This window comes from Neobacillus niacini (assembly GCF_046591715.1).
In the GTDB taxonomy this organism is placed as follows: Bacteria; Bacillota; Bacilli; order Bacillales; family Cytobacillaceae; genus Neobacillus; species Neobacillus niacini_L.
The window spans coordinates 749731-865073 of record NZ_JAWVNQ010000001.1; the positions used below are offsets into that span (position 1 = coordinate 749731).

Sequence of the window (115343 nt, forward strand, 5' to 3'; positions counted from 1 at the left end):
TTCTTCTTGCCTGCTTTAACAGTGGCACATTCTTTGGACTCCTCATGAAGAGGTAATGCTGCTTCAAGTCTTTGTAACACTTCCTCTTCAATCGAGGCAACGATTCCAATTTCACGTTTATTTAAAACTAAGACGAATTCATAACCTGCTGCTGTTTCCCTTTGCACAACAGTGACTTCATCCGTTATATGCGTGATAATATCACCGGATTCATTCGTGAGTAAGTCTTTTGAGATTTCTTTTTTCTTAATGACTCGAAAAAATGCCTTCGCACCAATTTCTTCATCAGAGAAGTCAAATGGTTTAATACTTTGTGTGGTTACAAGGTATAAATTATTAACTTTCTCTTTTGTGTTTAATTGGACACATAAAGCAACATCTTCATTCACCACCCTTCCCTCATTGTTAGAGAGCATAGGGACATTCATTTTCATTCCTGGAAATTGAACGAAGATGTAGCTAAAGTTTTTCTTAGGCTGCACATCCAGAAGTCTCATAAACTCACAACCTTTCCGATTAGTTACAAGATTATTACCTTGTAAATGTATAATTCCACATACTTTCTTTGGTACCTGTTTTTCGATGAACAGTTTTCATCGTCACTTTCTTTTGAAATGTGATGGATCCTCCCTTTAAGTGAGCAATTATGAGCAATTCTATTATCGAAAAACAAAGAATGGTTAGTATTTGTCGTAAATATTCCTTTTAAGTTTAAATAGGATTACCATTTGAAATTAACTGATAGTAAACAATAATTGACTTTCATCAATTTTACAAGATTATTAGTTAAGGTTAGAATGTAATTAATAGTAAGAATTTCAGGGAGTAATAAATATATGTAAATTACATATATTGTTAAAATGTGTTTTGTATATGTAGTTTACATATATGAGTTAAGAAATAATATCGAGAATGGAGGCATTTTTATGAGTGAGCAAGAAGAAATTTTGCTTCATAAGACTTCAAGTATTCTTAGAAAAGATACAAGCATGATGAAGCTAAACGATATCATTGAAGAACTAGTAAATATAATTGAATCAAATTCCGAGGTTGATAAGTCTTAACTTGTATAGGGACGGGGATATATATATTTACTAGGATACAGATAATAATAGAGCGACTCTCATTCGAGAGTCGCTCATTTTATTTAATCTAAACTAAGATAATAGATCGCTGCGCTATTTAACTAGATATTTGATGAGGAGAAGATAAAAGCTTTGCTGATACAAGTCTTTTATAGACTGTAATTCCTATCCATGATGCTAAAAAGGCTTTAATTAAGCCAACGATAATAAATGGTAAAAAACCTGAAGCAACTGCAGCCATCCAAGTCATATCAGCCGCAAATTTTAGCCATAAGGTCCCAATGGATAAGGTAATAAGCATCCCGACTGTATTGGCGATTAAACCTTTTACAACTGTGAAGCTTGTTTTTTCTAAAATATAGCCTGTTAAAAATGCAGCAGGAATGAAACCAATAATATAACCGCCAGTAGGACCAACAATCACCCCGAATCCACCAGACATTCCACTAAAAACAGGAATGCCAATAGCGCCAATCAAGGCATATAAAATAACAGAAAGAGTACCATATCTAGAACCTAAAATTGTTGCTGCCAAACCAACTGCAAGTGTCTGTCCGGTAATTGGAACTAGTGGTAATGGGATTGTTACTTGAGCCAAGATGCCGATAATGGCAGCAAATAAAGCACTTAAAATCCACATTTTTAGTTCATTGCGTGATCGAAGCATCATATTCCTCCAAAAGTTTTTTGTTAACTTAAAATATGTATTGGTTAACAAATTGAGTATAAAATGCTTCGCAAAGCTTTGTCAATCATATTTTTCGATGAAAATCATAGTAATGAGCTATTTGTCATCACCTGATTGTTCCGCAAGTTCCTCCTTCCACTTAATTTCGGGCACAATCATTACCGGATTGTACCCCAAGTTCCTTCTCCCACCTAATTTCGGGCACAATCATTACCGGATTGTACCCCAAGTTCCTTCTCCCACCTAATTTCGGGCACAATCATTACCGGATTGTTCCGCAAGTTCCTCCTCCTACTTAATTTCGGGCACAATCATTACCGGATTGTTCCGCAAGTTCCTCCTCCTACTTAATTTCGGGCACAATCATTACCGGATTGTTCCGCAAGTTCCTCCTCCTACTTAATTTCGGGCACAATCATCACCGGATTGTTCCGCAAGTTCCTCCTCCTACTTAATTTGTCCTCGAGGGAGCAGGATGCTTTCTATAATTAACTAATAGTTAACAATAGTTAATTATTATGTATTTTACATTAATGATAAGACAAATTAAAATAAAGTAAATTGTTACTTTTCTAAATTATTTGAATTTTAAAACTAAATTATGTAGGAAGGTGTATAACCGTGCGTGAAGTAGTTATTGTTGAAGCAGTAAGAACACCGATAGGGAAACATAGAGGATCCTTAAGCTATGTTCATCCACAGGAGTTAGCGGCTCATACATTAAAAGAGCTAATAAAAAAATCAGGGGTTTCTCCAAGTCTTGTTGAAGATGTCATTTTTGGTGTCTGCTCACAGGTTGGAAAACAAGGGTTTGACCTTGCCAGGGTTGCTGCGTTAATTGCAGATTTTCCAATTGAAGTACCTGGAGTTGTGGTGGAAAGACAATGTGGATCAGGACAGCAAGCCATCCATTTTGCCGCCCAGGCCATACTAAGTGGTGATATGGACGTTGTCATTGCAGGTGGAGTTGAAATCATGTCCTATGCAATGCCACTAGCTATTGCAGATCATAGTGAAGAGTATTTTAAAAAATATGAAGTTCTCCACCAAGGAGTTTCGGCAGAACGAGTTTCAGATAAATGGGGTCTTAGCCGAACTCAATTAGATGAATTTTCCTTAGAAAGTCACCGAAGAGCTATTAAAGCACAAAAGGAGGGACGATTTGAGCGAGAAATCACCCCAATCGGAGTAACCCTTCCAGATGGTACAACCACTATTATTTCCGCTGATGAAGGTCCTAGAGAAAACACGAGTATAGAAAAATTAGCGAGTTTAAAACCTGTTTTCCAAGAAGGCGGTAAAATTCATGCGGGAAATTCAAGTCAAATCAGCGATGGTGCAGCAGCAATATTAATCATGTCCCGCGAAAAAGCAGAGGAGCTAGGATTAAAACCAAGAGCTCGTATTATTGCACGGAGTGTTATTGGTTCCGATCCAACATTGATGTTAACAGGTCCTATTGAAGCAACTAGAAAAGCTTTGGATAAATCAGGACTCACAATGGAAGATATGGATCTATATGAAGTGAATGAAGCGTTTGCTCCCGTTCCGCTGGTTTGGGCACAAGAGCTGGGGGCAGATATGAATAAGTTGAATGTTAACGGTGGTGCAATTGCTCTCGGTCATCCAATTGCCTGTACGGGCGTACGTATTATGACGACGTTGCTCCATGAGCTTGAAAGATCAGGTGGCAGATATGGCTTAATGTCAATTTGTGAAGGCCATGGACAAGCGAATGCAACGATAATCGAGAGACTATAATTTTTTCCTTCTATTATATATACATTAAGGAGTGTTGGAAATGGAATTGAAAAATGGTGTAGTAGTGGTTACAGGAGGAGCTTCTGGTCTTGGAGAAGCAACAGTTAGAAATACAGTTACAAACGGTGGTAAGGCTCTTATTATTGACCTAAACGATGATAGAGCGGCCAATTTAGTTGAAGAGCTTGGATCTGAAAACGTGCTATATGTAAAAACAAACGTAGCCGAAGAATCAGAGGTTCAATCGGCTCTAGATCAAGGTGTTGAGAAATTTGGTAAAATCACGGCAGCCATTAATTGTGCTGGTATCGGACTTGGTGAAAAAACATATGGAAAAAACGGTCCTCATTCACTTGAGAAATTCAAAAAAGTTATTAATGTAAACTTAGTGGGTACATTTAATGTCATTCGTTTGGCGGCTGAAAGGATGGCAGAAAACGAACCAAATGAAAGTGGGGAAAGAGGAGTAATTGTCAATACGGCTTCCGTTGCTGCATTTGAAGGACAAATTGGACAAGCAGCCTATAGTGCAACAAAAGGCGGAGTCGTGGGAATGACGTTACCGATTGCCCGCGATCTGGCTAGCTATGGAATCCGGGTCTGTACCATTGCACCGGGAATATTTAAAACTCCTATCTTGGATGGTGCTCCAGAAGAATTATTAAATTCACTTGGTGCGATGGTTCCATTCCCTCAACGTTTAGGCCGTCCAAGTGAATACGCTCACCTTGTCCAAACGATTATTGAAAACCCGATGTTAAACGGAGAGGTCATTCGTATAGACGGTGCAATTCGTATGCAGCCGAAATAATAGAATAAAAGTTTAATTATTTCTGAGGTGAAAAGAGATGGAACTAATAAAAATTGAAATACAAGAGAGAATAGCAATTGTCACTATAGACAACCCGCCAATGAATACCTTAAGTACAGCCGTCATTCAAGAATTAGGTGCAACCTTCTCAAAGTTAAACAGTGATAATGACGTCTTAGCCATACTTATAACCGGTGCTGGAGAAAAAGCATTTATGGCTGGAGGAGATATTAAGGGCTTCCCAGAAAAAATCGGAAATCCGAATTTAATCCCAAGTTTTTTAAAGACACATGAAATCTTTAATAGCATTGATTTCTCTCCAAAACCAACGATTGCCGTAATAAACGGTTATGCCCTTGGAGGAGGATGCGAACTTGCCTTAATCTGTGATATCCGTATTGCAGAAGAGCAGGCATTATTAGGGGTACCTGAATGTACGCTTGGGTTGTTACCTGGCGGAGGTGGTACACAGCGATTGCCACGACTTATTGGTGAGGCGAAAGCAAAAGAGTTAATGTTTACAGGGGAACATATCACCGCGGAAGAAGCTCTACGAATCGGTTTAGTCAATCGAGTAGTACCAAAAGGCGAAGGAATCCATGCTGGTCTTCAATTAGCCAAAAAAATCAGCCAAAACGCACCTACAGCTGTAAGGAATATTAAAAAAGCAGTGGATGAAGGTGTGGAATTGCCATTGAACAAAGCGCTCGAACGGGAGGCGGAATTGTTCCAAGAGCTTTTTCTTACTGAGGATGTAAAAGAGGGCGTACAAGCATTTTTAGAAAAGAGACGTGCGCAGTTTCCAGGTCATTAATATAAGATCCCATCAAAATTTGGAGCCAGATTTAGTAAAGCATCAGATTTTGAACCAAATATACTTTTCATTTATCACCACTCTTTACTTATAAATAAATTTTATCTGTTAGAGTCTCCATTTATAAAGGAGACTCTTTGAACGAATGGAGGTAATATCAAATGAATCATCTATATTTAACACAAGAACATGAGATATTCCGTCAAGGATTTAAAAAGTTCTTAGCAAAAGAAGCACAGCCTTTCATTGAAAAGTGGGAAGAGGAAAAAATGACACCACGTTCTTTTTGGAATAAATTGGGTGAAAACGGTTATTTGTGTCCTCAGCTTGATGAAAAATATGGTGGATTCAATGCAGATTTTGGGTATTCTGTTGTGATAGCGGAAGAATTAACCAAAATGGCAGGAGGTTTTGGGATTAGCTTGCATAGTGACATCGTCATGCCTTATCTAGAATCCTTTGCGAATGAAGAACAAAAACAAAGGTGGTATCCGGGATGTTTAAGTGGTGATCAAATTTTAGCCATTGCCATGACAGAACCTGGTGCTGGATCAGATTTAGCAAACATCCGAACTACAGCTGTTCGAGATGGTGACTATTATATTGTCAATGGAGAAAAAACTTTTATCACAAATGGCTATTCCGCTGATTTAATTATCCTAGCAGTTAAAACCGATCCGAAGGCTACTCCGGCTCATAAAGGGATTAGTTTAATCGTGGTAGAGGCTGATAAGACACCAGGATTTACTCGGGGCAAAAAGCTAAAGAAACTGGGACAACATGTTAATGATACATCAGAACTCATTTTTGCCGATGCTCGTGTTCCGGTAAGTAATTTGCTTGGGGAGGAAGGGAAAGGTTTTTATTATTTGATGCAAAAGCTACAGCAGGAAAGGCTGGTAGTAGCATTAGAGGGCATCGTTACTTGTGAAGTTATGCTTGATTTAACGCTAGAATATGTAAAGCAAAGAAAAGCTTTCGGTAAACCCATTTCGCAATTTCAAAATACCCAATTCAAGATTGCGGATTTGGCAACGGAGATTACGATTGGCAGAACTTTTATTGATACGCTGATTCGTAAACATATGGACCGGGAAAACATCGTGACAGAGGTATCGATGGCCAAAATGTGGTCAACGGAATTAGCGAAAAAAGTAGCGGGGGAATGTATGCAATTACATGGTGGCTACGGATACATGGAAGAATACGAGATTTCTAGAAGGTATCGTGATGTCCCTGTATCGACCATTTACGCAGGAACGAATGAAATCATGAAAACCATTATTGCTAAAAACCTGGAACTTTAAACAGTATAAATCATAATTTAACTTCTAACTAACAGCTCGCCTGAAATTCAAGTGGCGGGCTGTTGCTTTTTTAGTGAACCTAGATAGAGTAACGACTACCCCTTTAATTTTACTTAATATCTATCTTAGTAAGTATTAATATATTCTTAAATTCATTTCTATATTATACTTGTCAGGGGATAACGCGATTATATCCAAATTAGTATTTTAATGGATGAAGATAAAGGGGACGAAGAACTTGAAAGCATGGTTGTTTGAAAACGTTGGAGAAAAAATGAAGCTTGTTGAACTGCCTAATCCTAAAGCCAAATCCGGCTGGGTTGTCATCAATGTAGAAGCTGCAGGTATGTGCCATTCGGATGTTGGAATTGTTGATGGGACAATTACTGCTGCGCTTGACCATAGACCCATAGTCCTTGGTCATGAAGTAGCAGGTACTATTACAGAAATCGGTGAGGGCGTCTCTGGTTTTATGGTCGGTGACCGAGTGGGTGTTTCATTAAGAGAAGGACACGATGAGGATGATGTAGGATTAGGTGCTGGGACTGCAAACGGCCCTCGTGGCGGAAGCGCACCTGGTATTCACGTTAACGGAGGTTATGCAGAGAAAATGTTGGTTCGTGCATCCCGGCTTATTGCGCTGCCAGACAATGTATCATTCGAGATGGGTGCAGTTGCTACCGATGCTATTACTACCGCCTATAGTGCAGTTATGACAGCTGGGGAAGTGAAGGCAGGTAGCGTTGTAGGCATAATAGGTCTTGGTGGTCTGGGGATGAACGGACTGCGTACAGCTTCGTTCGCTGGGGCTAAGGTATATGGAGTAGATATTAATGAAGACCTATTTGAGGATGCCTTCAAAAATGGGGCTGCAGGTTGTTTTAAAGATGTCTCAGAACTAAGCTCTTTGAAACCATCCGTCATTATCGATTTTGCCGGATTCGGCACAACAACAGCCGAGGCAATCAAAGCCGTTGCTAAATACGGTCGCATTGTACAAGTTGGTCTCGGAAAAATTGAATCTACAATCAATACCAATTTACTCGTTACTAAAAAAATTCAATTAGTAGGTTCGTCAGGAGGGACTCAAGAAGATCTTAAAAGAGTTTACGAGTTGATTACCGAAGGAGTCTACAAGCCGGAGCTCACTGAAGTTTCATTTGACAAATTAGACGAAGTATTAGATCAGTTTGCACAAGGAAAAACACGAGGTCGTATATTTACTCGGCCAAATAAATAATCTTACACAACTGCACCCTTTTGGTTTGATAAACTAAACCATGGAGGGTGCATTATTTATTATAGGGTATTCTCTCTTTCAACTAAACGAACTAACCATACCTATATCTTTATATTATAAATTATTCAATATACACCGGATTCCCTACCAAACTTAACTGATAATTAAGGATGCATAACTATTATGTATTTTACTGTACATTTAACAAAAGTTAAAATAAAGAAAATATTATGAATTAATTGAAAAATCTTATTCAATAATATTTTTATAATATTTAAGGGTGTGTCACCAGAAATTAGTGTATAAATCTGCCATGTTGCCCTCCAAGATTTCCTCACCATTTCATCTTAGGTTCATACTTCAATATTTATGCGAAATTTATTCTGGTAATGTAGTAGAATACAATTTTTTAATGGGAGTGTGACTTATGACGTTATTAAAAGGGTTAAAAATTTTGGATTTTTCTACCTTACTTCCTGGTCCCTATGCAACATTGATGTTAGCCGATCTTGGTGCTGATGTTTTACGTGTTGAATCAGCTTCAAGGCCTGATATGCTTAGAGACGGTTATCCTCGTGATGGAAAAGAATCTGTCAATCACGGTTATATCAATCGCTCAAAAAAGTCGATTACCCTAGATTTAAAAAATGCAGAAGCCATTGAAATCGTAAAAAAATTAGTTGCAGAATATGACATCGTATTAGAACAATTTCGTCCAGGTGTCATGGAACGGTTGGGATTAGGGTATGAAGCATTAAAAGAAGTAAACCCCAAATTAATTTACTGCTCGATAACAGGTTTTGGACAAACTGGGCCCTATCGTCACCGCCCAGGACATGATAATAACTATTTGTCTATTGCTGGGGTAGCAAGTTATTCAGGACGTAAAAAAGGAGGACCTGCTCCTTCGGGAATTCAAATCGCGGATGTAGCCGGCGGCTCTTTACATGGAGTTATTGGGATTTTGTCCGCGGTCATCTATCGAAATCGTACAGGTGAAGGACAATGGATTGATATCAGTATGACCGATTGTAGTTTTGCCCTGAACGCAACGGTTGCAGCAGGTTACTTAATGGGAGATATTACACCAGAGCTCGAAGGGACGTTTTTAAATGGCGGGAACTTCTATGACTATTATGAAACAAAGGATGGCCGCTATTTTTCTGTCGGAAGTCTGGAGCCGCAATTCCGTAAACTTTTATGTAAGGGGATAGGACGTGCAGACTTGATTGAACTTAGCTTTAGTGAGAAAGAAGAGGATATACATGCTTTTAAAAATGAAGTAAAGAACGCTTTTCTTTCAAAAACATTTGCACAGTGGCAAAAGGTATTTGCTGAAATTGAAGCTTGCGTAGAACCAGTCCTTACCTTTGCCGAGGCCTGTCTTCACCCGCAAATTGTCAACCGCGGAATGATCGTTAAAGTTCCGAGGACAAATGGGGGCTATCAAAAACAAATCGCTTGCCCTATTAAGACTTCGGTCTTTAAACCTGACTATAAGCACCCCGGTGTGGGACTGGGTGAGCATAACGAAGAAATTGTTTTACCTCTTGAACAACTACTAAAATAATCAATATGTGTAGTATTGAATCGTTTAATCCTACGGGTTCATAACAAAATGGGGGCAAAGTTCATGAAATTCTTAGATGAAGGATTTTCGCTTTCGGGAAAAACGGCGTTAATTACTGGCGGCAGCCGTGGATTAGGAAGAGAAATGGCACTGGCGTTTGCAAAGGCGGGAGCAGACATTGTTGTCGTCAGCAGGAAGCTGGAAGCATGTGAAAAAGTAGCAGCTGAAATTGAAGCACTTGGCAGACGAGCACTGCCAATACCCTGTCATGTCGGGCGTTGGGAGCAAATTGATCATCTTGTTGATGCTGTTTATAAACAATTCGGAAAAATTGATATTTTGGTCAATAATGCCGGTAAATCACCTCTATATGATTCCTTAGTGGATGTTAGTGAGGCCATGTGGGACAGCGTCCTCTCACTAAATTTGAAAGGACCGTTTCGTCTTTCTGCATTAATCGGTAAACGCATGGCTGAAGGTGAAGGCGGTTCCATTATCAACATTAGCAGTATAACCGCAGTTAGTCCGACTGTTGATGAAGTACCATATGCAGCAGCGAAGGCAGGATTGAATTCGCTTACATTAGGCTTAGCCGACACTTATGGTCCAAAAGTACGAGTCAATTGTATCATGCCTGGAGCATTTTTAACTGATATTGCAAAAGCATGGGATATGGAGGCTGTTATGAAAAGATTTGAGAGCCAGACCTCGCTAAGGCGGCCAGGCAGACCGGAAGAAATCATTGGAACTGCTTTATACCTTGCTTCTGACGCGTCAAGCTATACGACTGGTGCTATTATTCCCGTTGATGGTGGTTACCGGAAATAAATCATTTTGATCTATAAATCTAAATTAGAAGGAACTGAGAAAAGTATGTTTGAAAAATCAGAGAAAGCAAAGAGGTTAGAAACTGACCTGATTCAATTTATGGACCAATACATTTATCCAAACGAAGCTTTATACGAGGAACAGTTAAACCAAAACCGGTGGGATGAACCTCCCATTATGAGAGAACTGAAAGAAAAGGCAAAAAAGGCAGGGTTATGGAATTTGTTTTTACCCGAAAGTAAAAATGGTGCAGGTCTTACAAATTTAGAGTACGCCCCGTTATGTGAAATTATGGGCCGGTCAGGAATGGCTCCTGAAGTATTTAACTGTGCGGCACCGGATACAGGGAATATGGAAATCCTAGATCGATTCGGAACAGAGGAACAAAAAGAGAAATGGTTAAAACCTTTATTAGAGGGAGAAATAAAATCTACATTCAGTATGACAGAGCCAGATGTGGCTTCCTCCGATGCCGCCAATATACAAACCAGTATAAAAAGAGAAGGGGACTATTACGTCATAAATGGACGGAAATGGTGGCAATCGGGAATTGAGTCATCCAAATGTAAAATTTTGATTGTCATGGGGAAAACAGATCCAACTGCCCCCACATTTGAGCAGCAATCTATGATTCTAGTACCCAAAGACACTGAAGGTGTTAATATTGTTCGAAAATTAACAGTTTTTGGCTACGATGATGCCCCATATGGTCATTCTGAGGTTATTTTTGATAATGTCCGTATTCCTGCCGCCAATATTTTATGGGGAGAAGGTAAGGGATTTGCCATTGCCCAGGCAAGGTTAGGACCTGGAAGGATTCATCATTGTATGCGATTAATTGGTGCTGCTGAACGGGCATTAGAATTAATGATTAAACGGGCAAAAAACCGGGTGGCTTTTGGTAAACCAATATCTGAACAAGGTGTAATCCGTGACTGGATTGCAGAGTCCCGAATTGATATCAATCAAGCTCGATTATTAACGCTCAATGCGGCCTACATGATGGATACAGTTGGAAATAAAGCAGCACGGGCTGAAATTGCGATGATTAAAGTTGCTGCACCTAAGATGGCCGCTAGAGTCATTGATCGTGCCATTCAAGTACATGGCGCTGGTGGTGTAAGTGATGTGTTCCCATTAGCAAAAATGTACTCACAGGCTAGAATTACGAGAATTGCAGATGGACCTGATGAAGTGCACAAACAAACCGTGGCAAAGTTGGAACTTAGGAAGTATTCTGAATAAATCTTGGGAAAGAAAAAGGACATTATAGGAGATGTTACCATGAGTAATGAGTTAGAGGTCAATACGACTTCAGTTAATGGAATGGACGATTTAACTTGGGAGTCAGTTAGAAACTATTTGCAAAAACATATTGAGGGGATGCCGAATCAGCCTTTAACCATTAATCAGTTTCAAGCAGGGACATCCAATCTCACCTATCACATACAGTGTGGGGATTGGGAGGGTGTTATGCGCCGGCCTCCTTCTGGACCGCTTCCGCCAAAAGCCCATGATATGGGAAGAGAGTCAAAAATAATGTCCCGGCTCTATCCATTTTTTTCGTATGTCCCGGAACCTTATGTATATTGTGAAGATAGTAGTATCATCGGTGTTCCATTTTATGTAATGGAACGAAAAAACGGATTGGTCCTGGACAAGGAATTCCCTGAGGGAGTGACATTTTCGGAGAATGACTGTAGACAGGTGTCCTATTTGGTAGTAGATACATTAGCAGAACTTCACTCGGTAGATGTCAACAAAGCTAGACTGGAGGAGTTTGGTCATCCGCAAGGGTTTTTAAAAAGGCAGGTACATGGCTGGATTAAACGTTACCAGCTTTGCAAAACGGAAGAAATCTCCGTATTTGATGCGCTTTCCAAGTGGCTGGCCGAGAATATTCCATCTTCGAGTGAGGCTGTACTTATTCATAATGACTATAAATTAAACAATATGCTAATTTCATATGACCTTCAAAAAGTAGAGGCAGTGGTGGACTGGGAATTGGCGACAATTGCTGATCCTTTATTTGATTTAGGAACGACTCTTGGGTATTGGAATCAGCATGATGATCCTGAAATAGTCAAGCAGGGGATCCCAAGTATTACTTCTCATTCTAGTTTTATTAGTCGAAGAGAGTTTGTTGAACGCTATGCATCTAAAACAAAACGTGATGTCTCAAACCTTCACTTCTATTTGACCTTTTCATATTTCAGAGCCGCAATAGCACTTCAGCAAATGCATTATCGTTGGAAAATTGGTACTGCTAAGGATGAGAGGTTTGCCACCTTCAATCATTCGGTGAAAGTGTTAATGGAGCATGCACACGAACATTCATTGAACAAAGGTGAATTTAGATTGTAAAACATAGACAAATATTCTTAAAAGGAGGTGTTTTCAGAAAGAAGGTGGTTCGGGGGGAACTAGTGAAATGACTGTGTACGGAAGGTAAAACGCTTACATTTTTTCTATTTTGAAAAGAAAGGTAGATGCAAAATGAATATTGGAAATTTACACGAACGGTTACCAATTTATGCGAAAAACCAACCAAACGAAGTAGCTGTAGTTTTCGGAGAATCAAAAAGGACATATTGGGAATTGTTTGAAAGAGTAAATGCTCTGGCCAATTCACTCATTGAAGCAGGTGTTAAAAAAGGGACACACGTTGTTTTGTACATGAAAAACCGGATTGAAATGCTAGAAGTTTTTTATGCCCTATCTACAGCCGGTGCGGTTGCGGTACCAGTTAATTACATGATTGAAGGGAATGATCTACGCACATTACTGAATAGTTCCGATGCAACTCATGCCTTCGTTGAGGTAGAAAAGCTAGAAGCATTCGAAACGGTCTTAGACGTTCTTCATACAATTAATGCTAATTCGACAATTCTTATCGGTGGAACAGCTTCATCCTCCATTTACCTTGATTATGAGAAACTTATTTCCAATGGATCAACGGAGCCGCCTAACATTGAAGTGACTGGTAAAGACGCTGCAGCCATGATCTACTCATCGGGTACCACTTCATTACCAAAAGGAATTATCTTTACACATGAAACGATGATTTACCGGGCATTTATTGGAGCAACTGAATGGAAATTAAATTTCGGTGATACTGTATTAATATCTGTTCCAATGTATCATAGTGTCGGCCATTTATTTTCATTTTATATAGGTTTGACTGGTACTAAACTTGTCATTTCAAGAGATTTTGATCCAAGAGGTACATTATCACTAATTCAGAATGAAAAGGTAACGTTTGCGTTTTTTGTCCCTACACAATATGTAATGATGTTGCAGGTTCCAGATTTTGATGATTTTGACCTATCGTCTTTAAATATGTTACTTTGTGCTGCAGCACCACTTGCTGAGTCTGTTAAAAAGCGGATATTCGAGAAGTTTAAGACAAATTTATCAGAATTTTTTGGGTGTTCAGAAACTAGTGCGTTTATTATCCTTCGTCCAGAAGATGTCATTCGAAAAACAAGCAGTGTTGGTCAACAGTGTCCTTTTTTTCAAGTTCGGCTTGTGGATGATGAAGGTATAGATGTAGGTGTTGGGGAAGAAGGTGAGTTTGTTGTTCGGGGTGCTGGATTATTTAGTGAGTATTATAAGTTGCCGGAAGAGATGGAAAAATCATTTTTGCCAGGCGGTTGGTTCAAGACTGGGGATATGGGCAAAGTGGACGATGAAGGTTTCTATTACTTACTAGACCGTAAGAAGGATATGATTATAAGCGGTGGAGTGAATATTTATCCGAAGGATATTGAAGAAGTACTTTTTACACATTCTGCTGTTCTTGACGCTGCAGTCATAGGCATTCCTGATGAGAAGTGGGGGGAAGCGGTGAAAGCAGTTGTTGTATTAAAACCCGGGTCACAAATTGAACAACAGCAATTAATCGACTACTGTAATGCAAGGCTGGCAAAATATCAGAATATTAAGGTGCTCAAAGTAGTGCCATCCCTGCCGAGAAACCCTTCTGGAAAAATACTAAAAAGAGAACTGCGATTAAGAGTATAATTCTATAAAAACAAACTATCTTTGAGATCTTTCTTCCTAATAACACTATCTATATCAAGGAGTTGTTGTGGGTGTTCCATTATCTAGACATGGGGAAAGGCGAACCATTGGTGTTGATTCATGGCTTTGGCAGTAAAAAAGAAATGTGGAAAAATCAATTTGAGCTTTCAGAATCATATCGGATCATTATTCCTGACTTATTAGGACATGGGGAATCAAATGAAGTAGAAAATATATCGATACCGAATTTTGCAAAAAATATTATGAGCCTGTTAGATCAATTAGGAATAGAATCAGCACACTTCTGTGGTATTTCATTAGGAGGAATTATAACACAAGAAATTTACCGTTTATTTCCAAAAAGAGTAAAGAGCATGATACTAACTAATACGACTTCATATTTACCGAAAACAGGAGCAAAATGGTTCCTTAAAAAGAAAATTGCCAAATTTATATCGTCACCTAAAGAGGCCATTGTCTTAGCAGCCGCTAAAAATTGTGTGTATGATCAAAAACCAGAAATAATTCAAGAATTAAAAGACGCTTTATTATTAAAGGATGAAACATATATAAAAACTGCACATGAAACATTAGGTGTAAATTATTTATTCATGTTACCGTTTATTAAAGTTCCTACTCTTATTATTGGAGGATTATACGATAGACTTTTACCGGTAATATTAGCTAGACAGACACACCTAATGACCTTAGGTAAAGCAAAATTAGTTATTTTTGATAAATGTGGACATGCACCGGTAATAGAACACAAAAAAAGATATAATGAATTATTGCTTGAATTTCTAAATAATCATAAGCAGATCTCATAATAAAGTAATCTAATGAATAAATGGAAACAATCCTCATTGGTAAAAGTGAGGATTGTTTCCATTTATTCAATTTAGGTGTCGCTGTTTAAAAGGTCTTCTTTCAATCTTGTGAGAAAAAGCTTTGACGATTCGGATATTAATTTATCCTTTGAACACACCCATCCTATATAAAAAGGCTTCCAGCAAGAAACATCGATTTCAATACAAGTAAACTCTTCTTTTAATGGAGATGAATCGTGGGTAAAGGATATATCCATCGCGATAGTAGAGGCAAATTCTTCAGATACTAACTTTAGTATTGTACTCGAGTGGTCCGTATAAAATAAAATATTTAATGGACCATATAGACTGGTAAACAGATCCAAAAATCGTTGTAAAATCTCATTTTTATGGATTACGAGCGGTAGTTTCAATAGCTCTTCAATGGAAATGGATTTATACTGAGCAAGAAAAGACTTTCGACTTACCACTAGCACTAGTTTACTATCCAGCAGATGTCCTGTTAAAAACTGATTGTTTTCTAACAAAAACTCTTCAAATAATATCATTAATCCGATGTCGACTTTTTGTTGGCGGATGTCCTCATTAATTTCTGACATATTTTTCTCTGACCATTTAATTTGGGTCTGAGGGTAGTCTTGCTTTATGCTCTTGATTGTATTCAAAGTCAAAGGCATTAATCCGGGAATGCTGGCAACGCTGATCTCTTTGAGTTGAGATTCTGAAAAATTTAAAGCGTCCATTTTGATTTCCTGGAGGATATTCAAAGCATGGTATGCTTTTTTTAAAATTAACTTTCCTTCTGGTGTTGGCGTTGCTCCTTGATGGCTTCGTTGAAATAAAATGACCCCTAGCTCTGATTCCAAGTTTGAAATTGACTGGCTAACAGCAGATAAAGTGACATTCAAATTGTTTGCTGCTTTGGACAATGATCCTGCCTTGGCAACTTCTACCACATATTCTAATTGTTCTACCTTCATGTATTTATCAGCCTCATACTTTCACTTAATTCTTATTGCAATAAATATACATTACTAATATTTTAACAGATTTACACAATATAAGGGACCTTAATCCTCATTATTGCTACTTGGTAGATTATGAGATTATTTAGACTGCTCTTACATATTTTTCTTTGTAACACCCCTTTAATAATTCTTAATTAATCCTGTACGAAGTTTAAATACCACTTAACACTATTTCTGAATTATAATGTAAACGTAAACAGTTAGATTAATTAAAAAATTTCCAATAGAGAATGGTGGAACATGATGAAAGCTTGGTTATTTGAAAAAATTGGAGAACCTATGAAACTGGTTGATTTACCAAATCCAAAAGCAAAACCAGGTTGGGTCGTTCTTAATGTAGAAGCAGCAGGGATGTGTCATTCCGATATTGCGATGACTGATGGTTCAGGAACTCATTGGTTATCCCAATTGCCAATTGTACTAGGGCATGAAGTTGCTGGGACGATTGTTGAAATTGGTGAAGGCGTTACTGGGTTTAAAGTTGGTGACCGAGTAGGTGTGTCTGGGAGTGCAGAGGGTGATGAAAATGGTGTTAATAACGGGAGCATTCTCGGCGATAGTATTCCAGGAATCCATATAAATGGTGGGTATGCCGAGCAAACAATGGTTCGTGCTTCACGTCTTATCCCAATACCTGATGAAGTTTCCTTTGAACAAGCTGCTGTTGGTACGGATGCCATTACCACTGCTTATCATGCAGTGATGTCGTCCGGTAATGTGAAATCGGGTGATGTTGTAGGAATTATTGGACTTGGCGGATTAGGAATGAATGGCCTTCGTATTGCTGCAGTATCTGGGGCAAATGTTTATGGAATTGATCTTAATGAAGATCTTTTTGAAGAAGCTATGAAAAATGGAGCAAGTGGATGCTTTAAAGATATCAGTGAGTTAAGAGCTGTTAAGCCAAATATCATTATAGATTTTGCTGGAATGGGGACGACAACTTCCGAGGCCGTGAAAGCTGTAAATGTGGATGGCCGTGTTGTAGTAGTAGGGCTAGGAAAGCTTGAAGCGATAATTGATACACAAGTACTGATTAGACGCCGTATTGAATTAAAAGGATCATTGTATGGAACAAATGGGGATTTAAGGCAGGTCTATCAATTACTTGCGAAAGGTCTCATTAGCCCGACACTAACAGAAGTCCCATTTAATGAACTCAACAATGTTTTAGAGCAGTTCCGCGAAGGTAAAACAAGAGGACGTATTTTTACCCGTCCTAATCGTTACTAAACTTAAAAGAAAACGAAGGGAGGTGATTCATGGAGAAAGAGTAAGCGGACTAAGGGGATCTATTATGATAGTAAATTTCATTCTGCATTAATTGTCTCAATAAACTATATTGGGTCATACGCAAAACTCGATTTGTAGAAAAAATATGGTTAATCGGAGGGGTAAGATTAATGTTAGCAACAAAAGGATTAAGTCATGCATCACGTAATTTCCCAGAGAAGACAGCGATTATCGATGGGAATCACCAATTTTCCTATAAAGAATTTGCATCTCGGACAGCAAAAGTAAAACAGTCCTTGATCCAGCTTCAAGTACATAAAGGAGATCGGGTTGCGCAGTTAATGTTAAATGAATTTCGATATTTAGAGGTCACGTATGGTGTCATGGCAGCAGGAGCGATCATCGTTCCGCTGAATACGAGACTTAATCTTTTTGAGATAGTAGACATTTTAAACGATTCGGGAGCAGAAACCCTGTATTTGCATAAGGAATTTTTATCTATTATTCCCGAACTTAAAAATCAAGTCAAAAATTTAAGACATATTATTCTAGCCGAAGATGAGGCTGTTGCAGAAGGATTTGAAGGTATAGAGGGTGTCCACTCCTATGAACGGCTCTTGAGAGAGCAGAAAGAAGAAACTTTTACAGCAGAAGACTTCCATGAAGACGATGTGGCGGGCATTTTTTACACAGGAGGTACTACTGGCCGCTCCAAAGGTGTAATGCTTACGCATAAAAACATTGTAACGAATGCATTTCATTGCGTTATAAATTTGCCATACACCGAAAATGATACCTATCTTCACGCTGCACCAATGTTTCATTTGGCCGAAGCGGGCGGTATGTTTGGTACGACCATGGCAGGTGGAACACATGCCTTTATTCGCTCCTTTACACCTAGAGATGTCCTTGAAACCATAAACAAAATTAAACCAACGTGCATGCTGCTTGTACCGACGATGATAAATATGCTGATTAACTCACCTGATTTTGCACAATATGATGTAAGTGCATTGAAGAAACTTCTTTATGGAGGATCTCCAATGGCACCTGAATTATTAAAAAAATGTGCCGGGTTGATGCCCCATGCTGAGTTTTTCCAAGGATATGGAATGACAGAAGCCGCTCCAATGTTATCACTGCTCAAATCAAAAGATCATGTAGGGAAGCGTTTAGTTTCATGTGGCCAGACAGTTCAAGGAGTGGAGATGAAGGTTGTTGACCCAGAGGGAAGAGAAGTGCCTGTAGGGGAAATTGGAGAGTTTATCGCTAAAGCGCCCAATATTATGAAGGGGTACTGGAATTTACCAGAAGAAACTGCAAAAGCTATTCGGGATGGCTGGTATTATACAGGAGATATGGGTTACAAAGATGAAGACGAATTCTTCTACATTGTGGACCGTGCCAAGGACATGATTATTTCCGGCGGTGAGAATGTATATTCTGCTGAAGTTGAAAGTGTATTGTACAAGCATCCGCAAGTGTTAGAATGCGCGGTAATTGGAGTCCCGGATGCAAAATGGGGAGAAGCGGTAAAAGCAGCGGTAGTACTGAAATCGGAGTGTAGTGTGACCGAGGAAGAACTTATATTATATGTACGCCAACATCTAGCCAACTATAAAGTTCCAAAGTCGGTTGATTTTATGAGTGAGCTGCCAAAAAGCGGTCCGGGAAAAATACTAAAACGTGAAATACGCAAGCAATACTGGAATGGGCAAGCTAGAGTCATAAACTAAAAAGTAATTATCTGAATATTAAAATAAAATATGGGGGTCAAGGAAATGAACGTAAAGCAATTATTTGATTTAACGAATAAAACCGCGATTGTTACTGGAGGAGGAACTGGGATTGGGAAACAAATTGCTTTTGCTTATGCAGAAGCAGGAGCAAATGTAGTTTTATGTTCCCGTAAAGTTGAAGTATGTCAAGAAGTTAGTAATCAGATAAAGGAAATGGGTGTTGACTCACTTGCATTAAAATGCGATGTAACTAATCCAGATGATATCAATTATGTAGTTTCTGAGACATTAAAGAAATTTGGGAAGATTGATATTTTAGTCAATAATGGTGGAACTACTTGGGGAGCACCTGTGTTAGAAATGCCTGCAGACAAATGGGACAAAGTTATGGACGTAAATGCAAAAGGTGTATTCCTCTTCTCACAGGCAGTTGCCAAATCAATGGTCGAGCAGGGATCAGGTAAAATCATAAATATTGCTTCCGTTTGCGGGTTAGGCGGGCAAACACCGGAATTAGGTGATTCTATTGGCTATTCTGCAAGTAAAGGTGCTGTCATCAATTTAACGAAAGATCTTGCTGTCAAGCTTGCACGTAAAAATGTCCATGTAAATTGCATTACACCAGGATTCTTCCATACAAAAATGTCAGACCATATTATTGAACAGGCAAAAAGGTTTACACCTATTGGACGCTCAGGTTCAAATTATGACATGAAGGGAGCAGCCTTATTTTTAGCCTCGAATGCTTCTGATTTTGTAGTTGGTCAAATCCTCGGGGTAGATGGCGGAATACAAGCAGCCATTGTTTATTAATAATCTTTTTATGAAAAATAAAAAGATAAAAAAAGGGTGAAGTCGAATGAATAAAGAGAATAATAGCACCTATGATGGAGAAGTCAAGAGTTTAGATCTTCTATGGAATCATGTATATCAACAACTCGATGTATGGAGCGAACAAGCTGTTCGCAGAGAAGAGATTCTTGTAAGCTCTGTGAAAAATTTAGTTGAGAATGTAAAACGTAATCAACAAAATGCGAAGGAACTTATTCAACAGTTTACAACAGAACAATTAGAATGGGAAAAAAAAGCTCGAAATCAGTTAATTTCATACACAACTGGCCTTTCAATGATATTCCCAAAATTTTCATATGTTGATATTAATCAAAACTTTGAGCAATTCCATAATAAAGTAATGGAGTTTTCAAAGCAGCCTGTTGAAAAGCTTTCAAGACCTGAATATCTTGAAAAATTAGTTCAAACAACAGAGAACTATATTGAATTTAGACGTAAAAGTCGTGAAAAGTTAGTGGAAAGGATAAAAGGGAAAACGATTCTCATTCAGAATAGCCAGGAAAAAGTAATTCAATTACTATCCAATCCTTTTAATAACGTTTTATTTCCTATTAATAAGTTCATTGATCCATTAAGTAAAGTGTCAACTAAAACCGATGAAATTTAGTTCGTTTGTAAACTAGATAGTTGTTTCATTTTTAATAGTAAAGAAAGGCTGGCAAAAAGTATGACAAATAACAGACCGTCCGATCCGTTTGATACATTAACTAAAATTACTGGTCAATTGGAAAAACAGATAAATGATCTTGTATATCAGATTACGGATAATAAGGAAATTGTCCGTCTACTAGGAAGGGGTTCTCTTACACATTCTCTTTTACAGGAGCGTTTTAGTAAGAACCAAGAATTGTTAGCTTCGCAATTAAACATACCAACAAAATCCGACCTGGCAAATGTGGCAAAAATTGCTATTCAAACGGAAGAAAAACTTGATGGTTTAGAAGAACAGCTATGGAAAGTAACCGACTCTATTGATAAAACGAATCAAGAGATTGTGAGTAGTGTAGAAGCATCAAGAGAAGTTCTGAAACTGATAAATCATTTAAAATCTGAATTTTCCAAATTTGAGGAAGAAAAAGCAGAATTAAGCGAATATAAAAAGCAGTATATTGAACTCAAAGAAGAAATGAGTTCGATGAAAGAATTATTGAAGTCTATCATTTCTTCAGAGGTTAACTATTTTCCTGAAATGAAGAAGCAAAAATCCAAACAACTTGAACCAGCTGCAGCTGGTAATAAAAAATAAGCTGAACTGGAGAAATGTATATGGCAATATTAACCCAACTAATTGAAAATATACCATCACTAGATATCACAAAAGAACAGAAACGATTGAATCGATTTGTAAATATACTGAATGATCCGAAACCAAAAGTTAACCATACACCTAGAAATGTAGTTTGGAAGAAAAATAAAGCAACATTATGGCATTATCCTGCTGTAGAAAAAAAACACAAAACACCAATATTTATTGTTTATTCTTTAGTAAATAAGCCATACATCTTTGATCTGGCTCCAGGTATAAGCGCGATTGAACAATTTGTTAATCGTGGCTATGATGTATACCTGCTGGATTGGGGAGTACTGGGATTTGAAGATAAAGGGATAACGCTCGCTGATTATATTGTGGATTATATACAAAAAGGAGTAAAAAGGGCTCTTCGTCATTCCAATGCAGATGAGATTACTATTTGGGGAGCTTGCTTGGGTGGTGTAATGGCTTCCATCTATGCATCCTTTTCAGAGGAACCGATTAAAAATCTAATTCTTTCAACGCCGCCCTTTGACTTTAGAGTCATTACACAAGTTCTACCAGATAAACTGGCTGAAGCTATCCTAAATAATGAAATAGGTGTGGATCGTTTTGTTGATGTAAATGGACTGATTCCGGCAAGGTACATGCACTATCTTGGCCGATTCATTTCAACACCTGTTCACTTTAGTTCATATGCTGTGCTCCTTAATCATTGTCATAACGATAAATTTATGGATAAATGGGCGAGAATGGATATGTGGACGAAGGATCATGTTCCATTGTCAGGCGAAGTTCTCCGGCAAATATGCAATGAGTTGATCATTGAAAATAAGCTTATCAAAGGTGAGTTAATCGTCCGAGGAAAAAGAATTGATCTTAGCAACATTCGAGCCAACTTACTTGTAATGACTGCAGCAAATGACACTGTGGTCCCTGAAGCTGCAAGTCTGCCAATCATGGATTTGGTTTCTAGCAAAGACAAGACCCTTGAAAAGTTTGTAACAGGACATATTGGAATGTTTCTATCAGCCAAATGTCCAGACTATATGGATAAGTGGCTGATCGAGCGCGCTTAAAGTTTCATATCTCATTATAAAGAAAGCCTCTATTTGGGGCTTTCTTTATAAAGTAATTTTCAGATTACTGACTACCTGTAATATATATGTAAAATACATATATAGAAATTTTTATAAGTTTATCTTGAACTCTACATACCACCCTTTCATAGGGAGGATTAAATAGAGAAATTTTTAAAGTAAATGAGGAGGAAAGAATTATGGCCCAAAAGATAACTGATCAAAAAGAAGAAGTAGTAAAAAAGGATGTTAAAAAAGCAGTGGTTCCAAAGGCAGAGACTGCAAAGGTGGAGGTTCCAGAAGTAGAGGAGCAAAATGAATCTAGCTATATGACAGATTCATTTATTGAGACATTCTGGGATCAATTTGAAGGCGCATTATCTCGTACACGAGGACTAAGAGAACGCCGCCAGGAACTTTACCAAAACGCAATAAAAGAAACTACAAAGTTTAATCGAGCTTACCGCAATACTTTAAAGGGTTTTGTACAAGCAACAAATTTAAATGGCGATATTCGTAAAGGGTTATTTCAAAACAACATTATTAAAACAAAAGACGCATCACAAGAAATGGCTGAAACCTTAACAGGTAAGGTAAGTGAGACAGCAAGTAAATTAAAGGAGTTTTATTTATCTCCAATTAACACAGTCTTTGATTTAATGGAAAGAACAGAAAATATCCTTGAACAAAATAGCGAGGCATTCTTAAATTATACAAATGAAGCACGAAATTCTTGGGGAGCTGTCACAGATAATTATATTAAACATGCAAGAAATACCCACCTCAATATTGCTCATCGAGTGGAAGATAGCGTGCGTGTACTAGTTAAAACAGGTAAATAATCTACACATCTTTTGAGACACAAATCTAATCGGGTGAGCTTTTCTATATTATTAATTATTCTTTATGCTTCATTCTTTTTTAAAATGGAGGGATTTGTATGAATAAACAAGAAAAAACTTTACTATACAAAACATCTAGCATTTTAGGAAAAGATACAAGTTTAATGACATTAAACGATATTATAGAAGAACTTGTTCATGTAATAGAATCAAAAACAAAAGAGAACAAATTCCCAGATTAAGAATTGAAACGAAACAGATTCGAATGAAATCCCCATCAATACATATTTGGATGGGGACTTTTGTTTTTGGGTTATGAATTTTTTGATTTATAATGGTGACCGTGAACGAACTTCGCAAAGAATTGGGTGATGATCAATTCTATTCATCGATGAAAGCTGTTAATAATTAACTATTTATTAATCATAGTTAATTATTATGTATTTTACATTAGCGATATAGCAAGCTAAAATATAGTTAATTACTATTATTTTAAATTATTTGAATTTTAATGGTTTTATTTGGATAACCACATGACAAGTGTGCTGATGCTAAAATCATAGTCACCTAGAATATCAATAGGCTTTCGAAGACAACTTAGGACAAACAATTGAATATTTATTGTTGCTTAAATTGTATAGGAGAGGGGAATTGAAATGTGTACAGGTGAAATGATGCTAGGTGGTTTGATTAAAAATTATCTAAATATGTTTAAAATGGTAAAAGTTGATTACCGTGAACTATCTGACGAGGAACAATGGGTATTAATTACAAAGTCTTTCAAGATATGATATAAAGCTTTAATTTAGGATATACATTGAGTACAGAAGTAAATTCAAGAATTATTCGAAGCAAAAGGAAGCCTTAGCCATAAATCCTAAATGGCTAAGGCTATTTCATTTGCTATGTGATCGTATCTAGAAATGCGAATACACGGAGATTTTTTCCCTTATGCTAAGATTGAAGGGATCAAGCCTAAATTTAATCGACAATTAATAATAGGTAACTATAAGTTATTTTCATAATTTATCAGTAAGAGTTATAATGATATGAAAATTATTATATTAAAATAAAATAAGCGTAAAGTGAGGAGAAACCATGTTTGTCGCTGACTTGAAAAAAAGACTTGAACGGAGTAATGGCTTAGAAGCTTCAATGGGATTTGATATCATTCAATTAGATGATGGCGGGATCATTTTGGAACTGCCTGTATCCCCATCACATTTAAACATAAATGGCACGTTACATGGAGGAGTTTACGCCTCACTTCTTGATTGTGTAATAGGTGGGAATATTGGTAAACTAGCTGGTGATCCTTTGGTAACAGTTAATTTAAATATTAGTTATTTCGCAGCAGCGGTCGAAGGAGAAATCATTGTTGCAACTGCAAAAATACTTCATCAAGGATATAAGATTGCTTCGGGTGAAGGGGAAATCAGAAATAGTGAAGGTAAACTATTAGCTAAAGGTAGTGGAACATTTAAAATCTTAAGAAGTAAATGAAGAAGAGTGTACAATATCTGTATGATCACTGCTTTAGAGTCGGTCAAAGCAAGTTCAACTATAATAAAAATATAGAAACGTTTAGGCACTCCAATTTTGGGTGCTTAAACGTTTCTTTTTTCGACTTTATTAATTTTTGTCCTCAAATCATGTTCTAATCTTGTTAGGAAAACTTTTGATGGCTCGGTTAAGTGGTTGTCCCTCAAGCAAACCCAGCCTACATGAAACGACTCCCAGCAAGATACCTCTAAATCAATAAAAGCGAGGTTTGCAATTTGCATAATGAGGCTGTGCCTAAAGGATAAATCCATCGCAATTGTCGAGGCAAAACCTTCAGAAACCAATCTTACAATGGTCTCTGAATGATTCGTCCAAAACAATATATTCAATGAGCCATACGTCCGTTCAAATTCATCAATATACTTTTGTAATATTTCATCCTTATAAAGAACCAGCGGCAACTTGCGAAGTTCTTCTATCGTAATGGATTTTTCCAATGCGTATGTAGAGCGTTTGCTTACAACTAACAACAAATTACCCTCAAGTAAAACTCCCTTTAATAAATTCCGTTTTTGTATCTCTTTGCGTAATATCATGATAGCGACATCGATATGATTACTTTGGAGATCAGCTTCGATTTCCGACATTGATTTCTCAGTGATCAACAACTTGAGTTGAGGGTAGTCCTCTTTAATTTTCACGAGAGTATCTACAACTAAGCTTGTAAGTCCGGGTGAACTGGCTATTCTAAGTTCGCTGGTTTGTGGATTGGTATACTCCAGTGCTGCCTTTTTCAGGAGCTGAATTTGGCTTAATACAGAATTTGCCATTTCAATGATGTCTTGTCCTTCTGCTGTAGGAGATGCGCCCGAATGGCTGCGATGAAACAATTTTATCCCAAGTTCCGCTTCAAGACTGGAAATGGACTGGCTTATTGCAGGTATAGTGACATCTAATTGTTTAGCTGCTTTAGATAATGAGCCTGCTTTAGTAACTTCAACAATATATTGAATTTGATCCAAATTCATCTGATCCACCCTTTAAGTATTACTTAAACCCTTTTAAGTTAATTTAAAATTTACCTAAATCATAAAGCTTATTATAATGAAAAAAGAGTGAACATTCAACATAGTCTGACTGCTAGAGTTATGACATAAAAGGTGCAGCATTATTTTTAGCTTCAAAAGCTTCAGATTATGTCATCGGTCATGTTTTGCCAGTAGATGGCGGAGTCAAAGCAGTAGTTTTATAGAGTTGTAGTTAGTTTAGTTAAATATAAAAAATGAAGGCATGGTGAAGAAAAATGAGTAGAGAGAATAATACTAACAATTTAAGAGAAATAAAGAGTTTAGAAATTCTATGGAATCAATCCATTCAAAAATTGGATGTTTGGAATGACCGAGCTAAATATCAAGAAGAAGTACTTTTAACCTCTGTAGAAAATTTGGTTGAAGCTGTTAAACGCAATCAAGATAATGCGAAGGAACTTATTGAACAGTTTACAAAAGAACAGTTAGAATGTGAAACAAAGGCTCGAAATGAATTATTTTCATATTTTACAAGTCTTTCACAGTTATTCCTAAATCTTTCATATTTCGATATTAATCAAAATTTTGATTATTTTAAAAATAAAGTGTTGGAGTTATCTAAACAGCCAGTTGAAAAGCTTTCAAGACCTGAGTTTCTTGAAAATTTAATTAAATCAACACAGAAATATGTTGAAGTTAGACGTCGCAGTCGTGAAAGGTTAATTGAAAGGCTAAAAGAAAATGCGATGACCATTCACAATAGTCAACAAATATTAATAACTTTACTTTCAATGCCAATAAAAAACGTTTTATTTCCGTTAAGTAAGTATATAGTAAAACCAAGAAATGTAACTAATAAAATTTAATTTTCTTAAGATTTATTTTAATTATTAATTATCTAAAAATACTATAGTACAAGAGTCTCCAGTATAAACAGGAGACTCTTAGATTATGGTTTTTAATATCATTTCTTTACACCCTTTTTTATAAAAATCAAAAAAATTAATCACTTTTATTATTTGTTTGATTGACCTGTTATGACATATATGTGTAAAATACATATATAGTAATTTGTTATCCCTTTCTAATTTACAGTACTCTACATACCTCGTTTCATTAAGAGGATATAATAGAGAAATTTAAAAAAGGAATAGAGGAGGAACGAAGATGGTGCAAAAAGTAATTGATCAAAAAGATGAGGTCCAAAAAAAAGAAAGAAAAAAAGTGGGGGTTTCAAAAGTAGAGAAACCAAAGGTTGAGGAAACAAAGGTTGAAGTCGAGGAAGTAGAGCTAGGAAAAGAAACTAGCTATGTTAGTGATCCAATTATTAATACCGTTTGGGATCAATTTGAAAATGCAGTTTCTCGTACAAGAGAACTTAGAGAACAACGTCAAGAACTTTACTTAAAGGCTATAAAAGAAACAACAAAGTTTAATGGAGTATACCGTAAAACAGTTAAGGGTCTTTTTGAGCAATCTACAAAATTAAGTGGTGGATTGCGTAAAGGTTTATTCCAAAGCAACATTATCAAAACAAATGAATCTGCTAAAGAAGTTGCTGAATCTTATAAAAGTCATGTAAGTGAAGCAGCAAGTAAAGTTGAAGAGCTTTACTTAACTCCCATGTACTCAATCTTTGATTTAATGGAAAGAACGGAGAATGTTATTGATCAAAATAGCCAGTCTTTCTTTGAAAATATTAATGAAGTACGTCATGCTTGGGATGAAGTAACAGACAACTATTTAAAGCAAGTAAGAAAAACACATCAAAAAATTGCTCATCAATTGGAAGATAGCGTACGTGTACTTGTTGTTCCAGGTAAATAGATATTTTGAAAAATAAACAGGGAACTATAATGGCTGATGACATTTTACAACAGAGAATTCCCTCTTCATATTTAATTTGATAGAAGGTATTTGAGTAAAATGGAGTGAGACTAGAATGCATAACCTTAACACTGAGCAATTGCTAGAAGCATTGTATTCATCTATTAAGTTAAATCTATGCCATGAATTCATTCTCTTATTGGTGGATGAGTTATTAACACGAATGATTAATGAAGAATCACCATAAATGATAATAAAAATTTATAAAATTAGTGAATTAAATTTAAATAATCTCGAGGCTATTACCAGATTAGGGTAATAGCCTTTTCTGACCTTCGTCATCATTTCCAATACTCTTGAACATAATTCAAAAATGTTTCTGCAGGTGGTGTAAGTGGTTTGTCATTTGCATGGATATAACATATTGGTTTTATTAAAAGGTCGCTATCTCTCAAAGGAATAATAATAATTTCTCCGTTTAGAACGTCTTCATCATTTTTAAAGATTTCTTCAAAAGCTACCCCGATTCCCATACCTTCAATGATCGCTTTACGAATAATTTCGACATTGTTACTGCTAATGACCACGCGATTTTTGGGAAAATAGGAATTCAGCAAGAACTTCATTAGTTCTCCTTTGTAGGTTGCCAAACATTCATTTTTTAAGTCGTCTGGAGTTACATATTCATTGAAGGCAAATGGAGAATTTTTTCCAACCAAAATGCAGGGACTTCCTATAGCCATTTCTTTATACAACAAGTCAATTTCATCCTTTAATTCTTTTTGATTTGAAGCGATTATACCAATATCACATTTACCAGATTTCACATCTTTTATTATTTTTCGTAAATCATCTTCTTGGATTTCCACAATAATTTCTGGAAAATCGCCTTGAAGTTTTAATAAAGAGTTAAAGGCGGAATAAGTCAATCCAGGCAGACATGAAATTTTTATTTCTGTTTTAGCCAATGCTTCTTGTAATTTCGCCTCTTCCCTTAGCTCATGAATTTTGGATAGGACTTCGTAAGCTTTTTTGATAACGGCTTTTCCTTGTTGTGTCGGAACCATTCCTGTTTTTGAGCGTTTAAATATTTGAATACCGAGTTCTTTTTCTAAGTTTGAGATGGATTTACTGATTGCCGGGGGTGAAACGTGAAGTTTTTCAGCAGCTGTTGTGATAGATCCTTGTTTTCCAATTTCTGCTATGTACTGCAGTTGCTCAAAATGCATAGAATCTCCTCCAAAGTTTAACTGGTATTTAACGATAGGTAACTATCATGTATTTTACACTATTATTGTAAAAAGTTAAAATAGAATAAATATTGAGAATTTTTTAACAATAAAGACATGAATAGGAACGAGCAATGAAAAAGATGAGGTGTGACCAATGGTAAAAATGCTCGAAATAAGAGAAATGGTAAGATTAGTAAATCTATCATCACTTGAAAAACTGGAAGTGAAAAATGGAAATCAAAGAGTTTTGATAGTAAAGGGAGAAAAAGCTCCAGTTCTTCCAGTACAAGAAACTTCTTCTCCAATGGTTCATCAACTAGAAAATCAACGTATTGATCACGTTGAATCAGAAGTATCTCAGAAGACTCATATACTCCAATCAAGGAATGTTGGAACCTTTCAAGCCATGGTAAGGCCAGGTGACAAGGTAGAAACTGGTACTTTACTAGGTTATTGTTCAGTAACAGCACTCAATTTGAAGATGGAAATTACGTCAGACTCAAATGGTATTATTTCGGATGTTCTTGTGAAAGAGGGGCAGCTAATCGATTATGGACAACCGCTCTTTAAAATTACTGTTAGAAAGGAACTTGTAAATGTTTAAAAAGATTCTTATCGCCAATCGGGGAGAAATAGCTGTGCGTGTGATTAGGGCGTGTAAAGAAATGGGGATCACAACCGTTGCTGTTTATTCTGAATCAGATTCTGAAGCACTGCATGTACAAATGGCAGATGAAGCCTATTGTATTGGCCCAACGCAATCTGCGGAAAGTTATTTAAATATGACCAACATCATCAGTATTGCTTTATTAACGAATGTGGATGCCATTCACCCAGGATATGGATTTTTAGCAGAAAACCCTGTTTTTGCTGAAATATGTGGTGATTGTGACATCTCCTTTATTGGTCCTGAACCAGAAGCGATTAGAAAAATGGGAGATAAAGCGGTTGCAAGGGATACCATGAAAAATGTTGGGGTACCGACCGTTCCTGGAACAGATGGTTTAATTACTGACCTTGATGAGGCTGTTACGATCGCTAAGGAAATCGGCTTCCCCGTCATTGTGAAGGCAACAGCCGGCGGTGGTGGAAAGGGGATGAGAGTAGCTGTAGATGAAGAGGATTTACGTAGTGCTATCCTTCAGGCACAGAATGAAGCTGAAAAGGCATTTGGAAATGCTGGTGTTTATCTTGAGAAATATGTTGAGGAACCTCGTCATGTAGAAATCCAAATTATCGGGGATATGCATGGAAACGTAGTGTATTTAGGTGAACGAGACTGTTCCATCCAACGTCGTCATCAAAAACTAGTGGAAGAAGCCCCCTCACCAGCTCTTAACCATGAAATTCGTGAACAGATGGGTTCCGCTGCAATTTCAGCTGCCAAAGCTGTTGATTATCACGGGGCAGGTACGGTTGAGTTTCTTTTAGATAAAAAGGGCCAATTTTATTTTATGGAAATGAATACACGAATTCAGGTAGAACATCCTGTTACTGAAATGATAACGGGTATTGACCTAATCAAGGAACAAATTTCAACAGCAGCCGGTTACCCGCTGTCCTTTAACCAAGATGATATAAAAATTAATGGCTGGGCAATTGAATGTCGTATAAATGCGGAAAACCCTGCAAAAAATTTTATGCCCTCAGCAGGTAAGGTTGATATGTACCTGCCTCCAGGGGGATATGGTGTAAGAGTGGATAGCGCTGTTTATCCTGGTTGTGAGATATCACCTTTTTATGATTCGATGGCAGCAAAAGTAATTGTTTGGGGAAAAGATCGAGACGAGGCCATCGAGCGAATGAAAAGGGCACTTGATGAGTTTATTATTAGTGGAATCAAAACTACCATTCCTTTTCATCAAAAACTACTAGAACATGAGAGTTTTGTGAAAGGAGAGTTTAATACCAAATTTCTTGAAACCAATCCATTGTTGTTAGAAATATAATTCCTGCAGGTAACCATTTAAAGGGGAGAGAGAGAAATGTTTAAAATTCATGAAATTAGAGAAATGATCAAAATAATTGATGAATCAACTGTAGAGTGCTTAGAAATAGAAGATGGGGATTCTAAAATATTTCTTAGAAGGAATCTAATGATAAATCCCGCTGTTATTCAAGAAAATAATACTACTAAGCTTGCAATTTCGCCTGTTTCTGAAACTCCAGCACATGCAGCAGTGATAACCAATAAAGAGATTTCTGAGGCACCTTTGGAAGCTGCTGCAACGAAGGAAGTTATAGATAAGGTACATACTAGATCTGAAAATATAGGAAATGAAAATCTATTAAAAATTGTCTCCCCAATGGTAGGAACTTTTTACAAGGCACCCGCTGCCGATTGTGCCCCATTTGTGAAAGTCGGAGATAAGGTTGAGAAATCAACGGTTGTATGTATCCTTGAGGCCATGAAATTGTTCAACGAAATTGAAGCGGAAATAGATGGAGAAATTGTAGAAGTGTTAGTTGAAAATGGTCAATTGGTTGAATACGGCCAAACACTTTTTTTAGTGAAACAGACTTCTTAATAAAAGGAGATTCTATGGAATACTAAATTTAATTTTTATAAAGAAAGGTAGAAAATCAATGTCTACAGTATATGAGAAGATTCATGATCTATGGGATCGAAAAAGTAAGATTTCGCTTGGCGGTGGTGACGAGCGAATCGATACCCAGCATAATCGCGGAAAACTGACAGCAAGAGAACGAATTGATATATTACTTGACGATGAAACCTTTGTGGAGCTAAATCCATTCATTCAGCACCGTGCTGCCAATTTCGGAATGGATCAAGTAGAGGCACCAGGTGAAGGAGTAGTGACAGGCTACGGGAAAATACATGGCCGGCTTGTCTACGTTTTTGCCCAGGATTTTACTGTTTTTGGCGGTGCATTAGGAGAGATGCATGCCACAAAAATTTGCAAAATTATGGATTTAGCAGCAAAAAATGGGGCACCCATTATTGGATTAAATGATTCTGGCGGTGCCAGGATTCAAGAAGGAGTCGTTTCTTTAGATGGATACGGTCAAATTTTCTATAGAAATGCGATTTATTCAGGGGTAATCCCACAAATATCTGTGATTATGGGTCCATGTGCAGGTGGTGCGGTCTATTCTCCTGCTATCACGGATTTTGTATTTATGGTCGAAAAAACGAGTCAAATGTTTATTACAGGTCCTAAGGTCATAGAAACGGTAACGGGTGAGAAAATATCTGCAGAAAGTTTGGGCGGTGCAAAGGTTCATTCCTCAATTAGTGGATGTGCGCATTTTACGGAAGAGACCGAACCAGAGGTATTAGAGGAGGTAAGAAGGTTAATTTCTTTTCTGCCTCAAAATAATAGGGAAGTACCTCAGCATTTTGAAGTCAGGGAAGACGATGATTGGCGGGAAGAGTTACTTCACCTGGTACCTCAAAATGGAACAAAGGTATACGACATTCGCAAAGTAGTTGAACAAGTATTAGACCAAGGGGATTTCATGGAAGTTCAAAAAAACTATGCGAAAAATATTGTAGTTGGTTTTGGACGCATTGATGGAAATAGTGTAGGAGTCATTGCCAATCAACCTAAAGTTATGGCGGGTGGACTCGATATTAATTCCTCGGATAAGACTTCAAGATTCATTCGATTCTGTGATTCATTTAATATTCCAATTGTCACTTTTGAAGATGTGACAGGTTTTTTTCCTGGTGTGAATCAGGAGCACGGTGGAATCATCCGTCACGGAGCAAAAATTCTCTATGCCTATTCAGAAGCAACAGTGCCAAAAATAACAGTTATCCTAAGAAAAGCATTTGGAGGAGCCTATGTGGCTATGAATTCAAAAGCGATTGGCGCTGACATTGTCTATGCCTGGCCCAACGCTGAAATTGCCGTAATGGGTCCAGAAGGTGCAGCAAATATTATCTTTGCCAAAGAAATTAACCAAAGTAGTAAACCAGAAGCAATTCGTGCTGAAAAAATTGAGGAATATCGAAACATGTTTGCAAATCCATATGTTGCGGCTTCACATGGCATGGTAGATGATGTCATTGATCCCCGAGATACACGAAAAGTCCTGAAACAATCTTTAGAGATGCTTAGGACAAAAAAAGAATCAAGGCCAGAGAAAAAGCATGGGAATATTCCTTTGTAATTTAAAAAATCAATAAAATTATTCCTTATAGGCATTCCTATTCGTTGGGAATGTCTTTAAATTAATAGGTTTGTAAACGCATACAAAAGGGAGCTATTAGGGGGATGAAATCAATATGATGCTAAAAAAAATGGTTGATGAATATGAAGCAATTAAAGGGAAAATGAATGAAGCAAAAAAACAATTTGGCAGTCACCATTACCTCGTAGAAGAATACAGGAATCAATTAAATGATTTATGTAATAGATATTTCGGACCCACTGAAATTGACTGGAGATCAAAAAAAGAAAAAAAGAGTTAGGTGGTGGAAAGATATCTTACTAAGGCATAATAATCCATGAAAAATGGCGGGGAAATCCATTGTGATTGATGGAAGGGTGCGTTATCCTTAGCATATTCCTTTATGAAGGAGGGGTATGGTGAGGAATAAACCAATCTTTAAAGAGCATTTTGCTCTACATAAATGGAGTTATTTGCTGGGCACCATTCTTTTAACAATCTCCCTTGTTCTTCAATTATTTGTTCCTGTTTTATTAAAAAAGTTCACTGATGGGCTTCAAAATAAATCCATTCATACTCCTGATTTATGGGAACTGTCTCTTTGGTTTGTAATGGTCGGACTCGGTGCATTTCTTTTTCGATCAAGCGGACGAATTTATATATTCAAAATGTCAAGAATCCTAGAGCGGGACTTACGAAATTCCTTGTTTTCTCATTGGGAAAGGCTGCAGGCTGAATATTATCAAAATCAACGGATAGGGAATTTGATGGCTCACGCCGTAAACGATGTCAATATCATGAGACAGATTGTTATGCAGGGATATTTTCAGCTGGTCGAAGCAGCTGTTCTTATTTCAATTGCTGTATTCATGATGGCGAGTACCATTCATCTCTATTTAACGTTATTGGTTCTTATACCTTTACCGGGGTTAACGTATCTTGCCTATCGTTTCCGTTCGAAGATTCAAATACACTCCTTAAAAGTACAAGAAGCCATTGGGACCTTGACCAGCACTGTTCAAGAATTTTGTTCGGGTATTGGTGTGATCAAAACCTATAATCAAGAGCAAGAACAAAGGAAGAAATTTAGCAGCGATAACCAGGCAAATGTTGAAGTGAATAAACAGCTAATTGAATCAAATTCACTGTTCACCTCATTAAGTCAAGGAATTGTCGGTTTGAGTTATTTAATCTCCATCGTATTTGGGTCCATTCTTGTGATAAGAAGCTCCATTTCTCTTGGAGATTTTGTTGCTTTTAACACTTACTTATCATTATTAATTGCCCCGATTGAAAATATAGGAAAGGTTATTAATCTTTTGCAGCAGGGGAAAGCCGCAGATAATCGAATCCGTCAAGTTTTAACTACAGAGCCAACGATAAAGGATGAAGAAGGAATTACACCGATAAATTCTATTCAAGGTGATATTATCATCAGAAATTTATCCTTCAAGTACCAGAATAGTAAAGAGAGAGTTTTAAAGAATATTACGATTACGATTCCAAAAGGTACTAGTTTAGCCGTTGTCGGGAAGGTGGGCAGCGGAAAATCAACCCTAGTTAATTTGCTCTTACGTTTATACAATCCTCCCAAAAATTCCATTTATATCGATAAGCACGATATTCGAGATATTCCATTAAAGACACTGCGAGCTTCGGTTTCCTATGTCCCACAAGATAATTTTTTATTTTCTTCCTCAATCAAAGAGAATATTGCCTTTGACCCAAATCCTTATCAAGATAACCAAGTATTTCATGCAGCGAGGCAAGCACATGTCTATGAAGATATAATGGATCTTCCTGAGAAATTTGAGACTGCATTAGGAGAGAAAGGGCTTTCTTTATCAGGTGGACAAAGACAGCGTGTCAGTATCGCCAGAGCATTGATCAAACCTTCACCTATTATCATATTTGATGACAGCCTATCAGCGGTGGATTCTAAAACCGAAACAAATATATTAAGTACTCTGAGAACACAAATGAAAAGTCGAACTTCCATCATTATCAGCCATCGAATTTCTACTATACAAGAAGCAGACCAAATCATTGTATTAGATAAAGGCGAAATTGTTGAAAGGGGAACACATCAATCCCTTCTAAGGCAGAATGGAATCTATAAAAATATGTTTGCACAGCAAAATACAGATGTTACGAGTCCGCCAATTAACGGAAGAAGATTCCTCGTTAAGAAAAGGAGGGGATAATGATTAGAAAGTTAAATAAGGGAAAACAAACCCCGAAAAGTGACCGTCAATTATTAAAGAGTATGCTGATATTTGCAAAGCCTTATCGAAAACTCCTTTTATTTTCGCTTCTTTTGACAGGCTTTATTGTAATCGCCAGTTTAGCTCAGCCATACATCATTAAAGTGGCAATCGACTCTTACATTAAAATGAACGATTATCAAGGAATGTTGTACTTAGGCATCATCTATTTCCTATTAATCATGGTCTCTTCTTTTTGTACTTATTACCAAAATAATGCCCTTCAATTTACAGGACAGTATGTAATATATGATTTCAGGCAAGCCCTATTTAAACACTTTTCCCTCATGCAGATGGATTTCTTTAGGCAAAACCCGATTGGAAGGTTAGTAACGAGGGTTACCCATGATGTTGAATCGCTAAATCAACTCTACTCTCAGGTAATTGTTAACTTAGTAAAAGAAATATTAATTCTTATAGGAATCATATGCTTAATGTTATATATGAGCGTGAAACTTACCATGATTTGTTTTCTAGTCATACCAGTCATTGCAATCGTTACCTTTTATTTTAAAAGGGTATTACGTGAAACACAGAGGAAATTAAGGAGTATTCTTTCTAATCTTCTATCCTATCTAGCTGAAAATCTCTCGGGGATGAGTGTGATACAACTATTTGCCCGGGAGGGAAAACAGCTGGAACTCTTTAATGAATTAAATGAGGAGCATTATAAGGCCGGTATGCGCCAAACAGTAATCAATTCAATTTTTAATCCTTCTATCGGATTTTTTGGCAATGTTTCGCTTGCGCTTTTAGTCTGGTATGGGGGAAGAAGTGTTGTTGATGAAACCGTCACTTTTGGCACCGTGTATGCGTTTACTCATTACGTAAGGCAGTTTTTTGAACCGCTTAGAGGATTAGCAGACCGATTTAATCAAATACAAGCCGCTCTTGCATCAGCCGAACGGATATTTGAAACCTTAGAAACAAAACCAACAATAGTAAGCCCTCTGCACCCTAAGAAACTCCCAGAAAAGGTTAAGGGAGACCTGGAATTTCATCACGTTTGGTTTGCTTACAAAAATGAAGAATGGGTATTAAAGGATATTCATTTTAGGATTAATCAAGGAGAAACAGTAGGTGTTGTCGGTGCGACAGGTGCCGGCAAAAGTTCAATCATTCAACTCATAAACCGTTTTTATGATAACCAAAAGGGGAACATCAGGCTTGATGGGATAGATATTAAAGATGTGCACTTAAACGATCTAAGAAAGCACATTGGAATCATTCAACAAGATGCTTTTGTCTTTTCAGGGACGGTCTATGACAATATTCGCTTAAATCATCACTCTGTAAGTGATGAAGAAATCATAAAAGCTGCAAAGGCTTTAAAGATTGATACATTCTTTAGAATGCTGCCACAAGGATATGACACTTTGCTCGGTGAAGAAGGAACTGTATTATCTGCAGGACAAAAGCAGCTGCTATCCTTTTTAAGAGCTATGATTGCTGACAATGATGTACTCATACTTGATGAGGCGACAGCAAATATCGATACAGAAACAGAACAAGCAGTTCAAACAACCTTAAGAGAAATGTCCAAGGATCGAACAACCATTATCATTGCACACAGGCTGTCCACTATCCAGCATGCAGACAAAATAATCGTCTTAAATAAAGGCAGAATTGTAGAAATGGGCGATCATCATCAGCTGCTGCACAACCAATCATTGTACTATCAATTATGCCATAGTCAGCGTAAAGGGAAGCATGTTAAAGTTAAAGTATAAGGTGGACATGTAAAAGGGATGGTCTCTGAATCAGAACCATCCTTTTCTAGTGGTCTAATAATTTTTGTTCATCAGTGAATTGGGTAGGAGAGACTCCAACAAGCTTTTTGAAAATTCGGCTAAAATAGAGTTCATCCTCATAACCGACATTTTGGCTTACTTCTTTGACCTTTATATCAGAATGTGCAAGAAGCTCCTTTGCCCGGTCAATCCGTAAATGGGTTAAATACTCAATAGGACTGTAGCCGGTATTTTTTTTGAAAAGTCTGGAGTAGTGGCTTTTACTTAAGCCTGCCAGCTTTGCTAAGTCTGTTAAGGTTATATTTTTATGATAGTGATGACCGATATACTCTATCGTTTCCTCAATCACCTGTCTTGTGTCCTTAGAAATCGATTGTGCATGAAAGTCCTGTATTAAGGTTAGTAAGAGTTCTTGAAATAAGAGCTTTTGCCTAATCGCAAAGGTTGAACCTCTGCGTTTAGACAAGGAATGGACTTCATCGAAAATGAGCGCAACTCCAGAGCTATTTTTAATACTATATACTCCACGTAATGGAAAAGATATTTCATGAGGAAGTTTGAAGTACCATTGCTCTTTTTTCTCAAAGGCGCCTGCATGGGTGAACCGTATAAAATAAAACTCTAGAGGATTTGAAGAAGAGCTTTTGTCATATGTCATCCCAGGTGTAAATACGATCAGTTTTCCAGGTGAAAGGTCATATTTTTCCCCATTTATCATTACCTCGCCATTTCCCTTCGTAATAAACCATAGGGAATGATAAAGGGGCTTTTTCCCTTTTTTACTCCAATTAGGAGGAAGAGTCTTGAAACCTGCTAACAGTATTGAAAATGTTAACTCATTTAGTTTAGAAGTTAGACTTCCAAGGTCCATACAGCTTCATCCTTTTCTGATAGTTTGCTAATAGTATTTATACGCAAAAACTATAAGACTAATGATAAACGAACCTGGAAATAATATTATGGAGCCTGATTACTTCTTTCTAGAATCACAAAATAGTAAAGCAGGCTATTTTTATTGCATGTATCATTTTTCAACCAAATGAGCTTTAGAGAGCAGCGGCCTGTTGTTGTTCCAAATCACAGTGACTGGAAGCTCGAAAAATTGGGAGAGACATTCACTTGTAATCAACTCATTTGTGTCACCAGAGGCAAAAACTTGTCCCTCTTTCAGTAGTAATGTTTTATTGAAGACCGGCAGGATTTCTTCCACATGATGGGTGACATAAATCAACGTGGGTGCATTTGGGCTTTTCACAATTTCTTCAATAGAATCTAACAATTTTTCTCGTGCAATAAAATCTAATCCATATGTAGGCTCATCGAGAATTAGTAATGGGGGATCTGTCATTAATGCACGGGCAATCAGCACGCGTTGTTTTTCTCCTTGGGAGAGTGTTTCGTAATTTCTATTAGCATAATCGATGCATCCTAGGTTGTGGAGTAACGTTTTTGCCTTATTTCTTATCTCATCCGTGGGTGTCTCGTAAAGACCTATGGAAGCAAATGCACCGCTTAAAACAACTTCGTATGCACTATCACCCTGGTGGAATTTTTGCTGAAGTGATGAGGAAACAAACCCAATTTGTTTCCGCAGGCGTTCAGCAAGATACGTTTTTCCAAATTCCATACCCAAAACATTCACATTGCCCTTTGTCGGGAAGGTGTATGCATTCAATAAGTTTAAAAGAGAGGTTTTCCCAGCTCCATTCAATCCAAATAATATCCAGTTTTCTCCTTTTTTAATCTTCCAATTCATATCCCGCAAAATCCACTTTTCTCCCCGTCTCAAAAATAGATTTTCTATTTGAAGAACCAATTTTTATTCCCCCTATATTATAATCAGGTTGTGATCATTCCTTATCTTAATGATAACATAATTCACCAATTCGCTTATTAGCTTGACTCTCTGGCATAATAGGGATGGTATATTAAATGCACTTTTAAAATCTTAAGAAAATCTTCATTTTTCTCCTACTTTAAACTTAAGAAATATTGATTATACTAGATTCATTCATAACACATGAACTGTGATATTCGAGAGGAGGGGCAGCTTCTAATGAATCAATATAATGTATTGGTTGTAGATGATGATAAAGAAATCCGTGATGGAATCGAAATCTATTTAAAAAATGAAGGTCTTATCGTATTTAAAGCACAGGATGGCATTGAAGCAATTGAAATTTTAAATGAACAAGATGTGCATTTAATTCTACTGGATATTATGATGCCGCGCATGGATGGAATTTCTGCGACATTTAAAATACGTGAACAAAAGAATATTCCGATCATTATATTAAGTGCAAAAAGTGAAGATACCGATAAGATATTAGGCTTGCAGGTTGGTGCAGATGATTACGTGACAAAACCTTTTAATCCTTTGGAACTTATTGCAAGGGTAAAATCCCAGCTTAGAAGGTACGTGACTTTAGGTCAGTTTGATAAGAAATATAAGAACATTGATTTAAATGGTCTTACGATTGATCAGGAAGCAAAGGAAGTAGCTGTAAATGGAGAGCGGGTGAAATTAACGCCGATTGAATATAAAATTGTAGAATTGCTAATGATCAATGCTGGCCGTGTGTTCTCAATATCCGAAATATACGAAAGGGTATGGAAAGAACCTTGCTACAATGCGGAAAACACAGTTGCAGTGCATATTCGTAAAATTCGGGAAAAGATTGAAATTGACCCGAAAAACCCGAGGTTTTTGAAGGTGGTGTGGGGTATTGGATACAAAATGGAAAAATAGAATGAAAATTATTGGATGGCTTGTATTGTTTGCGTTTGGAGTCAGTGGTGTTATATCCGCATTAATAAATGACAATGACTATTATCAGCGAAGTTACTTTAAAACAACACAATTCCAGTATGAACTAGATCAATTAACTCAATATATCTTTGCATTTGAAATTACCTATCAAACAAAAGAAGATTGGAAAGAGGCTATTACAGTATCAAAGGATGAAATAGAGCATTATAGGGACCAATACGGTAATTTAACTGAACAAATTAGTGACATAGAAATGCAGTATCAACCTAGGATAAATGAAGCAAAAGCAAATAAAAACAATAAGATTGCAGATATCTATATCAAGGAACGCGATCAAAAAATAGAGGAAATCACAAAGAACTTTGAAAGTGATGAAAATGTCAAAAAGAGTATCATAAAAGAAAAAGAAGAAAATATAGATAAGTATTTTAAAGAACTAGAAAGTTATCGGCAGGAATATGAGAATTACCAAGAAGTATTTGTTTATTATTTAAAGAATAAAGAAACAGGTCATATATACACCAATCTAAAAACAGATAATAAAAAATCAGCTGACCTATATATAAATGAAGAAAATACGTATTTTCTTCAGAGTTTTCCTGCCAAAGAAAATGGTTATCTTCTATTTGATGCAGGACCATTATTTATCGGATTTGAGGACTTGACCGATACAGACTCCATCGACTACAACGATCGGTATGAAGGGAAAATAGGAGTTTCCAAAGATGCTCCTGTAACCAACATGATCATGCAGAATTATCATAATTATGATACTCAAAAAATAGTCTATTGGATTTATACAATTGCCGGGGTACTTGCACTAGCAGCAAGTGGAATAATAGGAAGGAGAATATCAGTTCTCCAAAATATTGCACCAAGTAAATGGCAGAGTAAATATAACGCTATTCCTTTTGATGTTGCATTAATTTTACAAGGGATATCTGTCATTGCTTCTGTGGCATTAATAGATAGCACATCTAATATCTACTATAATATTGATGCAGATGATATTATCATTACTCTTGTATTTTTAACGATAATGATTGGAGTAACAATGATCCTAGCCATCTACCTCTATAACAGACTTAAAACGATTCGTGATGACAAGGGAGTTTGGCAAAAGACGATAATCGGGCGTGTGTTAAAAATGACAAGAAATGTCTTCGCGGGCATCGTGAACATATTTCGAAATGCTTTCCTTAATCGAAGAGTGGGAACACAGGTTTTCCTATTATTGACGCTTGTTTTTTCTTTTGGAGTCTTAACTGCACTAATTTTTATGGATGAAGACTTCTTAGCGCTTTTTATTCCCTCAATATTGTTTATAGGGCTGCCGCTTATTATCCTAATTATTAAAAGAACAGGTTACTTCAATCATATCCTTTCGAATGCCTCGGCATTGGCTAGGGGTGAGTTTAAACCTGATCTCAATATCATTGGCAGATCTGTATTTGCCCAGCTTGCTGAAGATATTAATCAAATGAAACATGGTGTGAAAACATCTCAAAATGCTCAAGCGAAAAGCGAAAGGCTAAAAACTGAATTAATTACAAATGTCAGTCATGACCTGCGCACACCTTTAACCTCCATTATTACGTATTCGGACCTCCTAAAAAATCCTGAGTTAACAGAGGAAGAGAGAAATACGTATATTGAAATCATTGATCGCAAGTCTAAGCGGCTAAAGGTGTTAATAGATGATCTTTTTGAAGCCTCCAAGATGGCTAGTGGTGCGGTTGAACTAACGAAAGCCAAAGTGGACATTGTTCAATTATTGCAGCAATCACTAGCTGAGTATAACGAAACAGCGGAGGAATCAAAAATCCAATTTCGGGTGTCAAATCCAGAGCACCCTGTATATGCCTTGGTGGATGGACAAAAGCTTTGGAGGGTTTTTGATAATATCATCGGAAACGTTGTCAAATATTCTTTGGATCACACAAGAGCCTATATTGATATTAAAGAGGAAAATCATCAAGTTAGGATTACTTTTAAGAATATCTCGAAATATGAGTTAAGTGAGAATATTGATGAATTATTTGAGAGGTTCAAACGTGGGGATGAATCACGTCATACCGATGGTTCAGGTTTAGGTCTCGCGATTGCAAAGTCGATTATTGATCTACATGGAGGTACATTAGATATTGATGTGGATGCTGACCTTTTTAAAGTTACAGTGATTCTAGATCTTTTAGATAATTGATACGAAAACACAAAGAGACCTCCCATAGGTCTCTTTTGTTTTTACTTCTTACTTAATTTTATCTCTTTAAGCTTCTGATATTGTTCATCGGGCCACCATGCACCGCAATCATCTGATACAACGCAGGCTGCACATTTCTTTAAGTCATAGACCACCATTCCGGTAATGGGCGGGGAATAAAGATGGAGGGTTACCATATCTGTATTATTTGAGGCTTTCATTTTATGGACAGCCTTTTTTGGTGCATAAAATAATTGACCTTTATGGTGATACTGATAAAACAACTCTTTGGGTAAGCTATTACCTTTCACTTCATAAACAGAATTTAGGGAAGTACCGGTTATCACTTGTATCCAGCCGTGTGAATGGCCATGGTCATGAGGGGCACACTCTAACTGAGACCAATTCATCACAAGCAGCTCGACTTCATCATTTTTATATAGAAGCTTTCGGTTGTAAGGCTTTCCTTCCGTTGGTTCTTGCAATTGTGCAAGATCTTCAAGTTTCATATCAATTTGTAACAAGGCATCCTTCAGGTCGGCTTTAGATGGGCTTATTAATGAATCTAAAACATTCTTAATTTTGGCTGTCAAAGTCATAAAGCGTCTCCTCCTATAGCCGTCATTTCTTTAAGAAGCGTAACAACATAGGTATGAACTGACCATTCACAATAATCACTCCTATAATAATTATGATTCCTCCTATAATACTTATGAATAAAACCTTTTCCTGCAGGAGTAAAACAGCAGCTATTAAAGTTGCAATAGGCTCCAAATATAAAAACATGGAAACTTTTGATGCTTCTAAAACTTCAAGCGCTTTTCCCCAATACCAATAGGCAATTCCTGATACGAAGACACCAAGGAACATTAAATGGGCCCATTCTGAATGGTCCAGTAAGCTAAGGCTCTCCCATCCTCTGTTTCGAATTAGAAATGGGGCAGTTAAAATTAAACCTGTTAAACACATATAAAATGTTACTACGAGTGGAGGATAAGGAATTTTTAGCCTTTTTAAAAGTACAGAATAAACTGCCCAATTTAATGTACTGAGGATCATCAGCAAAAAGCCGATATTCATGGCGATTTGAATGGTTTGTCCACTTCTTGCCGCGGTAATGATAAGAACACCAATTATCGCAAGTACCATCCCAGCAGCCTTTGTAAGGTTCATCCTTTCATGCAAAAATAGTATAGATAGGATGACCGTAAAGACCGGCGAGAAAGAGATCAGCCAACCAGCCGCAGAAGCGTTAATGGTTAACAATGCCGTTGCCTGCAGGACCTGATGAATAAATACCCCTAATATCCCTAATATCATTAAATGGGGAACATATTGAAGAGAGATATGAAGACGTTGACGCTGCAGGATTAAAAGAAACAATAGAAATAAGGACCCAATACCAAAACGGATGACTAGTAACGAAAAGGGATCCAGCTTTCCCAGCACAGCCTTGGTCGATACAAATGAAACTCCCCAAAAACTAATTGACATTAACGCATACAGTGAAGCAGTTACCTTCAGCCTATTAAAAGTCATGTCAGAATAATCCCTTTCGAATAAAAGATAAGATATTTCATTCTATGCTTGTCCTAGGCAAACAATCAAAAACTTCGTATTTAATTTGAATAAAATAATTTTGAGCATATGATATTTTTCTTTTTAAGGGAAAACTATCGGTAAGAGATGTAATAATTTTATCCAAATCAGGAGATTGTATTATACAAAAGTGGAATAATCAGGAGGATAACGTATGAGAAGAATTAATCCTGGCTCCGTCAATTCTTACATAAGATATGGGAATGTTAAAATACCAAAGAGCATACAAAGTGAATGTCCCGAGTGTAGAAGTACTGCTGAGTTTGTCATTAACGCTAACTTTCAAAGCAGTAAGAATGGATTGTTGACGGAGTCTAGTTGTCCTGCATGTAAAAAATCTACCGTTTTTATTATCATGACGAAGGATGGTCACGATGAAGGAGACCACGCAGACACCTATATTTATGATGTCCAAGCATCAAAACATCTCATAAATCATATCGAAAGTCTGCCTAATATACCTAAAGATCTAATCCGGGCTTATCGCTCAGCCATTAATGTCCATCAAACTAGAGAAAATTCAGCTACTGCCGTTATGTCTAAACGTGTCATTGAAAGTATCCTGAAGCACTTTCTTAAAGAAAAAAGTAAGGGCCAGCCTTTATCGCAGCAACTCGAAATCCTCCCTAATCATGTGGACTTAGCGAAACCGATACAATCGCTTAGCCAATTGCTTGCAACAGAGGGGTCCTTAAATAGGATGCTTGAATTAGAAACGGAAATGGATTATGAAACCACCTCATTATTAGTTGATTTACTGGAAAATATAATTGAGTATCTCTTTGTTTTACCAGGTAAAATTGAGGTTACCCATTCTAAAATAGCAAAGAAATTTAATTAATCCAAAACCCCCTGAATGTAGTATTCAAGGGGTTTCCCTAAGACTAAGCTTTTTCTAACTCCGAACGATATTTCCTAAATTCTGCTTGGACCTCGTTAGAAGGGGCTTTGTCAGTTAGACTTATAATAATAATCGCAAGAATACTGAATAAGAACCCAGGTGCTAATTCATAGAGATCGAATAATCCGCCTTTAAGTGATGACCAGACAATTACGGTAACAGCACCGACAACAATCCCGGCAAGTGCGCCATTCCTTGTCATCCGCTTCCAGAAGAGACTTAAAATAATAACAGGTCCAAATGCTGCACCAAATCCAGCCCAGGCATAACTGACAAGTTCCAGGACCTTACTTTCAGGATCGTATCCTAGAAGAATCGCTATAATCGCAATTCCTAGAACAGCAATTCTGCCAACAATCATTTCTTCTTTTTTAGAAGCATTTCTTCTGAAAAGTGATTTGTAAAAATCATTCGCTAATGCACTAGAAGAAACGAGTAATTGTGAGTCCACAGTACTCATGATTGCTGAGAGAATGGCTGCGAGTAAAAATCCAGCTACCCATGGATTAAATAAAACCTGTGAAAACATGATAAAGACTGTTTCAGCGTTTTGAAGTGGTGAATCTATAAAGTAGGCTATACCTGCAAATCCAACAAAAACTGCACCGAATAAGGAAAGAATCATCCAAACCATTCCAATTAAACGGGCTTTTGGAACGTCTTTAGTTGATTTTAATCCCATAAATCGTACAAGTATGTGCGGCTGGCCAAAGTAGCCGAGTCCCCATGCTAATAATGAAATAACACCTATTACAGTTGCACCAGAATATACATCTAGATGTGTTGGATCGATTGCTCCAATTTTTTGAACAGTTTCATTCCAGCCTCCAAGCTCAAATATTGCCACGATAGGTACAATAATTAAAGCTAAAAACATCAAAATACCTTGAATGAAATCTGTCCAGCTTGCTGCTAGGAATCCTCCGAAAAGAGTATAGGAGAGAATAACAGCTGCTCCAACCCACAAGGCCAATTTATAATCCATTCCAAATGAATTCTCTAGTAAAATTGCCCCGCCGACAAGACTAGAAGAAGTATAAAAAGTAAAGAATACGAGAATAACTATGGCAGAAACGACTCGAAGAATTTTAGATTGGTCACGGAAACGATTTTCAAAGAAGTCAGGAACCGTTATTGAATCTCTTGACACCTCTGTGTAAACACGTAATGGTTTCGCGACAAATTGCCAATTGAGATAAGCACCAACTGCTAATCCGATAGGTAACCATATCTCACTCATTCCACCGACATACATGGCTCCAGGGAGTCCGAGCATTAACCAGCCGCTCATATCTGAAGCACCAGCACTTAATGCTGCAACTCCTGCACCCAGCCGCCTGCCGCCAAGTACATAATCATTCAAATCTTTCGTCATTCTTGCTGCAATAATTCCAATAAACAACATACCAACTAAATAAATAATAATGGAAATTAACGTAGGTACGTTAATAGTCATCTAACCCTCTCCTTTTTCAGTAAAATAGGTAACAACGGATAGTACAATTAGTGATAGCATTGGGACCATAAGCCATGCCCAAGTTGCATCTGTAATAGCGTGTTCCATGAAATATCACCACCTTTCAAATTGTCTAGTAAAAAACTATTACTCAATTTTTATCGTATTTGCCCATTTCCACTCATAACATATTTAACGGTTGTTAAAGCTTCTAACCCCATGGGGCCGCGAGCATGCAGTTTTTGTGTAGAGATTCCAATCTCCGCACCAAAACCTAAAGCCCCGCCATCGGTAAATCGAGTGGATGCATTATGGTACAATGCAGCTGCGTCTACACGCTGCATAAAATATTCAGCAGTTTCCTTATTATCCGTGATTATCGCTTCAGAATGCTTTGTTCCGTAACGCTCAATATGATCTATTGCTTCGTTCACATGTTGAACAACCTTCATAGCAAGGTGTAAACTTAAGTATTCACTTACCCAGTCCTCTTCATTTGCAAGTGAAGCATTAGGAATTTCCGAAACAATCTTCTCGTCACCATGCACAATGATGGAATGAGCAGATAATGTATTAATAAGGTCGAATTTATGTTGTTTTAGCCAATCATGATGAACCAGCACTGTTTCAACAGCATTACATACTGCTGGTCGATCCGTTTTTGCATTCACAAGAATACGTAATGCCATTTCAACATCTGCCTCAGAATCAATATAAAGGTGACAATTACCCACTCCAGTCTCAAGTACAGGAACACTTGCATTTGAAACTACTTCATTGATTAAAGAACCGCCGCCTCGGGGAATTAAGACATCGATATGCTCTCTCATAGTAAACAGCTTCTGTGAGACTTCTCGGTTTGTACTATTGATAAATTGAACTGCATCCTTTGGAATTTTTGTATGGATTAGAGCGCGCTGCATGACATCAACAATGGCTTGATTTGAATGAATCGCAGATGAACCGCCTTTCAGAATTATGGCGTTACCAGACTTTAATGCCAGTCCTGTGGCATCAACGGTTACATTTGGTCTGGCTTCATAGATCATTCCAATTACACCTATTGGAACGGAAACCTTTGATACATTTAGCCCATTATCTAGACTTTTATTCAAAAGGATCTTTCCTACAGGATCTTCTAGCGCTGCAACTTGTCGCAAACCATCTGCAAAATCAAAAATTCTTTCTCTCGTTAATGCTAAACGATCCATAAAGGCTTCAGTAAAACCTTTTTTATGTCCTGCCTGTAAGTCCTTTTCGTTAGCCTTTAAGATGAATGCAAATTCCACTTCTAAAGTGTTGGCTAATATAATAAGTGCATTGTTTTTATCTTCTGCTGTTAATAGCCTTAAATGTTTCCCAGCGTTTTTCGCTTGGATGGCCTGTGCTTCTACCGTCATCATTTGTTCATTTAATAAATGCATCAAATCCTCCTCTATAATAATGATTCTTATATCCTAAATTTTTTCCTATGGCACAGAGTTAAAAGCTATCCATCTTTCCTTATGGTTTAAATAGGCTGATGTTTTTTTACTTTTAAAATAAGTACCTTTGGCTTTACCGGCTATGCCATCAATGATTATATTTTTACGGGCAGCATTACCGAGAAAAGTAGATATTCCAGTGGCCATGGCAATCTTTACAGCCTCGATTTTGGATTTCATCCCACCGGTTCCAACCTTCGAACCAGAGCCAACTGCAGCAGCTTCGATTTCAGGTGTAATTTCGGTTACATTTTCTAATAGACTTGCGTTGGTATTTTTTGTAGGATCCTCACTGTATAAACCGTCTATATCGGTTAATATCACTAGCTGATCTGCGTCTATCAAACCAGCCACCTTTGCTGAGAGCGTATCATTGTCGCCAAAGTTTAACCGATCGTTTGTCACGGTGTCGTTCTCGTTCACAATCGGAATCATGCCTCTTTCTAACAAAACGTTTAAGGTATTTCGTACATTTTTATAACGGTCTTCGTCCAAGAAGTCACTTTTAGTGATTAAGATTTGTGCTGCAACATAACCGTGGGATAAAAAAAGCTCTGAGTAGGATTCCATCAATAATCCTTGGCCAATGGAGGCGGCAGCTTGTTTTTCCGGCAGTGTGCTGGGGCGCTCCAGACAGCCAAGCCTTCGGTATCCAGCAGCCACAGCACCTGATGAAACGAGAACCACTTCATGTCCCAAATCCTTCAGATAAACAATTTCATTTGCCAGCTTTTCAATTTTTCTACGGCTAATTTCACCTTGGCGGCTTGTTAAAGAGCTGCTGCCAATTTTAATTACGACCCTTTGTGACTTTTGTGTTAGAATCATCCAATCACTCCCGTACCTAACGCGTTTTTTTCTAGCTGCAGGCTAATTTCCTTTGATCTTTTGGCTGCGTGTTTAATCGCTTCAGTAATTGCTTTACCACCGCCGTTCCCTTTCAATGCCTCTAAGCCTGCAGCTGTTGTTCCGTTTGGAGATGTTACATTCTCTCTTAAGACCTCAGGTGATGTATCTTGTTCTTGGATCATTTTTGCTGCGCCAACAACCGTTTGAGCAATGATTTTCCGAATAATCAGTGAATTCAACCCGCTTTTTTGGGCTTCCTTCTCCATTTGTTCCATTAGATAATAGAAATACGCTGGTCCACTTCCGGCAATCCCTGTAAAGATATCCATTTTTTCTTCAGGAATCTCATAGACTTCGCCAATAGATTGCAAAAGCTCTTGAACGAGTGAAATGTTTTGTACAGAGGTATGGTTCCCAGGTGATATTGCTGTAGCAGATTCCCCAATCATGCTAGAAGTATTTGGCATGACTCGAATGACTTGTTGACCAAATGGTACTTTTTTTTCAATAAATGATGTGGATATCCCAGCTAATACTGACAGAATTAATTGATTTGGTTTTAGAGAATCGGAAAATGATTGTAAAGAGGTTTCTGCATCTTTTGGTTTCATAGCGAGGACGATTATATCAACGTTTATTAAGTCAAGGTTATCTCGTTTTACCCCAGTGATTCCGTATTTCCTCTGCAATTCTTTTAATCGGTGGTTGTTGCTCCGGTTGGTAACGATAATATTTTTTGCTGGCAGTTTCTTAGATTGAACGATACCAGAAATCATAGCCTCTGCCATTGATCCAGCACCTAAAAATGCAATTTTCTTTTTTCCTAACATGCAATCTCTCCCATACGTTCGTATTGTTGTTCTTGTTTTTTTTCAATGACCTTATACTAACATGTGAGAAATCGATTTCAAGGGAAAAAAGGGAAATAATGTGTATATGACCTAATTAGTGAGCATGTGGAAAGCTACAGGATGTTATTTATTCAAAATGAGCTCTCACGGCTGAAAATCGTCTATAAAGGCGAAATTTGAGGTTTTTGTTAACATGATAATCAGGGGTCCAAGGATAAATTTTGTTTGTATCATAACACCCGCCTATTACATAAACTTTCTTAGAGATGTTAGGAAAAAGGAGATGGGTGTATGAATTTTGAAAGGCAAAAAGCATGGGCATTGGCTGAAAATATCAAAGAATTTATAAAATTTATCCAACATCAGAAAAATAAAAATAACTTTCGAATTGATACAGACAAATTATTTCAGGTTAAACTTTGGATTGAAGAGTTTAGGTTCCAAATCTTAGCGGATGAACTGATAAGAATAAATCAATTCGACTGGGATGGTAAGTACACTTCGTATTTAGTTGATCAATTCCAACAAGGAATTACAATTATTGATGAATATGTGAAAAATAACGATCATGAATTGTTTATTTTAAGTGCTAGATTATATACATTAAAAAACTTAAGCACCGCATTCAGTAAAATGGCTTAATTTCTAGTTTAACTCCGCTCAGGTGGCCGGGGTTTTTATTTTTGTAATGAATAGAATATGCTTATGTTTTGATAAAGTTAGAACAATAGGAGAAAATAATATAGTGATAAAATGGTTTCTACCTGATAAGTTATCCATTTAATTCAAAAAAAGGCGGTCCTATTATATGTTTAAAAATTTATTCAAAAGTAAAAAGGTTGAAAGTGATACTGCGATATTGCAGCCATTAGAAGGGGAGATCGTACCTCTTGAGGTTGTTCCAGATCCAGTGTTTTCCCAGAAGATGATTGGCGATGGATTCGCGGTCAAACCAACAAACGGTACGGTTGTTTCTCCTGTTGATGGCGAAGTAATAAGTGTATTTCCGACAAAACATGCAGTAAGTGTCAAGTCTCACGATGGAAGGGAAATTCTAATTCATGTTGGTCTTGAGACAGTTTCACTTAATGGAGAAGGATTTACAGCGTTTGTGAATGACGGACAAAGTGTAAAAAAGGGTCAAAAACTGCTTGAAGCTGACTTTGAATCCATCAAGGACAAAGTACCTTCAATTATCACACCAGTCATCTTTACCAATTTGGGGGAAAATGAAAGAGTCGTAATTGGTGAACAGGGTGTATCAATCCAGAAATAATTAGAAAAGACAAGAGGGAAAGACCAGAGGGACGGTTCTCTTGGGCACAAAAGTGCCAGGGAAACGTCCCTTTGGTCTTTACCTAAAAAAAGAAGACACAATCCAAAAAAATAGCGCTTTCAATCTTTTTTTATTTGACTTAAACTATGGCTAAACTAATGAAGCTGGAGTCCTTGATATGAGCATTCAAAAATTAGAGAATCATGTGATTGTAAGAAATGAGCCATTTATCGAACAAGCTGAAAAACTAAAACCGCGGCTTTACGAATCTATTGTGAAGCCAACTGCTTTTGTTGAAATAAAAATTGACAAAGATGTGATTCATGGCTGGAGGGCAGAGAATACGGCCAAGGCATCCACACTGCCAGAGAATGATTATGGTAAAAAGGATTCATTTATTCTTGATTTTGGCGACCACCAAGTAGGTTATCTCTCTTTAAATATAAGGCCAGTGGGCAGTCCGCCAGATGCACCGCTAAAACTGAAGCTGACATTTGGTGAAATGCCAGTGGAAATGGCAGAACCTTTTGAAAATTACGAGGGCTGGCTCAGCAGCTCTTGGCTTCAAGAAGAAACTATTTTTGTTGATATACTGCCAGCTGTGATTCATTTATCCCGCAGATACAGCTTTAGGTACGTAAAATTTGAGGTAATGGATACATCGCCAAAATATCGTGTTGTCTTTGAGAATATTGAATGTAGAGCAGTGACCTCTGCAAATCCTAAAAATGTGCAGCCGAATTCCCACCAAGATGAACTCCTTCAGAAAATGGACGAGATTAGCATTAAAACACTGGGTGATTGCATGCAGGATGTATTTGAAGACGGGCCGAAACGAGATCGCAGACTCTGGATCGGCGACTTACGTCTGCAAGCATTAGCAAACTATGAAACATTCAAAAATTATGATTTAGTCAAGCGCTGTCTTTACTTATTTGCTGGTGTTCCGGATGCAAAAGGAAGGGTTGCAGCAAATATATTTGTTGCACCAACATTGATTGCAGATGATACCTATCTATTCGATTACTCCCTATTCTTTGTTTCAACATTACATGATTACTATTTTTCAACAAGCGATTTAGAGACTTTAAAGGAGCTATGGCCAACAGCCTATCGCCAAATTGAACTTGGACTTGAACGATTAGATGAGCATCATATTGTAAGAGATTCTGCGGATTGGTGGTCATTTATCGATTGGCAGGAAGGGTTAAACAAACAAACTCCATCACAAGCTGTTTTAATTTATTCTTTGAAACAGGCAATTCGACTTGGAAAAGAATTAAACGCACCTGAGACAGATAGATTGGCAGACTGTTTACCAGAAATAGTTGAGGCCGCAAAAACACATTTATGGGATGATACTTTGCAATTCTTTATAAGCGGCAATGGCCGTCAAGTCTCTTGGGCAAGTCAAATTTGGATGGTACTTGCAGACATCTTGACGAAGGAAGAGAGCCGAAACCTTATAAACCGGCTATTAAAAGAAATGCCTGAGGTTGGAATTGCTACTCCATATATGTACCATCATCTTGTTGAAGCACTTATCGTTGCAGGAGAGAAAGAGCTTGCAATTTCACAAATGAAAAACTACTGGGGTGGGATGATCCAAGATGGAGCGGATACGTTCTGGGAACTATATAATCCACAAAATAAAGACTTCTCTCCTTATGGCAGCCATTTAATTAACAGCTATTGTCATGCGTGGAGTTGCACACCGACTTATCTAATAAGGAAATACAATCTGTAAAAATGTTCAAGCAGTATGCTAATTCTTCAGCCCTTGCTTTTTTGCAGGGGCTGTACTTCTTTTATTTTCATATAGTAATACTTATTAATTCGGTTTATGATAACTATATTAAAAGAATAAGGATGTCGATCATGCGATTAATAATCAGAAGAGTCAGAAATCACCTCCGCGATGACAAAATTAGATATAAGTACTTTTTTATCATGATCTGTCTTTCCATTTTACCACTTTTATTGCTAGGCTTTATTTCTTTTAATATAGCAAAAAATACTCTTGTTCAAAATCAGCTGGAAACGACAGGTAATAACCTTCGGACTTCTAGTGAAGTTACGGATTTATTATTTAGAAATATTATTAATATGGAGCGTGTCATTTCATGGAGCAATAGCGTTCGTGAAGAATTGGTTGACAGCGCGGCATTTTCAGAAGTAGGGAAAAATGTATTAGACGAGAACACAACGAAACGAATGCAGGATTTGATATCCAGCTATTTTATTGATACTCAGGACATCGATTCGGTTTGTTTATTTGACGTTTATTTTCGCCCTGTGTGCTACGGGAATGATAAGAGTATCGGCAAGTACCATACTAGCAAAATATACAGTGATATTTCTAAAACTGAATGGTATAGGAGTAGTGTTAGTACTCAAGGAAGGCCCATTTTCTTGAGTTATAATGTCCTCGCCAATGATGAGGATGATACGACGTTTTCTTCTGTTAAATTATTGCGCGATCCGCATAATATTTTTGATACGAAGCAAATTGGTTTACTTGTGGTTAATATCAAAAAGTCGATGTTTTCAAGAGTGCTAAAAGATGATAGTGATAGTGTAATAGCTGTAATTGATACGTCCAGAGAGGGAGGGAATACAGTATTTAGTAATCCCTCTGTCTTAAATGAAGAGATAAGTGAAGGAAAACATACCTTATCCAGTTTTGAAGCATTAAAAAATAAAGGGTATCTAGTCAGCAGCTACACCAATCAAACAACCAACTGGACGCTAGCCTATATTACAAAAGAGAAGGATCTTTTAAAACAGTCAAATAAAATTGGAATCATAACTGCCAGTATAGCTGCTATGATTGCGATAATCGCTTTATTTATATCTTACATTCTTTCTGGAAAAGTTGCCCGGCCGTGGGTGCAATTAAAGAAGATGACGATTGACTGGGCTAAGGGACTTTGGGGATCTGGAGGAAATAACGAAAGTGATACAATTGGAGCCATCGGCGAAACCTTCCAAAGGATTACGGTTGAGAATATGGAGTTAAATGAAAGGCTGATTCATTCACAGTTAAAAGAGCGAGAAGCGGAACTTCGGGCACTGCAGGCCCAAATAAAACCGCACTTTTTATACAATACCCTGGATTCCATTTATTGGATGGCAATCCTGCAGAAGAACCAGGATATTGCAGAGATTGCAGTCGCTTTATCGGAAACCTTTAAATTGAGTTTAAATAAAGGTGAAGATTTGATCCCAATCTCCAAAGAATTGGAGCATATTCATCACTACTTGACCATTCAAAATTTTCGATATCAAAACCGTTTTCAGTATATCGAGGATGTTGATCCATTATTACTGGACAAACCAATCCTTAAATTGCTGCTGCAGCCGTTTGTGGAAAATGCTATTTATCATGGATTAGAGCCAAAGTGCGGTACAGGCACCATAGAGCTGAAAGGGAAAATTGAAGGAGAATGGATTATTTTCACCATATGTGATGATGGAGTTGGAATTGAGGATCTCAATGCTACAGAGAGCGGTTATGGACTTAAAAATGTTCGAGAAAGACTTAAGTTATTATATGGACAGGATAGTACGCTTTCCTTAACAAGTAAGGTGAACGAAGGAACTTGTATTGAGATCAGATTTCGGGAAGCTAGGGGGGAAAAGCAGTGTTAAAGGCAGTTATTTTTGATGATGAATACATTGTCCTTCAAGGCTTACAAATGATGATTGATTGGTCTAAATACGGGATTGAATTGGTTGGCACTGCCACAAACGGGTATGATGCCATCGATTTAGTTGAAACCCATTCACCTGATATTGTTTTTACCGATATTCGAATGCCTGGAATGGACGGTCTGCAGGTGGTTGAGAAAATTCTAGGTGCCACACCAGAAATTATTTGTATCGTATTTAGCGGATTTAATGAATTCCAATATGTAAAAAAAGCTCTAAAGCTTGGAGTATCAGACTATCTAGAAAAGCCAATCACGATTCCAATGATGGAGGACACTTTAAAGAGAACACTTGAAAAAATAACAGAGCAAAAGAAAGTTATTACTCTAAAGGAAACATTGGAGGATAGTCGGAATGTTCTCCTTGAAAAAGCTGCAATGGACTTGCTTTTTCAAGGTGAAGAGGCATTACCCAGATGGCGGAGTAGTTATGGAGACAGACTAGAGGATATTGTCGGTGTTACGGTTCTGGCCCTATCTGAAAAAATCCCAGATATTATAAGTCAAACTTCATCCTGCTTTTCTTTATATCTTCGAAATGGGGATGAACATCTACTTGTTATTTTTCATTTTCAGGAAGACCACTCAGAGCTTTTAAAGGAATTATTATATTGGCCATGTGAACATGGAATCACGGTTGGGTCTGGACGTACCTATCCCAATCTTACAGATGCAGCCAAAAGTTATAAAGAAGCACAGCAGGCATTACGGTATGGACAGTTTATGGACCAGGGAGAATGGACAAGATTTGAGGGAATTGGCGAAAATCCCAATATACCTGGTGATTTGTCGGAACAAGAAGAGGCGATTATTTTCTATTTGCGGACAGGAGATAAATCAGGGCTATTCCGGCAGCTTAATGAATTTATTAACAAAGTCCAGTCCCAAAGGTTAAATCCCGATGTAATAGAACGAGAAATTCTAAAGCTGATCTATCTAGGAATGGAAGTAGCGAAGGAAACTGGGGAAGATGTATCAACCATGAACCAAGGAAATTTCCTGCCTCATATAGAAATTAGGGTGCTAAATACAAAAGAGAAAATGTTCAGCTGGCTTAAGGATCAAATGGAAATGATTATAGACTGGTTCCTTCAGATTCGACATGATAAAAAGCATGAAGCGGTCGAGAAAGCTGCTAAATATATAGAAAAGAATCTCTCAAATGATTTGACACTTCAGGAAGTTGCAGAGTATGTTGGAATGAATCCTACTTATTTTAGTCTTCTTTTTAAGGAAGAAATGAAACTTTCCTATATTAAATATTTAACCAAGCTTCGAATGGAGCGGGCTAAAATACTTTTACGTGAAGGATATAAAGTTGCAGATGTAAGTGAAAAGGTAGGGTATCATACCTATCGTCATTTTTCGGAATTATTTAAGAAACAGGTTGGAGTAAACCCGGGTCAATATCGAGATTCTTTTTAATACTCATTACTTATTACACATGAAGAAATTGATAGAAAGAAGCGGGAATCGGTATGTTGAAGAAAAGAAAAATACTAGCAGGGTTCATTCAAATTGGACTATTTATAAGTATCATGACAGGCTGCAGCAGTAATGCTGGAAGAATTATTAATCATACAGACACTAAAGAGGTTACCGTAACTATACTATTTGATAGTCAAATTGAACAGGACGGAATTAGAGCTGTTGCCGCAAATATTGAAAAAAAGTATCATATTAAAACCGAAATTGAAACACGTCCCACTGGTGTTGAAGGGCATCAGATGATAAAAACGCGATTGGCAACTGGAGATATGACTGATTTAGTTTTTTACAATTCAGGGTCCTTATTGCAAGCCTTAAACCCAGAGGAGTACTTTGTTGATTTGAAAAATGAACCATTTATGATGGATGTCCTAGAACCCTTTAAGAAGTCGGTTACGGTTAATGATAAGGTATTTGGGGTCCCAGGAGGCAATGCCTTAGCTGGGGGATGGCTGTATAATAAAAAGGTATACAAAGAGTTAGGCTTATCCATACCTAAAACATGGAAAGAATTGATGGACAATAGTGAGAAGATAAAGGCTGCAGGTAAAACAGCCGTCATTGGTACCTATAAAGAGAACTGGACATCACAACTTATTGTTCTAGCTGATAATCACAATGTCATGGCTGAAACTCCAACTTTTGCAGAAGATCTTACAGTTCATAAAGTTAATATCGCCACGACTCCGGCTGCATTAAGGAGCTATGAAAAATTATCCGAAGTTTTTCAAAAGGGTTATTTAAACAGCGACTTTCAATCTACAAGCACAAATGATGGACTAAAAATGTTAGCAGAGGGTTCGGGTGTTCAGTATCCTAGTATGTCAATAGGACTGATTGCTATAGCTAAACAATATCCTGATCAAGTAGATGATATTGGATTTTTCCCCCAGCCTGGGGATAACCCCGATAGTAATGGATTGACGGTCTTTATGCCAGCTGCCATTTATATAAATAAGAATACTCAAAATTTAGATGCCGCAAAAAAATGGTTAGAATATTTTATCTCACCTGAGGGGGTAAAAACATATCAAGCGAGCAAATCCCCAATAGGTCCTTTTGCAATAAAAGGATTAAAGGTTCCCAATCAAGTTATGCCAGCAGTAGAGGATATTTTAACTTATTTTGAATCCGGAAAAATCACACCTGCACTAGAATACCTTAGTCCCTTAAAAGGACCTAATTTACCACAAATCACTGCAAAAGTGGGCAGTGGAACCATCTCAGCAAAACAAGGTGCACAATTATATGATCAAGACCTTGAAAAACAAGCAAAACAACTTGGCCTTAAAGGTTGGTAGTAAGATAAACGTTTTTTAAAGAGATAGTCTTCTTTCATTAAATCATGAAAGAGGACTATTTTTTTTGAAATAATACTCAAAATCTTTAATATCCAAAAAAACCGGACGTATTCCAAAAAAAGCATCACTTAAAAATTAATGTGAAAGCGCTTAAAATTAAATTAATCACCAAGAGGAACACAATGTTTTGGAGCAGACATTTAAGAGGGGGAAAAAACATGGCCAAAAGAAAAAAGATTGTATCATTGCTGCTTAGCAGTGCATTAATGGCAGGTGTATTAGCAGGTTGTACAAGCAAAGAAGAAACTGGTACAGGCGGCAGCAAAAGTGGAGAAACAGAAACAATTACATTTTTAATTGACAACCAAACACAATTAGATGGGATCGAAGCCATTATTGATGAATTTGAAAAGAAGAATAATATTAAAGTAGAAATTGAGACTCGTCCAGGCGGTGCGGAAGGCGATAATATCATTAAAACGCGGCTTGCAACTGGGGATATGACAGATTTAGTCTGGAATAACTCAGGATCACAATTACAGGCACTTAATCCCGAACAAAACTTTGTAGATCTTAGTAAAGAACCTTTCATGGAAAACATCATGGAGGACTACAAGGATGCCGTTTCTGCCAATGGAAAAGTATTTGGTATTCCAGGAACTCCAACGAATGCTGGAGGCTGGTTATATAACAAAAAGGTATATGAAGAACTTGGACTTACTGTTCCAAAAACATGGGACGAGTTAATGGCAAATAATGAAAAAATTAAACAAGCTGGTAAAACAGCTGTTATTGGAACGTTTAAAGATACTTGGACATCACAAGTAATCGTACTAGCAGATAACTACAATGTCCTTGAAGAAAATCCGACATTCGCAGAAGATTTTACTGCGAACAAAGCAAAGATCTCTACTACTCCAGCGGCTCTTCGCAGTTTTGAAAAATTAGAGGAAGTATTCAAAAAAGGTTATATGAATAAAGAATTCCTAGCAACTGGATATGATGCAGGTTTGAAAATGTTAGCAGATGGTGAAGGAGCACACTATCCAATGATTACGTTCGCTTTGGCAAATCTTGCAACAACCTTCCCAGACAAAATGCAAGATATCGGAATTTTCGGTCAGCCAAGTGACAGTGCAGAAAACAATGGGCTAACGGTGTGGATGCCAGCAGGAATCTTTATTAACAAGAATAGTGAGCATATTGATGCAGCTAAGAAATTTTTAGAGTTTTATGTTTCTCAAGAGGGTGTGACAATTTATTCATCTAAAATCCCGCCAACTGGTCCATTTGCTATTAAAGGTGTAGAACTTCCTGATGATGTGTACCCAGCAGTTAAGGATATGATTCAGTACTTTGAATCCGGTAATAATGCTCCTGCTCTTGAATTCTTAAGCCCTGTCAAAGGTCCAAGTTTAGAGCAAATTACAACACAGGTCGGAAGCGGCATTAGTTCCGCAAAAGAGGGTGCAGAATTATACGACAAAGATGTTGAAAAACAAGCAAAACAATTAGGTCTTGAAGGCTGGTAGAAAATTTTAATCGTTCAAACATTGGCCCTGACTAGACTCTAGCAGGGCTAATCTTTTACTAACGCTTGTAGGGAGGGAGCAGCAAATGAATAAGTTAGAAAATAAAACGTACACCTATTACTTCTTATTACCAGCAGGAATTGTTTATTTTATCTTTTTCTTGTTGCCAACGATTATGTCCCTGTTTTTCAGTATGACATGGTGGACATTAACAGATTGGAAATTTATTGGTTTTGAAAACTTCGTAACATTCTTAACAGAACCTTCACTAAATATCGGTTTTAAAAACACATTAATTTACGCAGTTGTGACTAGCGGTTTGAAGGTCATTATTGGTCTTCTCCTCGGTGTTTTTCTTAGTTCAAAGCTGAAAACAGTCGGGTTTATTCGTTCAATGGTGTTTTTTCCAACTTTACTTAGTACCATAGCTGTTGGAATTGCATTTACCATGATGATGCATCCTTCACAGGGGATCATTAATATTGTGCTTAGCGGGCTTGGGATTGTTGGTCCAGATTGGTTAGGTGATACCAAGATTGCTCTATTATCCGTCGCCTTAGTGGATGTATGGAAGGGGATCGGGATGGCAACGGTCATTTTCATCGCTGGTATTATGTCGATTCCAGAGGATTATTATGAAGCTCTTATGATAGATGGCGGAAATGCTTGGCATAAATTCAAAAGTATTATTTTACCGCTTAGCCGGCCGGCGATGAACACTGTCATTATTTTATCTTTCATAGGCGGATTACGTTCTTTTGATTTAATTTGGACAATGACAAAAGGCGGTCCAGGTTTTAGTACTGACCTGATTGCATCAATTATATATAAGCAATATCAGGCTGGTTTCTTCGGTCTCTCAACAGCTGGAAACGTAATTTTATTTATACTCGTTTCTGTTTTAGCATTCCCTCTGTATGCGTATCTGAATAAAAAAGAGGTGGATTTGTAATGAGTAAGGCAGTGATAAGCAACCCTAATTCAACCCCTTTAATAAATCCAAAAAGCAGGGTAAAGACAAGTAAAAAGCTATGGAAACTATTTGTTGAAACTTTTTCAGTGTTGGCTACCTTAGGTATCTTTGGAATTCCTTTTTACTTTGTCATAATAAATGCATTTAAGAATACACAGGAATCTTCTTTATTAAATATGAATTGGCCAAGCTCCTTTCATTTTATAGAGAATGTGAAAGAAGTCATCAGTGCGAGAGATGGCATGATTATCACTGCATTTTTTAATAGTGTGATGATAACCGGAATATCAATTGTTTTATTAATCATTCTCGGTGCCGCTGCTGGTTATGTCTTACAACGTAAAGTAACGAAAGCAACTCCCTTCTTTAATTTTCTAATCTTGGCTGGGCTGATTATCCCTCCTGCAGTCGTTCCAACCATTTGGGTTCTGCAGGAAATTGGACTGTTTAAAACAATGCCTGGAATTGTCCTTGTAGAGGTTGCATTGAATTTGCCGTTTACCATTTTATTGTATCGAGGATTTATGGTGACAATCCCTAAGTCACTCGATGAAGCAGCATTAATGGATGGATGTGGAAGATTTAGATTGTTTTTTAACATCATTTTACCGTTGTTAAAACCAGTATCAGCAACTGTAATCGTTCTAACTGCGGTGAGTGTCTATAATGATTTCGTTAATCCACTATACTTCTTCCCAGGTGCTGAAAACGCAACATTACAGTTAACACTCTATAATTTTATGAGCATGTACATTACAAAGTGGAACCTGTTATTTACAAATGTTCTCTTAATCTCAATTCCGCCTCTCATCCTATTTATTATTTTTAATAAGAAGATTGTAGCGGGTATGACAGCTGGGTCGGTAAAGTAGAATATCATTCAAAGTTAGAAAAGAGAAAAGACCCGAAAGTTCCAATTATTCATAAGTTATCGGGTATTTATATGGGAGGAGTTTTATGGAATGGCAGGCAAAGTGGATTTGGGATAAAAGTGGTGAACATCCAAGAAATCAATGGTCCTGTTTTAGAAAAATATTTACCAGTTCATCGGAATATGAGTCTGCAACACTTTCTATTTCGGCAGACACAAAGTATACGGTGTATTTGAACGGTGAACAAATAGGGTCTGGTCCAGTTCGCGGCTGGACAGATGAATGGTATTATGACCAATACGATTTAAACGGGTTAAATAATGGGGAAAATGTGCTCGCAGTATTAGTTAATCATTATGGGATGGGAACCATGCATTATATTGAAGGGCGCGGTGGAGTAATCGCACAAATTGATTTTTATCAAGATGGCCAAGCAGTTGATCAATTACTGACTGATGATTCTTGGAAGACAGCCATTCACAATAGTTTTAAAAAAGAAACTGTAAAAATGTCAAATTGTTTATCATGGTCGGAAATCTTTGATGCTGGACAGTTTTACACTGATTGGAATCAATTAAATTTTGACGATTCAACTTGGGACCATGCCAAGACTATCGGTTTCTATCGGACCAATCCTTGGAAAACTTTAATCCCAAGAGATATACCTCATTTAACCAATGAAGACATTTATCCTAAAAGAGTCTTAAGCTTAAAAGAAGTTAAACCCATTTCCCAACATTATTCAATTGATTTAAAACCAACATTTTTTCCTGGTGAAGCAGATAATAACTCAGGGAAGATTATGCAAGGAATTGTGGTTACTGAAATACAAGCAGAGCAAGAGGTTGAGGGAGTTATGACCCTGACTATTGATGCACATGCAGAAGCAAAATGGGAATTTAAACTGAATGGTGAAACGTATAAAACTCAAAATGGAAAATATGAAAAAGTGAAGCTGAGAGGAGGTTCTAACCTATTACTAATAGATGTTGGAGGATCTTTTCATGAACCGACCATTCATCTGGCATTTCATTTTTCTCAAAAAATCAAATTAAAAGCTCCTTTTTATCAAGATGACTTGAGTTTTTTGGCAATTGGACCATTTTATTCAGAAACCCGGCTGCAAATAGGCAGACCTGCTCAATATCAAGTCCCTGTTCATGAAGAATATATAAAAATGCAGCAAGTGACAACGTTAAAGGAATTAGAAGCATTTGAAAAATGGACTAAAGTAATACCGAACGAGCATGTATTTACAGAAAACGTAAGCCTGCTTTCCATATTTAAAAAAGACATTAAAAGACATGCGCTCGATTTTAGACACCAGAATATGATTTTGCCTAATCACAGTTTTACCTCTGTAGAACCAATGGAGAATGGGGACACAGAATATCTAATCGACTTCGGTAAGGAATACTTAGGAAATGTAGAGTTTGAAATTGAAGCAGCGAAAGGGACGATATTCGACTTCTTTTTCTTTGAAAGTCTCCATCAAGATGGAAGGATTGAGCATACGTTTTCCTTGAACAATTCTTTACGATATGTTGCAACTGACGGACGGCAGGTGTATCGGTCTTTTATTCCTAGAGGGTTCCGCTATTTGTTGTTAACAATTCGAAATCTTAACACACCATGTAAAATCTTTAAGATTAGAGCGGATTTAACTACATTTCCTACCGGAAATGTTGGAGCATTTTACAGTTCTGATTATAAGTTAAATCAAATATGGGAAATCTCTAAGCACACTGTCCGCATGTGTGCCCAGGATACCATCATTGACTGTCCAGCGTATGAACAGGCACTTTGGACGGGTGACTCCTATAATATATCCCTGATGAATTACTACACATTTGGAAACTATGATTTAATTAGGCGCTGTTTAAAGCTAATCTCAAAATCTGTTTACCGTTCTCCTTTACCAGAATCACATGTACCGAGCGGATGGCAGAATGTTTTAACCGCATGGTCTATTCTGTGGATGATGGCATGCCGCGAATATTATCGCTATGCTGGAGACTTAGATTTTATTAAAGAGGTTTACCCGGAACTTAAGCTGACGGTCCAACGTTTTCAGCAATTTATTAATGATGATGGATTAGTAGAAATTGAGGCGTGGAACATGTTAGATTGGGCTCCAATGGATACAAATCATAAAATTGTTACTCACCAAAATGCACTTCTGGTCGAAGCATTACGACAAACTTCCTATTTAGCGTCGATTATTGGTGAACATGAAGATCAAATAAACTTTCTCACTTTAGCAGAAAAATTAAAACAAGCAATCAACACTTACTTATGGGATGAGGAAAATAAAGTTTATGTCGATAGTATTCATGAGGATGGGAATAAGTCCAATATTTACAGCATACAAACGAACCTTATGATCTATTTAACAGATTGCGCTATAGGTCAACGCAGGAATTTGATAGAGGAGTACATAAAAAATCCTCCTGAGAGATTTGTTCAAATTAAAAGTCCATTTGTTCTATTTTTCTATTATCAAGCGTTAATGCAGTTAGGGGAAAATGCTAGGGTGATAGAAAATATTCTTAAGATTTATGGTTTTATGCTGGAGCATGACGCTACAACCTGTTGGGAAGGCTGGGAGTTAATTGAGGGAGACTTCAGCCGTAGTCATTGTCATGCGTGGTCTGCAGCCCCAACCTATGTTTTTGGAATTCTTTATTTAGGGGTAAAGCCGCTAGAACCTGGGTTCAAAAAAGTATCCATATCACCGAATTTAAATGGATTAAAGTGGATAAAAGGCACTGTACCAATTCCTCAAGGCATGATTGATATTTATTGTAAAGACTTAGGAGAATATATCGATTTGCAAATTACCATTCCTGAAGAAATTGAATTCGAAATTACTGCATCAGAAAATACAAAAATTCAAGTGAATGGCAAACCATTTTCTTTCTAGGGCCAATCATTTAGTTAAAACAATAAAATGAAAGGAGTGATTCAATATGAATAAATTATCTGTGTCATCTCTTACTTGTGAATATTTACAAAATCCCCTAGGTATTGACGTTCGTAAGCCGCGGATAAGCTGGCAATTACAATCAGATCGTCGTGGAACAATGCAGCTGGCCTATCAATACCAAGTTTCACTTACTAAGAATCATTTTGATCTGCCGCTTTGGGACACTGGCTATACGAAGTGTGATCAATCGCTGCATATCCCATATGAAGGTCCCGAGCTATCTTCCTGTACAAGATATTATTACCGGGTAAAGGTTTGGGATAATTTTGGCAGGGAGTCAGATTGGAGCAGTGTTTCATGGTGGGAAACAGCATTTTTCGAAGCTAGTGAATGGAAGTCAGGCTGGATAACACCAAATCCCGAGGAGCTTGCCCCGGAATCAGAACCTGCTTTTCTTTTACGTAAGGAATTTAAATTAAAATCCGGAATTCAATCAGCGCGGATATATGCCACAAGTGCTGGGCTTTACGAGCTTTATTTAAATGGGGAACGAGTTGGCGTTGATTTACTTACACCAGGATGGACGAGTTACCATAAAAGATTACAGTATCAGACCTACGATGTGACAGAACAGCTGAATAGCAGTTCTAATGCAATCGGGGTTATGTTAGCCGACGGCTGGTATAAGGGCAACCTTGCATGGGAAGGCAAACGGAATACTTACGGTGATACACGTGGGATATTGCTTCAATTAAATGTTCGTTATCTGGACGGAACAGAAGAGGTCATCGTCACGGATCATTCCTGGAAGGCTTCAACAGGTCCGATATTGTTTTCAGAAATTTATCATGGAGAAACGTATGATGCTCGTCTCGAACAAATAGGCTGGTGCAATTCTGGATTTAATGCAACAAATTGGAAAAGTGTAGTGGTTCTTAATTCTCAGCTAACCAATTTGATTGCACAGGAAAACAATCCTGTCAGAGTTACGGAGACTCTTCAACCTATCACTGCTTTTGTAACACCTAATGGAGATATAGTTATTGATATGGGTCAAAACATGGTAGGCAGGATTCGATTCAAGGTACAGGCACCCTCAGGTACAAATATTGTAATGAAGCATGCTGAGGTACTTGATAAAGAAGGAAATATATACTTTGGCAACCTGCGAAGTGCAAGCCAGACAATTGAATATATTACCAAAGGCGAGGGTGTGGAGGAATATGCACCTGCGTTCACCTTTCAAGGCTTCCGCTATGTAAAGGTCGAAGGCTATCCTCTTCACGACGGGGCACTGCCTGTTGTGAATTTTGTGGGCGAGGTTATTCATAGCGATATGGAACAAACGGGTATTTTTGAAACTTCGAACCCGCAAGTAAATCAGCTTCAACATAATATTGTTTGGGGACAAAGGGGGAATTTTGTCGACGTCCCTACTGATTGCCCGCAGCGTGACGAACGATTAGGCTGGACTGGGGATGCACAGGTATTTATCAGGACTGCATTGTTTAATTATCAAGGAGGACCATTTTTCAAAAAGTGGTTGAGAGATTTAAAGGCTGATCAATTTGAGGATGGCGGTGTTCCATTTGTCATACCGGATGTTCTCCCGGATAGTGAATCCTCATCTACTGCTTGGGGAGATGCGGCAGTCATATGTCCATGGACTGTATATCTTGTTAACGGTGATAAGCACTTGCTGGCTGAACAATATGAAAGTATGAAAAAATGGGTAGAATTTATCCGACAGCAAGGAGAGAACGAATACCTTTGGAATACTGGCTTTCAGCTGGGGGATTGGCTGGGATTAGATGCGAAAGAGAACAGCTATATTGGCGCAACAGCGAGAGACTTGATTGCCACTGCTTTCTATGCGTACTCAGCAAGACTTGTTCGGGATGCTGCAGTAGTTTTGGGGAAAGCAGAGGATGTACGCCATTATAGTGAACTAGTAAGTGGAATTATACGCCATTTTAATCTGGAATTTATAACTTCGAATGGAAGGTTAACCTCTCAAACTCAAACGGCTTATGTATTAGCATTAGTATTCGATTTGGTGGATGGAAAGGTGAGAGAACGAGCTGCATACGAATTAAATGAACAGGTCTTAGAGAATGATTACCACCTTACAACCGGATTTGTTGGAACTCCGTACCTGTGTTTTGCTTTATCTAATAATGGTTACCATGAAACGGCCGTTAAATTATTATTACAAGACACCTATCCTTCCTGGCTGTACTCTATTTCCAAGGGAGCAACCACCATTTGGGAGCACTGGGATAGTATTAAACCGGACGGCAGCTTTTGGAGCGATGACATGAACTCTTTCAATCATTATGCATATGGTGCCATTGGTGATTGGATGTATCGGGTAGTTGCAGGGCTTGATATGGATGAAAGTAGACCTGCCTATAAACGAATTCGTATTCAGCCTAGGCTGGGCGGAGCTGAACTAACGCATGTTAAAGCTGTTTATCATTCTATGTATGGAAAAATAGTTTCAGCATGGACAATCACCGAACATGAAGTGCAAATTGAGGTTGAAATTCCTGTCAATACATCAGCCGAAATTATACTGCCTCATGCAAAGTTAATAGATATACAGGAAGGCGGGGGACCTCTAACGGCTTCAAAGGGTATTCTATCAAAAACTCAGGCTTTAGACGGTGTTCACTTAGAAGCAGGTTCCGGTGTATATCGTTTTAATTATCCTAATGTTAGAGGACTTGGCAGAGTTTATACGGTTGAAACAAGACTGATCGACCTGCTGAATGATGATTGTGCAAAGGAGATATTGGAAAACTATGCACCAGGAATTACAAAGCCAAACCCAACCGCAAATTTAAAAATGAAAACATTAAATGAATTAACTGCTCATAAAAGAGCCAAAATTCCACAAGAAAAACTACTAGATTTAATCAGTGAACTAAATCAGGCTGCCTCAGCTCAATATAGTTTGAGGTAATAGTATAGAAACAACCTCCCATTTTTGTTACTTATAATATTATTCTTCTATATTTATGACAGACCAAGTAGTATGGGGGTGAAATAGATGTTGAAGGCCGTTATTTTTGATGATGAATTTATTGTCATTGAGGGGTTAAAAAGAGTCATTAACTGGTCCGAAAATGGAATTGATTTAGTTGGAACGGCAAATGATGGGATAAGTGGACTATCATTATTCTATTCTATGAAACCAGATATTATTTTTACTGATATTCGCATGCCTGGGATTAATGGGTTGAAACTAATTGAAGAGGTCATGGATACTGCTCCTGATACCATTTGTATAGTTATGAGCGGGCACAGAGAATTTGAATATGTTAAACAGGCATTGAAAATAGGGGTTGCAGATTACCTTGTAAAACCTATTACAGTTCAAATGATCGAGGAAACAATTGAAAAAGTTAAGAAGAAAAGGTTAAAGGAAAAGATACATTCTTCGTTTCTATTAACTCATAAACACGAGGCCGTTGAGAAGGCTTGCAGGTATATTTATGAAAATTATAATAAAGAAATATCGCTCCAAGAAGTCGCAGATTATACAGGATTAAACCCAAATTATTTTAGTATTTTATTTAAAGACCAAATGGGGAAAACCTATATAAAATACTTAACTGAGCTGCGAATGGAAAAAGCTAAGCTCATGCTTCAACAAGGTCAAAAAGTAATGAATGTAAGCGAAAAGGTAGGGTACCATACGTACCGCCATTTTTCAGACATCTTTAAAAAATATGTTGGCGTTTCTCCAGGTCAATATAAAAAAGTAGAAAATGATTAACATGGTATTCCAATTGGAATACCCTCAGGCTGTCGAGAAAATCTCGACAGCCTTTTTAATAACTTTAACATTGGACCACGTATTTCTAATATTATTGTTGTACAATCCTCAAGACCCCGGGTGAAGGACAAATCCTACTGCCAGCGCTTACGATTTGTCCTTAAGACCCCGGATGAAGGACAAATCCTATTGGCAGGACAAACGATTTGTCCTCAAGACCCCGGATGAAGGACAAATCCTACTGCCAGGACAAACGATTTGTCCTCAAGACCCTGGATGAAGGACAAATCCAACTGGACAGACAAACGATTTGTCCTCAAGACCCCGGATGAAGGACAAATCCTACTGCCAGGACAAACGATTTGTCCTCAAGACCCCGGGTGAAGGACAAATCCTACTGGCCAGACAAACGATTTGTCCTCAAGACCCCGGATGAAGGACAAATCCTACTGGCCAGACACACGATTTGTCTTCAAGACCCCGGATGAAGGACAAATCCTACTGGCCAGACAAACGATTTGTCCTCAAGACCCTAGATGAAGGACAAATCCTACTGCCAGCGCTTACGATTTGTCCTCAAATGGCATGTACAATACGTAGCGAAAAAATCGGAAGGTTAGACTCAGAGAAAAAATGCCGAGAAATGCCCTTTCTCGACAAGCTGAGGGTATTCCAATTGAAATACCCTTTTCAATTGATTTAGTGTAAATAAACATCGAGCTGAAAAAAACAGACATTTTTCTGATAAATAAGACAATTATGAAATCTTGTAAAACCCATTAAACTAAAGGTAATAACTCTTATATAAAAGGAGAGTGGAATACAAATAGGGGGTGCATGGTTCACTAGAATTAATTTGAAAGCGTTTTAATATTTTAAGAGAAAAGGAAGTGGAAGCAATGAAAACATCCCGCCTGAAGCTGATGGGAAAAAAAGTCTTATATGTTGCTCTAGTTACGACGCTTACTGCCGGTTTGGCTGGTTTCAGTGCACCAGCTAAAAAAGCACAAGATAACCTCGAATTTAAAAGACAGGTCGGCGGAGTATTTGACGGAATGCCATTGTTTGATGGAGTACCTGAACATCTTGATGAATACGTGGATGCTTATTTTGACTATACGGGCTTAGAGGGGCCTGCTGTGTATGCAACCGGTTCAAGAAATCACTACACACTGCAGGGTGGTCCAAATGCAGGGAAAATAATACCAGGTGCACTTTCAGCAGCAGACAATGTACAGGGGATTTCTACAGATTTCCCTGCGTTAGTCGGAATGGGACAAACCTGGAACAAAGAATTGCTATCAGATATCGGAAAAGTAATGGGAAGCGAAAAAATCAGTACCTTAAAAGTAAAGCAAGGGGAGTCCAACATTCACGGCGGTTCAAATGCTTCTCCAACTGTGGCGTTCACGGTTGTGAGTGACATGCGAATTAATCCACTGAGCGGAAGATTTGATGAAGGCTTCTCGGAGGATGCCTACATGGCTGCAGAGATGATTGATGGGATGGCAGCCGGATTAAGCGGTACTGATCAAGAAAAGAGTAAGGATGGATTCTGGATGCGGGCGGCTGTAGGGACCAAGCATTTCTCGATTTATAATGCTCAGTGGTTCCGTCAATCCGCGAATAACAGTGCAGGGGCGAGATCGATTTTTGAATACCAAACGAAAAGCCCTTTGAAAGCGCTTAGCTCCGGTTCCGTGGCAGGGGTAATGACGTCATTCGGCCGGACAAATGGTATTCCAAACATTCTTTCACCATACCAAATTCATGCTAATAATCATTCCAAGTATGGAGTTTATAGCTCTCCAGACTTTAATGGGGACCAGCTAGTTTTCCAATCACAAGGAAATGGGTATGATGCGACATATGCAACAGATAGAACGAATGCCACAATTTTAATGATATTAGCAGATGCAAATGCTGGACGTCCTGGACCAAATCCAGCGAATGCTTTAGCGGATGTCGCTGCAATAGTGGATGCGGTTGAACAAGAAAAATACGGTCTTACAAAGGAAGACCTAATTGATGCTGCACGGCCGCATGTTAACCAAATGGTTCGTGTTGGAATCTTTAACGAAGTGGACGAAAATGGAATTCCAAAGAATTATCCATTTGCACAAGAAGCTAAAGACGTGAGAACGGAACCAGCCACATATAATGACGCCGAACATCAGGAAGTAGCGTTACAGGCTGCAGAAGAGAGTATCGTATTGTTAAAAAATGACGGGACTCTGCCTCTTGAGAAAAATAAAAAAGCTGCAGTTTCAGGAGTACATGCAGATTCAAGATTTAAAACAACTTACTCTGTAGGAACAACTCCAAATATTGAAAACTCTGGTATCTCACCATTATCAGCGATTATTAAAGCCAATGGAGCAAGCAATGTATCCTATGACCCAGCGGTTAAAGTTGTTGCTTTTAAATCGAAATTAAACGGCCAAACTGTCACCGCTGACGAGAATGCTGCGGATGTGACAAAAGGTTCTCAGCTAGTTACAACATCCGAACCTTTGAATGTAAATAACCCTGCGCACTTGTTCGAAGTATACAATTGGGGGCAAGAGGGGTACAGCCTTCGCTCAGTAAAGAACTCAAAATGGATGACATCTCCTACGCAAGCGAATGCTGCAGTTGAAAATACAAATCCTACTTCATTAAACTTAACAAATAATGATTGGGACCTGCCGCAAATGGCTGGGCAAACAAGTGCAATACCGCCAACCATTCGCATAGAGAACAATGAAGATCAATCCGTTTCTCTAATCTCTAGCGGCTTCCGTACCGGATTCTCTGGAGATTTCACAAATTGGTACTATGCAAATGGACGATTTATTACAACAAGTCCAGACGGAAAATTAATGAGTTCTGCAACTACACTTGGGAATACAGAAAATGCAGCTAACCGAAGCGATGATGTAAAATTTGAACAAACGGTAGTAAAAGAAGTTGGCGCCCAAGCGGTTAAGCGAGCAGAGACTGATGACTATGCAGTTGTTTTCGCAGGAGCAATTCCTCGTCATAGCGCAGGAGAAGGAAATGACCGTTCTGACTTGAATATGGGTGAAGCGGATTACGAATTGGTTGAAAAAGTGTCAGATGCCTTTGCTAAAAAAGGGAAAAAGACGGTTGTTGTCGTTAGAACAAGTTTCCCTGTTGGTATGGAGCGTATTCAAAACAATCCAAATGTATCAGCAATTGTCTACCAGCCATATGGCGGTCAATATGATGCTGAAGCCTTGGCGCAAGTCCTATATGGCGATTATGCCCCAACAGGCCGTTTATCTTCAACTTGGTATGCAGATATGTCCGCATTCCCTGAAATTAATAAATATGTAATTCCTGAAGGGAATAGCTTAACATTGAAAGATGTTGACCCTCGTTTTACGGTTGATATGACAAATGCTGACCCAATACAATCAAAGTTGACTTACATGTATACAGATAAAAAGGTTACCTATCCATTTGGTTACGGCCTTTCTTACAGCAGCTTTGAATACAGTGATTTTAAAGCACCAAAAAGTGCGAGTGGAAAATCTGCTTTCGAGGTTTCACTAAAGGTCAAAAATAACGGAAGTGTCGATACTTCTGAAGTTGTTCAACTATATGTGAAAAACAACAAATCAACTTATGGGGAGTATGCACCACAAAAGCAGCTCGTCGCTTTCGAAAAAGTATCACTTGCTGCAGGTGAAACAAAAACAGTAACACTTACAGTTGATCCGAAAGATGCAGCCATCTGGGATGTCAATAAAGGTGATTTCATTGTTGAAGACGGAACATATACGCTTATGGTCGGTGCCTCGTCACAAGATATCAAACAAGAGAAGAACATCGCAGTATCTGGCGACTCAGTTGCGGCGCTTCCAACCAATAAGCCGTTTAATGTGTTCGACCATGCTTTTGCCTCAAATGAAGTTGTTTATCATGAAGTATCTAAGGGAAGAACAGCTGAAAGTTTAAAAGCGGAGAAAGTAGTAGGCGGGTATTATGCTGTCCGTTCGAAAGAAAACGGATCTTGGGCAGCACTGCCAAAGGTAGTATTAACAGGCTCTACAAAAGTAACGGCATCCGTTGCAGCGGATACCACTGGCGGTAAAATCACACTTCATGCAGGTTCCGTAGATAGTAAACCATTTGCAGAAATCGATGTACCAAAGACAGAGAAGAAGACATATGACATTGAAAATGCAGGTGTCACTGTAAACGAGCTAGGATATAAGGAAGTAACAGTAGATTTAGGTAAAAATGCACCAAAAGGACAAAGTACCATTTATGTAGTCTTCCATGAACCAGACCTAAGAATTGATAGTCTATCATTTGGGGCTGGAAAGAAAAATTAAATATCAGAGAAGTTCCCCGAAGGGGCGGTTCTCCTGGCTTTGTTGCCCGGAGAACCGTCCCTTCGGTTTTTCCGTCGTTTTTTTATGATATTTTTTAAAGAAAACTATTTTCAGACTATCAAAAACAAACAAACATATATTATAATAAAACAAAAACAAATAAAAATAAGTACCAATTTACCCAAGGGGATGGAAAAGATGAAAGTGAGTTTATTTGCGACATGCCTGGTTGATATGTTTCAAAGCAATGTGGGAAAAGCTGCAGTCGAATTATTAGAGCGGCTTGGCTGTGAGATAGATTTCCCGGAATCACAGGTATGCTGCGGGCAGCCGGCTTATAATAGCGGCTACACGAAAGACGCCAAAGACGCAATGAAAAGGATGATTGATACTTTTGTAGAGGCTGAGTATGTGGTCTCGCCGTCTGGCTCATGTGCCTATATGTTTCATGAATACCCCCATGTATTTAAAGGGGATCCAGTTTGGGAACCAAAAGCTAAGAAATTAGCAGAGAAAACGTATGAGCTTACCCAATTTATTGTGGATGTTTTGAAGGTTGAAGATGTCGGGGCTAAATTGGAGGGACATGCGACCTATCATACCTCTTGTCATATGACGAGATTGCTGGGTGTAAAAGAAGCTCCTATAACTCTTCTGAAAAATGTAAAAGGCTTGAAATTTACCGACCTGCCTGGTAAAGAGCAGTGCTGCGGGTTTGGCGGGACATTTTCTGTAAAAATGTCTCAGATTTCCGAGCAAATGGTTGATGAAAAAGTTTGCCATGTTGAAGAAACAGATGCAGATTACCTGATTGGGGCTGATGCTGGCTGCCTCATAAATATTGGCGGCCGGATTGATAGGAAAGGTAAACCGATAAAGGTTATGCATATTGCTGAGGTATTAAATAATCGATAAGAGTTGGGAAAAAGAGCTCTTATAGAGGGACAACCATAACCGAAAGTTTCAACATGAAGGATGGGTGAAATAACGGATGGCCATGAAAATAGGCAATGAACAATTCAAGGAACGTGTCGACAAGGGAATTCATGACGATTTTATGCGTGGAGCTGTTTCTGGTGCCCAGGATGGTATGGGTGTAAAACGGCGCATTGCTGCGGAGGAACTGGGGAACTGGGAAGAGTGGCGTTCACATGGCGAGGAAATACGCCAGCATGTTCTTGAAAACTTAGATTATTATTTAGAACAATTAAGTGAAAATGTCGCTAAACGCGGAGGGCATGTATACTTCGCCCAAACCAAAGAGGAAGCAAATGATTACATTCGTGGAATTGCTGTTAAGAAAAAAGCAAAAAAGATTGTTAAATCAAAATCAATGGTCACGGAAGAAATCAGCTTAAATGCAGCACTAGAACAAGAAGGCTGCGAAGTGATTGAGACGGACCTTGGAGAATACATACTCCAAGTGGATGACCATGATCCGCCGTCACATATCGTCGTCCCTGCTTTGCATAAGAATAAAGAACAAATCCGCGATGTGTTCACAGAAAAATTAGGTTACACAAAAACCTCAAAGCCAGAAGAATTGGCCTGGCATGCACGGGAAATGCTTCGACAGGAATACCTGTCAGCTGACATTGGGATAACAGGTTGTAACTTTGCCGTGGCAGAAACTGGTTCGTTTAGTTTAGTAACCAATGAAGGAAATGCAGATTTAGTAACTGCATTGCCAAAAACACAGATAACGGTAATGGGGATGGAACGGATCGTCCCTACCTTTGAAGAAATGGAAATCCTAGTATCACTGTTAACAAGAAGTGCAGTTGGGCAGAAACTAACAAGCTACATTACCGTCCTTACAGGACCAAAAGAGGAATTTGATGTTGATGGTCCAGAGGAATTCCACCTTGTGATTGTTGATAATGGACGCTCGAAAATTCTCGGTGGAGAGTTTCAATCAGTACTGCAATGTATTCGCTGTGCGGCGTGTGTGAATGTATGTCCAGTCTATCGCCATGTTGGCGGACATTCTTACGGTTCAATCTATTCAGGACCAATAGGAGCCGTCCTTTCACCATTACTTGGCGGATATGATGAATATAAAGAACTTCCATATGCATCAACGCTTTGTGGGGCATGTACGGAAGTATGTCCTGTGAAAATACCGCTGCATAACCTCCTCCATAAGCATCGAGAAGTGATTGTAGAGAAGGAAGGAAAGGCACCTATTTCGGAGAAGCTGGCAATGAAAGCTTTTGGGTTAGGAGCGGCTTCACCTGCCCTTTATAAAATTGGCTCAAAACTGGCTCCAACCGCGATGAATCCATTTACAACCGGGGACAAAATTTCAAAGGGACCAGGGCCATTAAAAGCCTGGACCGAAATCAGAGAGTTTCCAGCACCAAACAAAGAAAGATTCAGAGATTGGTTTAAAAGCCGAGAAAAAGGGGGGAATAAATGATGACGGGTACAATCCAAAATCGTGATTCATTTCTAAATAAAGTTGCCAGCCAACTGGGGCGACCTCGTAATTCTAAAGCGGTAGAGGTGCCAAACTGGAAGTTTAGACCCCAGGAAGAGGTATTAAAAGGTGCAACACAGGATGAGTTATTAGAAGTTTTAACAGAGCAGTGTAAAAAAATCCATACAACCATTTTTACAACGGACCTAAAAGGACTTCCAGCAACCCTAAATGAGGTTGTAGCCAATTATGGCGGGGGTCCAATAGTTACCTGGAAGGATGATCGTTTTTCAAAATGGGGTCTAGATTCCATAATGAAATCAGATTGGCAAAGTCAACAAATTGAAGTTTATGAATGGGATCATACAAAGGGCGCAGAAAACATTTCAAAAGCCGAAAAAGCAAACATAGGCATTACGATTAGTGAAATCACATTGGCGGAATCAGGAACTGTAGTATTATTCAGTAATGAAAATAAAGGGAGAACCGTGAGCTTTCTACCTGCATCTTATATCGCACTAATCCCTAAAAGTACCATAGTACCAAGAATGACTCAAGCTGCCAAAAAAATGCGGGAGATTCACCAGAAAACGGGACATATAGCATCATGTATTAATTTCATAACAGGGCCAAGTAATTCCGCAGATATTGAGTTAAACTTGGTTGTTGGTGTCCACGGACCTGTTAAAGCTTCCTATATCGTTATCAATGATCTATAAAGGTAGACAATCCACCTCAATATGGGGTGGATTTTATTATTTAATCAAAAACAACCAAATCTAAAAACAAATATAAACAAATATTAACTTAGGTATTCAAAAATAAACAAAAGTATAATATAATGAGTTACAGAAGTTAACAAACATATAAACGGGGGAATTCGGATGGTTAAGAATTATTGGGATAGTGAAAAAGCTGCACAAGTATCCAAAGGGGTAGAAGAATTAGTATATCGTTCCAATTTGATTGGATCAGATCGTGCCGTATGTAACTGGGGTGGCGGCAACACTTCTATGAAAACTACGGAAAAGGATTTCCGTGGACGTGATATCGAGGTTATGTGGGTAAAGGGAAGCGGCTCTGACTTAGCAACGATGAAGGCGCATAACTTTACAGGGTTAAACTTAGAGGATATCAATCCATTATTTGAACGTGATGAAATGTCAGATGAAGATATGGTTGCCTACCTTTCACATTGCATGATTGACAGCAAACATCCTCGTGCCTCCATTGAGACGTTATTGCATGCATTCTTACCATTTAAACACGTTGACCATACCCATCCAGACGCGATTATTAGCCTTTGCTGTGCCGATAATGGTAAGCAGCTTGCTGAAGAGATTTTTGGAAATCGTTTTGTTTGGGTACCATATGTTCGTCCTGGCTTTACCCTTTCAAAAATGATTGCAGAAGGTGTAAGAAACAATCCAAATGCCGAATTAGTATTAATGGAAAAACACGGCCTAGTGACTTGGGGAGAAACGTCAGCGGAATCTTATGCAAAAACAATCCAAATTATCAATGAAGCAGAACAGTATATTAATGAGCGAGTAGATGAGGAAACAGTATTCGGCGGTCAAAAATACGTTTCTTTATCTGACGAAGAGGCCGCTAGCATTCTAGCAAAAGTAATGCCAATCATCCGTGGTGCTGTAAGTGAAGAGAAGAAAATGCTTTTAACCTATGACCGTGGTGAAGATGTTCTCACATTTGTCAACAGCCATCAAGCACCTGAGCTATCACAAATTGGAGCAGCATGTCCAGACCACTTAGTTCATACAAAAATGGTCCCGCTTTATATCAATTGGGATCCGCAAACGAAAGATGTGGAAAGCTTAATTACTAGTGTGAAAGAAGGCATTGCGAGCTTCAAAGAAGCCTACAAATCATACTTTGAACGCAACAAAAATGAAGGCGACAAAATGTTCGAACCAGCTCCACGTGTTATTTTAATTCCTGGATTAGGTATGGTGAATACAGGTAAGGATCTAAATAACTCTAGAGTTAGTGGTGCCCTATACCACCGTGCGATCGCGGTAATGAAAGGATCTACAACACTAGGAAACTTTGTTTCTTTAAGTGAAAACGAATCTTACAACGTGGAATACTGGCCATTAGAATTATATAAATTGACTCTTGCTCCATCTGAAGCTGAATTCTCAAGAAAAGTAGCTTTTATTACTGGAGGTGCAGGCGGTATTGGCAGTGCAACAGCTCGTCGACTTGTTTCTGAAGGAGCGCATGTTGTGCTGGCTGATTTAAATCTTGAAGGCGCAGAAAAAGTAGCGGCTGAAATTAACGAACAATACGGTGCAAACCGTGCTCTGGCGGTGAAAATGGACGTTACTAGCGAAGAGCAAGTTCAAGCAGCATTCGACCTTACTGCACTCACCTATGGCGGAGTTGACATTATCGTTAATAATGCAGGACTTGCTACCTCCAGTCCATTTGATGAGACTTCTCTTAAAGAGTGGAACTTGAACATGAATGTATTAGGGACAGGTTATTTCTTGGTAGCCCGCGAAGCGTTTAAGCAAATGAAGGGACAAGGCATCGGCGGTAACATGGTCTTTATCGGTTCCAAAAATTCAGTTTACGCTGGTAAAAATGCTGCAGCATATAGCTCTGTGAAAGCAATGGAAACACACTTGGCAAGATGTATTGCAGCAGAAGGCGGCGAATATGGAATTCGTGTAAATTCTGTTCTTCCAGATGCAGTTCTTCAAGGTTCTGCGATATGGGGGTCAAACTGGCGTGAAGAACGTGCGGCAGCGTACGAAATCCATCCCGATCAATTAGAGGAACACTACCGTAAGCGTACAACATTACTAGTGAATATCTACCCATCTGATATTGCTGAATCAATAGCATTCTTTGCTTCCTCGAAATCTGAGAAAACAACAGGTTGTATGTTAACTGTTGATGGCGGTGTACCAGCTGCATTTACGAGATAATAAAATATAATGGATCAGAAGAAGGAATGACGTGAGATCTGGCTCACGTCATTTCCTTTTGTATAAGAAATTTTTACCTTATTTATCTATTATTTATTATGAAATGTTAAGCAATTTTGAGGCGAGTGGTATAACATTTTTGAGAACGTTTAATAACCGAAAAAATAATTAAACCATAAATTCCGATCGATAGAAAAATTAGTTATGCGCCTAAAAATAATTAGAGGCGTTTATTTATTGATTAACGAGTTAGTAAGTTACAAAATAGTTGAAGTGATAGTGGATAAAGAGCTTTTTGGGGAACTATCATCACAGCAAATTTCCCTGAAAGCATTAAATGAATTTTTTTCATTCATATCTGATTAAATAAAGCAGGAGATCCATTTCGATTCGAAAAGGATCTCTTATTTTTTGTGCAAATAAGGACAATAAAATAGTCGAATCACGATATAGGAAAATCATATATTTCTAGTAAGATAGATATATCAGTAAGCGGTTCCAACGGGAAGGTGATGTGAATGCCAAAATACAGTATAGCCGTCGACATCGGGGCATCAAGTGGAAGACTCATTTTAGGATATCTAGAAGCAGGTCTATTAAAATTAGAAGAAATTCATCGCTTTGAAAATAAAATCGTGAAAAAAGGGGATTCCTATTGCTGGGAAATTCATAAACTATTTCACGAAATCAAAAATGGACTAAAAAAATGCAAAGAATTGGGCATAAAGCCTGACAGTATTGGTATAGATACATGGGCTGTCGACTTTTTGTTATTGGATGAAAATGACCAGCCGTTAACCGATGCTGTTTCATATCGTGACCCACGAACAGATGGGATGATGGAAGAGGTATTTAAGATTTTTACAAAAGAAAGATTGTACTTGGAAACAGGCATACAATTCCAAAAGTTTAATACTATCTATCAATTATTCTCTATTAAAAAAAACAATCCAGAAATACTAGAAAAAGCAAAATCATTTTTAATGATTCCCGATTATTTTAATTATTTGCTAACAGGCAAGAAAGCAAATGAGTACACCAATGCAACTTCCACACAGCTGGTTAATGCATTTACGAAAAAATGGGATTATCAGTTATTAAATCTGCTTGGTATAAATAAAGAAATGTTCCAAGAAATCCAAACACCCAAAACTAATCTTGGTAATCTCAAAAAAGAACTAGTTTATGAACTAGGTTTTGATATAAAGGTCATTTTACCAGCAACACATGATACTGGCTCTGCTGTTATTTCCGTTCCAGAAGAGAATGAAACGATATATATCAGCTCAGGCACATGGTCTCTAATGGGTACTGAGAATTATTTTCCAATCTGTGTAACAAAAGCCTTGGACTATAATTTCACGAATGAAGGCGGAATCGATTATCAATACCGCTTCCTAAAAAATATTATGGGCCTTTGGATGATCCAAGAAGTAAAGCGAAACTACAATGATGTGTATACTTTTCAGAAATTAGTAGATATAGCAAGAGAAGCAAATGGTTTTAAGGCAATTGTTAATGTTAATGATGACCGCTTCCTAAAGCCTGAAAATATGATCGATGAAATCATAAATTATTGTACTGAAACGGAGCAGCCCGTCCCTAGCACACCTGGTGAAGTGGCCAAATGTGTGTTTGAAAGTTTAGCAGCCAGCTATCAAGAAACTGTTACAGAAATTGAAGAGATTTTTGAAAAGAAATTTGAAAAAATTAATGTCATCGGCGGCGGCTGTCAAAATGAACTGCTTAACCAGCTGATTGCTGATGTTACTCATAAAGAAGTTTATGCTGGACCCGTTGAGGCGACGGCAATAGGTAACATCACAGCCCAATTAATGGCGCTGGAAGAAATCAGTGATATTAAAGAAGCACGTAAGATCATTAAATCATCTTTTGAAGTGAAAAAATATTTACCAGCTTAACCTGTAATCAACTAATTAAGGGAAGGAAGAATAAACATGGCGATTAAAGCGAATTTTGAACTTGCCAAACAAGCGTATGCTAAATGGGGAGTAGACGTTGAAGAAGTAGTAGAGAAGCTGAAAAACGTACCAATTTCCATTCATTGCTGGCAGGGTGATGATGTTGCCGGATTTGAAGTAAACAAAAACGAATTATCAGGCGGTATTGATGTAACCGGAAATTATCCTGGTAAAGCAACGAATGCACAAGAATTAAGAAGTGATTTAGAGAAGGCTCTATCACTAATCCCTGGAAAGCACCGAGTTAATTTACATGCTATTTACGCAGAAACAAATGGGGAAGTAGTTGAAAGAGATCAACTAGAACCGAAGCATTTCGAAAACTGGGTAAATTGGGCAAAGGAAAACGGTCTTGGATTGGATTATAACCCAACTTTATTTTCACATCCAAAAGCTGCAGATGGTTTAACACTTTCACATCCAAATGAAGAAATCCGTGAATTCTGGATTAATCACTGTATTGGCAGCAGAAAAATTGCTGAACATTTCGGCAGAGAGCTTGGAACACCAGCATTAACAAACATTTGGATTCCAGATGGCTACAAAGATATCCCAAGTGACCGCCTGACTCCAAGAAAAAGATTAAAAGATTCATTGGATAAAATATTTGCAGTGGAAACAGATGAAAGATATAATCTTGACGCTGTTGAGAGCAAAGTGTTTGGTATTGGTTCTGAATCCTATGTTGTTGGTTCACACGAATTTTATCTGAACTATGCCATGAAAAACGATAAATTGTGCTTATTAGATACAGGTCACTACCATCCAACAGAAACTGTTTCAAACAAAATCTCATCTATGCTTTTATTTAGCGAAAAACTTGCGTTGCACGTTTCAAGACCCGTTCGCTGGGACAGTGACCACGTAGTTATTCTTGATGATGAATTAAGAGAAATCGCACTTGAAATCGTTCGTAACGATGCGTTAAACCGTGTAATCATTGGACTAGATTTCTTTGATGCAAGTATTAACCGTGTTGCTGCTTGGACGATTGGTACACGCAACATGATCAAAGCGCTCCTTTATGCCATGTTAGTACCAAATGAATATTTAAAGCAGCTGCAAGAAGAAGGCAATTTCACAGAAAGACTAGCATTAATGGAAGAATTTAAAACCTATCCATTCGGTGCAGTTTGGGATTATTACTGTGAAAAGATGGGCGTACCAGTTAGAGAATCTTGGTTAGGAGAAGTAAAAGCTTACGAGAATGAGGTTTTATCTAAGCGCTAAGGAAAAAAGACTCAATAAGGGACAATAGGTCCTTATTGGGTCTTTCTTTTTTGAAACTGTGTTTGTTTAACGGGAAATATGGTATATTCATTATATAAACAAAGAAAAAATAAACATAAAACAACAAAAACAAAATTGCTAGGTGATTGTTCGGAAGGGGTTTAATAAATGCTAGTTGCAGAGAGGCATAAAAAAATTGTTGAGCTGGTCAATGAAAGGTTGAGTATACGTGTTACAGAGCTAAGCAAGATTTTTTCTGTTACAGAGGAAACAATCCGTCGGGATCTTGAAAAGCTCGAAAAAGAGAACTTATTAATGCGCAGCCATGGTGGTGCTGTTAGTATTGAAAAGGATCATGGAGAAACTTCCTATTTGGAACGGGAAATTACTAATGCTGCTGAGAAGAAAGCAATTGCAAAAGAAGCTGTCCGCTCCATAGAGGCAGGCGACCAAATTGTACTGGATGCAAGTACAACAGCCTGGTATGTAGCAAAGGAATTAGAGGACTTCCCGTTAACTGTCTTGACCAACTCTATTAAAGTAGCCATTGAGCTAAGCAAAAAAGAACAAATTAAAGTGATTTCTACAGGTGGTACTCTATTGGCACAATCACTATCCTATGTCGGACCGCTTGCTGAACGATCGCTTGGAATGTATCACGTGAATAAGGCATTTATATCTTGTAAGGGTGTCCATTTAGAAAAGGGGCTGAGTGATTTTAATGAATTACAAGCTCTTTTGAAGAAACAAATGATGGATATTGCGGATGAAACCATTCTAATGGTTGATTCAAGTAAATTTGGAACACGGGCTTTTTCACAGATAGCTCCTGTATCAAAGATTCATTGTATTATCACCGATTCAAATATTGATGAACGAACTAAAAAACAGTTAGACGAAAGAAACATTACGATAACAATAGCCAAATAATAAAAAGATGCCGATTTATCATTACATTATAGAAAAAGTTTTAGAAGCAGACCAAGTGGTCTGCTTCTATCTGTTTTAACAAGTCTTTATATTAAATTGTACAAGATTTTTCAATAAAACAAAATTGAACGGGTTTGGATGTGACGAAATTGTTAATAAAACAAAAAATAAACAAAAAATAAACCTGTTTTTATGTTTGATTTTGTTTGTTTCGGTAGTATGATTACATTGTAAAGAAACTATATAGTTTTAAACAAAAGTGTAGTTTTAAGTAAAAGGAGAGAATGAAAATGAGTGTTTCCATCGTAAAAGATGCTATTTATACAGCTCCATTCATACAAGAAATGTTAGAAACTACTTCGAATTTATACCGTTTAGGCTGGGATGAACGGAATGGCGGAAATATCAGCTATTTATTGCATGAATATGAAGTCCTTCCATATTTAAATGTAGATAATGTTAAAAGAACAGTACAAATGAACTTTGATGCATCAGGATTAGCAGGTCGATATTTCATTGTAACGGGATCTGGAAAGTATTTCAAAAACGTAAAGAGAGATCCTGCAAATAACCTAGGCTTGATTCGCATATCGGCAAATGGCAGAAGCTATGAAATCTTATGGGGGTTTGAAGATGGCGGGGCTGCAACAAGCGAACTGCCAACACACTTAATGAATCATATTGAGCGCTTAGCTGTTGATAGGAACCATCGTGTTATTATGCACTGCCATGCAACAAACTTGATTGCGATGTCCTTTACACATAGTTTACAGGAAGAAGAATTTACTAAAACCTTATGGGAAATGTGTACAGAATGTCTTGTTGTTTTTCCTGAAGGTGTAGGCATCATTCCATGGATTGTTCCGGGAACAAATGCAATTGGGGAAGCAACCGCAGAAAAAATGGAAAATGTCCGCCTTGTCCTTTGGCCGCATCATGGAATATTCGGCGCTGGTACCACATTAGATGAAACCTTTGGGTTAATCGAAACCGCTGAAAAAGCGGCTGAAGTTTATACAATCGTTTGTGCTCAAGGCGGTAAAAAGCAAACTATTACTGATGCTCAACTTAAGGAACTTGCGGACGCGTTTGGTGTAGTACCAAGAAAGGGGATTCTTTAAGAATTTAAGAATGATATTTAACAAAAGATAAATAAAGATGTGCACCTAAATGGAGCACATCTTTTTGTTCTAATGGTTAGAGGGAAATGGTATTATACTATTTATATTAATGAATTGGAAAACATGAAAAGGTGAACCATGAATCAAGAACTCCTTAACGAGCTTTTACAAATTACAGATGAAGAAAAAGATATCCTAGTACAACAAACAAATGTAAGTAAAAACCTGTACACTAGTAAAAAGAACTTTATTATTGAAAGCGATAAATTCTTAAGTAAAGATAAAATGATAATGGTTCGAAAGCATACGAGATTTGTGGATTTTCCCTCACATAAGCATGATTACATTGAGGTCAATTACGTTTACAATGGTGAATTGCAGCAGACGGTGGGGGGAAGGCAGATTACTTTAAAAAAAGGAGAACTGCTGCTCTTAAACCAACACATTGAACATGAAATTAAAGCCTGTTCAAAAGAAGACATTGTCATTAATTTTATTATTCGACCTGCGTTCTTTGACTTTATTTTTTCCTATTTAAGTTCTGAAAATATTGTCAGTGATTTCTTATTGAGCAGTCTATACAATAATACACAGAATGGGCAATTCCTTTACTTTAAAGTCTCAGAGATAGAAAAGATTCAGGATTTAATTAGAAAAATGATTCACGAAATAATGTATCCTGCCACTTTCTCAGAGTCTGTCATCAAGCTATACATGGGACTCTTGATGATTGAATTAATTAAGAATTCAGATAGGGTAGAAAGAATAGAAGAAGCGTCCATCACTCACTACTTGGTTGTTGAATCACTAAAGTATATCGAAGAACAGTACAAAGAAGCTTCCTTATACGAATTAGCTGAACAATTGAATCAATCCCATTATGGATTAAGTAAAACCATAAAAAAGGCGACTTCTCGTACATTTAAAGAGCTTCTTCAGGAAAGAAGACTTTTAAAAGCGAAAGAACTATTAGAAGGTACAGACATGTCTATTTCCATGATCGCAGAGCAAGTGGGCTACGATAATATCAGTTATTTTTACCGGATTTTTAAAGGGAGATATGGACAGACTCCTAAAGAATTCAGAGCAAATAACTGATATAATTACTGAATATTATTTATTACATCATAAGGAGTTACATCATGAATTTTTCAGGAAAACAAATAATTTTTATTAGTTTTATGTTATTTTCAATGTTTTTCGGTGCAGGGAATCTTATTTTTCCTCCTTTCCTTGGCCAATCAGCCGGAGAACATATTTGGCTGGCCCTAATAGGTTTTATTGTTTCAGCCGTAGGACTGCCAATTTTAGGAGTTATTGCGGTTGCAAAGGTTGGAAGCTTGAATGAGCTGAACCTTAGAGTTCACCCAATATTTGCATTAATATTCCCATTTTTGATTTATATTGCAATCGGTCCAGGACTAGCGATTCCTCGTGCAGGGAGCCTTGCATTTGAAATGGGGGCTGCACCGTTCCTGCCGGAGAATTTGGTTGAAGGTCCAATCTCTTTATTACTCTATAGTATCGTCTTTTTTGGCTTAGCCGCTTGGTTAAGTATGTATCCCTCTAAATTGATTAGTCTTTTTGGGAAACTGTTGACACCCATCCTCTTAGCACTGATAGCGATTATTTTTGTAAAGAGTCTAATCAATCCGATTGGATCATTTGAATCACCCGTTGGGAATTATCAGGAAACCCCATTATTTCAAGGAATATTGGAAGGATATCTAACCATGGATGCCTTGGCAGCACTCGCTTTTGGTATAGTTATTGCTAACACGTTGACTGCACAAGGTGTACTTGACTCCAAAAAGAAATCGCGCTATATGATGTACGCAGGATTAGGAGCTGGGTTGTTGTTAGCGGTAATTTATCTTATTTTAGGATACCTTGGGGCTCAGAGTTCTGCTTTAGGACAGGCTGAAAATGGAGCCATTATTTTGTCCAACATTATGACGTACCTGTTCGGAAAAAGCGGGACATTGATATTAGGTGTTGTTTTTACGCTGGCATGTTTTTGTGTGTCGATTGGTTTAATAACATCATGCAGTCAATTCTTCTCAAACGCCATTCCAAGAGTCGCTTATAAAATATGGGTTGTAATTTTAGCTGTTCTTAGTACTGCCATTGCCAATTTAGGGTTAACTCAAATCTTGCAAATATCTGTACCGATTCTTGGTATGATCTACCCGATTGCCATTGTTCTAATTTTCTTAGGTCTATTGGATGATATCATAAAAAGAAATCCATATATATATGGCTCTGTAATAGGATTAGTTGCTCTTTTTAGTGTTTTAGACACAATTAACAAAGTATTTTTAGAAAGTAAATGGAGCGGGGCTTTTGAAATTCTCCCCTATTATTTAGAAGGGCTGGGCTGGCTCATCCCAGCACTGATAGGGTTAGGCGCTGGATGTATTTTGGGCTGGTTGAGAGGTACATCTCCTTCAATGAAGACAAATCCATAGTGAAAAACGAGAAACCATCCATACTGTGGTTTCTCGTTTTTTTAAGTCAGAGATATTTATTGGATATTTAATTCTGTTAAAATATCATCTATTCTTTTTCCTTTATAGATTTCTTTTCCTTTAGGAGCTTTTTCGACATCAGGGTTCTGTTTTAAATAGTGTTGTTTTACAAATTCCATATCTTTTGCATCGACGATACCATCAAAATTGATGTCTGCTTCACGCTTGTCCTTACCCCAATATGTTTTAATGTAGTCTGCATCCATAATATCAATTACATGATCGTTATTGACGTCTCCTCCCATTACAGAGGCATAGAAAATATAAGTCATTCGGCCTGCGGCTTCACCATTATACATATCATGTAAATCACTTACCGTTACATGACGGTCAAAATGACCTGGGATTTTAACCGTAATATCATATTTTTGATTTGTTGCAGGAAGGTTTTTTAAGAAATAGCGTGCACTGTAATTGAACTCTCCTTTATACGTTATCCCGTCCTCACCGACAGCTTCAATTGTCATTCCTGCTTTAGAGAAATCCTTATTATAATCTAACCAAATGCCGAATTCACCTAGGAAGCCATCTGCAAGAATGCCGCCCTCCAGCTGAGAAACAGTCGGGACGATGTTAACCCCTTGGCCAAAACCATGAATGGCAATAGGATCATGGTTTAATGAAAATGCTTTTGTGTTTACTACATTTATGTTTTGAATCCATTTGATATAATTGCTTGGGTTTTCTTTTACTTTTAATGATACATCAATTAATGGCATTGATGTTTGAATTGCCTGGACAGACTCACCTGTCAACATAGTACTCAAAGTAATGCTATTTTGACTGCCTGCTGGCGTAATTTCTCCTTTTGTTAGTTCAGCTTGTAAATGATGAGCTTTTGCATAGGCTTTAAATTCTTCGTTTATAGTTATATTTGTAACTTCAAAAGTGCTGGATGGAAAGGCTAATGTAAACTCTCCGCCAGTTAAGTCTTTAATATTGTGTGCACTCAATGTTACCGTCAAAGTATCGCCGTACTTAGCATTATTTTTGTTAGATACTAGCTTCATGTATGAAAGACCTTGTTTAACAAAGGTGTAAGTGAAATCCGGGTGGTCCTGGATACCATTCAGTGCGTTATCAAAAGTTTGAAGAGTTGCTTTCGTGAACTCTCTGCCGTTAGTCAGTTCGGTATTAAAGGTAAACTGACCATCTTTATCAACTGAGATTGGAGAAAATGAGTCGTCTATCAGGTAAACTTTATTAGAGGATTGATCAATATCGAATCCATTTTCCTTCATCGTGTCAACATGCTTGTCATAGATTTTTCCTTTAATCGTCATTCCTTCTTCGTTTACTTCATATACTCCGCCTGGATTCTGCATGGTTATCTCCGGAAGAGTGTTTTCAATGAAAAACGTATCCGACTTTTTGAATACTTTACCATCTTTATTTGTTGCTATAATCTCCACTTCATACTTTCCGGGGCTTGCCAGTTTCTTCGCGTATGCTAAAGGGTTATCTCTGTTTCCAGTAAAAGGAACATATAAACCATTAAAGCCAAACTCCGTTTCGTAGAGAAGTTCTTCAGGAAAAAAGCCTTGATAAGAATCGATAAGTCCAAGCGCTTCTCCTGTGGCGGAATCCTTTAATACAACATCTACTGTTTCCATCGAACTGCTAAGTGAAAATAAAATTGGGGTAAATCCATAGGCAAAATTGTTCAAGTCACGTCTTGTTGTAAAGGAATCAAAGTATGCGTTAACCTCATTTATTCCTTCTTTAATATGTTTAAATCCAAATGGCACTTGGTAAACTTCCTCGTTATTTTCTTTATTGGTAAAATAGATGTATCCTTCATAGTTTCCAAGCTCAGCTGTAGCTGGTATTCTAATAGCTGGTTTTATATTAAAGGTTTTGTTGGCCTTTACAGTGATGGATTCAGGTATGTCTAAAGTAACGTTATTCTTATTGGCATCCTTTGCACCTGTTACTTTTTGATTAAACTCAACTTTTACTTGAAAGATTTTGTTGCTGCCGGTGGTATTCGTCAATGTGAGATTACGCGTTTCTTTCTTGGTTTGTTTTTTTACGACCTGCGCTCCAAAGCTTAAAGCTCCGGTTAAGTCAGGTATAGAAACTTCCTCTTCGCCCTTCATGCTAGGAGTTTCATCGATAACCTTTATACTCATCTCTGCATGTGCAGCCTCATATACATCAATTCTTCCTGCGCCTGCTTCGAACACACTGTAATCCTCTGTCAGCTTATCAGCTGTATTCATTAGTGCTGCTTTTACATCCTCTGGCTGGTAATCCGGGTGTGCTTGTAAAAGAAGTGCTGCTGCTCCTGCCGCATGCGGTGCAGCCATGGAAGTACCTGAAGCTCTTTGATAAGCAAATTGATAATTATTCTGAAGTTCCTCGCCATTCATATATGCTGGTACACTCGAATACACGGCAACCCCTGGGGCTGTAATTTCTGGTTTAATATCATAATTTTTGTAAGATGGTCCCCGAGAGCTGAAAGCAGCCATTTTATCCCCGCTTGTTTTATATTCACTTAATGTATTTAACGTAAAGGTAATATTGCCTTCTCTTACTTTATTTAAGACCTGCAGGCCTTGTTCATTGGTAAGGGTGAATGTAGGAATGAATTCAAAACCATCACCTAGATAATGAGGTATTTGCCCTTCTAATGGATCATTATTATAGAGTAAAACTGCTTTTGCTCCATGTTTTTTGGCGTTCATAATCTTTTCATTTAAACTAAATATCCCACGTTCAACAAGGACTATTTTTCCCTTTACATCTTTACCGTCGTAATTGTAATCATATCCTAATCCGACTTCAATGATGGAAAGTGCTTGGTTTTTCAAAGCACTTAAATCATCGTTGTAGCTCTTTGCAAGCAGCCGCAAATCGGTAAAGGAAAGATTATCTACTGCTGCATTCACAATTGGCACTGTGATTGAATAATCACTTGCACCTACAGTCAGCGCTAAGGCTGAAGTTCCTGGTGAACCAAGGGAATATAAATCGCTTCCAGAGTTTCCTGCTGCAACTACTGCAACTGTACCTGCTAAGGCAGCGTTATTGATGGCAATTGAAGTTGGGTCAAGCGGGTCATTATGGTCGCTGCCTAATGAAAGGTTAATCACATCCATCTCATCTGCAACTGCTCTTTCAATGCCAGCCAATATATTACTATAAGAACCTGAACCATATGGACCTAACACCTTATATCCATATAGTTCTACGCCTGGAGCAACTCCTGTAACGGCAATGTCAGCACTGTTCTTTCCTTGCCCAGCTATCGTTCCAGATACATGAGTCCCATGAGATGTATAATATGTTGATCCGCCCAATGGACTGATTTCCGGCTCTCCGGATTGTTTCCACTCATCATATGTAGTTTCCATTGGATCTGGGTCGTTATTGACAAAGTCATATCCACCCTTATAAGCATCTTTTAAATCAGGATGTGTATAATCTATGCCTGTATCAATTACACCAACCTTTACGCCTTTTCCGGTAATGCCTTCAGTATGAAGTTTTGTGGCGCCGATATGTGCAATGCTGTCTAGTGCAGGGGAAGCACTTTTGGTTTCTGTTTCGCTAACTTCAGGAACTGGAGGCTCAACTGATACTTGTTTATCTTCCCAGATTGCCTTTACTCCGTCCATTGAGAGTATAGTATGCAAATCTTTAGCAGCTACGGTCATTGCAACACCGTTAAAGGCATGCCGGTATTCCTTCCTGATTTCTAAGGCAGGTGCAGCTTTTTTGGCTTGTCCGATTTTCTCCTTGAATTTTTGATGTGATTCCTCTACCTTTTTTCTTGCCTCGCTTAGCTCAAGTGGTTTTCCGGCTTTAGCATTTTTTTTCACTGCTGCTTGAGCAGGGTCCTGAGCAAATTGAACAATTATATTTACAGGTTTGTTACTGAAAGTTTCAAGGCTGGGGGATAGGTATTTATTTGGGACTCCCTGTTCTTGATTGTTATGGATTCGGTCTCTGTCTTCTTTGGATAAATATTGAAGATAGTGTTCTGCGTTGGTGATTTTGCTTGGACTGACAGTTTCTGCAAAGGTTGGCGGCGTTTGAGAAACTAGCAGACTAGCAGCTAAAAAACAAGTAGATACAACTTTAAATGGAATTGAAGCTTTCTTTTTCAAGTTCTATTTCATCCTTTCTATCTTTTTAGAATATTTGCAATTTTATTATAAGTTTATGGTACGAAGTATCCTATGGGGGTATTTATGGGAGACTTTTATATTGATAACGATTAGAAACGCACTAAAACTCGCTTATACAAAAAAATTTTAGTGCATTATACCTAATTCGTAACCCCAATAGCTTTTTTACAAGCAAGTTATTAAGATAATTGTTGTATTAATATTTTGAAATTTTAATAATTTTATATTGAAAAAACACAACCGTTTAATCGAGAGGAAGATTCACAATGAAAAAGAGAAAAGGGTTACCGTATAAGGTTTTCGCAACTTCAGCATTAGCGGCGATGTTAATAACATCAACAGGATTTGCGGAAGGAACAAGTCCGGTTCAAGGGCAAAGCGTAGAGGAAATTGTGAAACAAGGGCAGAAAATATTCTTGGAAGAACAAAAAAAGGCTGCGACAGCGGCAGTTGACCAGTTTGGGTATAAGGATTTAAAGAAAAAAGGTCTGGCACAACCGTATCAGCCAAATGAAAAGGTGCGTCTCATTGTTGAGATAGAGAAGCCTGATACTGCAGGGGAGGCAAAACAAAACAAAAGGGAAAAGTTTAAACAAAAGCAAGATCATGTAATTGCTCAGATTTCTAAAACTAAATCACAAGCGAAAGTAAAGAATCGTTTCTATGAAAGTTTTAATGGATTTAGTATAGAGACCGAGTTTCGTAATCTAAAAACAATTGAAGCGACTCCTGGTGTAACAAATGTACATATTGCGAGGACGTTCCAACCATCAATGGGAGCAAGCAAAGAATTGGTCCAAGCCCAAAAGGTATGGGAGGAATATGGGTATGAAGGAGAAGGATTGCTTGTTGCAATCGTTGATTCTGGAATTGACTACAGTCATCAGGATATGAAACTAACAGAAAAAGGTAAAGAGAAACAAAAGTGGAGCCTAGAGGGAATAGAAGGTAAATTGGCTGAAACCGAGGTCAATGAAGTATGGTACAGTGACAAAGTTCCGACGGGATATGACTGGGCCGATAAAGATAGCGATGTCATTCCAAGAGGACAATATGGTTCTTCTCATGGTATGCATGTTGCAGGGACAGTAGGGGCTAACGGTGATGAAGCAAATGACGGTGTACAAGGTATTGCTCCAGGTGTGCAGTTACTAGCGGAAAAAGTATTTTCTGATAATGGCGGCGGTGCATTTGAAGACGACATAATTGCGGGGATAGAACATGCTGTGACAATGGGAGCAGATGTCATCAACATGAGCTTAGGCTCTGATGCGGGGTATGTTGGAGAGGAAAACGATCCAATCCAAAAGTCAATAAGAGAAGCAACCGAACAAGGGACACTTGTTGTGGTTGCAGGCGGAAACACAGCGTACAGTACTAAAAACAATCTTCTCCAATCTGCAGCAAAACCATACGCGGAAAATCCGGATATTGGGACAGTAGGAGAACCGAGCGTAAGTCCTTTTGCGCTGTCAGTAGCTTCCTATGAAAATACCAATATTCATATGAATACCTTAGCAGAGGAAAATGGCTTGCAGCTTCCATACCAGGATCAATCACAATTTAATTTCAAACTCTCTAGAGTACTAGAGGCGGGTAAAGGCTATGAAATGGTATTTGTTGGAGAAGGAAAGGCAGCGGACTTCGTTGGCAAAGAGGTTACAGGAAAAATTGTAATAGCAAAACCAAAGCAGCCATATGCTTCCTATAATTTTATTCAAATTGAAGCTAAGAAGAAGGGAGCCAAGGCTGTTATTGTAGTACCTCCGACGGGGGAGGCTGACTACCCATTTGTTTATTTCACTCCCTACTCTATACCTGCGGCAACAACCAGCCAAGAAGCTGGAGATGCGGTGATTACAAAGCTTTCAAGCGGTCAACCTGTGTTCATGAAGATGTCAAAAGGAACCAGCATTGAAAACCCTGATAAAAATAAAATTTCTGATTTCTCATCTTATGGAACACCACATACATTAGATTTTAAACCAGAGATTTCTGCACCTGGAGGCAATATATATTCAACAGTCACGGGTAACGAATATGAGATCATGAGCGGAACTTCAATGGCAGCACCGCATGCAGCTGGCGGATCTGCATTATTGCTGCAAGCACTTTATGAAAAAGGCTTGTCCCATTCAAAGGAAACAGCATTAAAAGCAAAGATAGCCTTAATGAATACAGCACAATTCATACATGATCCACGCACTAATAATGAAGTGCCGTACTCACCGCGGGTACAAGGATCTGGATTAATGAAGATTCAGAATGCCATTAAAACACCAGTCCTTGTTACAAGTGATAAAACACCATTAGAAGAAGCCGGAGCAGTGGCTTTAAAAGAAATTATGAACAACAAAGCACACTTTAAGCTGAATGTGGAAGCTCTAGAAAACTTTAATGTGAAAGACCTGGAATACAGTGTATACGTAGATGTTTTGACGGATCATACAGAAACGAAAGAATTTGACTTAGACTATGATGGAACACTAGATTCTAAAGAATATTTAACCTTAACGAGCAAGCGGATACAAGGTGCTTCTGTTTTGGTAAACGGGGAAAAAGTATCACATTCAGAAGGAAAGTCATTAAAGATTAAAGCTGGTCAAGAGAAGAAATTAGACATCCAAATTTCATTACCTGACAGTCTGAAGCAAGGAACGTTTGTTGAAGGCTTTGTACGTCTTGTGCCAACAGGAAAAAACAGCGATTCAGCAGTTCCGTTAACCGTTCCTTATATGGGCTTCCATGGTAAATGGGATCAACCACAAAACCTTGACCCAGTCGCATGGGATAAAAATGCTTTCTTAGGTTATACCGTGCTTTGGAATGATGAACCAATGTCCGAGGGTACTTTCCCGTTAGGTTATGATCCTAGAACGGGAACTTTCAATATGAATCGTATTGTGATATCACCGAACACGATTTTTCCAGGTGTATTCCCAACCTTCACCACACTCCGTAATTTAGAGAAAACAGAAATGTATGTGGAAGACCAAAATGGACAATTAGTTCAATATCTAGGTGATTTCAGTGAATACACTGGGAAGCCATGGAAGTTCCGTAAGAATATAATGGCTTATGGGGACTATATGAATGGTGGTTATTTATGGGATTTAAAAGACAAAAATGGACAAACAGTCAAGGATGGCAGATACAATTATGTCATTAAGACAACGCTAGATTACGAGAATGCAAGACCACAAGAACTGAAAATTCCAGTTAACGTCGATTCCGAAGCTCCTATTGTGTCTGATATCATGGTACAGCCGAAGGATGGTCAATATGAAATTTCCTTTAAAGCTGTGGATAATGAAAATGGAAGCGGCTTTAATGGTGCAATCATCTGGTATAACGGAAAGTATATGCCTCTAGTGCAGGGAATGACCTCCGTACTTGTAAAAGAGGAACCGAAGAGTGTTGTCGTGTTAGGTTCAGATTTTGCGCTTAACCATGGATATACTGTTTGGGGAGATCCTTCTTATATAAATGATGAAATGCTTGTCAGTTATTTCAGTGTTTACCCAAATAAAAATGTAAATGCAAGTACTCCTGCGGGAATAAATGCTTTTGCCAATAATCGAGTGAATTGGAAGATCAATATTAGTGATGTAAGTGGTAAGATCGTTGACTCGATTGTGGTTGAAAATGAGCATGAAATTCACTTACAGTGGAAACCGGAGAAAGACCTTCCAAACGGCACCTATTCAGTTTATGCTGAGGTGGAAAACAAACAAGGCTTTAAAGTTACGACAAAGCCACAAACGGTGACGGTATTACAGGAACATTAAGTATAGACGAAAAAGTCGGTTCAGAATGAATGAACCGGCTTTTTGCATTTGTCAAAATGATGAATATAAAGATGTTTTCGTAATTAGTTTCAAATGGTATTATTTAGTGATTAGTATCAATTGTTTTGAAATTGGGAGAGGTGTAGTTATGTCAGATAAAAGGGATGAGATGTCCGAATTTAACAAGTATCAGGATTTCATTGACTTTCCAGAAAAACAAAGGGCTTTATATCGTCGAACGTTGATTATCGTAGTTTTATCACAAATTTTCGGCGGTGCCGGACTGGCAGCTGGCATAACTGTTGGAGCACTTCTAGCAGAAGAAATGTTGGGGACAGAAAATCTTTCGGGGGCTCCAATAGCGTTATTCACCCTTGGCTCTGCTGGGGCAGCACTTCTAGTAGGAAGATTATCTCAAGCATATGGACGCAGGACTGGATTAGCTGCAGGTTTTCTTGCAGGAGGAATTGGAGCAATTGGTGTAGTCATTGCAGCGATAACCAATAATATCTTCCTCTTATTTGTCTCTCTCTTAATCTATGGGTCTGGAAGTGCCACAAACTTACAAGCGCGCTATGCAGGAACTGACCTAGCCAGCCCAAAGCAGAGAGCCACAGCGGTTAGTATTGCATTGGTATCAACAACATTGGGTGCTGTTAGTGGTCCTAACTTGGTTGAAGTTATGGGAAGATTTGCAATGAAATTGGGTGTTCCTTCATTATCAGGACCATTCATTTTAGCAGCGGTAACTTATATTCTAGCTGGTTTGGTACTGCTGATATTACTGCGCCCAGACCCGCTCATTGTTGCAAATGCAATTAGTGATGAGAAGCGAAGGAACAGGACTGTACATTTAGAAAGTAATACACAAACACTGCCGATTAACCAAAGAGTAATTGTGGCTGCAGCTGCAATAATGGTTTTAACACAATTGGTAATGGTAGCAATCATGACTATGACACCTGTACATATGGGGAAACATGGACATGGCTTAAGTGAGGTAGGAATGATAATTGGATTCCATGTAGGTGCGATGTATCTTCCATCACTCCTGACAGGAGTTCTCGTCGATAAGATTGGACGACTTAACATGGCCTTCGCGGCGGGTTTGACTTTACTAGCAGCAGGGTTAATAGCTGCTGTGGCACCGGGTGAATCGATCACTTTGCTTACTTTCGCACTTATATTACTTGGCTTAGGCTGGAACTTCGGTTTAATAAGTGGGACCGCTATCTTAGTTGATTCAACGAACCATGATAATCGTGCGAAAATTCAAGGAACTGTTGATGTAATGGTTGCACTATCTGGTGCCACTGGAGGCGTACTATCTGGGGTGGTTGCAGCAAATACCAGCTATGCGGCACTTTCGATCGGAGGAGGAATTCTTTCACTCCTTCTAATTCCAGTGTTAATTTGGTCAAATTCAAAAAGGGTAAAAGTTCGAACTTGAATCCACTTGGATTACATCTGGATTAGGGTAAAAACTGGCACATCAAATAGAACGTACCCGATAAGGAAAACATAGACTATTGTATCAATAAGGTTAGGGTGTCATCTCATGAGAAGGATAAGACAAGTACAGCCGATGATTGGGCAGGCATGGACCGGCAGACATGTGGTTATACTTCATTGTACAATGAATAATCAACTTATTCATTTATACAAAAGCTATCATGCACCAATCGAACCTCCACGGGAAAATTGTGCAGAAACTTTATCTCAGTTACTAAGTATTGGGTATTCATTACAAGCGATAACAGCACTTTCACCAAATCAAATTCAATATTTTTTAGTTCTAGAATAATAAAATCATATAACCCCAAAAAAAAATCCGCTTTTAGTACTTAAAGCGGATTTTTTTCGAATACATACTAAGAGTATGATAGAAATATCGAGACGACATGAGAGAGGGATAAGTATGATATTGACAGTAGATGATGCAAAAGGAATGGACAAAGAAGATAGTCTATACAAGTTTCGTGAAGAATTTTACATAAAACCAAATACTATTTATTTGGATGGCAATTCATTAGGACTCCTATCTAGAAGGGCTGAACGCTCTCTCCTAGAGGCGTTAAATGATTGGAAGGAACATGGAATTGATGGCTGGACTAAAGGGAAACACCCATGGTTTTATTTATCCGAAACGCTTGGAAAACTAATGGCACCTTTAGTAGGTGCAGATGCAAGTGAAGTTATCGTTACGGGTTCAACAACGGTAAATTTGCATCAGCTGGCGGCTACATTTTATAAACCAGAAGGTAAAAAGTCTAAAATACTTGCTGATGAATTAAATTTCCCCTCAGATATTTATGCTTTAAAAAGCCAGCTTTCCATCCATGGGTTTGATCCAAATACCCATCTAATTACAGTAAACAGCAGGGATGGACGCTTTTTAGATGAGGAGGATATTATCAAAGCCATGACGGATGAAATTGCCCTTATTATTTTGCCTGCTGTTCTTTACAGAAGTGGTCAAATTTTGGATATGAAGAGGTTAACTAAAGAGGCAAATCAAAGAGGGATTTTAATAGGTTTTGATGGATGTCATTCAGTTGGCGCCATACCGCATTCCTTTAGTGAATGGGGCGTTGATTTTGCCTATTGGTGTAATTATAAACACTTAAATGGCGGCCCAGGCAGTGTAGGCGGATTATATGTAAATAAGAAACATTTTGGTACGGCCCCAGGTCTTGCAGGCTGGTTTGGTTCTAAAAAAGAAAAACAATTTGATATGGAACATACTTTAACACCTGCTGAATCAGCAGGGGCTTATCAAATTGGGACTCCACATGTCTTAAGTATTGCTCCATTAATTGGTGCTTTGGAAATTTTTCAAGAAGCGGGAATTGAAAGAATCCGAGAAAAGTCATTAAAGATAAATAGATTTCTTATGGACTTAGTGAAACAAGAATTTCCAGATATGGGTTTTATTATTGGAAATCCTCTAGATGATCATCGGCGTGGAGGTCATATTAGTTTAGAGCATAAGGAAGCAGCCCGTATTTGTAAGGCTTTGAAGGAAAACGGGATTATTCCAGATTACCGATCCCCTAACATTATCCGGCTTGCTCCTGTATCGCTTTATACCTCTTATCGTGAAGTTTGGGAAGCGGTTCAAGTACTTAGGAAAATCATGATAGAAAAGCAATATGAAAATTTCAAGAATGAAAGAGAAGTTGTGGCATAAAAAGTGACAGTAAATTCGAGGAGGACAGTAAAACATGAGTTCATCAGAAGAAAATAGCAAACAGGAATTGGAGAAAAATATTCAAATAGATTTTCAAAAAGCGATGTCTTATGGTGATTACTTGCATCTAGATAAGATTTTAGATAGCCAGCACCGGTTATCTGATCACCATGATGAAATGTTATTTATCATTATCCACCAAGCAAGTGAATTATGGATGAAATTAATTATTCATGAATTATCAGAAGCGATTAAATATATTCGTCAGAATAACTTAGAACCATCTTTTAAAATTCTGTCTCGTGTATCGAGAATTCAGCACCAATTGATTCAATCATGGAGTGTTCTTTCTACTTTGACACCTTCAGAGTACCTCGAGTTTAGGGACAAACTCGGTCAATCATCTGGATTTCAATCCTACCAGAATCGGATGATAGAATTCGCACTAGGTAACAAAAATGCTCATACCCTGGCAGTCTATCAGCATCAAACAGAACTATATGAAAAGATGCAGGAGGCTCTTCAAAAACCTAGTATTTATGATGCAGCGATCCATGCGCTTGTTGCCCGTGGAATTCCTGTTGATGACGAGGTCATAAATCGCGATTTGTCTAAAAACTATGAACCTAATGAAAGTGTTGAAGAAGCATGGCTCACAGTTTACCGTAATGTCGACCAATATTGGGATTTATACGAGCTGGCTGAGAAGTTGGTAGACATTGGAAATCAACAGCAATTATGGAGATTTAATCATATGAGTACAGTTGAAAGAATCATCGGTCATAAAACAGGAACGGGCGGTTCATCTGGTGTGACCTATTTAAAAAGAGTTCTAGACCAGCAATTCTTTCCTGAACTGTGGAGTTTGCGAACAAAGCTATAGAATAAAATCCACCATTTTGGAATGGTGGATTTTATTTTGATCAAATTTAAATATAAATTTTTTTTTTGTTACTTTAATTTTTTGCTCAGGAGATAAATGCTCCCAGCGAGTGTAACGACCGAAAAAAATTTACTAAGAAGGACCAGATAACCAATGGTTTGAGATTCCAAATGAATATGGGGAAGTACCACTAATGCGTATACGACCAAAATACCGAATAGCAGGATTGAATACGCATATTGATAAGATTTGTTTATGATTAAACTGCTCCGCTTTTCATCTTTTTCATTTATGAAAATAATCATTTGATAAGACATAACCAATAATAACAAATATGTTAACAAAATGATTGTTAACCCGATGCTCATTTAAAGAGCCTCCCTTGCTCATCATTACCTTTCTATAGACCAGGGGTATTTTCATGTTCATTTTCATGTTTTGGAATAGTGATTTTCTTTTTAGGTGCTTTGCTTTTTTCCCATTTGAAAATTTTGTTTAATAAATTATATATATTCTTTGACTCTTTTGTTAATAGCGGTCCGATGATAGCCAAAATTAAAACATAGACGGCAGTAAATGGCTTTAAAATAGGCAATAAGCCGCCGGCAAGTCCTAAGTTAGCAACAATGATCGAAAATTCACCTCTAGAAACGATTGTTAAACCGATATTTGAAGAAGCTTTATAAGATAAACCAGCTTTTCTCCCGGAAATCATTCCAGCTACAAAGTTACTAATAATCGTAAGGATTACGGCACCGATTGCCAGCCAGACCGCTCCACCTAAGCTAAAAGGGTCAATACTTAATCCGAAACTAAAGAAGAATAGGGCCCCAAAGAAATCCCTAAATGGAATAACCAAATGTTCGATACGCTCGCGATGTTCTGTTTCAGAGAAAACTAATCCTAATAGTAATGCGCCGATTGCTTCTGCAACATGAAGTTTCTCTGAGAAACCTGCGATAAAAAAGAGTGAAGCGAAGATTACGAGGATAAAAATTTCATTAGATTTAATGTTTAATAGTTTATTAAGAATAGGAGCCCCTTTTCGAGCGATAATAAAAAAGAGAATCATGTAACCTAGGGAAATTAGAACAGAAAAGATTGTTCCCAAAACAGTGGTAGCGCCACCTAATAAAAGTCCTGACATAACGGAAAGAAATAATGCTAGGAATATATCATCGAATAAAATAATCCCCAGGATTAACTCAGTTTCGGAATTGGCTGTTCTTTTTAGATCAACAAGAACTTTTGCGACAATCGCGCTAGAGGAGACACTAAGGAGTCCAGCAATAATTAATGTTTCCATAATAGGAAAACCTGTTATAAAACCGTATAGAATACCTAATGAGAAGTTAAGGGCAACATAGATCGTACCGCCTACTACGATGGAACGCCCCGAGCGAATGAGTTTTCCTACTGAGAATTCCAGACCCAAATAGAATAATAGAAAAAGTACACCTATTCGACCAAAAAACTCGATAATTTCCGAACTTTCGATAAAAGTAAGGTCAATAATCCCAATTTGAGGGGCATGAGGACCAACTGCCATTCCTAAGAGGATAAGGAAGGGAATGATGGAAAATTTCAATTTTCCTGCAATTAATGCCGTGATAGCAACTAATACTAAAGCTGTACCTACTTCAAATACTAAATGATTTGTCATCCTATCACCCGTCCCTTCGTGAAAGTACTTCTTTTACGAACTTTTTCACTTGATCGCGCTGTCCAGATACGATTACGGTATCTCCTTCTTCTAGTAGAGTTTCAGGACCTGGAGTATGAATCTTTTTGTGATTCTGTCTTTTAATAATGGCAATAATATTTACTTCATAGGACTGCCTGATATTAAGCTGCCCGATGGTTTGATTTACTGCAGCAGCATTTGATTCAAGGTTAAACCATTCAATCACTAAATCATCAAAGGCCAGTTCAATGGTTTCAAGCGCCTTAGGAGAGTATGTCATTCCGCCAATAATAGCTGCAATCTGTCTGGCTTCTTGATCATTGAAGGTAGTGCTTGAGATTGCTTCCTCATAATCCTCCGGATCAAAATAATAAATGTCTCTTCGTCCATCATCATGAATGATAACCACAATTTTATCCTTATTTTTTGTGATGGCTTCAAATTTCTTTCCAATACCCGGCAGTTCGATTTCGCGAATATTCATTAACTATTCCTCCTCAAATTAATTTGTACATGGATAAAATGTACTGCTCTATAGGTTCACATCTATTTCCGTTTTTATCTGTTCATCTTTGGATATCCCTAGATATCTAAGTGTTTCGGAAGGGGTTGAATGATTGAAATGTTTCTGTAGTAGTGAGATGGCAATTCCACGTTTATATGCATGATATCCGAAAGTTTTGCGCATCGAGTTAGTACCTATTTTACCTTCAATACCAATTGCATCAGCGGCTTGATGGATAATTCGATATGCTTGTTGGCGTGTAATGGGTTTATCAGTCTTTGAGGACTTGAACAAAAAATCCTCATTGGTTAACTTGCTGGTTTCAATATAATGTTGAAGTGCCTGTTTAACTTTATGATTTAGGTAAACCTCCTTTAAAGTCTCATGATGAGAATACAAAAAAAAGTTTTTAATACCATCTTCTTTACTAAAGAGATCGCCAACTTTGATATCAAGCATTTCGGTAATTTTTAATCCTGTGTTAATTCCAAAAACAAATAAGACATAATCCCGCTCAGAATGCTTTTTTAAATATTTCTTTATTGCATTGATTTGCTTGATGTCCCTAAGAGCCTCAACGTATTCCATAAATAATGCCCCTTTATCCATGTTACATAATACAATGGTAACACAGTATTATGTAACATTCAAATTTTCTGTCTGATCCTAATTCTAGTATGACTTTAAAGATGCACTACTATATACTTAATCCAAAAAATACCACGCCTATTTGCGGCGGGGTATTTTTGTTATTCTGTATTTACTTCATTATTAGCATGTCTGATGATAAAGTTGGAGCATTTTTCAGCTATGAGTTCCTTTTCAAAGTCCATGGATGCAACATGATACGAATTAGTTAATGGAATAAATTCCTTATCATCCGAATGGATGGAAGCGAAAAGAAATTTGCCGTTTTCAGGTGGTACGACATGATCCTCTTCGGATTGAAAGGCCATTACTGGACAGGAAATAGTTGGAAGTATATCCCTTGTTTTGTCCATTAAAGCAAATAACTGCTGAATCGAACGTACGGGTGCTTTTGAATAGGTAATTTCATTAACACTTTTATCTTTTATATCAGGCTTCCCTTCATTAATATACCTAGGGACATTGCTATTTTTATACTTTTCCATTGGTGGAATCGATTTTATTGCAGCATTTATTAATATTATTCCTTTAATATTTCTGTGTTTATTTGTAAGATTTAGCGTTAATGTACCACCCATTGATTGACCAATCACGAAGATTTCTTGACAATGTTTTTGTAAAAAATAATATCCATCTTCAATACTCTCTATCCAATCTTGGTAGCTGCACTTTTCCAAATCCTCATAATGTGTCCCGTGACCTCTCAATCTAACTCCATAGACTGAGAATCCTTTTGCTGCAAGTTGTTCTCCTAGAAACCCTACGCTTTGCGGGGTACCAACAAATCCGTGGCAAATTAAAATTCCAATATGATTACCTTTATAGAAAAAAGGTTCAGCACCAGGTAACACGGGGTATTGTTCAATCAATTGTAAAACTCCTTCCTCCAACTTAGTAAAAGTAAGTATAAAAATGACACCCCTGGTTAAATAGAGGTACCTTTTGCTGTCAAATCGGCGACTTACTATATAAGTATCTTTAAGGTATACCTATAATTCCGATGTGTCAAGTTGGTTTTTGTTTAAAGTCGAAAAATTAAAAAAACTATTGACAATGAAAAGGTTACAACGTATATTTTAGACTATAGTTTTAAATCCAAGTAAACAAGTGGGTAATGTAAGGAAAGGAATATTTTAATATCTATGCCTATTGGTCAACCAATGGCTCCTCTAAATTTTGTTGCATATGCAAAATAGAGGAGCTTTTTTTATTCCTTTTATCATTAACAATTAAGGAGAGTTGAAAATGGGGAAAATTCTTCGTGAAGCTGTGGAAAATCGACGGTTAGAATTAATTAACAAACTCATTGCTTTTGGTGTTTATAAAAAAGAGGAGCACCACCTTTTTGAACTATCCCTGACAGACCTTGAAAATGAATTTAAAATTTTTATTAAAGATCATCATCCGCATAGCGAGGTGGAATCTTTACATTGGATTAATAAAAATTAATACCTTAAGTTGACCAGACAGCTGGAGACTTCCTTTATTTATAGGGGGTCTCCTTTTTTTATTGACGAGAGGAGGTGGTGTGATCGTTGGGTTCCATAAAAACAATATAACGTATACATTTACAAAAATAGTAAGGGGATGATGAAAATGGCGATTGAGTTAACTCAATCTTATAAATTGGCAAATCAATTGTATGATGTACGTTTAAAGGCTGATGTTCTTGTTATTGGCGGGGGACCTGCTGGTGCTTGGGCTGCCATAACAGCAACTCAAAATGGTGCTTCCGTTATTTTAGTTGATAAAGGTTATTGTGGCACAAGTGGAGCCACTGCTCCTTCAGGTACTGGTGTTTGGTACATACAGCCTGATAAGGAGAAAAGAGAAGAGGCAATGAAAAGCCGTGAAGCTTTAGGCGGATATCTAGCAGAACGAAAATGGATGAAACGAGTGCTTGACCGTACTTATGAAAATATGAATCTATTGGAAAATTGGGGTTACCCTTTTCCAATAGATGAAAAAGGTGCAGCACATAAAAGAAGTCTGCAAGGACCTGAATACATGAGATTAATGCGAAGGAAATTGAATAAAGCAAAGATTACGATCCTTGACCATAGTCCAGCTCTAGAGCTTTTGTACGATAGTCATGGCGTTGCAGGTGCAGCTGGAATCAATGAACAAACCACACAAACATGGTCTGTCCAGGCTAGTTCAATTGTTATTGCTTCTGGCGGGTGCGCATTTCTAAGCAAGGCATTAGGCTGCAATGTCTTAACAGGAGATGGTTACTTGCTGGCAGCTGAAGCTGGAGCTGATTTTTCCGGAATGGAGTTTTCTAATGCATATGCGATCACGCCAAAATTCTCTTCAATTACAAAAACTGCATTTTATAATTGGGCTTCATTCACCTATGAGGACGGTTCTATTATTGAAGGTGCAGGTTCCCAAAGGGGCCGTTCTGTTATTGCGAAGAAATTGCAGGAAGGTCAAAAAGTGTTTGCCCAATTAGTTAAGGCAAAGGATGATCTCGACTTGCAAAAATGGATGAGGATTGCTCAGCCGAATTTCTTCGTACAATTTGATCGAATGGGGATTAATCCGTTTGAGGACCGATTCGAAGTAACGTTACGGCTTGAAGGCACGGTACGCGGAACAGGCGGCATTCGTATTGTGGATGAGACATGTGCCACATCAGTGCCAGGTCTTTATGCAGCAGGTGACGCAGCAACCCGGGAATTGATATGCGGCGGCTTTACAGGAGGAGGAAGCTATAACGCTGCGTGGGCAATCTCTTCTGGTTACTGGTCAGGGGAAGCTGCTGCAAAGTATGCTACAAGTTTTAATCAAGATAAACGAGATAGGGCTTTAACAAGAAAACAGGTAATCGGGATTAATGAACACTCTAACAGTAAAGATTTTCTCGATGCCGCCGAAGTGACCAGGAGGGTTCAAGCAGAAGTGACACCTTTTGACAAAAACCTGTTCAGAACTGAAGAAATTTTGAACCCAGCCTTATTAAGGCTTAACTCTTTATGGAATGAGACAAAAACGAGTCTACAGGAAAATCAGGGGAATCTTTTGAGGGTTCGAGAATCAGCAGCGATGTTAGCAACATCTAGATGGATGTACACCACCGCAATAGAAAGAAAAGAAACACGTGGAATGCATAAAAGACTAGACTACCCTGTCCAAGATGAGAATCAACATTATCGGCTAATTACAAGTGGGTTAGATGAGATAAAAGTAAAACCAACTTCCATTTTGCAGAACAAGTAAGGAGGAAAAGAATTGATTGAGATTTTATTAGAAGACCAGTGTGTGGAATGTAATTTATGTGTAAAAGTATGTCCGACCAACGTTTTTGAAAGAAGAGAAGGGAAAGTACCTGAAATTGCTAGGCAGGATGATTGTCAGACCTGCTATATGTGTGAACTTTATTGTCCAGTTAAGGCTCTTTATGTGGCGCCAAACGCTGATGAGGTTATTGGTATAACAGAGCAAAAAATTAAGGAAACAGATTTAATAGGAAGTTATCGTTCTAGTATTGGCTGGGAAAAGGGGCAAAAATCCACCGCCAATCAAGACCTGGCCTATAAATTTTATTTGAAATAATTGGAGAGTGAAGACAATTGAAGAAGATCATGGATAAAAATTACTACGTTCTTATTGTACTACTATTTACCCTGCTTTTATCTGGCTGCAATTCAAATAGTGCTGCCACTAACACTGAAGTTAAAAAAGAAAATAGCACCGGGTCCAACACCGAAGCTGGTGGAAAAAAGCTTCGGCTTGGTTATATAAACGCCACGGGTTCGACAAGTGAGGGAAAACCGGCCCTCACAGGTGCTGAAGGCTGGGCTGTTGAAAAAGGATTTTTACAAGAGGAATTAAAAAAAATTGGTATTACCGAAATAGAATACTATTCATTTCCAAATGGACCTAATTTAAATGAAGCCATGGCTTCTGGGGATATCGATTTAGGAATATTCGGTGATACCCCAGCGTTATTAGCAAGAGGAGCAGGCCAAAAAACAAGATTAATAGGTTTAGCAAACATCTATCAGGATATTTGGCTTGTTACCAATAAGAAAAATGGTATCTCTAAGCTGGAAGATTTAAAAGGGAAAACAGTAGCTGCATCAAACGGTTCTTATATGTTTCGTTTTGTTCAAGGGCTACTAAAAGAGGAGGGTTTACTAGACGAGGTCAAATTTGTTTCTTTATTCCCCCCAGAAGCATTAGCTTCACTGGAACGTGGTGACATACAAGCCTATGCATTCCCAACTTATATGGGTCCAAAACATGTGAAACTAGGTTTTCCACTGGTATTACAGGCGAGCAAAACAACTCCAGAATTAACTGGAACTTCTGTTATCGTAGCCACTGAAACATATCTGGATGAAAATCCAAAATTTTTATCCAGCTGGGATGCTTTACGTAAAAAATCAGTAGTAGATTTAAAGGAACACAGTGAAGAATATTTCCAATTTGCTGCTGATGTTTCGCATCAGGATTTAGATGTTGTGAGAGAAAGTATTCCTCTGGATAATTTTAGGGAAGAGAGTTTTCCTGATGAGGGGATAAAATTATTAGAGGGAACAAAACAATTTTTGGCAGAACAAAAATTAATCAAAAATGATTTTGATTTAGAAGATTGGATTTTACGAGAATAATAGTAATTAATAGCTAATAGATCAGAGGTGTTAAAGTGAACAAGACATTAGTAAGAAATATATTACCCATTGTTCTTCCTATTTTGATTATTCTAGTGTGGATGTATTTGACTGAAAAAGAAGTAATTGCAGCCTATTTAATTCCATCACCTTTTGTAGTATTGGATACGTTTTATCAATTTTGGGGCAATGGTACGCTTTTAGACGATACCTGGACCAGTGTTAGCAGAATGCTGCAAGGTTTTTCCTTGGCAGTGGTTACTGGGCTTACATTTGGAATTATTATGGGATTGTTCACTAGAGTCGATCAATTTTTTGCAGGTGTACTGAATGCAATCAGGGTAATTCCACCATTGGCTTGGATTCCGATCATTATCCTTTGGTTTGGAATTGGTGAAGCTTCTAAAGTGATTATTATTTTTAAGGGCGCATTTTTCCCGATTCTTCTGAACACGATTCAAGGAATAGAAGGTGTGCCAAAAGGTTATTTAGAGGTATCTAAACTGATGGGAGTAAGTAAGAGAAAATTGTTATTCAGAGTGATTTTGCCTGCTGCACTGCCTTCCATATTTGTCGGTCTTAGATTAGGACTTGGAACTGCATGGATGGCTGTTGTGGCAGCTGAGTTAATCGCCTCTGAATCAGGTTTGGGATTCAGAATCACGCAAGGTCGAGAACTCTCACAGCCGGATGTCATGGTTATTGGTATGGTGTTGATTGGACTGATTGGAGTATCAATGGATGCATTAATAACGGTGGTCCAAAAGCGTGTCCTTTCCTGGCAGCCAGGGATTAAATCTTAGGAGGTTACCTAGATGATTAGCCAAGCTAGAGTTCAATATGAAACCCATAAATCGAAAATCAAAATATCTAATTTGTCAAAATCCTACCATCAAAGAAATCATAAACTTGAAGTATTAAGTAATGTTGATTTAGAAGTTCAGGAAGGAGAGTTTTTGACTATTGTCGGCTCAAGCGGCTGTGGAAAAAGTACTTTACTGCGATTAATTGCCGGCCTTGATCTTTCATTCGACGGCTCCATTACGATTGATAATCAAATGATATCTGGCATTGGCCGTGACCGAGGAATGGTATTTCAGGATCATCGTCTGTTCCCGTGGATGAATGTTGAACAAAATATCGGTTTCGGTCTGGAGCATCTTTCTATAAAGGAGCGTAATAGAGTAGTCCAAGAGCATATTGAATTAGTCGGCTTAAAAGGTTTTGAAAAGTCGAAGCCCGGAGAACTTTCGGGTGGTATGTCACAGCGGGTTGCCATCGCACGAACTTTAGTAAATAAACCAGATATTATTTTATTTGATGAACCTTTTGGTGCTCTTGATGCACTAACAAGAATTCAAATGCAGCAGGAAATTCTGAGAATTAGAGAACAATCAAATAGTACCATGATCCTCGTCACTCATGATATAGATGAAGCTGTTTTATTAGGTGACAGAGTCATTGTCATGTCAAAGAAACCAGGGCGCATACAAAAGACAATACCCGTTTATTTACCGAGACCACGGGATCGAAATAGTTACGATTTCTTAAAGATCCGTGAACAGATTTTTTATTTATTCTTTGAAAATGAAAAAGGAAAAATACCAGAAGACTTTTCAATATAACTAAATTCTTACAAAGCTGCTCTTTAAGATGAGCAGCTTCTTTTTTGAATTCTAATCTACAGTTAAGCAAAGACTAGAAATTAAATGAAGTCAGTTGAATTTTGGAGGGTTAGGTATGAGTCGACTAGACAGGCTCAAAATGGGGAAGGTGGAAACTAAACATTTTCAACAGTTTAACGAGTTATTAAGATATGTGTTTCAAGTAACCAAGAAGGACTTGCAAATGGTGGGGTGGGAAGAACGTGAAATCGCTTTAGCTAAAAAGCCCGTTTTGGATCAGGCGGATGTATTAGGCTGGTTTGATGGCGAAAAACTAGTTTCACAATTGGCCGTTTATCCTTTTCATGTAAATATCTTTGGGCGGTCTTTCGAAATGGGAGGGTTGACAGGGGTTGGCACCTATCCGGAATACGCAAATATGGGACTTATGTATAAGTTAATGAAACAGGCACTTGCAGATATGCGGGATAGAAAACAATCAATATCATATTTATTTCCTTATTCGATTCCCTATTATCGCCGGAGAGGCTGGGAAATTATATCGGATAAAATGACTTTTGAGGTCAGAGATGTTCAATTACCCAAGATAAAAAAGGTTCCAGGATATGTGGAAAGATTGAATATTGAACACCCTGACATTAGGCAGGTTTACAAGCTCTTTTCTAGTGATATGCATGCAGCAATGCTACGAAATGACTTGGCGTGGGATGAGTATTGGAGATGGGATGTCGATGAATTAACAGCAGCCGTTTATTATGACAGTTCACACCAACCAAAAGGGTATTTATTATACTGGATATCTGAGGATGTGCTTCATATAAAAGAAATGATTTATATGACACAGGAGGCAAGAATTGGACTTTGGAATTTTATTGGAGCTCATTTTTCAATGGTGTCAAAGGTTACTGGAAACATCTTTATGAATGAACCATTAGCCTTTTGGCTGGAGGATGGAGATATTAAAGAAACCATCTCTCCCTATTTTATGGCGCGAATTGTTTGTGTTGAACAGTTTATTGCTCAATATCCTTTTAAAGCAACAGGAACAGAGATACAGTTAACGTTTATGCTTGAGGATCCAATACTCGAGTGGAATCACGGAACCTTCACATTAAATGTCAATGGAGCTGGTCAAGGTGAAATTAAACAATGTAAAGAGGTACCTGCATTTTCTCTCGATATCCAAACATTGACTACTATGTTGCTTAGTTACAAAAGACCATCTTACCTAGCTTCCATATCACGGATAAAGGGTAATGCACAAGATGTTACGATTTTAGAGAATATGATTGAGCGCCAGACACCTTACTTTTCTGATTATTATTAATGTTGAAGGTGAAATAGTAATGAATTTGATGAATTGGAGGGAGTATTAATGAAAGAAAAAGAGGATGAGCCTCAATTTCAAAGTGGAAAGAATGTTAAAAGAGTTGAAAAAGGATTATATGGAATGGAGCCAGAAATGAGTTTGTTGTCAGTTAATTTTGCATCTGGAGAAAATGCTTATTTGAATGAACATTACCAAGAGGACACGAAAGAAAATGAACGGAATCAAGAGTAAATGGCTGAAACTTTCAGCCATTTTTTTAATCATATATATATGTAGGAAGTGATTAAGACTTAACACCTATAAAAATAAAACATACACCCAAGAATATCCATAATATTTTAACGAAAGAAATATCCTCAATGATACCAAAGAGGCCGATAGTTGTGGTTAATATTAAGATTACAGGTCCAACAATGGCCAGTGAACTGTTTACCATAAGTGCTTTTTCAATGGTGTTAAAACGTATCATTAAATAGGCTGCAATTATTTCGATACATCCTGATATTATCCTTAACGATGCCATTCCCAATACTGCTTTTTCAATAAGATTAAACATGGTATCCTCCTAGAAATTTACTGTTATTTGAACAGTATATGTTTCGATTTCAAATAGAAGGACAAGTTTTTATTGTGGTGTTCTTTCGAATAAGTCTGGTTGATGAGGGGAAACTAACTGAGTAAATTTACTACTATTAGGAGGTAATGGATTGTATTTCTATAGAGAAGACCTAATTAATATAATTGTGCCGGATAAACCTGATCCTGCTGCAGCAAAAGTTCTGCAGGAGACTTTGGGCGGAAGATTTGGGGAAATGCGTACGATGATGCAATTCTTCTTCCAAAGCTCAAACTTCAGAGGTAATCAAAAGCAATACCGTGATTTAATTAGAGGGATTTTTCTTGAGGAAATTGCCCATGTTGAGTTAGTACAAACTACTATTAATCAACTATTAAATGGTTCTGGTGAGGATGCAGTCGGCGCTGAAGGAAGTACAGGGGCACCATTAGAAGAAGCAATCAAACATGCAAACCCGCATCATTTTATTCATGGCGCCCAAGCCTCACTCCCGGTTGATGCAGCTGGAAATCCGTGGAACGGTAACTATGTATACAGTCATGGTAACCTGATAAGCGATTTATTAAACAACGTTACCCTAGAATCTACTGGTGTGTTACAGAAGTCACGAATCTATGAAATGAGTTCAAATAAAACCTTTAGAGAGACACTAGCTTTCTTAATTGTCCGTGATAATGCACACCAAAATGCATTTGCAAAAGCATTGGAGACCTTAGGTGTAGATTGGGGGAAAATATTCCCTGTCCCAAATTACGATATTAATAAATACCCGGAATGCCGTAAATATGTAGAAATGGGCTTCCATAATGCACAATTTAATTTTAGATTAGATGACACGATGATTGGAGCAATATTCCAAGGACAATCTCCTAGTAGAAACGATGGGACACTGCAAGTGGTACCGCCTCCGCAGGGACATCCAGTTCCAATGATGCCTGAAATGCCAAATGAGCATAGCCCTGGAATAAGTGATTTATTTAATTAACAAAAAAGGATGAGACACATTATAATGTGTTCAGGCTGTCGAGAAACTCTTGACAGTCTTTTTATTTTGCTCTTTTCGTATAGAATGAGTTTTTTGTATACAAATGGACCGTTCCTTTCCGCTACAGGTGCTTGCTTTCCGCGGGGAGGAAGTCGAGCCTCCTCGACGCTGCGCGTCTGTGGGGTCTCGACTTTTCCTCTACATCCCGCAGGAGTCAAGCACCTTTCGCTCCAATCCACTCTTTGCTTACATAGTGATTGAAGCACCAATGTGTTAGAAAGAGCCTTTATTTCTCAATTACTATAATGATTCACCGCGTTAATTTGGTATAATCCTATTAATATTAATAGGACGGTGGATTAAATGTATAAGCCAAAAAAAGAGGTACAAAATGAAGCGGAGTTACCAGACATGTTTGGGAGGAACATAAAGAAAAGGTTCGACTTAACAGACTTTCAAAGTCAGGTAAAATACTTTACAAATTTAGAAAAGAAAAAGTAGAGCGAAGCTTCGTAGATTCAAAAGAACTGCATGGGCTTCGCTATTGTAGTTTACGGGGATTGCAAAATGCGAGTGAGCAAGTGTTGCTTACCGCATCATGCCAAAACATGAAATAGATTGCCACGCACTTAGCAAGGTTTGAAAAAGGTGTGTGGCAATCTCCAGGTTCATTCTCCCCTGTTGATTGGAGCGGAAGGTGCGAAGACGCCTGCGGGAGTACGGGGCTGGGGAGACCCCGCTCATCTCTAAGCGCTGAGGAGGCTCCCCGGCACGCCCTAAGGTCCGCGAAGCACCTGGAGCGGAAATCAACAGGCCTTTGGGCAGGCAGAAAAATAAAAATTGCCGAGAAAGATACCTCTCTCGACAATCTGGACACATTATCATGTGTTCATCCTTTTTTTGTTCGTATGGAAGGAACTTCTTAACAATCTCCATGCTTATTAAGATGTAATGGAGGAGGAATCAGCCAGCCTTTTTCTTTATTTAAACGAAGGACTTTAGCACCGAGTCCTGCTTTTTGTGTATGAACTTGTCCATACATCATGGCTACATCTTCCCGTATAGACTTACCAATTATTTGGCTGCATAAGACAAGACCTGCCGCTATATCTGCAGAAAGTCCAGCGGCAATCGCTTGGTCAGGAATTCTAGCACCAACAGGAATATCCTCTAAGCAAGCTTCAGGTGGTTCTGGCTGTGCAGGAGGTAGGCCAATGCCATTTTCTTTTAATAGTTCTTCTAATTGTTTCTTTTCCTGCTGGCATATTTCTACTGCTTCTGCCAAAAGTTTCCTTAAGTCTTCATCACCAGCATGGTTCAGCATGGTTTTGTAGCCTGCAATCATTCCATTCCCGGCTAATAATGATGACCATAAATCAAATACCTCACCGTAATGTAAAGGCTCTTCTTTAGGGTTGCCACTTAAAATTCCCATCGTTGCCCTCCTTAGTGTGTATGAAAATTTATTCATTTATCAGTGCCACCTTTCATGAAGCACATCTTTAGGGTTTCCCATTTTAAACCCTCTCATTAATTTTTTTCATTTCTTTATATTTCATACTCCAGTTTGTTGTTTTTTGGCTTTTTTAATCTTACATGATAGACCCGAATTTCAAGGATACTAAATGTAGTAGGAGGGTGAACATGGATTATTTTACTTGTACTTCAGGAGTTGGCGGGAAATCCAAAGGAGAGAGTAAAGGTCAGTTACAATGGTGGCAACTATCATTAATTGGAATAGGCTGTACAATTGGGACAGGTTATTTTCTTGGCTCAGGCATTGGGATTAAGATTACGGGACCATCAATGGTCTTTTCATTTATACTTGCTGCGATAGGAACCTATATTGTCTTTCACTTTCTTGCAAAGATGACGTCGGAAGATCCGCAGGAAGGATCATTTTGTTACTATGCTGGAAAGGCATTTGGACGCTGGGCTGGATTTAGCTGTGGCTGGAATTATTGGAGCTCCAAAATCCTGATTATGGGAAGTCAATTAACTGCTTTATCGATCCTTTCTCGCTTTTGGTTTCCGCAGGTCCCCTTATGGATCTTTGCCTCTGGGTATGCGATATTGGCAATTGGTGTTGTTTTATTAGGAAGTAAAGGGTTTAATAAAGTGGAAAATATCCTAGCCATCGCCAAAACTGCAGCTATTCTAATGTTTATTATTCTTGCCTGTGCTGCATTGATTGGGTGGATTCATGGCAGTTCAAACAGTCAACCGGGTCTTCCTGCGACGATGCATTCGATTTTCCCTGAAGGTTACCGTGCCTTCTGGTCTTCATTAATCTACGCATTTTATGCGTATGGTGGAATCGAGACAATAGGGCTCTTATCCATGCAGCTTAAGAACAAAGAAGATGCGCCAAAGTCAGGAAAGGTTATGCTGATCGTTCTTACAATCATTTATGTAATTTCAATCATTCTGGCCATAAGTATGGTTTCTTACCAAGCAATCAACCAAAAGGAAAGCCCATTTGTTACAGCGATGTCTGCATATAATCTAGCCTTTTTCCCGCATGTATTTAATGGAGCTATCATCATTGCCGGGTTTTCAACAATGACCGCTTCGTTATTTGCCGTTACCAATTTACTTGTCACATTGGCTAAAGATGGGGATGCCCCAAAGTTCTTTGGGAAAGAAATAAAAAAACTAAAAAACCTTCCCCTGCCGTCTTTGGGTTTGGCCACACTAGGATTATTGGGCTCTATCATAACGGCATTACTGCTGCCTGGAAAAATATATGGATACATTACAACTGCTGCTGGAATATTACAGATGTATAACTGGGCATTTATTATTATTTCAGCTTTAAAAATACTAGAAATAAAGATGGGTGATAAGGTGTTATCAACCATTGGTTTGCTTTTATTACTGTCAGCTGTTACAGGCACAATATTTGAGAAAAGTATTCGATTTGGCTTTTTTGTAAGTTTATTACTCGCAGCCCTTATTGGTATTGTTACTTTGATTATGAATAGAGTATGGAGAAAGACTAAAAAGAAAAAGGGGAATGGTGCTAGTCTTAAGGGGATATTTGAATAGCGGTTGTATTTATATAATGAAAGAATAGCCGATACAAGAGGATTCGGCTATTCTTCAATTAAACTTCTTACAATAGCGGGATATTACCTTTTTTACATTCATTGATGATATGGTCATTCCATATGGAAACCTGTACTTCACCAATATGTGCTTTCTTTAGGAAGAACATGCACAAACGAGACTGACCAATGCCGCCGCCAATTGTAAAAGGGAGTTCCCTCTTTAGAATAGATTGATGAAAATCTAATTCTGCACGATAATCAGCATTTGCTTGTTTTAGTTGTTTTAAAAGTGCTTTTTCATCTACTCTAATTCCCATTGAAGAAATCTCTATGGCTCTATCTAGGATGGGGTACCATAAAAGAATATCTCCATTTAGGGACCAATCATCATAATCAGGCGAGCGTCCATCATGTTTTTCTCCGGATTTTAATAATCCGCCAATTTGCATTACAAAAACAGCACCATATTCTTTCGTAATCTTATCTTCACGCTGCTTGGGCGTTAACTCTGGATATCTGTCTTCAAGTTCTTGTGCAGTAATAAAATAAATATCCTTAGGTAAAATTGGCACAAGTGATGAATAGTGCTTATATAAATATTTTTCAGTAGACTTTAGTGCTTCATATATTTTTTTTACTTCATTCTTTAATGTTCTTATATTCCGTTGTTTATACGTGATCACTTTCTCCCAATCCCATTGATCGACATACATGGAATGCAGGTTATCTAATTCTTCATCTCTTCGTATGGCATTCATATCTGTGTAAATCCCTTCACCCACTGAGAAACCATACCTCGATAAAGCCGCTCTTTTCCATTTTGCTAAAGATTGAACAATTTCGATGGGGGAGTTGTTAATATCGAGTGCGTCAAATGAAACCACTCTTTCTACCCCATTAAGATCATCATTTATTCCTAAACCTGCCCTTACCAGAAGTGGTGCTGATATTCGAGTTAAGTTTAAAGCATCAGACAGTTCACATTCAAAATGATCTTTTATATTTTTAATCGCCTTTTCAGTCTGAATAATATCTAGAATTGATTGGTATACCTTTGGGATAAATAGTGATTTACCCATGTATTAATAACCTCCAAATGATTTAGAATCTGCCGATTTTTCTGTGTTACGTATTGAACTATTTTTACATTATGATTGATGAGGCACTTTGCCATCAGCAAATGCCTACAATAAAATCAAATATTCCTAAAACTTTTAGGGTTTTTTGGACATGTGTCTAGATAAATCACATAAAATGTACAAGTTAGACAATGCGGAGTGGAGTGGTTTTATTGAGCATCAGCATTTTAGTAAGCTACATCATATTGGGATTTACATTGGCAGCTCCGATTGGGCCAGTAAATTCTGCTCGATTAGATAAGGGAATTAAGAATGGATTCTGGCATGCATGGATTGTAGGTGCCGGCTCCATGGTGGCAGATGGTTTTTTTATGCTATTGGTATATTTAGGTATGGTTCAATTTCTGGGGATTCCTATTATCCAAATATTCCTTTGGTTGTTCGGGGGCTTTATCCTTATATATTCTGGTTTTGAAAGTATTAAAAATGCGAATACGATCACCCTGACTTATGGAAGAGACAAAGAGTCATTAATAAAATGTTTTTTTACTGGGTTTATTATGTCGATTACCAGTCCATTATCTATTTTGTTTTGGCTGGGGATATATGGGTCTGTTTTAGCAAAAACCGCCCAAACAAATGGGCCAGAATCTCTCTTAATTTATAGCTGTATGATTTTCCTTGGATTAACCATATGGGATGTTTTTGTGGCAGCACTTACTACTGGATTCAGGAAATTACTAACTGTTAAGAGTTTAATCACCATCTCTATTATTTCGGGTGCTTCACTCGTTTTGTTTGGTCTGTATTTTGGTTATCAAGGGATTGATGCATTATTTGGTTAGGTGAAGGTTTAATAGATGACTAGAGTGCTAATCCGTTAAATGGTTGGTGCTTCTTTTTTTGTTCCGTGCTTGACATTTTGATAATAATCCGTATAATACTCATTTGTGTTACATTATTTTTTTCTCGTTGTTCATAGTTTGTTAATATTTAATTGTTATTATTAATTTTAATAGTTATTAAAAATGAATGATTGATAGTATCCTTAACTAAGGAAAAATGTTTATCTTCAAAAAGGCAGGTGCTAGAAATGAATAACTTTAGACTAAAGAGTCAGGGTATTTTTAACAAATATATTGGCTTTTTCTTTTTGGCTGTATTCTTTCTTTGGATGAAAACCTATATAGCTCAATTAACTCAATTTGATTTAGGGATTGAAAATACTTTACAAAAGTTTCTATTATTTATAAACCCATTAGGATCATCATTATTATTTTTAGGATTAGCTTTATTATTTAAAGGCAAAAAGAAATATATCGCACTTATCGTGATTGATTTCTTACTATCTTTTCTCTTATTTGCCAATGTTGTATATTATCGGTTCTTTAATGATTTTATAACTTTACCAACTTTAACTCAGACTCAAAACTTTGGTGACGTAAGTGGAAGTGTTGTAACACTTTTAAGACCATATGATTTCTTATTCTTTATCGATATTATTCTTTTAATTATATTACTTGCCTTCCGCTTTGTGAAAGTGGAATTTAAAGACATGAACCGCAGGAAAGTAGCTGCGTTATTCTCATTATCACTGGCTATTTCATGTGGAAATCTTGGACTAGCTGAAAGTGATCGTCCTCAATTATTAACAAGAGGGTTTGACCGTAATTATATTGTGAAATATTTAGGTATGTACAACTACACAATCTATGATGCAGTGAAGAGTACAAAAGCTTCCGCACAAAGAGTTATGGCGAACAGTGATGATATGACGGAAGTAATCAACTATACAAAGTCCAATTATGCTGAACCAAATCCAGCGTACTTTGGTGCCGCTAAGGGCATGAATGTAATATATTTACACCTTGAATCTATGCAAAATTTCCTGATTAATTATAAGTTAAATGGGGAAGAAGTAACACCGTTTTTAAATTCATTAACAAAAGATCAAAACACACTTTATTTTGATAATTTCTTCCATCAGACTGCTCAAGGTAAAACGTCTGATGCAGAATTTATCTTGGAAAATTCTTTATATGGATTGCCACAGGGCTCAGCTTTTACAACTAAAGGATTAAATACCTACCAAGCTGCACCTGCTATTTTAGGTCAGCAAGGGTATACATCAGCTGTGTTCCATGGGAATTCTGGAAGTTTTTGGAATCGTGATGAAATTTACAAATCCTTTGGCTTTAATAACTTTTTTGATGAAAAATACTATGAAATGAATCCTGAAGACCTAGCAGAATACGGACTCATGGATAAACCGTTCTTTGAGCAATCAATTCCTATGTTGGAATCATTACCACAACCGTTTTATACTAAGTTTATGACTGTAACACACCATTATCCTTATCCGTTATCTGAAGAAGAAGCTACAATCGCACCACATACAACAGGTGATAAATCTGTTGACACATACTTCCAGACAGCTCGATATGCGGATGAAGCTTTAAAACAATTCTTTGATTACCTTAAAGAATCCGGACTTTATGATAATTCTGTTATCGTTATGTACGGTGACCATTATGGGATTTCAGAAAATCATAATAAAGCAATGGAAAAAGTACTTGGAAAAGAAATCACAGATTTTGATAGTGCAGGATTACAGCGAGTGCCATTCTTTATTCGCGTCCCTGGAATAGAGGGTGGAGTGAACCATGAATACGGCGGACAAATTGATATCCTTCCTACACTGCTTCACTTGTTAGGAATTGATACAAAAGATTATGTTCAGTTCGGAACAGACCTTTTATCTGAACAGCATGATGACCTTGTCCCTTTCCGTAATGGTAACTTTATGAGCGCAACTATCTCTTCTGTCAATGGTAAATTCTATGATTCCACTACAGGTTTGGAATTAGAAGAAAATAGGATGGAAGAGGCAATCGATCTCCAGAATATTGTTGAAAACAAATTAGCTCTTTCTGATAAAGTTGTAAACGGAGACCTATTACGCTTCTATACTCCTGAAAACTTTAAACCTGTTGACCGGACAAAGTACAATTATAATCCATCTCAAGATGGCGAAGAAGAATAAT

The 115343-nt window shown here is 37.8% G+C and carries 96 protein-coding genes and 2 pseudogenes (1 of these 98 running past the window's edge); 76 read left to right on the forward strand and 22 right to left on the reverse strand.

Annotated elements, in window-relative coordinates; genetic code table 11:
• On the reverse strand, nucleotides 1-497 hold the 5' portion of the coding sequence (locus SFC47_RS03720; RefSeq protein WP_411252897.1) for a hypothetical protein. Its footprint begins 202 nt before the window's first position; 497 of the gene's 699 nt are visible here — the first part of the coding sequence; it begins with the start codon at nucleotides 495-497; the stop codon falls past the left edge of the window.
• Nucleotides 498-926: 429 nt separating this feature from the next.
• On the opposite strand from SFC47_RS03720, the gene SFC47_RS03725 reads away from it, so the two are divergent.
• Nucleotides 927-1064 (forward strand): hypothetical protein, encoded by a 138-nt coding sequence (locus SFC47_RS03725; RefSeq protein WP_411252898.1) that lies wholly within the window; start codon nucleotides 927-929, stop codon nucleotides 1062-1064.
• Nucleotides 1065-1182: 118 nt separating this feature from the next.
• On the opposite strand, the gene SFC47_RS03730 is transcribed toward SFC47_RS03725, so the two are convergent.
• Entirely contained in the window at nucleotides 1183-1752 is a 570-nt protein-coding gene (locus SFC47_RS03730) for a biotin transporter BioY (RefSeq protein WP_411253615.1), read from the reverse strand.
• Nucleotides 1753-2394: 642 nt separating this feature from the next.
• Here SFC47_RS03730 and SFC47_RS03735 point away from each other — a divergent pair.
• The 11 genes from SFC47_RS03735 (at nucleotide 2395) to SFC47_RS03785 (ending at nucleotide 14954) form a co-directional block, all read left to right on the forward strand.
• Nucleotides 2395-3534 carry a thiolase family protein gene (locus SFC47_RS03735; RefSeq protein WP_411252899.1) on the forward strand — a complete coding sequence of 380 codons (1140 nt, stop codon included), beginning with the start codon at nucleotides 2395-2397 and terminating at the stop codon, nucleotides 3532-3534.
• Between the two features lie 40 nt (nucleotides 3535-3574).
• The gene (locus SFC47_RS03740) at nucleotides 3575-4345 is read left to right on the forward strand and encodes a 3-hydroxyacyl-CoA dehydrogenase (protein ID WP_411252900.1); all 771 of its coding nucleotides are present in this window, start codon (nucleotides 3575-3577) and stop codon (nucleotides 4343-4345) included.
• Nucleotides 4346-4382: 37 nt separating this feature from the next.
• The gene (locus SFC47_RS03745; protein WP_411252901.1) at nucleotides 4383-5159 is read left to right on the forward strand and encodes an enoyl-CoA hydratase/isomerase family protein; all 777 of its coding nucleotides are present in this window, start codon (nucleotides 4383-4385) and stop codon (nucleotides 5157-5159) included.
• A 161-nt stretch (nucleotides 5160-5320) separates the two neighbouring features.
• Nucleotides 5321-6466: an acyl-CoA dehydrogenase family protein gene (locus SFC47_RS03750; RefSeq protein WP_411252902.1), complete on the forward strand. Its 1146-nt coding sequence runs from the start codon at nucleotides 5321-5323 to the stop codon at nucleotides 6464-6466.
• Nucleotides 6467-6704: 238 nt separating this feature from the next.
• A complete protein-coding gene (locus SFC47_RS03755) occupies nucleotides 6705-7706 on the forward strand; it encodes a zinc-binding dehydrogenase (protein WP_411252903.1) in 1002 nt (333 codons plus the stop codon).
• A gap of 427 nt (nucleotides 7707-8133) precedes the next feature.
• Nucleotides 8134-9276, forward strand: coding sequence for a CaiB/BaiF CoA transferase family protein (locus SFC47_RS03760; RefSeq protein ID WP_411252904.1), 1143 nt, complete (start codon nucleotides 8134-8136; stop codon nucleotides 9274-9276).
• Nucleotides 9277-9339: 63 nt separating this feature from the next.
• Nucleotides 9340-10104 (forward strand): SDR family NAD(P)-dependent oxidoreductase, encoded by a 765-nt coding sequence (locus SFC47_RS03765; protein ID WP_411252905.1) that lies wholly within the window; start codon nucleotides 9340-9342, stop codon nucleotides 10102-10104.
• Nucleotides 10105-10149: 45 nt separating this feature from the next.
• On the forward strand, nucleotides 10150-11349 hold the full coding sequence (locus SFC47_RS03770) for an acyl-CoA dehydrogenase family protein (RefSeq protein WP_411253616.1): 1200 nt from the start codon (nucleotides 10150-10152) through the stop codon (nucleotides 11347-11349).
• Between the two features lie 39 nt (nucleotides 11350-11388).
• The gene (locus tag SFC47_RS03775; protein ID WP_411252906.1) at nucleotides 11389-12468 is read left to right on the forward strand and encodes a phosphotransferase family protein; all 1080 of its coding nucleotides are present in this window, start codon (nucleotides 11389-11391) and stop codon (nucleotides 12466-12468) included.
• Nucleotides 12469-12600: 132 nt separating this feature from the next.
• Complete coding sequence (locus tag SFC47_RS03780) at nucleotides 12601-14127, forward strand: class I adenylate-forming enzyme family protein (protein ID WP_411252907.1); 1527 nt, start codon at nucleotides 12601-12603, stop codon at nucleotides 14125-14127.
• Nucleotides 14128-14216: 89 nt separating this feature from the next.
• Nucleotides 14217-14954, forward strand: coding sequence for an alpha/beta fold hydrolase (locus SFC47_RS03785; protein WP_411252908.1), 738 nt, complete (start codon nucleotides 14217-14219; stop codon nucleotides 14952-14954).
• 71 nt (nucleotides 14955-15025) lie between these two features.
• Here SFC47_RS03785 and SFC47_RS03790 read toward each other — a convergent pair whose 3' ends face one another.
• On the reverse strand, nucleotides 15026-15934 hold the full coding sequence (locus SFC47_RS03790; protein ID WP_411252909.1) for a LysR family transcriptional regulator: 909 nt from the start codon (nucleotides 15932-15934) through the stop codon (nucleotides 15026-15028).
• A gap of 288 nt (nucleotides 15935-16222) precedes the next feature.
• Between SFC47_RS03790 and SFC47_RS03795 the strand changes: the two genes are divergently transcribed.
• From SFC47_RS03795 to SFC47_RS03835, 9 genes are all read left to right on the forward strand, one after another.
• The gene (locus tag SFC47_RS03795; protein WP_411252910.1) at nucleotides 16223-17215 is read left to right on the forward strand and encodes a zinc-binding dehydrogenase; all 993 of its coding nucleotides are present in this window, start codon (nucleotides 16223-16225) and stop codon (nucleotides 17213-17215) included.
• A gap of 170 nt (nucleotides 17216-17385) precedes the next feature.
• On the forward strand, nucleotides 17386-18951 hold the full coding sequence (locus tag SFC47_RS03800) for a long-chain-fatty-acid--CoA ligase (RefSeq protein WP_411252911.1): 1566 nt from the start codon (nucleotides 17386-17388) through the stop codon (nucleotides 18949-18951).
• A 45-nt stretch (nucleotides 18952-18996) separates the two neighbouring features.
• On the forward strand, nucleotides 18997-19767 hold the full coding sequence (locus SFC47_RS03805; RefSeq protein WP_411252912.1) for a glucose 1-dehydrogenase: 771 nt from the start codon (nucleotides 18997-18999) through the stop codon (nucleotides 19765-19767).
• Between the two features lie 46 nt (nucleotides 19768-19813).
• Nucleotides 19814-20413, forward strand: a complete 600-nt coding sequence (locus tag SFC47_RS03810) for a hypothetical protein (protein ID WP_411252913.1) — start codon at nucleotides 19814-19816, stop codon at nucleotides 20411-20413.
• Nucleotides 20414-20473: 60 nt separating this feature from the next.
• Nucleotides 20474-21052 carry a polyhydroxyalkanoate biosynthesis repressor PhaR gene (locus SFC47_RS03815; RefSeq protein ID WP_411252914.1) on the forward strand — a complete coding sequence of 193 codons (579 nt, stop codon included), beginning with the start codon at nucleotides 20474-20476 and terminating at the stop codon, nucleotides 21050-21052.
• A gap of 20 nt (nucleotides 21053-21072) precedes the next feature.
• Entirely contained in the window at nucleotides 21073-22137 is a 1065-nt protein-coding gene (locus tag SFC47_RS03820) for an alpha/beta fold hydrolase (RefSeq protein WP_411252915.1), read from the forward strand.
• A 200-nt stretch (nucleotides 22138-22337) separates the two neighbouring features.
• Nucleotides 22338-22979: a hypothetical protein gene (locus SFC47_RS03825; RefSeq protein WP_411252916.1), complete on the forward strand. Its 642-nt coding sequence runs from the start codon at nucleotides 22338-22340 to the stop codon at nucleotides 22977-22979.
• Nucleotides 22980-23077: 98 nt separating this feature from the next.
• Nucleotides 23078-23221 carry a hypothetical protein gene (locus SFC47_RS03830; protein WP_411252917.1) on the forward strand — a complete coding sequence of 48 codons (144 nt, stop codon included), beginning with the start codon at nucleotides 23078-23080 and terminating at the stop codon, nucleotides 23219-23221.
• 871 nt (nucleotides 23222-24092) lie between these two features.
• Nucleotides 24093-24482: a PaaI family thioesterase gene (locus SFC47_RS03835; protein WP_411252918.1), complete on the forward strand. Its 390-nt coding sequence runs from the start codon at nucleotides 24093-24095 to the stop codon at nucleotides 24480-24482.
• A gap of 104 nt (nucleotides 24483-24586) precedes the next feature.
• Here the strand turns inward: SFC47_RS03835 and SFC47_RS03840 are convergent, their stop codons facing one another.
• Entirely contained in the window at nucleotides 24587-25510 is a 924-nt protein-coding gene (locus SFC47_RS03840; RefSeq protein ID WP_411252919.1) for a LysR family transcriptional regulator, read from the reverse strand.
• 125 nt (nucleotides 25511-25635) lie between these two features.
• Here SFC47_RS03840 and SFC47_RS03845 point away from each other — a divergent pair, with 125 nt between their 5' ends.
• The 4 genes from SFC47_RS03845 (at nucleotide 25636) to sda (ending at nucleotide 27584) form a co-directional block, all read left to right on the forward strand.
• The gene (locus tag SFC47_RS03845; protein WP_411253617.1) at nucleotides 25636-25734 is read left to right on the forward strand and encodes a hypothetical protein; all 99 of its coding nucleotides are present in this window, start codon (nucleotides 25636-25638) and stop codon (nucleotides 25732-25734) included.
• 51 nt (nucleotides 25735-25785) lie between these two features.
• A complete protein-coding gene (locus SFC47_RS03850; protein ID WP_411252920.1) occupies nucleotides 25786-26376 on the forward strand; it encodes a hypothetical protein in 591 nt (196 codons plus the stop codon).
• Between the two features lie 301 nt (nucleotides 26377-26677).
• Nucleotides 26678-27337: a hypothetical protein gene (locus SFC47_RS03855; RefSeq protein WP_411252921.1), complete on the forward strand. Its 660-nt coding sequence runs from the start codon at nucleotides 26678-26680 to the stop codon at nucleotides 27335-27337.
• 115 nt (nucleotides 27338-27452) lie between these two features.
• Nucleotides 27453-27584: a sporulation histidine kinase inhibitor Sda gene (gene sda / locus SFC47_RS03860; RefSeq protein WP_411252922.1), complete on the forward strand. Its 132-nt coding sequence runs from the start codon at nucleotides 27453-27455 to the stop codon at nucleotides 27582-27584.
• Nucleotides 27585-27678: 94 nt separating this feature from the next.
• Here sda and SFC47_RS03865 read toward each other — a convergent pair whose 3' ends face one another.
• Complete coding sequence (locus SFC47_RS03865) at nucleotides 27679-28566, reverse strand: LysR family transcriptional regulator (protein WP_411252923.1); 888 nt, start codon at nucleotides 28564-28566, stop codon at nucleotides 27679-27681.
• Nucleotides 28567-28723: 157 nt separating this feature from the next.
• On the opposite strand from SFC47_RS03865, the gene SFC47_RS03870 reads away from it, so the two are divergent.
• The 7 genes from SFC47_RS03870 (at nucleotide 28724) to SFC47_RS03900 (ending at nucleotide 36700) form a co-directional block, all read left to right on the forward strand.
• Nucleotides 28724-29173 (forward strand): acetyl-CoA carboxylase biotin carboxyl carrier protein, encoded by a 450-nt coding sequence (locus SFC47_RS03870; protein WP_411252924.1) that lies wholly within the window; start codon nucleotides 28724-28726, stop codon nucleotides 29171-29173.
• Complete coding sequence (gene accC / locus SFC47_RS03875) at nucleotides 29166-30518, forward strand: acetyl-CoA carboxylase biotin carboxylase subunit (RefSeq protein ID WP_411252925.1); 1353 nt, start codon at nucleotides 29166-29168, stop codon at nucleotides 30516-30518. The genes SFC47_RS03870 and accC overlap by 8 nt, the downstream gene beginning before the upstream one ends.
• A gap of 36 nt (nucleotides 30519-30554) precedes the next feature.
• The gene (gene accB / locus SFC47_RS03880; protein ID WP_411252926.1) at nucleotides 30555-31097 is read left to right on the forward strand and encodes an acetyl-CoA carboxylase biotin carboxyl carrier protein; all 543 of its coding nucleotides are present in this window, start codon (nucleotides 30555-30557) and stop codon (nucleotides 31095-31097) included.
• A 58-nt stretch (nucleotides 31098-31155) separates the two neighbouring features.
• A complete protein-coding gene (locus SFC47_RS03885; RefSeq protein WP_411252927.1) occupies nucleotides 31156-32706 on the forward strand; it encodes an acyl-CoA carboxylase subunit beta in 1551 nt (516 codons plus the stop codon).
• Between the two features lie 115 nt (nucleotides 32707-32821).
• On the forward strand, nucleotides 32822-33007 hold the full coding sequence (locus tag SFC47_RS03890; protein WP_411252928.1) for a hypothetical protein: 186 nt from the start codon (nucleotides 32822-32824) through the stop codon (nucleotides 33005-33007).
• A gap of 115 nt (nucleotides 33008-33122) precedes the next feature.
• Nucleotides 33123-34910 (forward strand): ABC transporter ATP-binding protein, encoded by a 1788-nt coding sequence (locus SFC47_RS03895; protein WP_411252929.1) that lies wholly within the window; start codon nucleotides 33123-33125, stop codon nucleotides 34908-34910.
• Complete coding sequence (locus tag SFC47_RS03900; RefSeq protein ID WP_411252930.1) at nucleotides 34910-36700, forward strand: ABC transporter ATP-binding protein; 1791 nt, start codon at nucleotides 34910-34912, stop codon at nucleotides 36698-36700. The genes SFC47_RS03895 and SFC47_RS03900 overlap by 1 nt, the downstream gene beginning before the upstream one ends.
• Nucleotides 36701-36746: 46 nt before the next feature.
• Here SFC47_RS03900 and SFC47_RS03905 read toward each other — a convergent pair whose 3' ends face one another.
• Together SFC47_RS03905 and SFC47_RS03910 are read right to left on the reverse strand one after the other, a co-directional pair.
• Entirely contained in the window at nucleotides 36747-37592 is an 846-nt protein-coding gene (locus SFC47_RS03905; RefSeq protein ID WP_411252931.1) for an AraC family transcriptional regulator, read from the reverse strand.
• Between the two features lie 153 nt (nucleotides 37593-37745).
• On the reverse strand, nucleotides 37746-38537 hold the full coding sequence (locus SFC47_RS03910) for an ABC transporter ATP-binding protein (protein WP_411252932.1): 792 nt from the start codon (nucleotides 38535-38537) through the stop codon (nucleotides 37746-37748).
• A 240-nt stretch (nucleotides 38538-38777) separates the two neighbouring features.
• On the opposite strand from SFC47_RS03910, the gene SFC47_RS03915 reads away from it, so the two are divergent.
• Both SFC47_RS03915 and SFC47_RS03920 read left to right on the forward strand, forming a co-directional pair.
• Nucleotides 38778-39470 carry a response regulator transcription factor gene (locus SFC47_RS03915; RefSeq protein ID WP_411252933.1) on the forward strand — a complete coding sequence of 231 codons (693 nt, stop codon included), beginning with the start codon at nucleotides 38778-38780 and terminating at the stop codon, nucleotides 39468-39470.
• The gene (locus tag SFC47_RS03920; RefSeq protein WP_411252934.1) at nucleotides 39448-41694 is read left to right on the forward strand and encodes a sensor histidine kinase; all 2247 of its coding nucleotides are present in this window, start codon (nucleotides 39448-39450) and stop codon (nucleotides 41692-41694) included. Before SFC47_RS03915 ends, SFC47_RS03920 begins: the two co-directional genes overlap by 23 nt.
• Nucleotides 41695-41735: 41 nt before the next feature.
• Here the strand turns inward: SFC47_RS03920 and SFC47_RS03925 are convergent, their stop codons facing one another.
• Complete coding sequence (locus SFC47_RS03925; protein WP_411252935.1) at nucleotides 41736-42293, reverse strand: cysteine dioxygenase; 558 nt, start codon at nucleotides 42291-42293, stop codon at nucleotides 41736-41738.
• A 22-nt stretch (nucleotides 42294-42315) separates the two neighbouring features.
• Nucleotides 42316-43233, reverse strand: coding sequence for a DMT family transporter (locus tag SFC47_RS03930; RefSeq protein WP_411252936.1), 918 nt, complete (start codon nucleotides 43231-43233; stop codon nucleotides 42316-42318).
• 214 nt (nucleotides 43234-43447) lie between these two features.
• Here SFC47_RS03930 and SFC47_RS03935 point away from each other — a divergent pair, with 214 nt between their 5' ends.
• On the forward strand, nucleotides 43448-44134 hold the full coding sequence (locus tag SFC47_RS03935) for a hypothetical protein (RefSeq protein ID WP_411252937.1): 687 nt from the start codon (nucleotides 43448-43450) through the stop codon (nucleotides 44132-44134).
• Nucleotides 44135-44177: 43 nt separating this feature from the next.
• On the opposite strand, the gene putP is transcribed toward SFC47_RS03935, so the two are convergent.
• The 4 genes and pseudogenes from putP to proC form a co-directional block, all read right to left on the reverse strand.
• Nucleotides 44178-45650 carry a sodium/proline symporter PutP gene (putP, locus tag SFC47_RS03940; protein WP_411252938.1) on the reverse strand — a complete coding sequence of 491 codons (1473 nt, stop codon included), beginning with the start codon at nucleotides 45648-45650 and terminating at the stop codon, nucleotides 44178-44180.
• 158 nt (nucleotides 45651-45808) lie between these two features.
• Nucleotides 45809-47074, reverse strand: a complete 1266-nt coding sequence (locus tag SFC47_RS03945; protein ID WP_411252939.1) for a glutamate-5-semialdehyde dehydrogenase — start codon at nucleotides 47072-47074, stop codon at nucleotides 45809-45811.
• A gap of 48 nt (nucleotides 47075-47122) precedes the next feature.
• Nucleotides 47123-47962 (reverse strand): annotated as a pseudogene (gene proB / locus SFC47_RS03950) (glutamate 5-kinase); the annotation flags it as partial.
• A complete protein-coding gene (gene proC / locus SFC47_RS03955) occupies nucleotides 47959-48813 on the reverse strand; it encodes a pyrroline-5-carboxylate reductase (protein WP_411252940.1) in 855 nt (284 codons plus the stop codon). The gene proC and the pseudogene proB, both read right to left, overlap by 4 nt.
• Before the next feature lie 312 nt (nucleotides 48814-49125).
• Here proC and SFC47_RS03960 point away from each other — a divergent pair, with 312 nt between their 5' ends.
• The 23 genes from SFC47_RS03960 to brnQ all read left to right on the forward strand — a co-directional run bounded on the left by SFC47_RS03960 (nucleotide 49126) and on the right by brnQ (nucleotide 84140).
• Nucleotides 49126-49476 (forward strand): hypothetical protein, encoded by a 351-nt coding sequence (locus SFC47_RS03960; protein ID WP_411252941.1) that lies wholly within the window; start codon nucleotides 49126-49128, stop codon nucleotides 49474-49476.
• Between the two features lie 166 nt (nucleotides 49477-49642).
• A complete protein-coding gene (locus SFC47_RS03965; protein ID WP_411252942.1) occupies nucleotides 49643-50110 on the forward strand; it encodes a PTS sugar transporter subunit IIA in 468 nt (155 codons plus the stop codon).
• A gap of 178 nt (nucleotides 50111-50288) precedes the next feature.
• On the forward strand, nucleotides 50289-51857 hold the full coding sequence (locus SFC47_RS03970; RefSeq protein WP_411252943.1) for an alpha-L-rhamnosidase-related protein: 1569 nt from the start codon (nucleotides 50289-50291) through the stop codon (nucleotides 51855-51857).
• A gap of 131 nt (nucleotides 51858-51988) precedes the next feature.
• Nucleotides 51989-53761 carry a sensor histidine kinase gene (locus tag SFC47_RS03975; RefSeq protein ID WP_411252944.1) on the forward strand — a complete coding sequence of 591 codons (1773 nt, stop codon included), beginning with the start codon at nucleotides 51989-51991 and terminating at the stop codon, nucleotides 53759-53761.
• Nucleotides 53755-55245: a response regulator gene (locus tag SFC47_RS03980; RefSeq protein WP_411252945.1), complete on the forward strand. Its 1491-nt coding sequence runs from the start codon at nucleotides 53755-53757 to the stop codon at nucleotides 55243-55245. The genes SFC47_RS03975 and SFC47_RS03980 overlap by 7 nt, the downstream gene beginning before the upstream one ends.
• 53 nt (nucleotides 55246-55298) lie before the next feature.
• Entirely contained in the window at nucleotides 55299-56609 is a 1311-nt protein-coding gene (locus SFC47_RS03985) for an ABC transporter substrate-binding protein (RefSeq protein WP_411252946.1), read from the forward strand.
• Nucleotides 56610-56827: 218 nt separating this feature from the next.
• The gene (locus SFC47_RS03990; RefSeq protein ID WP_411252947.1) at nucleotides 56828-58141 is read left to right on the forward strand and encodes an ABC transporter substrate-binding protein; all 1314 of its coding nucleotides are present in this window, start codon (nucleotides 56828-56830) and stop codon (nucleotides 58139-58141) included.
• An 85-nt stretch (nucleotides 58142-58226) separates the two neighbouring features.
• Nucleotides 58227-59093, forward strand: coding sequence for a carbohydrate ABC transporter permease (locus SFC47_RS03995; RefSeq protein ID WP_411252948.1), 867 nt, complete (start codon nucleotides 58227-58229; stop codon nucleotides 59091-59093).
• Nucleotides 59093-59986: a carbohydrate ABC transporter permease gene (locus SFC47_RS04000; protein ID WP_411252949.1), complete on the forward strand. Its 894-nt coding sequence runs from the start codon at nucleotides 59093-59095 to the stop codon at nucleotides 59984-59986. Before SFC47_RS03995 ends, SFC47_RS04000 begins: the two co-directional genes overlap by 1 nt.
• Nucleotides 59987-60071: 85 nt before the next feature.
• Nucleotides 60072-62909, forward strand: a complete 2838-nt coding sequence (locus tag SFC47_RS04005; protein ID WP_411252950.1) for a family 78 glycoside hydrolase catalytic domain — start codon at nucleotides 60072-60074, stop codon at nucleotides 62907-62909.
• Nucleotides 62910-62955: 46 nt separating this feature from the next.
• Nucleotides 62956-65877: a family 78 glycoside hydrolase catalytic domain gene (locus SFC47_RS04010; RefSeq protein ID WP_411252951.1), complete on the forward strand. Its 2922-nt coding sequence runs from the start codon at nucleotides 62956-62958 to the stop codon at nucleotides 65875-65877.
• Nucleotides 65878-65964: 87 nt separating this feature from the next.
• The gene (locus SFC47_RS04015) at nucleotides 65965-66693 is read left to right on the forward strand and encodes a response regulator transcription factor (protein WP_411252952.1); all 729 of its coding nucleotides are present in this window, start codon (nucleotides 65965-65967) and stop codon (nucleotides 66691-66693) included.
• An 899-nt stretch (nucleotides 66694-67592) separates the two neighbouring features.
• A complete protein-coding gene (locus SFC47_RS04020; protein WP_411252953.1) occupies nucleotides 67593-71036 on the forward strand; it encodes a glycoside hydrolase family 3 C-terminal domain-containing protein in 3444 nt (1147 codons plus the stop codon).
• Nucleotides 71037-71234: 198 nt separating this feature from the next.
• Complete coding sequence (locus SFC47_RS04025; protein ID WP_411252954.1) at nucleotides 71235-71951, forward strand: (Fe-S)-binding protein; 717 nt, start codon at nucleotides 71235-71237, stop codon at nucleotides 71949-71951.
• Nucleotides 71952-72027: 76 nt separating this feature from the next.
• Complete coding sequence (locus SFC47_RS04030; protein ID WP_411252955.1) at nucleotides 72028-73455, forward strand: LutB/LldF family L-lactate oxidation iron-sulfur protein; 1428 nt, start codon at nucleotides 72028-72030, stop codon at nucleotides 73453-73455.
• Nucleotides 73455-74174, forward strand: coding sequence for a LutC/YkgG family protein (locus tag SFC47_RS04035; protein ID WP_411253618.1), 720 nt, complete (start codon nucleotides 73455-73457; stop codon nucleotides 74172-74174). The genes SFC47_RS04030 and SFC47_RS04035 overlap by 1 nt, the downstream gene beginning before the upstream one ends.
• 165 nt (nucleotides 74175-74339) lie before the next feature.
• Nucleotides 74340-76409 carry a bifunctional aldolase/short-chain dehydrogenase gene (locus SFC47_RS04040; protein WP_411252956.1) on the forward strand — a complete coding sequence of 690 codons (2070 nt, stop codon included), beginning with the start codon at nucleotides 74340-74342 and terminating at the stop codon, nucleotides 76407-76409.
• A gap of 518 nt (nucleotides 76410-76927) precedes the next feature.
• The gene (gene rhaB, locus SFC47_RS04045; protein ID WP_411252957.1) at nucleotides 76928-78331 is read left to right on the forward strand and encodes a rhamnulokinase; all 1404 of its coding nucleotides are present in this window, start codon (nucleotides 76928-76930) and stop codon (nucleotides 78329-78331) included.
• A gap of 36 nt (nucleotides 78332-78367) precedes the next feature.
• Nucleotides 78368-79621, forward strand: coding sequence for an L-rhamnose isomerase (rhaA, locus tag SFC47_RS04050; RefSeq protein WP_411252958.1), 1254 nt, complete (start codon nucleotides 78368-78370; stop codon nucleotides 79619-79621).
• Between the two features lie 168 nt (nucleotides 79622-79789).
• Complete coding sequence (locus SFC47_RS04055; RefSeq protein WP_411252959.1) at nucleotides 79790-80551, forward strand: DeoR/GlpR family DNA-binding transcription regulator; 762 nt, start codon at nucleotides 79790-79792, stop codon at nucleotides 80549-80551.
• 290 nt (nucleotides 80552-80841) lie between these two features.
• Nucleotides 80842-81672, forward strand: a complete 831-nt coding sequence (gene rhaD / locus SFC47_RS04060; RefSeq protein ID WP_411252960.1) for a rhamnulose-1-phosphate aldolase — start codon at nucleotides 80842-80844, stop codon at nucleotides 81670-81672.
• Nucleotides 81673-81810: 138 nt separating this feature from the next.
• Nucleotides 81811-82770 (forward strand): AraC family transcriptional regulator, encoded by a 960-nt coding sequence (locus tag SFC47_RS04065; RefSeq protein ID WP_411252961.1) that lies wholly within the window; start codon nucleotides 81811-81813, stop codon nucleotides 82768-82770.
• 44 nt (nucleotides 82771-82814) lie between these two features.
• Nucleotides 82815-84140 (forward strand): branched-chain amino acid transport system II carrier protein, encoded by a 1326-nt coding sequence (gene brnQ / locus SFC47_RS04070; protein ID WP_411252962.1) that lies wholly within the window; start codon nucleotides 82815-82817, stop codon nucleotides 84138-84140.
• Between the two features lie 56 nt (nucleotides 84141-84196).
• Here the strand turns inward: brnQ and SFC47_RS04075 are convergent, their stop codons facing one another.
• Complete coding sequence (locus SFC47_RS04075; protein WP_411252963.1) at nucleotides 84197-88315, reverse strand: S8 family serine peptidase; 4119 nt, start codon at nucleotides 88313-88315, stop codon at nucleotides 84197-84199.
• 287 nt (nucleotides 88316-88602) lie between these two features.
• On the opposite strand from SFC47_RS04075, the gene SFC47_RS04080 reads away from it, so the two are divergent.
• From SFC47_RS04080 to kynA, 5 genes are all read left to right on the forward strand, one after another.
• Nucleotides 88603-92124 (forward strand): S8 family serine peptidase, encoded by a 3522-nt coding sequence (locus SFC47_RS04080; protein WP_411252964.1) that lies wholly within the window; start codon nucleotides 88603-88605, stop codon nucleotides 92122-92124.
• Nucleotides 92125-92272: 148 nt separating this feature from the next.
• Complete coding sequence (locus SFC47_RS04085) at nucleotides 92273-93574, forward strand: MFS transporter (protein WP_411252965.1); 1302 nt, start codon at nucleotides 92273-92275, stop codon at nucleotides 93572-93574.
• A 108-nt stretch (nucleotides 93575-93682) separates the two neighbouring features.
• Entirely contained in the window at nucleotides 93683-93928 is a 246-nt protein-coding gene (locus SFC47_RS04090; protein WP_411252966.1) for a hypothetical protein, read from the forward strand.
• A gap of 114 nt (nucleotides 93929-94042) precedes the next feature.
• On the forward strand, nucleotides 94043-95314 hold the full coding sequence (gene kynU / locus SFC47_RS04095) for a kynureninase (protein WP_411252967.1): 1272 nt from the start codon (nucleotides 94043-94045) through the stop codon (nucleotides 95312-95314).
• Between the two features lie 34 nt (nucleotides 95315-95348).
• Complete coding sequence (gene kynA / locus SFC47_RS04100; RefSeq protein WP_411252968.1) at nucleotides 95349-96197, forward strand: tryptophan 2,3-dioxygenase; 849 nt, start codon at nucleotides 95349-95351, stop codon at nucleotides 96195-96197.
• Between the two features lie 68 nt (nucleotides 96198-96265).
• Here the strand turns inward: kynA and SFC47_RS04105 are convergent, their stop codons facing one another.
• The 5 genes from SFC47_RS04105 to SFC47_RS04125 all read right to left on the reverse strand — a co-directional run bounded on the left by SFC47_RS04105 (nucleotide 96266) and on the right by SFC47_RS04125 (nucleotide 99903).
• Nucleotides 96266-96565 (reverse strand): hypothetical protein, encoded by a 300-nt coding sequence (locus SFC47_RS04105; RefSeq protein ID WP_411252969.1) that lies wholly within the window; start codon nucleotides 96563-96565, stop codon nucleotides 96266-96268.
• A 32-nt stretch (nucleotides 96566-96597) separates the two neighbouring features.
• The gene (locus SFC47_RS04110) at nucleotides 96598-97860 is read right to left on the reverse strand and encodes a cation:proton antiporter (protein ID WP_411252970.1); all 1263 of its coding nucleotides are present in this window, start codon (nucleotides 97858-97860) and stop codon (nucleotides 96598-96600) included.
• Nucleotides 97861-97864: 4 nt separating this feature from the next.
• A complete protein-coding gene (locus tag SFC47_RS04115; RefSeq protein ID WP_411252971.1) occupies nucleotides 97865-98365 on the reverse strand; it encodes a cation:proton antiporter regulatory subunit in 501 nt (166 codons plus the stop codon).
• A gap of 48 nt (nucleotides 98366-98413) precedes the next feature.
• Nucleotides 98414-98974 carry a tyrosine-type recombinase/integrase gene (locus tag SFC47_RS04120; protein WP_411252972.1) on the reverse strand — a complete coding sequence of 187 codons (561 nt, stop codon included), beginning with the start codon at nucleotides 98972-98974 and terminating at the stop codon, nucleotides 98414-98416.
• Nucleotides 98975-99135: 161 nt separating this feature from the next.
• Nucleotides 99136-99903, reverse strand: coding sequence for an alpha/beta hydrolase (locus tag SFC47_RS04125; protein WP_411252973.1), 768 nt, complete (start codon nucleotides 99901-99903; stop codon nucleotides 99136-99138).
• Between the two features lie 376 nt (nucleotides 99904-100279).
• On the opposite strand from SFC47_RS04125, the gene SFC47_RS04130 reads away from it, so the two are divergent.
• The 8 genes from SFC47_RS04130 (at nucleotide 100280) to SFC47_RS04165 (ending at nucleotide 106839) form a co-directional block, all read left to right on the forward strand.
• Nucleotides 100280-100483, forward strand: a complete 204-nt coding sequence (locus tag SFC47_RS04130) for a Fur-regulated basic protein FbpA (RefSeq protein WP_411252974.1) — start codon at nucleotides 100280-100282, stop codon at nucleotides 100481-100483.
• Nucleotides 100484-100630: 147 nt separating this feature from the next.
• On the forward strand, nucleotides 100631-102256 hold the full coding sequence (locus SFC47_RS04135; RefSeq protein WP_411252975.1) for an FAD-dependent oxidoreductase: 1626 nt from the start codon (nucleotides 100631-100633) through the stop codon (nucleotides 102254-102256).
• A 12-nt stretch (nucleotides 102257-102268) separates the two neighbouring features.
• Entirely contained in the window at nucleotides 102269-102592 is a 324-nt protein-coding gene (locus tag SFC47_RS04140) for a 4Fe-4S binding protein (protein WP_411252976.1), read from the forward strand.
• A gap of 29 nt (nucleotides 102593-102621) precedes the next feature.
• Nucleotides 102622-103653 carry an ABC transporter substrate-binding protein gene (locus tag SFC47_RS04145; RefSeq protein WP_411252977.1) on the forward strand — a complete coding sequence of 344 codons (1032 nt, stop codon included), beginning with the start codon at nucleotides 102622-102624 and terminating at the stop codon, nucleotides 103651-103653.
• A gap of 35 nt (nucleotides 103654-103688) precedes the next feature.
• Complete coding sequence (locus SFC47_RS04150; protein ID WP_411252978.1) at nucleotides 103689-104456, forward strand: ABC transporter permease; 768 nt, start codon at nucleotides 103689-103691, stop codon at nucleotides 104454-104456.
• 12 nt (nucleotides 104457-104468) lie between these two features.
• A complete protein-coding gene (locus tag SFC47_RS04155) occupies nucleotides 104469-105278 on the forward strand; it encodes an ABC transporter ATP-binding protein (RefSeq protein ID WP_411252979.1) in 810 nt (269 codons plus the stop codon).
• A 115-nt stretch (nucleotides 105279-105393) separates the two neighbouring features.
• Nucleotides 105394-106605 carry a GNAT family N-acetyltransferase gene (locus SFC47_RS04160; RefSeq protein ID WP_411252980.1) on the forward strand — a complete coding sequence of 404 codons (1212 nt, stop codon included), beginning with the start codon at nucleotides 105394-105396 and terminating at the stop codon, nucleotides 106603-106605.
• Between the two features lie 48 nt (nucleotides 106606-106653).
• Nucleotides 106654-106839 (forward strand): hypothetical protein, encoded by a 186-nt coding sequence (locus SFC47_RS04165; RefSeq protein WP_411252981.1) that lies wholly within the window; start codon nucleotides 106654-106656, stop codon nucleotides 106837-106839.
• A gap of 52 nt (nucleotides 106840-106891) precedes the next feature.
• Here SFC47_RS04165 and SFC47_RS04170 read toward each other — a convergent pair whose 3' ends face one another.
• A complete protein-coding gene (locus SFC47_RS04170) occupies nucleotides 106892-107164 on the reverse strand; it encodes a YqhV family protein (protein WP_411252982.1) in 273 nt (90 codons plus the stop codon).
• Nucleotides 107165-107315: 151 nt separating this feature from the next.
• On the opposite strand from SFC47_RS04170, the gene SFC47_RS04175 reads away from it, so the two are divergent.
• On the forward strand, nucleotides 107316-108170 hold the full coding sequence (locus SFC47_RS04175) for a manganese catalase family protein (RefSeq protein ID WP_411252983.1): 855 nt from the start codon (nucleotides 107316-107318) through the stop codon (nucleotides 108168-108170).
• 401 nt (nucleotides 108171-108571) lie between these two features.
• Nucleotides 108572-108787, forward strand: a pseudogene (locus tag SFC47_RS04180) (transposase); the annotation flags it as partial.
• Nucleotides 108788-109092: 305 nt separating this feature from the next.
• Here SFC47_RS04180 and SFC47_RS04185 read toward each other — a convergent pair.
• Nucleotides 109093-109605, reverse strand: coding sequence for a DUF3231 family protein (locus tag SFC47_RS04185; RefSeq protein ID WP_411252984.1), 513 nt, complete (start codon nucleotides 109603-109605; stop codon nucleotides 109093-109095).
• A 209-nt stretch (nucleotides 109606-109814) separates the two neighbouring features.
• Between SFC47_RS04185 and SFC47_RS04190 the strand changes: the two genes are divergently transcribed.
• A complete protein-coding gene (locus SFC47_RS04190) occupies nucleotides 109815-111218 on the forward strand; it encodes an amino acid permease (RefSeq protein ID WP_411252985.1) in 1404 nt (467 codons plus the stop codon).
• A gap of 67 nt (nucleotides 111219-111285) precedes the next feature.
• Here the strand turns inward: SFC47_RS04190 and asnA are convergent, their stop codons facing one another.
• The gene (gene asnA / locus SFC47_RS04195) at nucleotides 111286-112299 is read right to left on the reverse strand and encodes an aspartate--ammonia ligase (protein ID WP_411252986.1); all 1014 of its coding nucleotides are present in this window, start codon (nucleotides 112297-112299) and stop codon (nucleotides 111286-111288) included.
• A gap of 212 nt (nucleotides 112300-112511) precedes the next feature.
• Here asnA and SFC47_RS04200 point away from each other — a divergent pair, with 212 nt between their 5' ends.
• Both SFC47_RS04200 and ltaS read left to right on the forward strand, forming a co-directional pair.
• Nucleotides 112512-113144, forward strand: a complete 633-nt coding sequence (locus tag SFC47_RS04200; RefSeq protein WP_411252987.1) for a LysE family transporter — start codon at nucleotides 112512-112514, stop codon at nucleotides 113142-113144.
• Nucleotides 113145-113392: 248 nt separating this feature from the next.
• Nucleotides 113393-115342 carry a lipoteichoic acid synthase gene (gene ltaS / locus SFC47_RS04205; RefSeq protein ID WP_411252988.1) on the forward strand — a complete coding sequence of 650 codons (1950 nt, stop codon included), beginning with the start codon at nucleotides 113393-113395 and terminating at the stop codon, nucleotides 115340-115342.
• Nucleotide 115343 lies beyond the last annotated feature (1 nt).

Excerpts from the sequence above, each read along its gene's own strand:
- SFC47_RS03725 (WP_411252898.1), top strand. The coding sequence starts at position 927 with ATGAGTGAGCAAGAAGAAATTTTGCTTCATAAGACTTCAAGTATTCTT.
- SFC47_RS03730 (WP_411253615.1), bottom strand. The coding sequence starts at position 1,752 with ATGCTTCGATCACGCAATGAACTAAAAATGTGGATTTTAAGTGCTTTA.
- SFC47_RS03740 (WP_411252900.1), top strand. The coding sequence starts at position 3,575 with ATGGAATTGAAAAATGGTGTAGTAGTGGTTACAGGAGGAGCTTCTGGT.
- SFC47_RS03745 (WP_411252901.1), top strand. The coding sequence starts at position 4,383 with ATGGAACTAATAAAAATTGAAATACAAGAGAGAATAGCAATTGTCACT.
- SFC47_RS03750 (WP_411252902.1), top strand. The coding sequence starts at position 5,321 with ATGAATCATCTATATTTAACACAAGAACATGAGATATTCCGTCAAGGA.
- SFC47_RS03760 (WP_411252904.1), top strand. The coding sequence starts at position 8,134 with ATGACGTTATTAAAAGGGTTAAAAATTTTGGATTTTTCTACCTTACTT.
- SFC47_RS03765 (WP_411252905.1), top strand. The coding sequence starts at position 9,340 with ATGAAATTCTTAGATGAAGGATTTTCGCTTTCGGGAAAAACGGCGTTA.
- SFC47_RS03770 (WP_411253616.1), top strand. The coding sequence starts at position 10,150 with ATGTTTGAAAAATCAGAGAAAGCAAAGAGGTTAGAAACTGACCTGATT.
- SFC47_RS03775 (WP_411252906.1), top strand. The coding sequence starts at position 11,389 with ATGAGTAATGAGTTAGAGGTCAATACGACTTCAGTTAATGGAATGGAC.
- SFC47_RS03780 (WP_411252907.1), top strand. The coding sequence starts at position 12,601 with ATGAATATTGGAAATTTACACGAACGGTTACCAATTTATGCGAAAAAC.
- SFC47_RS03785 (WP_411252908.1), top strand. The coding sequence starts at position 14,217 with ATGGGGAAAGGCGAACCATTGGTGTTGATTCATGGCTTTGGCAGTAAA.
- SFC47_RS03790 (WP_411252909.1), bottom strand. The coding sequence starts at position 15,934 with ATGAAGGTAGAACAATTAGAATATGTGGTAGAAGTTGCCAAGGCAGGA.
- SFC47_RS03795 (WP_411252910.1), top strand. The coding sequence starts at position 16,223 with ATGATGAAAGCTTGGTTATTTGAAAAAATTGGAGAACCTATGAAACTG.
- SFC47_RS03800 (WP_411252911.1), top strand. The coding sequence starts at position 17,386 with ATGTTAGCAACAAAAGGATTAAGTCATGCATCACGTAATTTCCCAGAG.
- SFC47_RS03805 (WP_411252912.1), top strand. The coding sequence starts at position 18,997 with ATGAACGTAAAGCAATTATTTGATTTAACGAATAAAACCGCGATTGTT.
- SFC47_RS03810 (WP_411252913.1), top strand. The coding sequence starts at position 19,814 with ATGAATAAAGAGAATAATAGCACCTATGATGGAGAAGTCAAGAGTTTA.
- SFC47_RS03815 (WP_411252914.1), top strand. The coding sequence starts at position 20,474 with ATGACAAATAACAGACCGTCCGATCCGTTTGATACATTAACTAAAATT.
- SFC47_RS03820 (WP_411252915.1), top strand. The coding sequence starts at position 21,073 with ATGGCAATATTAACCCAACTAATTGAAAATATACCATCACTAGATATC.
- SFC47_RS03825 (WP_411252916.1), top strand. The coding sequence starts at position 22,338 with ATGGCCCAAAAGATAACTGATCAAAAAGAAGAAGTAGTAAAAAAGGAT.
- SFC47_RS03830 (WP_411252917.1), top strand. The coding sequence starts at position 23,078 with ATGAATAAACAAGAAAAAACTTTACTATACAAAACATCTAGCATTTTA.
- SFC47_RS03840 (WP_411252919.1), bottom strand. The coding sequence starts at position 25,510 with ATGAATTTGGATCAAATTCAATATATTGTTGAAGTTACTAAAGCAGGC.
- SFC47_RS03850 (WP_411252920.1), top strand. The coding sequence starts at position 25,786 with ATGAGTAGAGAGAATAATACTAACAATTTAAGAGAAATAAAGAGTTTA.
- SFC47_RS03855 (WP_411252921.1), top strand. The coding sequence starts at position 26,678 with ATGGTGCAAAAAGTAATTGATCAAAAAGATGAGGTCCAAAAAAAAGAA.
- sda (WP_411252922.1), top strand. The coding sequence starts at position 27,453 with ATGCATAACCTTAACACTGAGCAATTGCTAGAAGCATTGTATTCATCT.
- SFC47_RS03865 (WP_411252923.1), bottom strand. The coding sequence starts at position 28,566 with ATGCATTTTGAGCAACTGCAGTACATAGCAGAAATTGGAAAACAAGGA.
- SFC47_RS03870 (WP_411252924.1), top strand. The coding sequence starts at position 28,724 with ATGGTAAAAATGCTCGAAATAAGAGAAATGGTAAGATTAGTAAATCTA.
- accC (WP_411252925.1), top strand. The coding sequence starts at position 29,166 with ATGTTTAAAAAGATTCTTATCGCCAATCGGGGAGAAATAGCTGTGCGT.
- accB (WP_411252926.1), top strand. The coding sequence starts at position 30,555 with ATGTTTAAAATTCATGAAATTAGAGAAATGATCAAAATAATTGATGAA.
- SFC47_RS03885 (WP_411252927.1), top strand. The coding sequence starts at position 31,156 with ATGTCTACAGTATATGAGAAGATTCATGATCTATGGGATCGAAAAAGT.
- SFC47_RS03890 (WP_411252928.1), top strand. The coding sequence starts at position 32,822 with ATGATGCTAAAAAAAATGGTTGATGAATATGAAGCAATTAAAGGGAAA.
- SFC47_RS03895 (WP_411252929.1), top strand. The coding sequence starts at position 33,123 with ATGGTGAGGAATAAACCAATCTTTAAAGAGCATTTTGCTCTACATAAA.
- SFC47_RS03900 (WP_411252930.1), top strand. The coding sequence starts at position 34,910 with ATGATTAGAAAGTTAAATAAGGGAAAACAAACCCCGAAAAGTGACCGT.
- SFC47_RS03905 (WP_411252931.1), bottom strand. The coding sequence starts at position 37,592 with ATGGACCTTGGAAGTCTAACTTCTAAACTAAATGAGTTAACATTTTCA.
- SFC47_RS03915 (WP_411252933.1), top strand. The coding sequence starts at position 38,778 with ATGAATCAATATAATGTATTGGTTGTAGATGATGATAAAGAAATCCGT.
- SFC47_RS03925 (WP_411252935.1), bottom strand. The coding sequence starts at position 42,293 with ATGACTTTGACAGCCAAAATTAAGAATGTTTTAGATTCATTAATAAGC.
- SFC47_RS03930 (WP_411252936.1), bottom strand. The coding sequence starts at position 43,233 with ATGACTTTTAATAGGCTGAAGGTAACTGCTTCACTGTATGCGTTAATG.
- SFC47_RS03935 (WP_411252937.1), top strand. The coding sequence starts at position 43,448 with ATGAGAAGAATTAATCCTGGCTCCGTCAATTCTTACATAAGATATGGG.
- putP (WP_411252938.1), bottom strand. The coding sequence starts at position 45,650 with ATGACTATTAACGTACCTACGTTAATTTCCATTATTATTTATTTAGTT.
- SFC47_RS03945 (WP_411252939.1), bottom strand. The coding sequence starts at position 47,074 with ATGCATTTATTAAATGAACAAATGATGACGGTAGAAGCACAGGCCATC.
- proC (WP_411252940.1), bottom strand. The coding sequence starts at position 48,813 with ATGTTAGGAAAAAAGAAAATTGCATTTTTAGGTGCTGGATCAATGGCA.
- SFC47_RS03960 (WP_411252941.1), top strand. The coding sequence starts at position 49,126 with ATGAATTTTGAAAGGCAAAAAGCATGGGCATTGGCTGAAAATATCAAA.
- SFC47_RS03965 (WP_411252942.1), top strand. The coding sequence starts at position 49,643 with ATGTTTAAAAATTTATTCAAAAGTAAAAAGGTTGAAAGTGATACTGCG.
- SFC47_RS03970 (WP_411252943.1), top strand. The coding sequence starts at position 50,289 with ATGAGCATTCAAAAATTAGAGAATCATGTGATTGTAAGAAATGAGCCA.
- SFC47_RS03975 (WP_411252944.1), top strand. The coding sequence starts at position 51,989 with ATGCGATTAATAATCAGAAGAGTCAGAAATCACCTCCGCGATGACAAA.
- SFC47_RS03985 (WP_411252946.1), top strand. The coding sequence starts at position 55,299 with ATGTTGAAGAAAAGAAAAATACTAGCAGGGTTCATTCAAATTGGACTA.
- SFC47_RS03990 (WP_411252947.1), top strand. The coding sequence starts at position 56,828 with ATGGCCAAAAGAAAAAAGATTGTATCATTGCTGCTTAGCAGTGCATTA.
- SFC47_RS03995 (WP_411252948.1), top strand. The coding sequence starts at position 58,227 with ATGAATAAGTTAGAAAATAAAACGTACACCTATTACTTCTTATTACCA.
- SFC47_RS04000 (WP_411252949.1), top strand. The coding sequence starts at position 59,093 with ATGAGTAAGGCAGTGATAAGCAACCCTAATTCAACCCCTTTAATAAAT.
- SFC47_RS04005 (WP_411252950.1), top strand. The coding sequence starts at position 60,072 with ATGGAATGGCAGGCAAAGTGGATTTGGGATAAAAGTGGTGAACATCCA.
- SFC47_RS04010 (WP_411252951.1), top strand. The coding sequence starts at position 62,956 with ATGAATAAATTATCTGTGTCATCTCTTACTTGTGAATATTTACAAAAT.
- SFC47_RS04015 (WP_411252952.1), top strand. The coding sequence starts at position 65,965 with ATGTTGAAGGCCGTTATTTTTGATGATGAATTTATTGTCATTGAGGGG.
- SFC47_RS04020 (WP_411252953.1), top strand. The coding sequence starts at position 67,593 with ATGAAAACATCCCGCCTGAAGCTGATGGGAAAAAAAGTCTTATATGTT.
- SFC47_RS04025 (WP_411252954.1), top strand. The coding sequence starts at position 71,235 with ATGAAAGTGAGTTTATTTGCGACATGCCTGGTTGATATGTTTCAAAGC.
- SFC47_RS04030 (WP_411252955.1), top strand. The coding sequence starts at position 72,028 with ATGGCCATGAAAATAGGCAATGAACAATTCAAGGAACGTGTCGACAAG.
- SFC47_RS04035 (WP_411253618.1), top strand. The coding sequence starts at position 73,455 with ATGACGGGTACAATCCAAAATCGTGATTCATTTCTAAATAAAGTTGCC.
- SFC47_RS04040 (WP_411252956.1), top strand. The coding sequence starts at position 74,340 with ATGGTTAAGAATTATTGGGATAGTGAAAAAGCTGCACAAGTATCCAAA.
- rhaB (WP_411252957.1), top strand. The coding sequence starts at position 76,928 with ATGCCAAAATACAGTATAGCCGTCGACATCGGGGCATCAAGTGGAAGA.
- rhaA (WP_411252958.1), top strand. The coding sequence starts at position 78,368 with ATGGCGATTAAAGCGAATTTTGAACTTGCCAAACAAGCGTATGCTAAA.
- SFC47_RS04055 (WP_411252959.1), top strand. The coding sequence starts at position 79,790 with ATGCTAGTTGCAGAGAGGCATAAAAAAATTGTTGAGCTGGTCAATGAA.
- rhaD (WP_411252960.1), top strand. The coding sequence starts at position 80,842 with ATGAGTGTTTCCATCGTAAAAGATGCTATTTATACAGCTCCATTCATA.
- SFC47_RS04065 (WP_411252961.1), top strand. The coding sequence starts at position 81,811 with ATGAATCAAGAACTCCTTAACGAGCTTTTACAAATTACAGATGAAGAA.
- brnQ (WP_411252962.1), top strand. The coding sequence starts at position 82,815 with ATGAATTTTTCAGGAAAACAAATAATTTTTATTAGTTTTATGTTATTT.
- SFC47_RS04080 (WP_411252964.1), top strand. The coding sequence starts at position 88,603 with ATGAAAAAGAGAAAAGGGTTACCGTATAAGGTTTTCGCAACTTCAGCA.
- SFC47_RS04085 (WP_411252965.1), top strand. The coding sequence starts at position 92,273 with ATGTCAGATAAAAGGGATGAGATGTCCGAATTTAACAAGTATCAGGAT.
- SFC47_RS04090 (WP_411252966.1), top strand. The coding sequence starts at position 93,683 with ATGAGAAGGATAAGACAAGTACAGCCGATGATTGGGCAGGCATGGACC.
- kynU (WP_411252967.1), top strand. The coding sequence starts at position 94,043 with ATGATATTGACAGTAGATGATGCAAAAGGAATGGACAAAGAAGATAGT.
- kynA (WP_411252968.1), top strand. The coding sequence starts at position 95,349 with ATGAGTTCATCAGAAGAAAATAGCAAACAGGAATTGGAGAAAAATATT.
- SFC47_RS04105 (WP_411252969.1), bottom strand. The coding sequence starts at position 96,565 with ATGAGCATCGGGTTAACAATCATTTTGTTAACATATTTGTTATTATTG.
- SFC47_RS04110 (WP_411252970.1), bottom strand. The coding sequence starts at position 97,860 with ATGACAAATCATTTAGTATTTGAAGTAGGTACAGCTTTAGTATTAGTT.
- SFC47_RS04115 (WP_411252971.1), bottom strand. The coding sequence starts at position 98,365 with ATGAATATTCGCGAAATCGAACTGCCGGGTATTGGAAAGAAATTTGAA.
- SFC47_RS04120 (WP_411252972.1), bottom strand. The coding sequence starts at position 98,974 with ATGGAATACGTTGAGGCTCTTAGGGACATCAAGCAAATCAATGCAATA.
- SFC47_RS04130 (WP_411252974.1), top strand. The coding sequence starts at position 100,280 with ATGGGGAAAATTCTTCGTGAAGCTGTGGAAAATCGACGGTTAGAATTA.
- SFC47_RS04135 (WP_411252975.1), top strand. The coding sequence starts at position 100,631 with ATGGCGATTGAGTTAACTCAATCTTATAAATTGGCAAATCAATTGTAT.
- SFC47_RS04145 (WP_411252977.1), top strand. The coding sequence starts at position 102,622 with ATGGATAAAAATTACTACGTTCTTATTGTACTACTATTTACCCTGCTT.
- SFC47_RS04155 (WP_411252979.1), top strand. The coding sequence starts at position 104,469 with ATGATTAGCCAAGCTAGAGTTCAATATGAAACCCATAAATCGAAAATC.
- SFC47_RS04160 (WP_411252980.1), top strand. The coding sequence starts at position 105,394 with ATGAGTCGACTAGACAGGCTCAAAATGGGGAAGGTGGAAACTAAACAT.
- SFC47_RS04165 (WP_411252981.1), top strand. The coding sequence starts at position 106,654 with ATGAAAGAAAAAGAGGATGAGCCTCAATTTCAAAGTGGAAAGAATGTT.
- SFC47_RS04170 (WP_411252982.1), bottom strand. The coding sequence starts at position 107,164 with ATGTTTAATCTTATTGAAAAAGCAGTATTGGGAATGGCATCGTTAAGG.
- SFC47_RS04185 (WP_411252984.1), bottom strand. The coding sequence starts at position 109,605 with ATGGGAATTTTAAGTGGCAACCCTAAAGAAGAGCCTTTACATTACGGT.
- SFC47_RS04190 (WP_411252985.1), top strand. The coding sequence starts at position 109,815 with ATGGATTATTTTACTTGTACTTCAGGAGTTGGCGGGAAATCCAAAGGA.
- asnA (WP_411252986.1), bottom strand. The coding sequence starts at position 112,299 with ATGGGTAAATCACTATTTATCCCAAAGGTATACCAATCAATTCTAGAT.
- ltaS (WP_411252988.1), top strand. The coding sequence starts at position 113,393 with ATGAATAACTTTAGACTAAAGAGTCAGGGTATTTTTAACAAATATATT.